General features: G+C 71.4%; 102 protein-coding genes and 1 pseudogene (2 of these 103 only partly in view). 56 read left to right on the top strand and 47 right to left on the bottom strand.

Annotated elements, in window-relative coordinates:
- From MPPM_RS07975 to MPPM_RS07945, 7 genes are all read right to left on the bottom strand, one after another.
- Positions 1–905 carry the 5' portion of a GMC family oxidoreductase gene (locus MPPM_RS07975; RefSeq protein ID WP_096484592.1) on the bottom strand. 652 nt of this gene lie to the left of the window's left edge, so 905 of the gene's 1557 nt are visible here — the first part of the coding sequence; the start codon lies at positions 903–905; its stop codon lies beyond the left edge, outside the window.
- A 1-nt stretch (position 906) separates the two neighbouring features.
- Complete coding sequence (locus MPPM_RS07970; protein WP_096484591.1) at positions 907–1548, bottom strand: thiamine pyrophosphate-dependent enzyme; 642 nt, start codon at positions 1546–1548, stop codon at positions 907–909.
- Positions 1545–2045, bottom strand: a complete 501-nt coding sequence (locus MPPM_RS07965) for a thiamine pyrophosphate-binding protein (RefSeq protein ID WP_017484969.1) — start codon at positions 2043–2045, stop codon at positions 1545–1547. Before MPPM_RS07965 ends, MPPM_RS07970 begins: the two co-directional genes overlap by 4 nt.
- 136 nt (positions 2046–2181) lie before the next feature.
- Positions 2182–3105 (bottom strand): LysR family transcriptional regulator, encoded by a 924-nt coding sequence (locus MPPM_RS07960; RefSeq protein ID WP_096484590.1) that lies wholly within the window; start codon positions 3103–3105, stop codon positions 2182–2184.
- Positions 3106–3123: 18 nt separating this feature from the next.
- Complete coding sequence (locus MPPM_RS07955; protein ID WP_096484589.1) at positions 3124–3753, bottom strand: glutathione S-transferase family protein; 630 nt, start codon at positions 3751–3753, stop codon at positions 3124–3126.
- Positions 3750–4400: a Rieske 2Fe-2S domain-containing protein gene (locus MPPM_RS07950; RefSeq protein ID WP_017484966.1), complete on the bottom strand. Its 651-nt coding sequence runs from the start codon at positions 4398–4400 to the stop codon at positions 3750–3752. Before MPPM_RS07950 ends, MPPM_RS07955 begins: the two co-directional genes overlap by 4 nt.
- Complete coding sequence (locus MPPM_RS07945; RefSeq protein ID WP_096484588.1) at positions 4393–4674, bottom strand: hypothetical protein; 282 nt, start codon at positions 4672–4674, stop codon at positions 4393–4395. The genes MPPM_RS07950 and MPPM_RS07945 overlap by 8 nt, the downstream gene beginning before the upstream one ends.
- A 374-nt stretch (positions 4675–5048) precedes the next feature.
- Here MPPM_RS07945 and MPPM_RS07940 point away from each other — a divergent pair, with 374 nt between their 5' ends.
- From MPPM_RS07940 to MPPM_RS07915, 6 genes are all read left to right on the top strand, one after another.
- Positions 5049–6176 (top strand): BMP family ABC transporter substrate-binding protein, encoded by a 1128-nt coding sequence (locus MPPM_RS07940; RefSeq protein ID WP_096484587.1) that lies wholly within the window; start codon positions 5049–5051, stop codon positions 6174–6176.
- Positions 6176–7765 carry an ABC transporter ATP-binding protein gene (locus tag MPPM_RS07935; RefSeq protein WP_096484586.1) on the top strand — a complete coding sequence of 530 codons (1590 nt, stop codon included), beginning with the start codon at positions 6176–6178 and terminating at the stop codon, positions 7763–7765. The genes MPPM_RS07940 and MPPM_RS07935 overlap by 1 nt, the downstream gene beginning before the upstream one ends.
- Positions 7762–8814 carry an ABC transporter permease gene (locus MPPM_RS07930; protein WP_017484962.1) on the top strand — a complete coding sequence of 351 codons (1053 nt, stop codon included), beginning with the start codon at positions 7762–7764 and terminating at the stop codon, positions 8812–8814. The genes MPPM_RS07935 and MPPM_RS07930 overlap by 4 nt, the downstream gene beginning before the upstream one ends.
- Positions 8815–8838: 24 nt before the next feature.
- Positions 8839–9774: an ABC transporter permease gene (locus MPPM_RS07925; RefSeq protein ID WP_096484585.1), complete on the top strand. Its 936-nt coding sequence runs from the start codon at positions 8839–8841 to the stop codon at positions 9772–9774.
- A 14-nt stretch (positions 9775–9788) separates the two neighbouring features.
- Positions 9789–11183, top strand: a complete 1395-nt coding sequence (locus MPPM_RS07920) for an 8-oxoguanine deaminase (RefSeq protein WP_096484584.1) — start codon at positions 9789–9791, stop codon at positions 11181–11183.
- 69 nt (positions 11184–11252) lie between these two features.
- Positions 11253–12089, top strand: coding sequence for an aromatic ring-hydroxylating oxygenase subunit alpha (locus MPPM_RS07915; protein WP_096484583.1), 837 nt, complete (start codon positions 11253–11255; stop codon positions 12087–12089).
- Positions 12090–12348: 259 nt separating this feature from the next.
- On the opposite strand, the gene MPPM_RS07910 is transcribed toward MPPM_RS07915, so the two are convergent.
- The 4 genes from MPPM_RS07910 to MPPM_RS07895 form a co-directional block, all read right to left on the bottom strand.
- On the bottom strand, positions 12349–12681 hold the full coding sequence (locus tag MPPM_RS07910) for a hypothetical protein (RefSeq protein WP_096484582.1): 333 nt from the start codon (positions 12679–12681) through the stop codon (positions 12349–12351).
- Positions 12682–13130: 449 nt separating this feature from the next.
- Positions 13131–13409 carry a hypothetical protein gene (locus tag MPPM_RS07905; RefSeq protein ID WP_096484581.1) on the bottom strand — a complete coding sequence of 93 codons (279 nt, stop codon included), beginning with the start codon at positions 13407–13409 and terminating at the stop codon, positions 13131–13133.
- 418 nt (positions 13410–13827) lie between these two features.
- Complete coding sequence (locus MPPM_RS07900; protein WP_157914144.1) at positions 13828–14535, bottom strand: FecR family protein; 708 nt, start codon at positions 14533–14535, stop codon at positions 13828–13830.
- 152 nt (positions 14536–14687) lie between these two features.
- Positions 14688–16640: a tetratricopeptide repeat-containing glycosyltransferase gene (locus MPPM_RS07895; RefSeq protein WP_162296260.1), complete on the bottom strand. Its 1953-nt coding sequence runs from the start codon at positions 16638–16640 to the stop codon at positions 14688–14690.
- Positions 16641–17216: 576 nt separating this feature from the next.
- On the opposite strand from MPPM_RS07895, the gene MPPM_RS07890 reads away from it, so the two are divergent.
- From MPPM_RS07890 to MPPM_RS07845, 10 genes are all read left to right on the top strand, one after another.
- Positions 17217–24275 (top strand): beta strand repeat-containing protein, encoded by a 7059-nt coding sequence (locus MPPM_RS07890; protein WP_096484578.1) that lies wholly within the window; start codon positions 17217–17219, stop codon positions 24273–24275.
- Positions 24276–24340: 65 nt separating this feature from the next.
- Positions 24341–26599: a CHASE2 domain-containing protein gene (locus MPPM_RS07885; RefSeq protein ID WP_096487775.1), complete on the top strand. Its 2259-nt coding sequence runs from the start codon at positions 24341–24343 to the stop codon at positions 26597–26599.
- Between the two features lie 476 nt (positions 26600–27075).
- Complete coding sequence (locus MPPM_RS07880) at positions 27076–27282, top strand: hypothetical protein (protein WP_096484577.1); 207 nt, start codon at positions 27076–27078, stop codon at positions 27280–27282.
- A 20-nt stretch (positions 27283–27302) separates the two neighbouring features.
- Positions 27303–28208, top strand: a complete 906-nt coding sequence (gene cysE / locus MPPM_RS07875; protein WP_244573512.1) for a serine O-acetyltransferase — start codon at positions 27303–27305, stop codon at positions 28206–28208.
- Between the two features lie 484 nt (positions 28209–28692).
- On the top strand, positions 28693–30084 hold the full coding sequence (locus tag MPPM_RS29180; RefSeq protein WP_096484576.1) for a family 2B encapsulin nanocompartment shell protein: 1392 nt from the start codon (positions 28693–28695) through the stop codon (positions 30082–30084).
- On the top strand, positions 30071–32092 hold the full coding sequence (locus tag MPPM_RS07865; protein ID WP_096484575.1) for a family 2A encapsulin nanocompartment cargo protein cysteine desulfurase: 2022 nt from the start codon (positions 30071–30073) through the stop codon (positions 32090–32092). The genes MPPM_RS29180 and MPPM_RS07865 overlap by 14 nt, the downstream gene beginning before the upstream one ends.
- A 141-nt stretch (positions 32093–32233) precedes the next feature.
- A complete protein-coding gene (locus MPPM_RS07860; protein WP_096487773.1) occupies positions 32234–33220 on the top strand; it encodes a DUF808 domain-containing protein in 987 nt (328 codons plus the stop codon).
- A 487-nt stretch (positions 33221–33707) separates the two neighbouring features.
- Complete coding sequence (locus tag MPPM_RS07855; protein WP_244573511.1) at positions 33708–34526, top strand: putative bifunctional diguanylate cyclase/phosphodiesterase; 819 nt, start codon at positions 33708–33710, stop codon at positions 34524–34526.
- 143 nt (positions 34527–34669) lie between these two features.
- Positions 34670–35935 (top strand): GGDEF domain-containing protein, encoded by a 1266-nt coding sequence (locus MPPM_RS07850; RefSeq protein ID WP_244573510.1) that lies wholly within the window; start codon positions 34670–34672, stop codon positions 35933–35935.
- A 36-nt stretch (positions 35936–35971) separates the two neighbouring features.
- Positions 35972–36772, top strand: coding sequence for an OmpW/AlkL family protein (locus tag MPPM_RS07845; protein WP_096484573.1), 801 nt, complete (start codon positions 35972–35974; stop codon positions 36770–36772).
- Between the two features lie 14 nt (positions 36773–36786).
- Here MPPM_RS07845 and MPPM_RS07840 read toward each other — a convergent pair whose 3' ends face one another.
- Positions 36787–37218 (bottom strand): hypothetical protein, encoded by a 432-nt coding sequence (locus tag MPPM_RS07840; RefSeq protein ID WP_096484572.1) that lies wholly within the window; start codon positions 37216–37218, stop codon positions 36787–36789.
- A gap of 169 nt (positions 37219–37387) precedes the next feature.
- Between MPPM_RS07840 and MPPM_RS07835 the strand changes: the two genes are divergently transcribed.
- The 4 genes from MPPM_RS07835 (at position 37388) to ggt (ending at position 40786) form a co-directional block, all read left to right on the top strand.
- Positions 37388–37579: a hypothetical protein gene (locus MPPM_RS07835; protein ID WP_012453457.1), complete on the top strand. Its 192-nt coding sequence runs from the start codon at positions 37388–37390 to the stop codon at positions 37577–37579.
- Positions 37580–37987: 408 nt separating this feature from the next.
- A complete protein-coding gene (locus tag MPPM_RS07830; RefSeq protein ID WP_096484571.1) occupies positions 37988–38269 on the top strand; it encodes a hypothetical protein in 282 nt (93 codons plus the stop codon).
- 321 nt (positions 38270–38590) lie between these two features.
- A complete protein-coding gene (locus MPPM_RS07825) occupies positions 38591–38872 on the top strand; it encodes a hypothetical protein (protein WP_096484570.1) in 282 nt (93 codons plus the stop codon).
- Between the two features lie 63 nt (positions 38873–38935).
- Positions 38936–40786, top strand: coding sequence for a gamma-glutamyltransferase (gene ggt, locus MPPM_RS07820; RefSeq protein ID WP_096484569.1), 1851 nt, complete (start codon positions 38936–38938; stop codon positions 40784–40786).
- Here ggt and MPPM_RS07815 read toward each other — a convergent pair.
- The gene (locus tag MPPM_RS07815) at positions 40756–41652 is read right to left on the bottom strand and encodes a phosphotransferase (RefSeq protein WP_244573509.1); all 897 of its coding nucleotides are present in this window, start codon (positions 41650–41652) and stop codon (positions 40756–40758) included. The two genes, ggt and MPPM_RS07815, sit on opposite strands and share 31 nt — an antisense overlap.
- 492 nt (positions 41653–42144) lie before the next feature.
- Here MPPM_RS07815 and MPPM_RS07810 point away from each other — a divergent pair, with 492 nt between their 5' ends.
- Positions 42145–42936 (top strand): lysophospholipid acyltransferase family protein, encoded by a 792-nt coding sequence (locus tag MPPM_RS07810; RefSeq protein WP_096484567.1) that lies wholly within the window; start codon positions 42145–42147, stop codon positions 42934–42936.
- A gap of 3 nt (positions 42937–42939) precedes the next feature.
- Here the strand turns inward: MPPM_RS07810 and MPPM_RS07805 are convergent, their stop codons facing one another.
- Genes MPPM_RS07805 through metX form a run of 3 tightly spaced genes read right to left on the bottom strand, consistent with a single transcriptional unit; the run spans position 42940 to position 45365 of the window.
- Entirely contained in the window at positions 42940–43455 is a 516-nt protein-coding gene (locus tag MPPM_RS07805; protein ID WP_244573508.1) for a P-loop NTPase family protein, read from the bottom strand.
- The gene (gene metW / locus MPPM_RS07800) at positions 43452–44141 is read right to left on the bottom strand and encodes a methionine biosynthesis protein MetW (protein WP_017484943.1); all 690 of its coding nucleotides are present in this window, start codon (positions 44139–44141) and stop codon (positions 43452–43454) included. Before metW ends, MPPM_RS07805 begins: the two co-directional genes overlap by 4 nt.
- A gap of 6 nt (positions 44142–44147) precedes the next feature.
- A complete protein-coding gene (gene metX / locus MPPM_RS07795) occupies positions 44148–45365 on the bottom strand; it encodes a homoserine O-acetyltransferase MetX (RefSeq protein ID WP_096484566.1) in 1218 nt (405 codons plus the stop codon).
- Positions 45366–45988: 623 nt separating this feature from the next.
- On the opposite strand from metX, the gene msrB reads away from it, so the two are divergent.
- Together msrB and msrA are read left to right on the top strand one after the other, a co-directional pair.
- Entirely contained in the window at positions 45989–46492 is a 504-nt protein-coding gene (msrB, locus tag MPPM_RS07790; RefSeq protein ID WP_096484565.1) for a peptide-methionine (R)-S-oxide reductase MsrB, read from the top strand.
- A gap of 42 nt (positions 46493–46534) precedes the next feature.
- A complete protein-coding gene (gene msrA / locus MPPM_RS07785; protein WP_096484564.1) occupies positions 46535–47272 on the top strand; it encodes a peptide-methionine (S)-S-oxide reductase MsrA in 738 nt (245 codons plus the stop codon).
- A gap of 236 nt (positions 47273–47508) precedes the next feature.
- Here the strand turns inward: msrA and bfr are convergent, their stop codons facing one another.
- The 4 genes from bfr to MPPM_RS07765 form a co-directional block, all read right to left on the bottom strand.
- Positions 47509–48006 (bottom strand): bacterioferritin, encoded by a 498-nt coding sequence (gene bfr, locus MPPM_RS07780; protein ID WP_017484938.1) that lies wholly within the window; start codon positions 48004–48006, stop codon positions 47509–47511.
- Positions 48007–48050: 44 nt separating this feature from the next.
- Entirely contained in the window at positions 48051–48320 is a 270-nt protein-coding gene (locus MPPM_RS28835) for a (2Fe-2S)-binding protein (RefSeq protein WP_096484563.1), read from the bottom strand.
- 355 nt (positions 48321–48675) lie between these two features.
- Positions 48676–49539, bottom strand: a complete 864-nt coding sequence (locus MPPM_RS07770; protein WP_096484562.1) for a universal stress protein — start codon at positions 49537–49539, stop codon at positions 48676–48678.
- 139 nt (positions 49540–49678) lie between these two features.
- Complete coding sequence (locus MPPM_RS07765; RefSeq protein WP_096487770.1) at positions 49679–50770, bottom strand: acyltransferase family protein; 1092 nt, start codon at positions 50768–50770, stop codon at positions 49679–49681.
- Between the two features lie 170 nt (positions 50771–50940).
- Between MPPM_RS07765 and MPPM_RS07760 the strand changes: the two genes are divergently transcribed.
- Positions 50941–51651 (top strand): DUF4142 domain-containing protein, encoded by a 711-nt coding sequence (locus MPPM_RS07760; protein WP_096484561.1) that lies wholly within the window; start codon positions 50941–50943, stop codon positions 51649–51651.
- Positions 51652–51863: 212 nt separating this feature from the next.
- On the opposite strand, the gene MPPM_RS07755 is transcribed toward MPPM_RS07760, so the two are convergent.
- The 3 genes from MPPM_RS07755 to MPPM_RS07745 form a co-directional block, all read right to left on the bottom strand.
- Complete coding sequence (locus tag MPPM_RS07755) at positions 51864–52550, bottom strand: carbonic anhydrase (protein ID WP_096484560.1); 687 nt, start codon at positions 52548–52550, stop codon at positions 51864–51866.
- A gap of 227 nt (positions 52551–52777) precedes the next feature.
- Complete coding sequence (locus tag MPPM_RS07750; protein WP_096484559.1) at positions 52778–53317, bottom strand: NUDIX hydrolase; 540 nt, start codon at positions 53315–53317, stop codon at positions 52778–52780.
- A 41-nt stretch (positions 53318–53358) separates the two neighbouring features.
- Entirely contained in the window at positions 53359–54111 is a 753-nt protein-coding gene (locus tag MPPM_RS07745) for a DUF429 domain-containing protein (protein ID WP_096484558.1), read from the bottom strand.
- Between the two features lie 139 nt (positions 54112–54250).
- Here MPPM_RS07745 and dut point away from each other — a divergent pair, with 139 nt between their 5' ends.
- Positions 54251–54745 carry a dUTP diphosphatase gene (gene dut, locus MPPM_RS28510; protein WP_096484557.1) on the top strand — a complete coding sequence of 165 codons (495 nt, stop codon included), beginning with the start codon at positions 54251–54253 and terminating at the stop codon, positions 54743–54745.
- 174 nt (positions 54746–54919) lie between these two features.
- Positions 54920–55120 (top strand): hypothetical protein, encoded by a 201-nt coding sequence (locus tag MPPM_RS07735; RefSeq protein WP_096484556.1) that lies wholly within the window; start codon positions 54920–54922, stop codon positions 55118–55120.
- A gap of 8 nt (positions 55121–55128) precedes the next feature.
- Here the strand turns inward: MPPM_RS07735 and MPPM_RS07730 are convergent, their stop codons facing one another.
- Both MPPM_RS07730 and MPPM_RS07725 read right to left on the bottom strand, forming a co-directional pair.
- Positions 55129–56748, bottom strand: a complete 1620-nt coding sequence (locus MPPM_RS07730) for a methyl-accepting chemotaxis protein (RefSeq protein WP_157914142.1) — start codon at positions 56746–56748, stop codon at positions 55129–55131.
- A 259-nt stretch (positions 56749–57007) separates the two neighbouring features.
- Positions 57008–57790: an SDR family NAD(P)-dependent oxidoreductase gene (locus tag MPPM_RS07725; RefSeq protein WP_096484554.1), complete on the bottom strand. Its 783-nt coding sequence runs from the start codon at positions 57788–57790 to the stop codon at positions 57008–57010.
- Between the two features lie 238 nt (positions 57791–58028).
- Between MPPM_RS07725 and MPPM_RS07720 the strand changes: the two genes are divergently transcribed.
- Positions 58029–58655: a TetR/AcrR family transcriptional regulator gene (locus MPPM_RS07720; protein WP_096484553.1), complete on the top strand. Its 627-nt coding sequence runs from the start codon at positions 58029–58031 to the stop codon at positions 58653–58655.
- A 25-nt stretch (positions 58656–58680) separates the two neighbouring features.
- On the opposite strand, the gene MPPM_RS07715 is transcribed toward MPPM_RS07720, so the two are convergent.
- From MPPM_RS07715 to MPPM_RS07695, 5 genes are all read right to left on the bottom strand, one after another.
- Positions 58681–59025 carry a DUF1330 domain-containing protein gene (locus tag MPPM_RS07715; protein WP_096484552.1) on the bottom strand — a complete coding sequence of 115 codons (345 nt, stop codon included), beginning with the start codon at positions 59023–59025 and terminating at the stop codon, positions 58681–58683.
- Between the two features lies 1 nt (position 59026).
- Complete coding sequence (gene pyrF, locus MPPM_RS07710) at positions 59027–59725, bottom strand: orotidine-5'-phosphate decarboxylase (protein WP_096484551.1); 699 nt, start codon at positions 59723–59725, stop codon at positions 59027–59029.
- 259 nt (positions 59726–59984) lie between these two features.
- Positions 59985–60623, bottom strand: coding sequence for a uracil-DNA glycosylase family protein (locus tag MPPM_RS07705; RefSeq protein ID WP_096484550.1), 639 nt, complete (start codon positions 60621–60623; stop codon positions 59985–59987).
- Positions 60624–60715: 92 nt separating this feature from the next.
- Positions 60716–61006 carry a type II toxin-antitoxin system RelE/ParE family toxin gene (locus MPPM_RS07700; protein WP_096484549.1) on the bottom strand — a complete coding sequence of 97 codons (291 nt, stop codon included), beginning with the start codon at positions 61004–61006 and terminating at the stop codon, positions 60716–60718.
- The gene (locus tag MPPM_RS07695) at positions 61003–61251 is read right to left on the bottom strand and encodes a type II toxin-antitoxin system ParD family antitoxin (protein WP_162296259.1); all 249 of its coding nucleotides are present in this window, start codon (positions 61249–61251) and stop codon (positions 61003–61005) included. Before MPPM_RS07695 ends, MPPM_RS07700 begins: the two co-directional genes overlap by 4 nt.
- A 132-nt stretch (positions 61252–61383) precedes the next feature.
- Here MPPM_RS07695 and zwf point away from each other — a divergent pair, with 132 nt between their 5' ends.
- From zwf to mqo, 9 genes and pseudogenes are all read left to right on the top strand, one after another.
- The gene (zwf, locus tag MPPM_RS07690) at positions 61384–62871 is read left to right on the top strand and encodes a glucose-6-phosphate dehydrogenase (protein ID WP_096484547.1); all 1488 of its coding nucleotides are present in this window, start codon (positions 61384–61386) and stop codon (positions 62869–62871) included.
- Positions 62872–63066: 195 nt separating this feature from the next.
- A complete protein-coding gene (locus tag MPPM_RS07685; protein ID WP_096484546.1) occupies positions 63067–64455 on the top strand; it encodes an SWIM zinc finger family protein in 1389 nt (462 codons plus the stop codon).
- Positions 64416–66038: pseudogene (locus MPPM_RS07680) on the top strand (DUF5691 domain-containing protein); the annotation flags it as partial. The gene MPPM_RS07685 and the pseudogene MPPM_RS07680, both read left to right, overlap by 40 nt.
- Complete coding sequence (locus MPPM_RS07675) at positions 66035–67135, top strand: ATP-binding protein (protein ID WP_096484544.1); 1101 nt, start codon at positions 66035–66037, stop codon at positions 67133–67135. The pseudogene MPPM_RS07680 and the gene MPPM_RS07675, both read left to right, overlap by 4 nt.
- Before the next feature lie 8 nt (positions 67136–67143).
- Entirely contained in the window at positions 67144–69471 is a 2328-nt protein-coding gene (locus tag MPPM_RS07670; RefSeq protein ID WP_173807892.1) for a DUF5682 family protein, read from the top strand.
- The gene (locus MPPM_RS07665) at positions 69468–70640 is read left to right on the top strand and encodes a VWA domain-containing protein (RefSeq protein ID WP_096484542.1); all 1173 of its coding nucleotides are present in this window, start codon (positions 69468–69470) and stop codon (positions 70638–70640) included. The genes MPPM_RS07670 and MPPM_RS07665 overlap by 4 nt, the downstream gene beginning before the upstream one ends.
- Positions 70641–70843: 203 nt before the next feature.
- Positions 70844–71932, top strand: coding sequence for a YcxB family protein (locus MPPM_RS28385; protein WP_096484541.1), 1089 nt, complete (start codon positions 70844–70846; stop codon positions 71930–71932).
- Positions 71929–72588 carry a hypothetical protein gene (locus MPPM_RS07655; protein ID WP_096484540.1) on the top strand — a complete coding sequence of 220 codons (660 nt, stop codon included), beginning with the start codon at positions 71929–71931 and terminating at the stop codon, positions 72586–72588. The genes MPPM_RS28385 and MPPM_RS07655 overlap by 4 nt, the downstream gene beginning before the upstream one ends.
- 257 nt (positions 72589–72845) lie before the next feature.
- A complete protein-coding gene (gene mqo, locus MPPM_RS07650; RefSeq protein ID WP_096487769.1) occupies positions 72846–74498 on the top strand; it encodes a malate dehydrogenase (quinone) in 1653 nt (550 codons plus the stop codon).
- A 96-nt stretch (positions 74499–74594) separates the two neighbouring features.
- Here the strand turns inward: mqo and MPPM_RS07645 are convergent, their stop codons facing one another.
- Positions 74595–75746 (bottom strand): AI-2E family transporter, encoded by a 1152-nt coding sequence (locus MPPM_RS07645; RefSeq protein ID WP_096484539.1) that lies wholly within the window; start codon positions 75744–75746, stop codon positions 74595–74597.
- 55 nt (positions 75747–75801) lie between these two features.
- The gene (locus tag MPPM_RS07640) at positions 75802–76254 is read right to left on the bottom strand and encodes a molybdenum cofactor biosynthesis protein MoaE (RefSeq protein WP_096484538.1); all 453 of its coding nucleotides are present in this window, start codon (positions 76252–76254) and stop codon (positions 75802–75804) included.
- Between the two features lie 149 nt (positions 76255–76403).
- Here MPPM_RS07640 and MPPM_RS07635 point away from each other — a divergent pair, with 149 nt between their 5' ends.
- Together MPPM_RS07635 and mbfA are read left to right on the top strand one after the other, a co-directional pair.
- Entirely contained in the window at positions 76404–77426 is a 1023-nt protein-coding gene (locus MPPM_RS07635) for a gamma carbonic anhydrase family protein (RefSeq protein WP_096484537.1), read from the top strand.
- A gap of 64 nt (positions 77427–77490) precedes the next feature.
- Positions 77491–78483, top strand: coding sequence for an iron exporter MbfA (mbfA, locus tag MPPM_RS07630; RefSeq protein ID WP_096484536.1), 993 nt, complete (start codon positions 77491–77493; stop codon positions 78481–78483).
- Positions 78484–78596: 113 nt separating this feature from the next.
- On the opposite strand, the gene MPPM_RS07625 is transcribed toward mbfA, so the two are convergent.
- From MPPM_RS07625 to MPPM_RS07610, 4 genes are all read right to left on the bottom strand, one after another.
- On the bottom strand, positions 78597–79163 hold the full coding sequence (locus MPPM_RS07625; protein WP_096484535.1) for a hypothetical protein: 567 nt from the start codon (positions 79161–79163) through the stop codon (positions 78597–78599).
- Positions 79164–79380: 217 nt separating this feature from the next.
- Complete coding sequence (locus tag MPPM_RS07620; RefSeq protein ID WP_096484534.1) at positions 79381–80067, bottom strand: DsbA family protein; 687 nt, start codon at positions 80065–80067, stop codon at positions 79381–79383.
- Positions 80068–80306: 239 nt separating this feature from the next.
- Positions 80307–81455, bottom strand: a complete 1149-nt coding sequence (locus MPPM_RS07615; RefSeq protein ID WP_096484533.1) for an FRG domain-containing protein — start codon at positions 81453–81455, stop codon at positions 80307–80309.
- Between the two features lie 124 nt (positions 81456–81579).
- On the bottom strand, positions 81580–84996 hold the full coding sequence (locus MPPM_RS07610) for an acyl-[ACP]--phospholipid O-acyltransferase (RefSeq protein ID WP_096484532.1): 3417 nt from the start codon (positions 84994–84996) through the stop codon (positions 81580–81582).
- Positions 84997–85306: 310 nt separating this feature from the next.
- Between MPPM_RS07610 and MPPM_RS07605 the strand changes: the two genes are divergently transcribed.
- The 4 genes from MPPM_RS07605 to hisG all read left to right on the top strand — a co-directional run bounded on the left by MPPM_RS07605 (position 85307) and on the right by hisG (position 89239).
- Complete coding sequence (locus MPPM_RS07605) at positions 85307–85819, top strand: TetR/AcrR family transcriptional regulator (RefSeq protein ID WP_096487768.1); 513 nt, start codon at positions 85307–85309, stop codon at positions 85817–85819.
- Between the two features lie 281 nt (positions 85820–86100).
- Positions 86101–86988, top strand: a complete 888-nt coding sequence (locus tag MPPM_RS07600; RefSeq protein WP_096484531.1) for a TIGR01459 family HAD-type hydrolase — start codon at positions 86101–86103, stop codon at positions 86986–86988.
- A gap of 110 nt (positions 86989–87098) precedes the next feature.
- Positions 87099–88265, top strand: a complete 1167-nt coding sequence (locus MPPM_RS07595) for an ATP phosphoribosyltransferase regulatory subunit (RefSeq protein WP_096484530.1) — start codon at positions 87099–87101, stop codon at positions 88263–88265.
- Positions 88262–89239, top strand: coding sequence for an ATP phosphoribosyltransferase (hisG, locus tag MPPM_RS07590; RefSeq protein WP_096484529.1), 978 nt, complete (start codon positions 88262–88264; stop codon positions 89237–89239). Before MPPM_RS07595 ends, hisG begins: the two co-directional genes overlap by 4 nt.
- Positions 89240–89552: 313 nt before the next feature.
- On the opposite strand, the gene MPPM_RS07585 is transcribed toward hisG, so the two are convergent.
- From MPPM_RS07585 to hemE, 4 genes are all read right to left on the bottom strand, one after another.
- The gene (locus MPPM_RS07585; RefSeq protein WP_096484528.1) at positions 89553–89900 is read right to left on the bottom strand and encodes a lysozyme inhibitor LprI family protein; all 348 of its coding nucleotides are present in this window, start codon (positions 89898–89900) and stop codon (positions 89553–89555) included.
- An 85-nt stretch (positions 89901–89985) separates the two neighbouring features.
- Positions 89986–90426: a protoporphyrinogen oxidase HemJ gene (gene hemJ / locus MPPM_RS07580; RefSeq protein ID WP_096484527.1), complete on the bottom strand. Its 441-nt coding sequence runs from the start codon at positions 90424–90426 to the stop codon at positions 89986–89988.
- Entirely contained in the window at positions 90419–90868 is a 450-nt protein-coding gene (locus tag MPPM_RS07575) for an NUDIX hydrolase (protein WP_096484526.1), read from the bottom strand. Before MPPM_RS07575 ends, hemJ begins: the two co-directional genes overlap by 8 nt.
- Positions 90865–91935 carry a uroporphyrinogen decarboxylase gene (gene hemE / locus MPPM_RS07570; protein ID WP_096484525.1) on the bottom strand — a complete coding sequence of 357 codons (1071 nt, stop codon included), beginning with the start codon at positions 91933–91935 and terminating at the stop codon, positions 90865–90867. The genes MPPM_RS07575 and hemE overlap by 4 nt, the downstream gene beginning before the upstream one ends.
- Positions 91936–92698: 763 nt before the next feature.
- Here hemE and MPPM_RS07565 point away from each other — a divergent pair.
- The 9 genes from MPPM_RS07565 to MPPM_RS07525 all read left to right on the top strand — a co-directional run bounded on the left by MPPM_RS07565 (position 92699) and on the right by MPPM_RS07525 (position 100637).
- Positions 92699–93529 (top strand): pyruvate, water dikinase regulatory protein, encoded by an 831-nt coding sequence (locus tag MPPM_RS07565; protein ID WP_096484524.1) that lies wholly within the window; start codon positions 92699–92701, stop codon positions 93527–93529.
- A gap of 22 nt (positions 93530–93551) precedes the next feature.
- Positions 93552–94700, top strand: a complete 1149-nt coding sequence (locus tag MPPM_RS07560) for a glycosyltransferase family 61 protein (RefSeq protein ID WP_096484523.1) — start codon at positions 93552–93554, stop codon at positions 94698–94700.
- 17 nt (positions 94701–94717) lie between these two features.
- Entirely contained in the window at positions 94718–95347 is a 630-nt protein-coding gene (locus tag MPPM_RS07555; RefSeq protein ID WP_096484522.1) for a Maf family protein, read from the top strand.
- A gap of 14 nt (positions 95348–95361) precedes the next feature.
- Complete coding sequence (locus tag MPPM_RS07550; RefSeq protein ID WP_096484521.1) at positions 95362–96363, top strand: cation diffusion facilitator family transporter; 1002 nt, start codon at positions 95362–95364, stop codon at positions 96361–96363.
- A 40-nt stretch (positions 96364–96403) separates the two neighbouring features.
- Positions 96404–97252 carry a shikimate dehydrogenase gene (locus MPPM_RS07545; RefSeq protein WP_096487767.1) on the top strand — a complete coding sequence of 283 codons (849 nt, stop codon included), beginning with the start codon at positions 96404–96406 and terminating at the stop codon, positions 97250–97252.
- Positions 97249–97869: a dephospho-CoA kinase gene (gene coaE / locus MPPM_RS07540; protein WP_096484520.1), complete on the top strand. Its 621-nt coding sequence runs from the start codon at positions 97249–97251 to the stop codon at positions 97867–97869. The genes MPPM_RS07545 and coaE overlap by 4 nt, the downstream gene beginning before the upstream one ends.
- Before the next feature lie 70 nt (positions 97870–97939).
- Entirely contained in the window at positions 97940–98650 is a 711-nt protein-coding gene (dnaQ, locus tag MPPM_RS07535) for a DNA polymerase III subunit epsilon (protein WP_096484519.1), read from the top strand.
- Positions 98651–98853: 203 nt separating this feature from the next.
- Complete coding sequence (locus MPPM_RS07530; RefSeq protein WP_096484518.1) at positions 98854–99303, top strand: ribbon-helix-helix domain-containing protein; 450 nt, start codon at positions 98854–98856, stop codon at positions 99301–99303.
- A gap of 89 nt (positions 99304–99392) precedes the next feature.
- The gene (locus tag MPPM_RS07525; protein WP_096487766.1) at positions 99393–100637 is read left to right on the top strand and encodes an extracellular catalytic domain type 1 short-chain-length polyhydroxyalkanoate depolymerase; all 1245 of its coding nucleotides are present in this window, start codon (positions 99393–99395) and stop codon (positions 100635–100637) included.
- Between the two features lie 50 nt (positions 100638–100687).
- On the opposite strand, the gene MPPM_RS07520 is transcribed toward MPPM_RS07525, so the two are convergent.
- Together MPPM_RS07520 and MPPM_RS07515 are read right to left on the bottom strand one after the other, a co-directional pair.
- Complete coding sequence (locus tag MPPM_RS07520; protein ID WP_096484517.1) at positions 100688–101188, bottom strand: NUDIX hydrolase; 501 nt, start codon at positions 101186–101188, stop codon at positions 100688–100690.
- Between the two features lie 106 nt (positions 101189–101294).
- On the bottom strand, positions 101295–102122 hold the full coding sequence (locus MPPM_RS07515) for a 4'-phosphopantetheinyl transferase family protein (RefSeq protein WP_096484516.1): 828 nt from the start codon (positions 102120–102122) through the stop codon (positions 101295–101297).
- Between the two features lie 51 nt (positions 102123–102173).
- On the opposite strand from MPPM_RS07515, the gene ampC reads away from it, so the two are divergent.
- The gene (gene ampC, locus MPPM_RS07510) at positions 102174–103340 is read left to right on the top strand and encodes a class C beta-lactamase (RefSeq protein ID WP_096484515.1); all 1167 of its coding nucleotides are present in this window, start codon (positions 102174–102176) and stop codon (positions 103338–103340) included.
- A 4-nt stretch (positions 103341–103344) separates the two neighbouring features.
- Here the strand turns inward: ampC and MPPM_RS07505 are convergent, their stop codons facing one another.
- Positions 103345–103755 (bottom strand): GNAT family N-acetyltransferase, encoded by a 411-nt coding sequence (locus tag MPPM_RS07505; protein WP_096484514.1) that lies wholly within the window; start codon positions 103753–103755, stop codon positions 103345–103347.
- 7 nt (positions 103756–103762) lie between these two features.
- Complete coding sequence (gene secA, locus MPPM_RS07500; RefSeq protein ID WP_096484513.1) at positions 103763–106669, bottom strand: preprotein translocase subunit SecA; 2907 nt, start codon at positions 106667–106669, stop codon at positions 103763–103765.
- 286 nt (positions 106670–106955) lie between these two features.
- Here secA and MPPM_RS07495 point away from each other — a divergent pair, with 286 nt between their 5' ends.
- From MPPM_RS07495 to MPPM_RS07480, 4 genes are all read left to right on the top strand, one after another.
- A complete protein-coding gene (locus MPPM_RS07495; RefSeq protein WP_096484512.1) occupies positions 106956–107858 on the top strand; it encodes a peptidylprolyl isomerase in 903 nt (300 codons plus the stop codon).
- A gap of 123 nt (positions 107859–107981) precedes the next feature.
- The gene (locus MPPM_RS07490) at positions 107982–108191 is read left to right on the top strand and encodes a hypothetical protein (protein ID WP_096484511.1); all 210 of its coding nucleotides are present in this window, start codon (positions 107982–107984) and stop codon (positions 108189–108191) included.
- A gap of 277 nt (positions 108192–108468) precedes the next feature.
- Positions 108469–109026 carry a sigma-70 family RNA polymerase sigma factor gene (locus MPPM_RS07485; RefSeq protein ID WP_096484510.1) on the top strand — a complete coding sequence of 186 codons (558 nt, stop codon included), beginning with the start codon at positions 108469–108471 and terminating at the stop codon, positions 109024–109026.
- On the top strand, positions 109023–109748 hold the full coding sequence (locus MPPM_RS07480; protein ID WP_096484509.1) for an anti-sigma factor: 726 nt from the start codon (positions 109023–109025) through the stop codon (positions 109746–109748). The genes MPPM_RS07485 and MPPM_RS07480 overlap by 4 nt, the downstream gene beginning before the upstream one ends.
- Positions 109749–109934: 186 nt before the next feature.
- Here MPPM_RS07480 and MPPM_RS07475 read toward each other — a convergent pair whose 3' ends face one another.
- The 3 genes from MPPM_RS07475 to MPPM_RS07465 all read right to left on the bottom strand — a co-directional run.
- Positions 109935–110483: a fasciclin domain-containing protein gene (locus MPPM_RS07475; RefSeq protein ID WP_096484508.1), complete on the bottom strand. Its 549-nt coding sequence runs from the start codon at positions 110481–110483 to the stop codon at positions 109935–109937.
- A gap of 195 nt (positions 110484–110678) precedes the next feature.
- Complete coding sequence (locus tag MPPM_RS07470; protein ID WP_096484507.1) at positions 110679–111383, bottom strand: uracil-DNA glycosylase; 705 nt, start codon at positions 111381–111383, stop codon at positions 110679–110681.
- A 25-nt stretch (positions 111384–111408) separates the two neighbouring features.
- A protein-coding gene (locus MPPM_RS07465) for a bifunctional metallophosphatase/5'-nucleotidase (protein ID WP_096484506.1) crosses the window boundary here: on the bottom strand, positions 111409–112503 show its 3' portion. It continues 408 nt past the right edge of the window; 1095 of the gene's 1503 nt are visible here — the last part of the coding sequence; its start codon lies beyond the right edge, outside the window — the gene reads right to left on this strand; it ends in the stop codon at positions 111409–111411.

Genomic DNA, 112503 nt, shown 5'->3' with positions numbered 1-112503 from the left:
GGATGGTCCTGGAGGTTCTGCCCGACGCCCGGCAGCGCGTGGCGCGGGGCGATGCCGAGGCGGGCGAGGTCGGCCGGAGCGCCGATGCCGGAGCGCATCAGCAGCGCAGGCGTGCCGATCGCGCCCAATGTCAGCACCACCTCGCGGCGGGCCCGCACCTCGGCGATCCCGCGCTCGAGGCCGAGCCGCAGGCCGGAGCAGACGGAGCCGGAGACCAGGAGGCCGAGGACCGTCGCGCCGGTGAGAATCGTCAGCTTCGGGTCGCCCGCGAGCGGCCGGATATAGCCGTCGACCACGCTCCAGCGCCGGGCCCCGCGCTTGTTCAGGTTGGCGAGCGCCGCCCCGGCATCGTTCGGCCCGTTGGCATCGGCCAGCACCGGCATGCCGCGTTCGGCCGCGGCCGCGAGCAGGGCGCGCGCGACGGGGTGGGGATCGTGCGAGGTCTCGATGCGCAGCGGACCGCCCGCCCCGCGCAGGGGCGTCTCGCCGCCTTCCCAATCCTCCGCCCGGCGGAAGTACGGGAGCACGGACGCGAAATCCCAGCCCGTCGCTCCGGCGGCCGCCCAGCCGTCGTAGTCGGAGGGGTGGCCCCGGTTCCACAGCATGGCGTTGATGCTGCTCGACCCGCCGAGCACCCGCCCGCGCGGGATCGCGATGGCGCGGCCGGCCACCTCGGGGGCGGGCGCGTAGGCGTAGCCCCAGTCGCAGGGACCACCGAGGAGCCCGACCCAGGCCCCGGCATCGGCGATGGCGGGGTCGGCGGTGTCCGGCGGCCCGGCTTCCACCAGCAGCACGGACAGCCCCGCCGCCGCGAGCCGGCCCGCGACGACGCATCCGCCGGTGCCCGCCCCGGCCACGATCACGTCGTAGGCGGCCTCCAGGGCGTCGGCGGCGTCGCGCAGCATCTCAGTTGTGCTCGCTCGGGCCCATGATGGTGACGCCCTCGCTCGCCTCCACGTGGCGCACGAAGATGTACTTGTCCTCGCGCCCGTCGCTGTGTTTGCGCCGGATGCCGGGCTGGACGGTGCCCGCGACCTTGGCAACGACGAGATAGGGAGCCTCGGCCGCAAGCCCTTCGGCGCAGTGCCGCTCGAAGCTGTCGAGGTCGTGCACCGTGTAGGCGTGTTCGAGGCCGGCGCCGCGGGCGATCGCCGCGAGGTCGACACGGCCCTTGGCGGTGTGCGTGGGCGGGCCGCCGATCGACTGGTAGCACTGGTTGTCCCAGACGACGACGAAGAGGTTTCTCGGCCGCTCGTTGCCCAGGGTGGCGAGGATGCCGAGGTTGAACAGCAGCCCCCCGTCGGTGTCGAGGGAGACGATGCGCCGGTGCGGCAGCCCGGCGGCGAGGCCGAAGGCCTGGGGCGTGACGCAGCCGAGCTGCTGCTGGAACAGGCTGGCGGCGCGCATGTGCGGCGCCGCGTTGTACCACTCGTCCACGCTGCCCCCGAGGGACAGGATCACGAGCTCGTCCCGCAGGCGGGCCGCGAGGCGCTGCATGCAGGCGTAGCGGGTCATCGGCCGGGCCGTCGCATCGCCATCCGCGCTCATCGTACGATGCTCCCGCCCAGCGCCACCGCCGCGTGGTAGTAGGAGGCGTAGGCCGAGGCGTAGGCGTCCGCGATGGCCGTCTCGATGGCAGCCTCCTCGCGCACCACCCGGTAGGGGATGCGCAGGGCCTGCAGCACCGGCTCCATGGTGATGCCGTGCGGGATCGCCCACCAGTTGTTCTCGCCGAGATCGCCCCGGTAGCTCATCAGCATCACCACCGGGATGCCGGCGCCGAGGCCCATGCGGGCGAGCGGCTCGACCGAGGCGCGCAGGCCGGAATTCTCCATCACCAGCACGGCGCGCTTGCCCGACAGGAAGACGCCGCCGCAGATCGCCGCGCCCTCGCCCTCATTGGTGACCGGGATGGTGCGCAGGTCCGGATCCGCGTCCAGGGCCGGGTAGAGCTCCTTGAACAGGGAATCCGGCAGGTAGCAGACGATCGAGACGCCCGCCCGCTTCAGGCCGCGGATCACGGCGTCGACGGCTCCAGGCGTCATGGGGTGTCGGGCTCCATCATGGATCGCAGGATCGACGCCCGACGATGTCCTGAATAGCCGCCGTTTTTCGCTCAGTCCGGTGCGCTCCACGCAACAGCTCGGCTCACGCCCGGATCGGGTCCGCATCAGGCCTCCATCAGGCCTGGCTCTGGGCCTCGACGGCACGGGCCAGCATCGCCGCGAGCGCCGCGCCCGCGTCCGAGAGCCGGTCGCGGTTGCGCGCCACGAGCACGAGCCGACGCGGGCGCAGCTTCGGATCGCGCAGGGGCACGAAGACGAGGCGGCCCTCGGCGATCTCGGCCTCGACGCCGAGCCGGGCCTGGAGCGAGATCCCGGCGCCCGCGCTCGCCAGCGCCACCATCGTCCCGACGGAGTTGGTGGTGACACGCCGCCCCACATGGGCGGAGGCGTCGGCCAGGGCTTCCTCGATCGTGGCGCCGAGGGTCAGGCTCGTATCCGAGAGGATGACCGCCTCTTGGGCCAGATCGAACATCCGCAGGGCCTGACGGCCCGCGAGCGGGTGCGCCGGATGCATCAGCGCGCCGATCGAGACCAGGGCCGCCGCGAGGCGCTGCGCCCCCCGCGGGGCGCGCAGGTCGAAGCCGAGGGCGATCTCGCACTCGCCGTCCGCGATCGCCGCGGCCGCCTCCGTCGATCGCATCACCTGGACATCGACCGCGATCCCCGGATGCCGCTCCCAGAACGCTCCCATCACCGCCGGGAACAGGCCGCGGGCGACGCTCTCGACCAGGGCGACGGTGACGGTGCCGCGGTGCAGGCCCTGCAACTCGCCGACCTCGGTGCAGGCCCGGCTGAGCTCGCCCAGGCTCAGCCGCGCCCGGTAGAGCAGGAGTTCGCCCGCGCTGGTGAGGCGCAGGCGCTGCCGGGCGCGCTCGAACAGTTTGGTGCCGAGATCCTCCTCGAGCTGGACGATCACACGGCTGATCGACGAGGGCGCGACGTTGAGCGCGCGGGCGACCTGCCGGATCGAGCCCGCGCGGGCGACGAGCTGGAAGTAGTGCAGCCGCGTCGAGACGAGGCCGAGGCGGTGCGGGTCCAAGGGCGTCCTGTCCGGCCGTCAGTGATAGTCGGGAATGCCGGGCATGGTGCGGAAGCCCGGCAGGCCGCGGACGCGGCGGCTCCAGCGGCGCAGGCCCGGATAGGCCTCGTGGTCGATCCCGAAGTCCCGGCTGAGGGCGAAGGCCGGGAACAGGGCGAGATCGGCGATGGTCAGGCCCGTGCCGGCGAACCAGCCCGCGCCCGAGAGCCCGCGCAGGACGATATGGTCCTCCATGGCTCGGAACGCCGCCCGCGACCGGCTCTCCAGCTCCGGCCCGTCGCCCGGATGGTCGAACAGGGCCGCGCGCCGCGCGAGGCTCGCCGCGTGCAATTCGCGCGTGGCGAAGGCGAGCCACATCAGGGTTTCGCCGAAGGCCGCCGGCTCCTGCGGCAGCCACGTCCCGGCGGGATCGTAGCGGCGCGCCAGATAGGCGAGGATCGCCTCGGCCTCCCGCAGCACCGTGCCGCCATCGACGAGGATCGGGAGCGTGCCGAGGGGGTTCAGATCGATCAGCGGGGAGCGGGTCTGCTCGGCGCCCGGGACCATGTCGACCGCCACGGTCTCGCAGTCGAGCCCGAGCGCCCCCAGCGCGAGCCGGACCTTGTAGCCGTTCTCGTCGAGTTCGTAGTCGTAGAGGCGAAGGCTCACGGCGCGGCTCCCTCGATGGTCCGGCGCAGGGCGATGCAGGCGGCGGCGAGGCGGGCGAGATCGGCTGTTGGCGCTTCGGGCGCGGCCGGAACCACGATGTGTGCCGCGCTCGCCTCCGCGGCGAGCGGCTGCACCGCGACGAGGACGGGCGATCCGGCGAGATCGAGGCGGGCGAGCCCATCGGACCCGGCGCCGCCGAGCGCCGCCGCGAGGCGCGCGGCCGGCGCGTCGAGGTAGAGGCTGCGCAGGGGCGAGACGGGGGCGGCCTCGTCGGGCGCGGCCTCCGGGGCGTCGTCGGCCGGGCTTCCCCAGCGGACCCAGATCAGCCCGGCCCGCTCCCGACACGGAAAGGTCCGCGTCCGGATCATCGGGCTCACCGCGAGATCCGGGTGGGCCGGGATGAAGCGGCACTGGCCGGCGGCGTCGTAGCGCCAGCCGTGATAGAGGCAGGCGATGTGATCGCCGCGCACGAAGCCGAAGCTCAGGCGCATGCCGCGATGCGGGCAGCGATCCTCCCAGACATGCACGGCGCCGGCGGCGTCGCGCCAGACCACGAGTTCGTGGCCGAACAGGCGCGTTCCCGCCGAGGTCGAGGGCTCGATATCGGCGCCCAGCGCGACCGCGTACCAACCGTCCGGCTCATCCATCGACATGTTCCCGCTCGAAGGTGGCGATCCCGGCCGAATCCGTTTCGCGCCGCTCGATCTCGTGGACGAGGCAATCCATGGGCCCGAGGCTGCAGGCCATCTCGAACGCATCGATGAAGTCGCGCTGGCCCGCGACGGCGACGACGATTCGGTCGGGCGCCGCCTCGCCCCAGGCCGCGTCCAAGGCGAGGAGGCGGGCGCGATCCTCCGCGAAGGCCCGGAAGCTCGCGGGCCGGAACCGTCCGGTGAAGGTCATGACGGCTGCACCGCCCATGGTCGTGCCCTCCCGGCTCGCGATGCCTCGTTTCGCGCCACCTCGAAGCCTTGCTTAAGGCTTCATCAGTTCTTCGCGCAAGTCCGCGCAAACCCGCGATCCTACGCCCTGGCGTTGTTGCGCTGGACGCACCGGGGTGGTCGGAAATTGGCGGCTATCCGGGACAGATCGGCGCGGTCACGCTTGGCCGATGCGGCGGTCGGAGCGGCCCCCGTCGAGGCATGGTTCTTGCCGCGCCGGATCTTGCCGCGTCGGATCTTGCCGCGTTCTTGCCGACGCCCTCCGCCGGACGTTCTGCCGGAGAGGCTGCGGTCACTCCCGCCACCCGGATTCGGGCGGCGATCCGAGAGGGAGCCAGTGCCGTGAGCGATGACATGCGCGATGCCGCCCTGCCGAGCCGCCGCCATCTGCTCGGCCTCGGAATCGGCCTTGGAGCCGGTCTCGGTGCCGGCCTGATCCTGCCGCCCGGACTGTGCCCGGCCCGGGCCCAGGCGCCGCTGCCGGCGGTTCCCGAGAAGGATGCGGTGATCGCCTTCGGACATGTCGGCCCGGTGACCGACGAGGGCTGGACCTGGAGTCACGACCAGGGAATGAAGGCGGTGCAGGCCGCTTTCCCGCAGGCCAAGACCCTGTTCGTCGAGTCGATCCCCTATTCCGCCGACGCCGCGCGCACCTTCCGGCAATTCGTCTCGAACGGCGCCAACCTCGTCTTCGCCACCTCGAATTACGGCGACTTCTTCTCCGACGTCGCCAAGCGCTCGCGGAAGGTCGGCTTCCTCGAATGCGACGGCCGCACCACGGCGGACAATCTCGGCTGGTACTACTTCGCGCACTGGTACCCGACCTACGTGCTCGGCGTCGCGGCCGGCCTGATGAGCAAGACGGGCAAGCTCGGCTACGTCGCCTCCTTCCCGGTGCCCTCGTGCTTCTCCTCGACCAACGCCTTCCTGATGGGCGCGCGCACGGTGAAGCCCGAGGCGACCGTGCAGGTCATCACGATCAATTCCTGGTTCGATCCGCAGGCCGCGACCCAGGCCGGCGTCGCGCTCGCCAACAACGGCTGCGACTTCCTCTTCGGCATCATGGACGAGGCCGGCTACCTTCAGGTGGCGCAGCAGCGCGGCCTCAAGGCGGCGATGTGGAACACCGACATGCGCCGCTTCGGGCCCGACGCCTATGTCAGCTCGATCGTGGTGGATTCGCGCAAGTACTACGTCGATCAGGTGGGCCGGCGCATCGCCGGCACATGGACGCCGGGCACCACGCTCCTGCCGATGGGCGGCGGCGTCGACCGCGACGCCTGGGGCCGGACCGTGCCCGAGGCCGTCGCAAAGCAGGCCGACGCCGTGCGCGAAAAGATCCTCGGCGGGTACACGCCGTTCGTCGGCGAGATCCGGGACAGCCAGAGCAAGGTCCGGGTCGCGGCGGGCAAGACCATGAGCGATCTCGACCTCTACAACTGGGACTGGTCGATCGAGGGCGTGACGGGCCTCGGCGCCTGATGGGGGTGCCGCTCGCGTTCCCACCCGGGACGGGCGCGGGCGCCGCACCCGCAATCCCGCCCGGCACCCCCGCCCTCGTCGAGTTGCAGGGGATCACCAAGGCGTTTCCGGGCGTGCTCGCCAACGACGCGGTCGATCTCACGGTGATGCCAGGGGAGATCCACGCCCTGCTCGGCGAGAACGGGGCCGGCAAGTCGACCCTGATGAACATCCTCACCGGCATCTACCAGCCCGATGCCGGCACGATCATCCTCGACGGCTACGCCCGCGCGCTGCCCTCGCCGCAGGCGGCGATCCGTGCCGGGACCGGCATGGTGCACCAGCACTTCAAGCTGGTGCCGGCCTTCACGGTGGCCGAGAACATCCATCTCGGCTGGTCGCGCACGCCCTGGCGCGCCTCGGCGGCGGCGCTCGAAGCGCGCACGCGGGCGCTCGCCGCGCGCTTCAACCTCGCGGTGCGGCCGGACGCGGTCGTCGGCGACCTCTCGGCCGGCGAGCAGCAGCGGGTCGAGATCCTCCGGGTTCTGGCCCGCGACGCCCGCCTCCTGATCCTCGACGAGCCGACCGCCGTGCTGACGCCGGCGGAGGCGCGAGATCTGTTTGCGGCCCTGCGGGCGTTCCGCGCCTCCGGAAACGCGGTGATCTTCATCAGCCACAAGCTCGACGAGGTCGTCGCCATCGCCGACCGGATCAGCGTGCTGCGCGGGGGCCGGAAGGTGGCGACGCGCCCCGCCGCGGGCGCGGACGAGCGCGGCCTCGCCGCCCTGATGGTCGGCCACGACATCACCCTGCGCAGGGCGCGTCCGCGGGCGGCCGGCACGCCGGTCTCGGCGGCTCCGGTGCTCGAACTCGATCGGGTCTGCGCGCGGGACGACCGCGGCCTCGTGGCGCTGCGCGACGTCACCCTCGCCCTGCATGGCGGCGAGATCCTGGGCATTGCGGGGGTCGCCGGCAACGGGCAGCGCGAGCTGAGCCAGGTCGTCACCGGCATGCGCCGGGTCGCGGGGGGGGCGGTCCGGATCGACGGCCGGCCTGTGGCCCGGACGGATGCGGCGGCCTTCGCGGCCGCCGGCATCGGCCATATCCCGGAGGATCGCCTGCGCAGCGGCCTCGCCCCCGACCTCAGCGTCGCCGACAACGCGGTGCTGCGGGAATATGCCGGCCCGCGCGTCGGCGGCGGCGGCCTGTTCCGGCCCTGGGCGGCGGCGCGCCTCGCCCGGACCATCGCCGCCGACGCCGCCGTCGCGGTGCCGGATTTCGGCATGCCCATCCGCAACCTGTCGGGCGGGAACCAGCAGCGCCTCGTCGCCCGCCGCGAGATCCGCGTCGCCGAGCGGGTCCTGGTCGCCGCCTATCCGAGCCGGGGGCTCGATGTCGGCGCCATCGACACCCTGCTCTCCTACCTCGCGGAGCTGCGCGACCGGGGCAGGGCGGTGCTGCTCTTCTCCGAGGAGCTGGAGGAGATCCTCGCGCTCGCCGACCGGGTGGCGGTGCTGTTCGAGGGACGGATCATGGGTGTGATGCCCGCCGCCGAGGCGGACGTCGAGACGCTGGGACTGATGATGGGTGGCCGGGGGGCGCGGGCATGAGCTGGCGGTTCCAGAGGGTTCCGACCGTCCCGGCCGGCGCCGCCCTGGCCGGACGGGTCGGGGCGATCCTGGCGGCGCTCGCCTGCGTCGCGGCGGTCCTGTCGCTCGCCGGCCTCGCGCCCGCGCGCCTCGGCGCCGAGGTGATCGGCTCCGCCTTCGGATCCGTCGCGGGGCTGGAGGATCTCGGCCTGCTCGTCACGCCGCTGATCCTCACCGGGATCGCGGTGGCGCTGACCCAGCGCATCGGCCTGTGGAACATCGGCGGCGAGGGCCAGTTCAACGCCGGCGCGCTGGCCGCGACCGCGGTCGGCCTCCATGCCGGCGGCGACGACGCCTGGGTCCTGCCGCTGATGGCGCTCGCCGGGGCGGCCGGGGGCGCCGCCTGGATCCTGGTGCCGACGCTTGCCCGGGCCTTCGCGGGCGTGAGCGAACTCATCACCACGCTGCTCTTGAACTTCGTCGCCGCCCTTCTGGTCGCGTGGCTCTGCACCGGCCCCTGGCGCGATCCCTCGGGCCGGGCGCTGGCGACCACGGCGCGCATCCCCGCCGAACTGCCGCCGCTGGGCGATACCCTGCACTGGGGCTTGCCCGCCGCGATCGCGGTGGCGATCCTCGCGGCCGGGCTGCTCGCTTTCACCCGCTTCGGCTACGAGGTGCGCGTCGCCGGCGCCAATCCCGGCGCGGCGCTCTATGCCGGCATCCCGGTCCGGGCGCGCATCGTCGCCGTGATGCTGCTCTCGGGGGCGGTCGCAGGGCTGGCCGGGACCATCGAACTCGCCGGCACCGTGCACCGGCTGCAGGGCGGCATTTCGAACAATTACGGCTATCTCGGCATCATGGTCGCGGTGCTCGCCCGCGGCTCCTGTCTCGGCGTGATCGCGGGCGCCGTGCTGATGGCGGCGCTCCTCAATGCCGGCATCGTGCTGCAGACGCAGGGCGTGAACACCAGCACCGTGCTCGCCATCACCGGCCTGATCCTGCTGTTCACGGCGGTCGGCGACGAGATCGTGCATTACCGGCCCGTGCGCCGGACCCGGATCCTGGGCTAAGGGCACCCGCGTGGAGGCGATCATTTGGATCTGATCACCGGCATCCTGTCCACGGCGCTCCTAGCGGGCGGGGTGCTCGCCCTCGCGGCGCTCGGCGAGGTGCTCGCCGAGCGCGTCGGCGTGGTCAATCTCGGCGTCGAGGGGCTGATGTCGCTGGGCGCGCTCACGGGTATCGCCACCGTGGCGGCGGTGCCGAGCCCGGCCCTCGGATTCGTCGCGGCGCTGGGCGTCGGGTTCGCCTTCGGCTGCGTCTTCGCCGCCGCCACCGTGCTGCTGCGGGCCAACCAGGTGCTGTGCGGTCTCGCCCTCACGCTCCTCGGCTCCGGGCTCGCGGCGACGCTCGGCCGCTCCTATGCCGGCGCCCCCGCCGCCGCCGTCTTCCCGCAGGTCGTGGTCCCGGGGCTCGCCGACATCCCGGTGCTCGGGCCGGCGCTGTTCTCGCAGAACGTGCTGCTCTACGCGATCTACATCGTCCTGCCGATCGGGCTGCATCTCCTGCTGTTCCGGACCCGGCACGGGCTGAACCTGCGCGCGGTGGGCGAGAGTCCCGCCGCGGCGGACGCCGCCGGCATCCCGGTTGCGGCGATCCGGTTCTGGTACGTCGCCCTCGGATCGAGCCTCGCGGGCGGTGCGGGAGCCTACCTGACGCTGGCCTTCGTGCCGTCCTGGTCGGAGGGCGTCGTCGCCGGCCGCGGCTGGATCGCCGTGGCCCTCGTCATCTTCGCCGGCTTCAGGCCGCTGACGGCGGTGGCCGCCGCACTGCTCTTCGGCGTCATCACGGCGCTCGGCTTCGTCGGTCAGGCCCGGGGCTGGCCGGTAGCGCCGGCGATCCTCTCGATGCTGCCCTATCTCGGCACCGTCGCGTTCATCATCCTGCCGGTGGTGGCGTGGCGGCGCCTGCGCGGCTGGTTCGCGGCCCCGGCCGCCCTCGGCCTGCCCTACCATCGCGACGTGCGCTGAGGGGCGCTGAGACCATGCCGACGCTGCTCCTGCGCCACATCGCCCACCTCGCCACCTTCGACGACGGGGGCCGCGAAATCACCGACGGCGCCCTCTACCTGCGCGACCACGTGATCGAGGCCGTCGGCACCGATGCCGAGCTCGGCGCAACTCCCGCCGACCGGGTGATCGACCTGTCCGGCCATCTCGTGATGCCCGGCATGGTGAACACGCATCACCACATGTACCAGAACCTGACCCGGGTGATGGTCCAGGACGAGCCGCTCTTCACGTGGCTGTCCACGCTCTACCCGATCTGGGCGCGCCTCGACGACGCGGCGATCAGCGTCTCCGCCCGGGTGGCGATGGCCGAGCTGATCGCCTCGGGCTGCACCACGAGTTCGGACCACCTCTACATCCGGCCCAACGACGTCACGCTCGATTCCACGATCGCGGCGGCGCGCGGGATCGGCCTGCGCTTCCACGCGGCGCGGGGAGCGATGTCGCGCGGGCAGAGCCAGGGCGGGCTGCCCCCCGATTCCTGCGTCGAGCGCGAGGCGGACATCCTCAAGGACGCCGAGCGGCTGATCCACGCCCACCACGACCCGGCCCGATACGCGATGACCCGCATCGTGCTGGCCCCCTGCTCGCCCTTCTCGGTGACGCCGGGCCTGATGCGGGAGGCGGCGGCGCTCGCCCGCGTCCACGGCGTCCACCTCCACACCCATCTCGCCGAGGATCTCGACGAGGAGGTCTGGTGCCGCGAGGCCTACGGAATGCGGCCGGCCGCCTTCGCCGAATCGGTGGGCTGGACCGGGCCGGACGTGTGGTTCGCCCACGCGATCTTCCTCGATTCCGGCGAGATCCGGCGCTTCGCCGAGACCGGGACCGGCATGACGCACTGCCCTTCCGCCAACATGCGCTGCGGCCAGGGCATCGCCAAGATCCGCGAGATGCTCGATGCCGGCATGACCTGCGGCCTCGGCGTCGACGGCTCCGCCTCGAACGACACCTCGAACCTCTTCCTCGAAGCGCGGCTGGCGCAGCTCCTCCAGCGCGTGGCGCCGGCGCGCTACGGCTCAGAACCCCCCGGCGGCCGCGGCGGCTTCGGCGGCACGCCGGGCGCCCTGTCGGCGCGGGAAGCCCTGGTCATGGCGACCCGCGGCGGCGCGAGGCTGCTGGGCCGGGACGACATCGGCCATCTCGCCCCCGGCATGAGCGCGGATCTCATCGCGGTGAAGCTCGACCAGCTCGGCCTGTCCGGCACGCAGCGCGATCCGCTCGCCGCGATGGTGATGTGCGGGCCGTTCCGGGTCTCGCACAGCTTCATCCACGGACGCCCGATCATCGCCGACGGCGCCTTCTGCGACCTCGACCTCGAGGCGCTGCTCGCCGAGCACGCCGCCACGATGGCGCGGATCTGGCAATGAACTGGCGGTGATCGGGCAATGAGCCGGGCGCGTCCGCCGGCGGCGCGCGGCCCTGAGGGGAGCCTTGCGATGGAACTCGAACCCGTGATCCGGGACGATTGGTACGTCGTCGGGTCGACCGAGGCCTGCCGCGAGGCCCCTTTGCGGACACGCCTCCTCGGCACCGAGATCGTCGTCTCCGGGAGCGATCCGGTCTCGGCGCGGACGGCGTCCGGGCGCGAACTGCCGGTGCGCACGCGTTACGGCTGCGTCTGGGTCAGCCTGGGGGCCCCGGAGACCGAGCCGCCCGCCATCCCCGAGGCCGACGAGGACGACCGGCGCCACGTGCTCTGCGGCGCCGTCGGCCTGCGCGCCTCCGGGCTGCGGATCATCGAGAACTTCCTCGACATGGCCCACTTCCCCTTCGTCCACACCGACATCCTCGGCGCCGAGCCGCACACCGAGGTGCTGCACTACACCACCGAGATCCGCCGCGACGTCGACGAGGTCTGGGCCACCAATTGCCGCTTCTTCCAGCCTCAGGCGGCCTTCTCGGCCAAGGGCGGGATCGAGACACAGTACCAGTACCGCGTCGCCACGCCCCACGTGACCATGCTGTACAAGACCTGCCCCAACGCGGCGAACCGGTGGGACGTCATCTGCCTGTTCGTGCAGCCCCTCGATCCCGATCGCTGCCGGGCCCATCCGGTGATGTTCCTGATCGACGACGCCTCCCGCCTCACCGATCTCGTCGCGTTTCAGCAGGTGATCTTCCTGCAGGACCGCATCATCCTGGAGAACCAGCGACCGGTTCTGCTGCCGCTGGAACCCCGCGCCGAGATCCCGACCCGCGCCGACTCGTCCTCTGTGGCCTACCGGCGCTGGCTCAAGGAGAAAGGCGTCCGCTACGGCACCACGATCGGGTGACGAGGCCCCCGAAGGCTCCGCAGGCCCCGAAGGCCCCGAAGGCCCCATGAAAACGGGCGCCCGGGGCGAAGACCATGTGAGACGCAAGCCTGTCCGGAACGTGATCGGCTCGATCCCGACCACCCGCCGAGGCGTCCGCCCCTTCGGCGCTCCAGCGCTGGCCTCACGGTCCGGAGGGCCCCTTCGGGCACCGTTCTCCACGCTCCGATGGCCGCTGCGAAGCCTCGCCACCGCCTGAAACAGTCAGGTCAGATAGGGCTTAGCGGCTGTCGAGGCGGCAGGAGAGGGGGGTTTCGACGGGGCAGGAGGCGGGTGGCTCTCGATAGATCCGTACCAGGGGCGGCGCATCGCCGTTTTCCAGCGCGTAGCGGCGCTCCTCCTCGGCGTAGTTCCAGCTCCACTCGTCGGAATGCTCCCCATCGAGAACGACGCCGGCCCGGCAGCCCCAGCCGTGCCTGCGCGCGATCTGGGCCTGCTCGTAGGTGACGGTGAAGTAGCCGAACTCGTGAAGCTCCCGGTCTCGGCAGAGAATCTGGCCGTCCGGCGTCACGATATCGCCCGGCTTCGCACCTTCCGGCAGACCTGATGTCATCGATGACTCCCACGCGTCGGAACCTGGTACGATCATACCGATCCTCAGCGTGTGGAACAGGCTATCGAGCGCTTCCCTGCAAAATAACGCCAGTCGGTGCCGGTGCCGAAGCGCTGGTGGCGGTGCGGTCCAGCCAGAAGCCGCCGGATTCGCGGCTGCGGACGGATCGGCGGATGCGGAGCCGCGCCGATGCCCGAGCCCGGCTCTCCCGCGCGCGATCACAGCGAATCCGGAGGCCAGTACGACGCCACGCCCGTTGTCCGTGCCGGTAGGGAGAGTGGCGGCGGCAGCGCGTCCTCCGCCGGAGAGAAGATTCCCGCGTCGGGCGCTCGCCGCCAAGCCTGCCGTCGGAGCTCGGGCGAGCCACCGTTCGCCCGCGATGCGCCGGGCCGCACGCACCGGATATCGAAAGCCCCGCGCCGTCGGTCCGGGCGGGGCCGAGGGGCGGCCTACTGACCCGGACCGTTGCCGCCGCCGCCGCCGCTTCCCTGAGGAACGGCGCGCTCGGGCTGATTGGCATTGCCGCCGGCGGCAGAGTTGCCGGTGATGGTGTCGGCTCCCGTGGCGCCGCGCGAGATCGTCACACCCCGGTCGCGACCGCCGGTGACGCTGCCGTCATCCGTCACGATCACCCCCGATCCGGGTCGAGGCTGAGCCGAGGCAGGAAGGCAGGCCAGGGCCGCGAGCGCCAACCCCAAAACACAGGTCATCGTCGATTGGTTCTTCATGGCGGTTCCTGTCGATGTCTGCACGGGCAACCCGGCGTGACGGCCGTTGTTCGTGCTCGGTCGGGAACCGCACCGACCCGCCGCAGCCCGGCTATCGTCACGCCCCACTCGGACGAGTCTCCGGCGCGCAACACTTCGCCTTTTCCTGCGAAATGGGGCGCTGCCCTCTCCAAAACTGTCAAGGTTTGGCTATCAGGCTGATCCGGTCACTCGTGATTGATCGCCGTCATGCTGTCCGTCTCCCGCGCCGTCGTTTTGAAGCATCGTGAGATTTCCGCGCTGCTCGCGACCTATGCCATGTTCCTCAGCGGCGTTCTGATCCTCGCCTGGGCGGCCTAGGCGCTCCGGTCGGGGCGCTCGCTGCCGAGGGGGCGGCGGGCTCGGCGAAGGGCATGAGTCGCGGCGCGATCCGATCGGTTCAGCGTCCGCACAGGGCGGCCAACGCGGTCGGTTGCGGCACCCCGCCGCCCTCCGAGAAGCGTGTCGGCGTGCACAGGCCGGGATTGGCACCGCAATAGCCGTTGAAGCCGAAACGCGTCGCGGAACCGCGAGGGCCGGAGGTCACGCCGCTGGCGGTCACGATGGCGACGGCGCCGGGCTGGTCGAGGGTGAGGCAGGCCTGCGGGCTCGCTTGCCGGGTGCAGACCCGGACCTCGCCATCGACGAGGGTGATGACCGAGCGCGCGCCGGTGGTCCAGACATCGAACACGGTGCCCCGGACGCCGATCGTCGCGACCGGCGTCTTGATCTCGTAGGCCTTCTTGTCGAGGTCGCCGGTCACGAAGCGGTAGGTGCCCTTCAACAGGTTGAGCGCGACCTTCCCCGCCGGCCGCTCCTCGGAATAGACGTACTGGTTGAGGGCGATGCGCGCGTTCGGCCCGATCGAGAGGTTGGTCTGGTCGAGGAAGACGATCTTGGCGAGGCTGTCCGCGCCAGTCTGCACCGCCTCGTCCCGGAACACCGTGTCGCCCTCGGCGAGGCTGTTCCTCTGCGCTCCCTTCAGGCGGGACACGTCGTTCCGCACCACCGTCGTGGCGCCGATCTGCTGGGCCGCGGCCGGACCCGGCAGGCCCAGCGCGAGGCCACCGGCCAAGCCGGCGAAACAGATCCGTCTGACGAGGCTCATCGCGGCGCGGTCCCTCGGGTCGTCGCGCCATCGTAGACGCGAAACGCGCCGAGGCGGCAACGGTACGGGCCGGTTTTCCCGGTGGTGTTGCAAATCGATGGCAAGCCCGCGAGCCATTCTCGAAGTATCCGCCCCCGACCGGGACGAGAGATCTACGGGATCTTGGCAGTCTCCGCAGCCGGGGCGCCGGTCCGGTAGAGGTCGCGCGGATCGGCCCCGATCTGACGGCGGAGGGTCGCGACCGCCTCCGGCGGCAGGGCCTCGATCCAGGCCCGGAATCCGGCGTGATCGGGCTTGTCGCGGACCCCCGGGGGCGGCGCCTCGCCCAGGGCCTGGTAGGCCGCGGCGTAGGTCGCGACGCGGTTGAGCGTCGCCGACCGGGTCCGGCCCCTGGCAAGGCCGCTCGCCCTGGCCCCGAGCAGGAACAGCCGGTCGTCGATCTCGGCGAGCGGCGGCGGCGTCAGCGCCCAATGGCCGAGCAGGGGGAAGGCCACGGGCAGGAAGAGATAGCCGCTGGCATCGACGAAGCTGTCCGCATCCTCCTCGGGAAGCGGCATGACGGTTAGGTCGGGGCGCCGGAGTCGGCGGGAGGCCGTGACCATGCCGCAGCGCTCGAACCCGACGCGCAAAGCCGCCGCAAGGCAATTCTCGATATGGTCCGGATCGTACCAGCACCCGGCATCGAGGAAGCCGATCGCCGTGTAGCCCCGCGCCGCCGCGAGCAGGCCACCGGCCGCCCAGGCCGCGCGCCCGCCGGCCGCGCCCGTCCCGCCGAGGCGGATGAGGTCGGCGACCCCGGCGCTCAGTTCCTCCTCCAGCCGCTCCCGCGGCGGCCCTTCCGCGATCAGGATGTGGTCCACCGCCACGGTCTGGCCCGCCACCGAGGCGAGGCAGCGCCGGAGCATCTCGGGACTTTCCGAGTGGTAGGCCGTCACCACCGCGATCCGCGGGGCGCGGTCCTTCAGCGTCCCGGTCCAGAGCGAGGCGCGGGCCCGCAGGCGCTCGTCGGCATAGTCGCGGTTGGCCCGCACCCGTTCGCGGGTCGCGGCGTCGAGATCCTCCCGCGACAGGAGGAGCGCGCAGGCCACGAGGCAATCCATGTCGCGGCCCGCCCAGTAGGCGTTGACCGCGAATTCATCGAGCAGGCCGATCGCGTAGATCCAGGGCTGAAGGAACAGGCCGGCCTCCGGCCGCGGGCGGCCGAGCCCGCGCTCCGCGGCCGCGAGGCCGAGGGCCCACTCGCCGCGCTGCCGACAGATCAGGGCCGCGGCGTGCAGGGCCTCGACGCGCTCCGGCACGGTCGCGCTCGCACGATCGAGCACGGCCAGGACCGCTTCCGTCGGCGCCCCCTCCCGCGCCATCAGCTTGCCGGCATTGAGCAGGCTCTCGAACACCTCCTGATCCCAGAAGCCGAGTTCGGCCCGCGCGAGATAGGCCTCGATCGCCCGCCCGAATTGGCCGGAATCGCGCAGGCTCTGGGCGAGATAGAAGGTGTAGCGGGCGCGCAGGAACGGGTCGGCCTCCCCCGCCAGCGCGGCCTCCAAGAGGGCGGCATCCCGGGCGAACTTGTGCGGATCGCGCGAGCGCGCGCCGTCGCCGCCGTAGACGATGTGCAGGCCCGCCGCCGCGACGTGCGACCGCGCGGTGGCCGGGATGTCGAGGAATTCGTGGAGGACCGAGCGGTAGCGGAAGGCGAGGCGGTTCGCGAAGAGCTGCGGCCGGCGGTACACCGCTCCGCCGTGATGGATGTCGAGGTCGTAGACGTCGGCGGACAAGCCGGCCTTGAAGGCGGCCGGGTCGAACCCGGCCTCGAAGACGAGCCGGTCGTCGGCATCGATCACCAGCGCGTAGTCGATCGTCGCGTCCTGCCGAAGAGCCGCCAGCGCCGCGCTGCGATTGTGGGCGAAGTCCCGCCACGGGTGCTCGACCACGATGCCGGGAATCCCGTGGCGGGCGAGATAGGCGCGAACGATCTCCGGCGTTCCGTCCCCGGACCCCGTATCGACGACGACGGCGCGGTCGATGAGGGGCCGGACGCTGTCGAGGCAGCGCTCCACGACATGCGCCTCGTCCCTGACCATCATGCACAGGCCGATCGTCGGCATCCCTCCGTCCCCCCGCATCCCACCGTCCGATCGGGTCACGGCACCCGTGCCGGAACCCGCCCGCATCGTCGATGCCGGGCGCGGCGAATCACGATCGGCGACCCGCAGCAAGCGGCCCGTGATCCCAAGGCGGCCCAAAGATCCGGCCTCCGGCCCTGTTGCGGCAAGCCCACACCTCGCGACCATCCCGCCAAATTCGCCTGCGGACGACGGAGTTCACCGACAATGTTCGGCTTCATCGGAACAGGGCGAGAGGGTATCGTTCGCAAGCAGCCCCTCCGGCAAACCAACAAACGCATGATCATGCCATCGGCAGGGCTGTCTCCGCGCGGGGACTTTTCGATCAGAAGGAGCTCTCCGCCGGTCTGCACAGGCTCGGCCCCGGCGATGCATCATCAACGGGATCGGCCAAGGGAATCGCCGTGTCGATGGAAGCATCGGCTATGCGTGAGACAAATTGAAAAATAAGGCTCGAACCCGGCCCACGATTGAAAAACGCGATGACGGGGCCGGGCAGTTCGGCGTGCGGCGGGACCGGCGGTCCCGGGGCACGGGCGCGGGACGGGGTTTGGGGGCATGGCTCAGCAGAAGCGCGACGCGCTGCTCACGACCGTCTTCGTCGGAAGCGCCGTCTTCGCCGTGTTGCTCCCCGGCGCACCGGCATGGCCGGCCAGCGGCGGGGCCGGCGGCCGGACGTCGGGCGGCACGCTCGACAACGGCAGGCCCGGCGCCGATGCGCCCGCCGGCAGCGCCGACCCCGACGGCAATCTCGGCAACTCCGGTGCCGGCGGCGGCGGCAACGGCGGCGGCCCGGGTCTCGCGGGCGGGGCCGGCGGCAGCGGCTACGCCTTTCCCGACGGCGACGGGCCGCTGGTCGCGAGTGCGGGCGGCACGGGCGGGGCCGGGGGCACGAATGGATCGCGCAACGGCGGCGACGGCGGGGACGCGCCGATCTTCTCCACGGGCGGCGCGGGCGGCGGCGGCGGCGGCGCGAGCGGCAACGGCGTCGCCGGACAGGCCCGGTTCGACAATGCGGGCGTGCTGACCGGCGGCGATGGCGGCCGGGGCGGCGGGGCGGTCAACTACGATTCGGCGCAGCCCTTCAGCTTCCAGGGCGGCGGCGGCGGAGGAGCCGGCGGCGAGGGGGCGATCGTCACGGGCGCAGCGGCGAGCACCAACGCCGCCGGCGGCATCCTGCAGGGCGGGGCCGGCGGTGCGGGCGGCGACGGGCAGGCCGGCGGCGGCGGCGGCGAGGGCGGTATCGGACTGCGCAATGCCGGGACGGGCGCTTTCACCAATGCCGGGGCGATCCGGGGCGGCGGCGGCGGCAATGGCGGCGGCACGGCGCGGGCCGATGGCGGCCCCGCGGGGGCCGGCGGCGCGGGCGGGCTCGGCGTCTTCCTGTCGGGGCCCAGCCCCTTCACCAACGGGGCGGGCGGCACGATCACCGGCGGGGCCGGCGGCGTCGGCGGAAGCCTCGGATTTCCCGGCCAAGCGCCGCGCACGATTCTCGGTGCGTCCGGCGAGGGCGGCGCCGGCCTCTCCGGACCGGCCGGCGCGAGCCTGTCCAATGCCGGCACCATCACCGGCGGGACCGGCGGCGCCGGCGCCGTCGGCGCGCCCGGCTTCGTCGAGATCGTCGGACCTTCGGGGGCGCCGGTCGCCATCGGCGGAACCGGCGGGACGGGCGGGACCGGCGGCCGCGGCGGGGCCGGCGTGCAGCTCACCGGCGCGGACGGCTTCGGCAATACCGGTATCCTGGCCGGCGGCATCGGCGGCATCGGCGGAACGGGCGGCGCGGCGGGCGGGGTCGGCGAGGGACCGGCCGGTCCGCCCGACGCCTCCGGCGGGACGGGCGGCACCGGCGGAACGGGCGGGACCGGATTGCGGATCGGCGGCGGCACCGCCCTCGGCAATACCGGGACCGTTCTCGGCGGCGACGGCGGACGGGGCGGTGACGGCGGCCTGCCGGGCTTCAGCCTGGAAAGCCTCGGCGGGGCCGGGGGCCGGGGCGGCGCGGGCGGGATCGGGGCCGAGATCGCCGGCACCGACTTCAGCAATTCCGGGCTCATCGCCGGCGGACGCGGCGGCGCGGGCGGAGACTTCGGCACGGTCGGCGCTTCGGGCGCGGCCGGCGCGACGGGTGTCGCCGGCCTCGGCGGAACCGGCGGCACCGGCCTCCTGCTCGACGGCGCCGGCCGCCTCACCAACGCCGCTTCGGGCCGCATCGCGGGCGGAACCGGCGGGACCGGCAACGGCGCCGGTGGGATCGGCGTGCTCGCTCCCGCCGGCGGCACCCTGGTCAATGCCGGGACGATCACCGGCGGTGCGGGGTCTCCCGGCGCCAGCGGCGCCACGGGCAGCGCGGGCCTGGGCGGAACGGCCGTCGTCGGCGCCGGTCTCGCCATCGTCAATTCCGGCCTCATCGCGGTCGGCTTCGGCGCCACCGGTCCCGCCGCGGCGGAGACGGGCCGGGCCATCAGCTTCACCGGCGGGCTCAACAGCCTGACCCTGCTCTCGACCTCGCAGATCGACGGGGCGGTCGTCGCCTTCAGCGCCGCCGACCGGCTCATCCTCGGCGGCGGTGCCGACGGGACCTTCTCCACGGCCGCGATCGGAGCGCAGTACCGGAATTTCGGCGTGTTCCAGAAGGTCGATACCGGCACGTGGACGCTCACCGGAACGACACCGGCCGCGACCCCCTGGCAGGTGCTGGGCGGGGCGCTCGCGGTCAGCGCGGATGCCAATCTCGGCGCGCCGTCGGGCGGGATCCTGCTGAACGGCGGAACGCTCCGGGCCACCGCCGCCCTCTCGACGTTCCGGACGGTCACCCTGGGCGAGGCCGGCGGGGCGATCCAGGCGGATGCGGGCGTGGCAATGGCCGCGGGCGGGCCGCTCGTCGGCGCGGGCGGGCTGACGAAGAGGGGGCTCGGCACCCTGACCCTGACCGGCACCAACACCTACACCGGCGCGACGACGGTCGCCGCCGGCACGCTGGCGCTCGCGGGCTCGGGCTCCATCAATGCCTCGAGCGGGGTCGCCCTGGCCAGCGGCGCCACCTTCGACATTGCCGGGCTGACCAGCGGCATCGCCGCCATCCGAAGCCTCGGCGACACCGCCGCGGGCCAGGCCGGCACGGTGGCACTCGGCACCAGCCGCCTCATCCTGACGGACGCCTCCGGTACGTTTTCCGGCCGCATCACCGGCCTCGGCGACGTGGTGCTCGCCGGCGGAAGCCAGACGTTGGCGGGCGCGAACAGCTTCAACGGGGTCACGACCGTGACCGGCGGCACCCTGACGCTCGCGCCCGGCGGCGCGCTGGCTGCCTCGGTGACGACGGGGGCCGGGGGCAGCTTCGCCAATGCCGGGACGGTGAGCGGCGGCCTCACCAATGCCGGCTCCGCGATCAACGACGGCACCATCGCCGGGCCGGTCGCCAATAGCGGCGGCTTCGTCAATCGCGGCACGGCCGGGGCGCTGTTCAGCACGGCGGGCGCGGTAACGAGTACCGGCACGCTGAACGGCGCGGTGATCATCACCGGCGGCAGCCTCGCTCTCGGCCCCGGCAGCCTCGTCACCGGCGCGCTGACGAACGGCGCCACGGTCACGGCCCAGGGCCGGATCGCGGGCTCGGTGACGAATGCGGCCGGGGCGCGCTTCACGCTCTCCGGCGCGCTCGCCGACCTCACCGCGCTGAGCAATGCCGGCACCGTGAGCCTCGCCGGCAACGCGCTCGGCATCGGCATCCTGACGGGCGAGGGCGGCGTGATCCAGAACGGTGCCGCGACGGCGGCGACCCTGACGCTGGGCGCCGGCAGCACCGCCGGGACCGTGCTGCAGGACGGTCCAGGCGGCGGCGCGCTGTCCCTGGCGAAGGTCGGGATCGGCTTTCTGACCCTGTCGGGCACCAATACCTATAGCGGCGGCACGGCGCTCAACGGCGGCTCGGTCCTCGTGTCGAGCGATGCCAGCCTCGGCGCGGCAACGGGCGGCCTGAGCTTCGGCGGCGGCACGCTCTCCACGGAAGGCAACTTCACCACCGGCCGCGCACTCACCCTCGGCGCCTCGGGCGGCACGCTGGCACCGGGTGCGGAGACGAGCCTCACACTAACCGGCGTGGTCGGCGGCCCCGGCGGACTCACCGTGGCCGGGGCCGGCCGCGTCGTCCTGACCGGAACCAACAGCTACGGCGGCGGCACGCTGGTGAATGCCGGCGCCACCCTGCAGGTCGGTGCCGGCGGTACGGCCGGCTCGATCCCCGGCAACGTCGTGACCAACGGGACGCTGACCCTCGACCGCTCGGACCGGCTGGATCTGGCCGGCGTCATCTCCGGGGCCGGCATCCTGAACCAGTCGGGCGCGGGCGTGACGACGCTCGCCGGCAGCAACGGGCCGGCGGCCCAGTTCACCGGCACCGCCATCGTCAATGCCGGCACGCTGGCGATCAACGGCACCTTCGGCGACACCGCGGGCAACCGCGCGCGCGTCACCGTCAACGCCGGCGGCACCCTGCACGGGTCCGGCACGATCGCCGGCTCGGTCGCCGTCAACGGCGGCACCGTCTCGGCCGGCAACTCGCCGGGCACGCTGACGGTCGCCGGCAACTACACCCTCAATCCCGGCTCGACCTCGCTGTTCGAGTTCGGAAACCCCGGCATCGTCGGCGGAAGCGGCAACGACCTCATCAATGTCGGCGGCAATCTCGGGCTCGGCGGCACGCTCAGCCTCGTCTCGGCGGCCGGCGCCACGGCCGCACCGGTCTCGGGCGCCTACCGGCTGTTCAATTACGGCGGCACGGTCTCAGGCGCCTTCGACGGGATCACCACGCCGGGCGCCGGCACCAGCGCGCTCGTCTACACCGACATCCCGCGTCAGGTGAACGTGCTGCTGGCCAACGGCAACCAGTCGGTGCAGCTCTGGGACGGCACCGATACCAACGGCGCCGCGGCCGGCGGCCAGGGCGGCACCGGCATCTGGAGCGCGGGCGGCACCAACTGGACGCGCCTGCCCGGCGGACAGATCAATGACCTCTGGCGCTCCGGCGTCGGCCTGTTCGGCGGAAGCGCCGGCACGGTGACGGTGGCCGGGACGCAGAACGTTCAGGGCCTGCAATTCACGGTCGACGGCTATCGGCTCGGCGGCCCCGGCGCGCTCAACCTGACCGGCGACCCCTTCTCCACGCCGGGCCAGAGCTTCGTCACCGTCGATCCGGGCGTCTCCGCCACCATCGCCACCGCTCTGACCGGGCAGACGGCGGCGATCGGCCTGCGCAAGCTCGGAGCCGGCACGCTGACCCTGTCGGGCGCGAACACCTATACCGGAGCGACGACGATCGAGGCAGGCACGCTGGCGCTCGCGGGCACCGGCGCGCTGGCCTCCTCGGTGACGACGGGGGCCGGGGGCAGCTTCGCCAATGCCGGGACGGTGGGCGGCGGCCTCACCAATGCCGGCTCCGCCAGCAACGACGGCACCATCACCGGGCCGGTGACGAACAGCGGCAGCTTCGTCAACCGCGGCACCGCCGGCGCGCTGACCAGCACGGCGGGCACGGTGACGAATACCGGCACGCTGAACGGCGCGGTGATCGTCACCGGCGGCAGCCTTGCTCTCGGCCCGGGCAGCCTCGTCGACGGCGCGCTGACGAACGGCGCCGCGGTGACGGCGCAAGGGCGGATCACGGGGCCGGTGACGAACGCGGCCGGGGCCGGCTTCACGCTCTCCGGGGCGCTGGCCAACCTCACCGCCATGACCAATGCCGGCACCGTGAGTCTGGCCGGGAACAGCCTCGGCATCGGCACCCTGACGGGCGAGGGCGGGGTGATCCAGAACGGGGCCGCCACGGCGGCGACGCTGACGCTGGGCGCCGGCAGCAGCGCCGGAACCGTGCTGCAGGACGGTCCAGGCGGCGGCGCGCTGTCCCTGGCGAAGGTCGGGACCGGCACGCTGACGCTCACGGGGGCCAGTCCCTATAGCGGCGGGACGCGGGTGGCCGGCGGCACCCTGGCGCTCGGTGGGGCGGGCACGGCGGGCAGCGGCGCTATCGCGCTCGATGCCGGCACCCGCCTCGCCTTCCTCGGAAGCGGCTACACGGTCGGGAACGCGATCCGCCTCGCCGGGCCCGGTCCCGCGACGATCGAGTCCGGCCCTGGCACGGTCGCCCTGTCGGGACCGATCACCGGCCCCGGCGCCCTGGAGAAGGCCGGCCTCGGCACGCTGGTGGTCTCCGGCACCGGCAACTATGCCGGTGGTACCGCGGTCACGGCCGGCATCCTCCAGGTCGACGGGGCGCTGACCGGCTCGTCGATCCTGACGGTCGGTCCCGGCGCGGGCCTGACCGGCACCGGCCGGGTCGGCGCGCTCACGGTCCAGCCGGGGGGATTCGTGGCGCCCGGCAACGCGATCGACCCCACCGGCACGCTGACGGCGGAGGGGCCGGTGGTGCTCGGCGCCGGCTCCACTCTGGCGACGACCCTGTCGCTGACGGCGGCGAGCCGGCTCGTCACACCCTCCACCGCGACGATCGCATCGGGCGGCACGCTCCAGATCACGCCGTCGACGCTGGCCTACACCACGCCGGTGCGGCTGCCGATCCTGGTGGCGAGCGCGGGGCTGACCGGTCAGTTCACGACCGTGACCTTCACCGCGCCGGTGCGGGGCCTGCAGCCGATCGTCGGCTACGACGCGGGCAGCGCCTACCTCCAGTTCGGCGAGGTCGAACCCGGCCGCCCGACCGAACCGGGGCGGGACCTGACGAGCGCGATCGCCTCGGCGCAGGGGCTGGCGCGCGACCGCTTCGGCGCCTTCGTGACGCAGCGGATCCTCGGCAGCGTGCTCACCGGGTTCAACCAGCAGATCAGCTGCGGCGACTGCGTCAGCGGCTTCGGCATGGCCGGCTCCTACAGCGTCGGCGCGCAGGGCCGTAAGACGCTCACCGAGGAGCTGATCGCCATCGGCGGCTTCGCCTATACCGGCTACGACAGCGGCCGGGTCCGGGTCTCCGGCGGGCCGCTCTTCGCCGGCCTGCTGCGCTACGATCCGGCCGGCCTCGGCTCGGTGCGGCCGTTCGTGGATGTCGGCGGCCTGTTCGCGCCGAGCCAGACCACGACCTACAGCCGCGGCTACACCTTCGGGACCATGGCCGGCCAGGGCACCGGGCGGGTGTCGAGTCTCGGCGGCTCGGTCTTCGGCCGGGTCGGTACCGTCGCCCGATTGTCGCCGCAGGACGAGGTCGCGGCGGCCGTCGAGTACAGCCGCGGCTGGCAATATGCCGGCGCCTACACCGAGGGCCTGCTCGCCCCGAACCCCTACGCCCTGGCGAGCCGCGGCGGCACCGACATCATCAACATCGCCAAGCTCGGCGGGCAGGTCACGCATCTGTTCGGCGCCGCGATCGAGGCGCAGCTCAACCTCGGCGTCGCCCACGGCTTCGGCCTGAAGAGCGGCCTCAACGGGACGGTGGCGGACGTGCCGTTCACGACCCCGATCAAGGATCTCACCTGGGCCGAGTACGGGGCGCGGATCAGCTACCGCGTACGGCAGGATCTGGCGCTCGACGGCTTCATCCTCGGCACGCTCGGGCCGCAGCCGGTCGGCGACACCATCCACGGCGGCGCCTCGGTGCGCTACGCGTTCTGACGCCTCTCGGGCACGAGGAGCGGCGGATGAGGCTGCGGACAGGGCCGCGGATGCGCAGGACGATCATGCCCGCCCTGTCCGCCGGCCGGGGCCTCCTCGGCTGGATCGGCCGCCTCGGCCGCCGCATCGGGCCCGGGCGGCTGCTGGCGAGCGGCCTGCTCGTGCTGCTGCTGCTGCTGCGGATCACCGATCCGCCGCCGGTGGAGGCCCTGCGCGTGCGCACCTTCGACGCGCTGCAGGTGCTCGCGCCGCGGGTGCCGCCGGCCGAGCGCCCGGTGGCCATCGTCGATATCGACGAGGCGAGCCTCCGGGAGTTCGGCCAGTGGCCGTGGACGCGCACGCGGCTGGCCGCGCTCTGCCGGAAGCTGCGGGAGGCCGGCGCGGCCATCGCCGCCTTCGACATCGTCTTCTCCGAGCCCGACCGCCTGTCGCCGCCGCTGCTCGCCGAGACCCTGCCGGAGCTGAGCGAGGCGGCCCGCGCCGACCTGCGGGCGCAGCCCGACAGCGACGCGGTCTTCGCCGAGGCGATCGGGCGCCTGCCCGTGGTGCTGGGCCAAACCGCCGCAAGCACCCCCGTCGACTGGACGGGGGAGGGTCCGCCGCCGCAGACCGGCACCGCCGTGGTGGGGACGGATCTCGACCCGGAGACGGCGCTGATCGGCTTTCCCGGCCTGATCCGCAACCTGCCCCTACTGGAGCACGCCGCCGCCGGGCGGGGCGTCTTCACCATCAGCCCCGAGCGGGACGGCGTGGTGCGGCGGGTGCCGCTGGTGCTGCGGGCGGGCGGCACCGTAGTGCCGACGCTGGCCCTCGACATCCTGCGGGTGGCGACCGGCGCCGACACCCTGCTGATCCGCACCGACGAGACCGGCGTCGTCTCGATCCGCCTGCCCGAACTCACGGTGCCGACCGATCCGCGCGGGCAGATCTGGGTGCGCTTCAGCCCGCACGATCCGGGGCTCTACGTCTCGGCCAAGGACCTCCTGAACGGCACGGTCCCGCCCGAACGGCTGCGCGAAAAGATCGTCCTCGTCGGCACCTCGTCCGTGGGCCTGCTCGACAACCGAACCACGCCGCTGGACCGCTCGATGCCGGGGGTCGAGATCCACGCGCAGCTTCTCGAAAATCTGCTGACCGGCACCACCCTCACCGTGCCGAACGAGGCGACCCTGATCGAGGTCGGGGCCACGGCGGCGGTGTCGCTCGCCATCATCCTGTTCGCCCCGATCCTCGGTGCGCTCGGCCTGCTCATGTTCGGCAGCCTCGTCGCGGCGCAGCTCGTCTTCGTCTCGTGGTACCGGTTCTCCGCCCACGGCATCCTGTTCGATGCCACCTACCCGCTGCTGACGACCTTCTCCGTCTACCTCACCCTGGTCTTCACCAATTACTTCCGCGAGCAGGCCGGGCGCCGCCGCATCCGCACCGCCTTCGGCCGCTACCTGTCGCCGGACCTCGTGGAGCAGCTCGCCCACTCGCCCGAGCCGCTGCGGCTCGGCGGCGAGGAGCGGCGCCTGACGATCATGTTCTCGGACGTGCGCGGCTTCACCGCGATCGCCGAGTTCTACAAGGACGATCCGGCCGGGCTCACGGCCCTGATGAACCGCTTCCTCACACCGCTCACCCGCGCCATCCTCGACCGGCAGGGGACGATCGACAAATACATGGGCGACGCGATCATGGCGTTCTGGAACGCGCCGCTGCCCGTCGACGACCACGAGGCCCACGCCGCGGCGGCCGCCCTCGACATGCTGGCGCGGATGGACGCCCTGAACGCCGCCCGCCGGAGCGAGGCGGAAGCGGGCGGGCACCCGGTCCTCCCGCTGGATGTCGGCATCGGCATCAACACCGGGCCCTGCGTCGTCGGCAACATGGGCTCCGACCTGCGCTTCGACTATTCGGTGCTCGGCGACCCCGTGAACGTCGCCTCCCGCCTGGAGGGACAATCGAAGCCCTACGGGGTGAAGATCGTGCTGGGCGCGGCGACGGCCGACGCCATCCGCGAACGCTTCCCGTTGCTCGAGGTCGATCGCGTGCGGGTGAAGGGCAAGAGCGAGCCCGAGACCGTCTTCACCCTCGTCGGCGACGAGGATTTTCGCAGGTCCGAGCGGTTCCGACGGCTCGCGGCCCGGCACGCCGAAATGATCGCGGCCTACCGGGCCCGGCAATGGGACGAGACCGCCGCCGCCGCGCAAGCCTGCCGCGCGCTGGCCCGGGATCGACGGATCGACGGCCTCTACGCGCTCTACGTCGAGCGCGCCGACACCTTCCGCCGGGAGCCGCCGCCGGCCGATTGGGACGGCGTTACCGTCGCCGCCACGAAGTAGCCGGTGGGACGCCGCAGGAGACCGCGGACGGTCTGCGAGGCTCCGAACCCGCGAGGCCTCGCGGATTTTTCACTTCGGGCAGCGCCGGCGGACTCGTCATGGGCCTTGCGAAGGTCCTGCCAGGAATCCGGCCGCTCCGGCACAAATCCTCTCCGCGGACGGGACGGGCGAGAAGGTTCGTCTCAACTCTTCGCCGGCCTTGCCAGACCTTGCCGCCGCGGCGGTGCCGACGCGCCGCCTCGGCCGGCCCCACCTCCCCGATCACGACTTGCCAAACCGCGCCAGATCTCCAATTATCAATATAAGACAATAGCTTAGCGAATAACATGCTTTCGTCTGTCTCTGCCGCGACTGAAATCTTCTCCGCCGGCCGGGGACGTTCGGAAAACCCTTTCCAACCCCGAAACCCAAACCACTCGCAACCGCAAAACCGGAATCAGGCCGATCTCAGCGGCCGCTTGAGGGAGTTCGATGCCATGGCTGCAGCGACGGTGATCCCGGGCGATCAGGTCGTGTTCGAGCGACTCGACCTCGCCGAAGCCCTCGGGATCTGGCGCCATGCGCGCGGCCGGGTCGTCGGCATTCACGGGCAGGGCCGGGGGCTGGCCACCATCGACGTGAAGTTCGAAGGCCACGAAACCCTGCAGCGCTACCTGCCCGACCTGTTCCGCCGCGTTCACTGATCGGCCGAGGAGGCCTGACCATGACCGCGCACATCACGGCGCAGCCGGCGACGCAAGTCACGACACCTGTGACGACGCACGCGGCGATCCCGCCGCCCTTCCCGCCGCCCCTGCGCACCACGAGCCGCAGCACCCGCGAGGCCGACGTCTGGTCGGAACTCCGGGCGGAGGCCGAGGCGGCGCTGATCGAGGAGCCGCTCTATGCGGGGATCGTCCAGGCGACGGTCCTCGACCAGCGCAACCTCGCCCAGGCGCTGGCCCATCGCCTCGCCCACCGCCTCGGCGACGGCGACCTCTCGCGGCTCGCCATGCGCGACCTCTGCCTCTCCGCCTTCGAGGCGGATCCCCATGCCGGCGCGCACGCGGTGCGCGACCTGATCGCCATCCGCGAGCGCGACCCGACCTGCCGGCGCTATCTCGATCCGTTCCTGTTCTACAAGGGGTTCGCCGCGCTCGAAGCCTACCGGGTCGCGCACTGGCTCTGGCACCAGGGCCGGGCGACGCTTGCCCTCCACGTCCAGAGCCGCATCTCGGAAGTGTTCGGCTGCGACATCCATCCCGCCGCCCGGATCGGCTCGGGCGTGTTCATCGATCACGCCACCGGCGTGGTGATCGGCGAGACCACGGTGATCGCCGACGACGTCTCGATCCTGCAATCGGTCACCCTCGGCGGAAACGGCAAGGAGAGCGGCGACCGCCATCCGAAGATCGCGCGGGGTGTGTTGCTCAGCGTCGGGGCGAAGGTGCTGGGCAATATCCGCGTGGGGGAGGGGGCGAAGGTCGCCGCCGCCGCGGTGGTGCTGCACGAGGTTCCCCCGCACACCACCGTGGCCGGCGTGCCGGCGCGGGTGGTCTCGCGCATCGCCCCGGACGAGGCGCCCGCCCTGAGCATGGACCAGTCCTTCGGTTTCGGCGACGGGATCTGAGCGCGGACGGGGCATGCGGACGGCGGACAGGCGGTCTGTCAGGCGGTCCGTGGGGCACTCTGAGCGGCCTTCGAGGGAAAATCCAATCCGGTCAGATCGCCCTCCCTCAGTCGGCAAAGTCCTGCCAGCGAGGGAATACGGCTCTATTTTATCACGAACTTAAATTATTCAATCCCTGTTTATACGATATACAAAACAATATGATCTCCATATCAACATAAATTTAGAACATTGTTCCGTTGACCCTGATTTGATACTTCGCCTATCCCTGAGCCGCGACGCACCAACACTGAACGCGCCGCACAATTGCGAACGACAATTGTCATTGGCGCGCAATCTTGCGCGCCGACACCAATCCGCTCGACCTGATTACCAGGTTTCGTGCGGGTCCCTTCATCGCGGCCGCACCCTCGTGTGCCGCGGCCCCAGGCGGGCCGGACGCCGCGCCTCAACAGCCGAACACGACGGACGGAGACATCAGACGATGAGCGGACCGGGTTTGAGCGTCAGCGCTTCAGCGGCACGCAACCTTGCGACAGCGACCGTCACCTCGGTTCAGAACGCGGCCAATACGCCGCGCTGGCTCCTGCGGCTCCTGCCCTTCGTCGACGTCCCGGGCGGCGTCTACCGCGTCAACCGCAGGGCCGTGGTGCTGGCCAAGCCCGGCCGCATCGATCTCGCCACCGAGGACAAGGGCCGCGTCGTGCGCCCGGGCTCGCTGCGCGCCGTGCCGCTGTTCAGCCGCCTGGGCGATGCCGAACTCGCCGCGCTGGCGGGCAAGTTCACGGAGAGCCGGCACAAGGCCGGTGAGGTGATCCACGAGGAGGGCTCGACCGGCCGCAGCCTCGTCGTGGTCGCCGACGGCACGGTCGAGCTGACGCTATCGGGTCCCTACAAGGGCCGGCTGCGCCAGGGGCTCGCGACCCGCGGCGACTATTTCGGTGACGGCGACCTCGTCGGCGAGGCCGCGCCGGCCCCGGCCGTGAAGGCGCTCTCGGCGGTGACCCTGCTGACCCTCGACCGCACCGCGATCGAGAGCGACGAGATCCGCGCCCGCATCACCCAGCACCAGGAGGAGCGCGACCGGCTGAAGGGTCACACCAACTCCTACGGCGAGCAGGGCATCGAGCTCCTGGCGGTCCATGCCGGCGAGCCGCGCCTGCCCACCACCTTCGTCGATTACGAGGTCGATCCGCGCGAGTACCACCTCTCGACGATCCAGACGATCCTCAACACCCATACCCGCGTCACCGACCTCTACTCGAACGAGATCGACCAGCTCCGCGAGCAGATCCGCCTCACCGTCGATGCGGTGAAGGAGCGCGAGGAGTGGGAGTTGCTCAACAACTCGCAGTTCGGCCTGCTCAACGAGGTCAGCGGCCGCCAGCGCATCCCGACCCGCGGCGGCCCGCCCACTCCGGACGATCTCGACGAGCTGCTGACGCTGGTGTGGAAGAAGCCGGCCTTCTTCGTGGCGCACCCCCGCGCCATCGCGGCCTTCGGCCGGGAGGCGACCCGCCGCGGCGTGCCGCCGGTGGTGGTGCACCTGTTCGGCGCGCCCTTCATCACCTGGCGCGGCGTGCCGCTGGTGCCGAGCGACAAGCTGCCGATCGACATCGATCCGGCGACCGGCGCCCAGACCACCTCGATCCTGCTGGTGCGCGTCGGCGAGGGCGAGCAGGGCGTGGTCGGCCTGCACAAGTCGGGCGTCACCGGCGAGATCGAGCCCGGCCTGTCGGTGCGATACATGGGCACCAACGACCACTCCATCGCCTCGCATCTCGTGACCCGCTACTTCTCGGCCGCCGTGCTGGTCGAGGACGCGATCGCCCGTCTCGATAACGTGCTGCTCGGCAACTACCATGACTATGCCTGAGGCGACGTCTTTGGGCTTTCCCGCCATCGGCATCCCCTCGGGCAATCCGGGCGAGCTCGCTCACGCCGATCTCGTCGGGCGCCTCGCCCGCGAGATCTACGGGCAGGGGCAGGCCGCGAGCCAGCCCTTCGCCCCGGCGATTCCCGCCGGCCCGCAGCTTCCGCAGGCGCTCGAGGGCCTGCCGCAGGGACCCGGTGGGGCACCGCTCCCGAGTGCCTCGCTCGGCCTCCCCTCGGCGCCGACCGGGGGGCAGCCCTCCGGCCTGCAGCCGGACGCCGCATCACTCGCGGCGCGCTCCTTCGGGGCGCCGCCGGTGGGCCTGCCCGGCCTCTCCGGCCCGAGCCTGCCGAACCTCGCCCCCGCGGGCCCGGCCTTCGCCGACACCGCCACGATCCCGCCGGTCCATCCGGCGAGCCCGCGCCCGTGCCTGCCGGATTTCTCGTTCCCGAGCGTGCCGGCCCTGGCGGCGGGTCTTCCCGGCGGCCCGGACCTGCACCGGCAGATCGCGGCGGACCATCCCCGCGCCAACGCCTTCGCTCATGCGCTCGCACCGCACCTCGTGCCGGCCGACCCGTCGCGGGCCGGCGTGGACGAGGCGCAGGAGAGCTTCCGCAGGACCGGGCGCCTGTCGCGGGCACCCGAGGCGGCCTCCGGAGCTCCGGCGTCCGACTACTACTTCCTGAATCTCGGCCCCGGCCCCGCCCGCCGGGCGCCGGCCGCCCCGCGGGTCGAACCGAGCCGTCATCCGGGCCCCGCCCCGCGGGCGCTTGCGCACGGGTCGAGCCCGGTCGCGGCGCCCTTCGACGTCGAGAGCGTGCGGCGCGACTTCCCGGCACTGCACCAGAGCGTCAACGGGCATCCGCTGGTCTGGCTCGACAACGCCGCGACCACGCACAAGCCGCAGGCCGTGATCGACGCGACCTCGGAGTTCTACGGCCGCCACAACTCGAACATCCACCGGGCCGCGCACACGCTGGCGGCGCGCTCCACCGACCTGTTCGAGGGCGGGCGCGAGGCGGTGCGCCGCTTCCTCAACGCGCCGAGCAAGGACGACATCGTCTTCCTGCGCGGCACCACGGAGGCGATCAACCTCGTCGCCAACTCCTACGGCCGGGCGAATATCGGGCCGGGCGACGAGATCATCCTCTCGACGATCGAGCACCACGCCAACATCGTGCCCTGGCAACTGCTCGCACAGCAGACGGGCGCGACGATCCGGGTGATCCCGGTCAACGACCGCGGCGAGATCATCTTCGAGCAATACGCGGCGCTGCTGTCGGGCCGCACGAAGATCGTCTCGGTGACGCATGTCGCCAACGCGCTCGGCACGGTGAACCCGATCCGGGAGATCATCGCGCTCGCCCACGCCTACGGCGTACCGGTGCTGGTCGATGCGGCGCAATCCTCGCCGCACATGCCCCTCGACGTGCAGGCGCTCGACGCCGACTTCCTCGTCTTCTCCGGGCACAAGGTGTTCGGGCCGACCGGGATCGGCGCCCTCTACGGCAAGACCGCCTTCCTCGAAGCGATGCCGCCCTGGCAGGGCGGCGGCCACATGATCGAGGACGTCACCTTCGCGCGCACCGTCTACAAGGGCGCGCCGGAGAAGTTCGAGGCCGGAACGCCCGACATCGCCGGGGCCGTCGGCCTGGGCGCGGCGCTCGACTACCTCGAGAGCATCGGGCTTCCCGCCATCGCGGCCTACGAGCACGACCTCCTGGACTACGCGCAAGCGGGACTGGCCGAGGTGAAGGGCCTGCGCCTGATCGGCACGGCGCGGGAGAAGGCGAGCGTGATGTCCTTCACCATCGAGGGGCAGGAGAACGAGGCGGTGGCCCACCATCTCGACGGGCACGGCATCGCCGTGCGCTCGGGCCATCACTGCGCCCTGCCGGCCCTGCGCCGCTTCGGCGTCGATCAGTCGGTGCGCGCCTCGCTCGCCTTCTACAACACGCGCGCCGAGGTCGATGTCTTCCTGAGGGCGCTGCACAGCCTGCCGCGCACCTGACGCGCGCCGACGAACCGCCTCGCCCCGGAGACCGGATCCGGGGCGAGGCGTGGGGCTTCGGCTCCCGCTCAGAAACCCGTCCTCGCCCAAAAGCTGCGCCGCGCCATATGCTGGCCGAGCGTGGAACGGGATGAGGCGATCGTGAGCGTCGGACTGCTAGCCCTCTTGGATGACGTGGTCGCCCTGACGAAGGTCGCGGCCGCCTCGCTGGACGACGTGGCGGCCCAGGCCGCCAAGGCCGGGACCAAGGCGGCCGGCGTCGTGATCGACGATGCCGCGGTGACGCCCCGCTACGTCGTCGGCTTCTCGCCCGACCGTGAACTGCCGATCGTCTGGCGCATCGCCCGCGGCTCGCTGATCAACAAGCTGGTGTTCCTGCTGCCGATCGCGCTGCTGCTCAGCGCCTTCGCGCCCTGGGCGATCACGCCGCTCCTGCTGCTCGGCGGCCTGTACCTCGCCTACGAGGGCGCCGAGAAGGTCTACGAGATGGTCGCCCCGCACGCGGCCCACGCGCACGAGGACGCGGCGAAGGCGGCCGCGCCGAGCGCGCAGGTGCTGGAGGACCAGCGGGTCTCCGGCGCGATCAAGACCGACTTCATCCTCTCGGCCGAGATCATGGCCATCACCCTGTCGGGCCTGGGCGACGGCACGGTCTGGTCGCGGGCCGTGGTGATGGCGGTCGTCGCCGTCGGCATCACGGTCGCGGTCTACGGTGCGGTCGCCCTGATCGTGAAGGCCGACGACATCGGTCTGGCCCTGGCCAAACGGGGCAGCGGCGTCCTGGCGGCCCTCGGCCGCGGGCTGGTGCGCGGCATGCCCGTCTTCCTCAAGGGACTCGCCGTTCTCGGCACGGCGGCCATGGTCTGGGTCGGCGGCGGCATCATCGTCCACAGCCTCGCCGGCTACGGCTTCGCCGGTCCGGAGCACGTGATCCACGAGGCCGCGGTGGCGGCGGGCCGAGCCGTGCCGGCGCTCGGCGGAGCGATCGAGTGGCTTGTCACCGCGGCCGGCGCGGGCGTGATCGGGCTGGTCGCGGGCTTCGCGCTGATTCCGCTCGCCGGCCAAGTGCTCGCACCGGCCTGGAAGGCGACGATGCGCCTTCTCCCGATGCGCCGAAAGGAAGCCTGATCGCTCTCACCCCCCCGGTCCGGGGCGGAGAGGCTCGTCGTCCGATCGGACGGCCCGGCCGCCCCGCGCAAGGGCCGGGCTGGGGCATCCGGCCCGAAAGCGTCCGCTCGGCATCGTTCGATCGCGAATCCGAGGCCCCCACCGCGCCGGCGCCCACCGCGTGCAGGTCGCGCGCTAAAGCACGGAGAACAAACAAACATACGATAACTTTTCCTTAGGTGGCGCCGCCTATCAATTGTTGGCTTGATCACCCAACGGGCGCGGCTTGGAACATGTGCGCGGCAGCGTGGAACACGACAGGTCCTCGATCCCGCGCAAAGCGCGTCCGATGAGGAGCGCACCCGCGGTCTCGTCACCTCGCCTGTCCCGTGCGGGGGCCAGCCGGCGTCCCGATCCGATCGGGCCCTTCGACGAGGTCGACTTGACTCGGCCGGCTCCCGGCTCGGAACCGTCCGCCGCAGCTATCGGCCCGGGCGCCCGGACCACCGTGTCCCGCGTCGAGGATCTGGGATCGGCCGATATCCGGGCGGCTCTGGCCGAGGGCGCGCTCTCGCTCGCCTACCAGCCCATCGTGTCGGCGGCGACGGGGGCGATCACGGGCTGCGAGGCGCTGCTGCGCTGGCATCACCCGATCCTCGGAGCGGTCCAACCCGCCCACTTCGTCCCGCTGGCCGAGAGAACGGGCGACATCGTCCCGCTCGGCGCGTGGGTTCTCGACACCGCCTGCCGGCAGGCGGCGACGTGGCCGGAGGATTACCGGGTCTGCGTGAACGTCTCGCCGGTCCAGTTGCAGGAGCCGGACTTCCCGGCCAGGGTCGCCGCCGCGTTGCGGGCCAGCGGGCTGACGGCCGCTCGCCTCGAACTGGAACTGACCGAAGGCGTCCTGATGGGGGGCGCCGTCGCGCTCAACGCCATCACGGGCCTGCGCGCGCTCGGGGTCAGCGTCGCCCTCGACGATTTCGGAACCGGCTTCTCGTCGCTCGGCTACCTGCAGCACCTCGCCTTCGACAGGATCAAGATCGACCGCTCGTTCATCAGGGCCCTCAGCGAGGGTCGGAAGAGCCGATTCCTGATCCGGACGATGCACGACATCGCGCACCACTTCGGGATGGCGGTGACCGCCGAAGGGATCGAGACCGAGGACGAGGCCCGGATGCTTCGCGAGATCGGTTCCGCGGAGCTGCAGGGCTTCCTGTTCGGCCGGCCGCTCCCGGGCGAGGCCGTAACGTCGCTTCTCCGGGAGCAGACGCGAGGGAAGCGGCGGACGGCACGATCGCCGCGATCCCCGAAACGCGCGGCCCCGTGATGGCCCTCGCCGCTCAGCCGCTCGCGACCGGGCCCTCGGCCGGCTCGGCTCCGAACCGTCCTCTCGATCCGCCCCTCGCCGAACCGGCCATCCGCTCCCGAACCGGAGCCCCCCGACATGCGGGCCTTCCGCACAGGACCTGAATGGCCATGCTCGACTTCAACACGCTTCAGGTCGCCAGCATCAGCAGTCGTCTCGCCTTCGTCCTAGTGTTCTTGGTCACCCTGCTGCGGCATCCGCGCGAGGTCTACTTCGGTGTCTGGGCCAGCGCGCTGTGCAGTTCGCTGACGGCCTCGCTCCTGATGCTGGGCGATCCGCCGAACATCCCGCTGACCCCTGTGAAGGGATGCGTCGTCTACGTCCTGTACGGCGCGAGCCTCGCCCTGTCCTGGGCGGGCCTGCGCCTCTTCTACGAGCGGCCGGCCTGCATCCCGCAGGTTGTCCTGCTCGCCCTCTTGTCCGGCCTGCCTTACGGCGCCCTGCTCGCGGCCGGGGCCTCGGTGGCGTGGAGCCTCAGCACGGTGTTCGGCGGCATCGCGCTGAGCACGGCCCTGTGCATCGTAGAGATCCTGAGAACGCCCGCCTCGATGCGCCTGTGGACGCAATACATCGTCCTCTCGGGCTTCGGCGGATACCTGTTCATCTTCCTCCTGACGATCGGCGTGGTCCAATTCGCGAGCGAGCACCTCGCCTCGCCCGAGGGCGGCGTCTACGCGCTGCTGTTCGACCTGTGGTGCGGCGTCTTCATCCAGGTCGGCTATCTCGCCATGGTGAGCGAGCGGGCGCACCTGAAGCTCAGCCGCTTGGCCGAGACCGATCCGCTCACCGGGCTGGCGAACCGGCGCGGGCTGTTCGCGGCGATACGCCGGCGGGCGGGCCGCACGTCTTCCCCGCCACGCTGCGCGATCCTGTTGGCCGATATCGACCACTTCAAGTCGATCAACGACACCCACGGTCACGAGGGCGGCGACGCGGTTCTGATCGGCTTCGCCGAGCGGCTTCGCAGCGTGATGCGCAAGGACGACATCATCGCCCGCTGGGGCGGCGAGGAGTTCCTGATCGTGCTCGATCAGGCCGAATCCTCCGCCGCCAGCATCGTCGCCGAGCGGTTGCGACGGACGGCGGAGGGGCAGCCGTTCTCCGTGAATGGGACGGCCGTGACCGTGACCGCCAGCATCGGGGTCTCGATCGTGGCCGCCGGCGAGGAGGGGATCGAGCCCGCCCTGTCCCGGGCGGACGCGGCCCTCTACGCCGCCAAGAGGGACGGTCGAAACCGCGTCTGCCTGGAATGGCCGGCCGCGCCGTCCCAGCCGGAGACCAGGGCCGTCCGAGCGGAGCCGCCTTCCGGGCTTCGCGGGGCCATGGATGACATCTCGATCGGCGAGCAGCCGCGATCCGAGATGGCCTGAACCGATCTCCCACGCGTCTTTGAAACGACACCAATCATGTTCGCACCCATCGCCCTGTCCCTTTCCGCGTGCGGGCGAGACCGCCGCCGCGAGCGCTCCGCGCCGGACCGGAAGCCGCTCCGGCGCCGGTGGCCGTCGCGCGGCGCGGGCGGGACGTCAGGGCCGGTGAAGGCGGCGCGACGGGGTCTCGCGCTCGCGATCGCGCTCGGCCTGTTCGGGGCCTCCGCACCCTGCCGGGCGGCCGATCCGGCCGCGGATACGGCATCCGCAGGGGGACTGGCCGCCGGGAGCCTCCTCGTTCGCGGCCGTGTCATCGGCAGCATCCCGGTCGGCCAGTCCTCGCAGGTCGAGCCGATCGGCGGACGCGTCATCACCCCGGCGCGTCCCCTGCCGGATCTCGACCTGACGTATTTCCTGTCCGATCATTTCGCGGTGGCGGGCCAGATCGGCGTCGTGTCGACCCGGACCTCGATCCGCGGCTCGGTCATCGGCGACCTGACGGTCGGCACGACCTGGAGCCTCTCCACGACCGGGGCGGTGCAGTTCCACTTCCGGCCCGGCGACGCCTTCAACCCGTATGTCGGCGCCGGCGCCGGCTACACGCATCCGATCGCCTACGATCCGGCAAAGCCGCTCGTCACCACGATGAAGGCCGACCCGCAACTGGGTCCGATGCTCCAGGCCGGCTTCGACTACCACCTCGTCGGCGACTGGTACGCCAACTTGGAGATCAAGAAGATCTTCCTGCCTCCGCAGGTCTCCCGGATCGGATCCGGCAGCGCAACCGTCAGGCTCGACATGCTGATCATCGGCGCCGGCATCGGCTACCGCTTCTGAGCGGTGGGGCGCCCTCAGCGGGCGGCACGCCATCCCTGCCACCACGAGGTCACGGGATCGACCATGTAGGCCGCGACCGAGGCCGCCCAGGCCCAGGTTCCGGCCCCGGCCCGCACGGCGAGGGGAAGGCCGGACCTTCGCGCGGCCTCGTCCTCGCGGGCCTGTTCGCGCATCGTGGCCGCCACCAGCCGGTCCTCGTGCGCCCGGCACTCGTCGAGGACGTTGCGTTGCGCGCCGGCCCGGCTCTGTCCCGGCCGCTGCCGGGCATAGGCCTCACGCAGGCAGCCGTGCCAAACCGCTTCGAGGGACCGCGTCTGTTCAGAAAGTTCGCGATCGCGCGTCCCGGCCGCCGCCGGGCCCAGGCTGCCGCCGATCACGGACAGTGCCAGGAGTTGAGCCAAGAGCAGAGCCACGAACTGAGCAATGGGAAGCCTCGGCGCGTTCATGGCGGCGGGATGCCGCCGAAGCCGTCAAGGCCGGCTTAACGGCCCGGCCCCCCGAGGGCGACCGACCGACAAGCCTGTCGACGGACCAACGGACGGATCAGGCGAAGGAACGACTCCGCCTCACGGCGCTTCCCACCTCCCGACGATCAACGCCGCTACGGGAGACCGCATGGCCAAGGACGTGACGACCTACACCCTCAAGCAGGCGCTCGCCGCACGGGTCGAGGACCATATCGAGATCGCGGTGGAAGCCGCGGACGGAACGAAGTTCAAGATCCGGGCGACACCGGATCAGCTCGATGCGCTCACGGGCGATCTGGAATCGATCCTCGACGGAGACGACGCGGAAGACGCCGCCTGACCGGCCTCCCAGGCGGGCAAGACGCCACGCGTCCGCCCGCCGTCACCTCCCCCGCACGACCATCGGTGCCGACGCCGGTCCCTGCCCATCCTGGGGACCGGTCGTCGGCATCGTGCTGTCCGCCGTCAAGGCGGCGGGACGCATCGGAGGGGAAAGGACGCCACCTCCCGCTTCCCGGACGGCTTCCGTTGCAGGTGCGGCGGGGCACGCAGTGCACGCGACCTGCCCCGGCACGCCGGATGAATCATTCGGCCCCGCGCGTGACGGCGCACGGTCGAACAAAATCCCAATCATTTCAGCAGGTTCTGAAACCGATTCGCGCAGCTTTCCAGGAAGAGGAGCCGGCATGTGAACGTTTTATGACAAATCAGGACACACGATCCCCGTGTGTGGAGGAGACACAAGACGATGCGACTCGTCCCCACAATCGGAGCCGGCCTCGTGCTCGGCACTCTCGGCGTCACCGCGGCCTCCGCCATGCCCGCGCTACTGCAGCAGGGCCTCGTCGCCGGCCACCCGGTCGAGGCCGTGGAGTGGCACGCCAGCAGGCGCCACTGGGATCACCACTTCCACGCCCATCAGGAATCGCTGCGCGATCATCAGCCGGCGGAGGCGGAGCGGCGGATCCGCCGCTCGCTGCGCGACGCGGATCCGCACCTGCGCGACCCGGCCTGGGCCCATCCCCGCTAGTGGCTCGGCCACCGCTCGAGCGCATCCCGACGAAGTGGCCACCGGCTCGTCGAAAACATGCGCGTCGAAACGAGGACCGAGCGCTGCCGGCCTGACGCAATCCGGTCGGATGCCGCTCCAGAACGTCATCCCGAGAGGGCGGCACCGGCTTTCGAAGAAAAGGTGCAAGAACAGATGCAAGAACAAGAGCCGCTGGCATCGTCCCGGATCCGGTATCCGGGACGATGCCCGGGGAGGGCGAGCGCGGTCCGGATCGGTCGGCACGAACTTTCCAGGGGAAGCCGGGTTGAGGGAGGCCCCTTCCCCCGGACAGGACACCCCATGCGGTTCACGACGATCGCCCTGGCTCTGGCACTGAGCCTTCCGACCGCGGCCGTGGCGCAGGCAGGCGAGGCCGCGCGGCCCTCACCGCCGAGCCCGAAGGCCTCGGCCACGGGGCCGCAGCCGGTGCCCGGCCCGAGCACGGCCGCTCCCCCGGCCGGCACTCCGAACGAGCCGGCCGTGATCGGCGGCACGCCGGGCGCCGTGATCGGCGGCACACCGACCAGCGGACCGCCCGGCACCGGCGGCACCGCGGGCGGCCCGGCGCTGAGCGGTCGGTAGCGCCGGACGGTGCGGCGTGCCGCGGAGCATGGCTGCGCCCCGCATTTGCGGTAAGTTCGCGACATGAGTCCGACCTCGCCCGTTCGCTGCGCCGCCCGCACGCTTCTCCTGGCCGCCGCCCTGGCGGCTTCCCTCGCGGGCCTTCCGGCCGGCCTCTCGGGGCCGGCCCGCGCGCAGGCGCTGCCGCCCGCGCCCGAGCCGCCGCCGATCCAGTCGGACGAGGCCCGCCTCCTACCGGTTCTGGCCAGCCGCGGCATGGTCTCGTCGCAGGACGCGCTCGCCACCCGCGTCGGCGTCGAGATCCTGCGGAAGGGCGGCAACGCCGTCGACGCGGCGGTGGCGGTCGGCTTCGCGCTGGCCGTCACGCTGCCGCGGGCGGGCAATCTCGGCGGCGGCGGCTTCATGATGGTGCATCGCGCCGGGGCCAGGGAGACGGGCGGGGAAACAGGCAAGGAGACTGGCAAGGAGACCGGCAAGGAGACCGGCAAGGAGACGATCGCGATCGATTACCGCGAGACCGCCCCGGCCGCTGCCACCGCCGACATGTTCCTGAACCCGCAGGGCGAGCCTGACCGCGCCGCCTCCACCCGGTCCGGGAAGGCGGTGGGCGTGCCCGGCACGGTGCGCGGCCTCGCCGAGGCTCACCGGCGCTACGGCTCGGGCAAGTTCACCCTGGCCGAACTGATCGCCCCGGCGGAGCGGCTCGCCCGCGACGGCATCCCGATCGAATCGGGCCTGGCGGATTCCCTGCCGCGGGCCGCGGGCCTGCTCGGGCATTGGCCGTCGAGCCGGGCGGTGTTCTTCCAGGGCGACCACGTGCTGCCGCGCGGCGCGATCCTGCGCCAGACCGACCTCGCCGACACCCTGAAGGCGATCGCCGAGCAGGGACCGGACGCCTTCTACGAGGGGCCGATCGCCCAGAAGATCGCGGCGGCGGTGCAGGGCGCGGGCGGGATCATGACGACGGCCGACCTCGCCGCCTACAGGCCGGAGATCCGCACGCCGGTGCGCGGCCGCTATCGCGGCTACGAGATCGTCTCGATGCCGCCGCCGAGTTCCGGCGGGGTGCATCTGATCGAGATCCTCAACATCCTAGAGGGCTACGACCTCGCCGGGATGGGCGCGGGCAGCGCAGGGGCGCTGCACATGCTGGCGGAAGCGATGAAGCCGGCCTACGCCGACCGGGCGACCTGGCTCGGCGATCCCGCGCGGACCGAGGTCCCCGTCGCGGGGCTCACCGCCAAGCCCTACGCCGCCGCCCTGCGTGAAAAAATCGATCCGGATCGGGCGAAGACCGCCGCGGAGGTGAGCGCCGGCAATCCGCTCCCCCACGAATCCGATCAGACCACGCATTTCTCGGTGGTGGACGATCAGGGCAACGCCGTCTCCAACACCTACACGCTGAACTTCTCCTACGGGATCGGGCTCGTCGCCGAGGGCACGGGCGTGCTGCTCAACAACGAGATGGACGACTTCTCCGCCAAGACCGGCGCGCGCAACGCCTACGGCCTCGTCGGCGGCGAGGCCAACGCCGTGGCGCCAGGGGCGCGCCCGCTCTCCTCGATGACGCCGACCTTCGTGTTTCGGGACGGCAAACTGTTCCTCGTCACCGGAAGCCCGGGGGGCAGCCGCATCATCACGACGGTGCTTCAGGTCATCGTGAACGTGCTCGATTTCCGCATGAACCTCGCCCAGGCGGTCGCGGCGCCGCGCCTTCACCACCAGTGGCAGCCCGACGTGCTGATGGCCGAGGAGGGGATCTCGCCCGACACGCTCGCCCTGCTGCGGGCCAAGGGCCACAATGTGAAGGTCGGCGCGACCTCGGGCTCGGCCAACTCGGTGATGGCCGAGGACGGCCTGCTCGCCGGGGCGTCCGATCCGCGTCAGCGGGGGACGCTGGCCGAAGGGCCTTGAGCGGCAGCGTCCCCGACCGGGTCCGAACCGGAGCTCTGCCCCGGACCCGCGAAACGGTTCGCCTTTTCGGGACTCGGACTTTCGCGCGCCAGCGCCTCGACCGCCGCCAGCAGTTCGGCGTCGGTGTCGGAGGGCTGGCCGAACAGGCGCGCGACCGTCACCGGCAGGTGCCACGCGGCGATGGCCTCCCGGGGCAGGCCGCTCGCCGCGCGGTAGCCCGCCACGTACCACGCCGCGATCAGCTGGCGCGCCAACCGCACGGGGGCGAGCCGGCTGAACCAGGCGGGGCCGAACCGGCCGTAGCGCAGCATCAGTTCGGAGCGGGCCGCATCCGCGGCGGGATCGCCGGCGGCGGCCTTCTGCCAATCGATCAGGTGCAGCCCGGCCCGGGTCGAGATCACGTTGCCGGGATGCAGGTCGCCGTGACAGAGCCGATCCCCCTCCGGCAACCGGGCGAGGGCGGCCAGCGCCGCCTCTCGCAGAGGCTCGGGCACCCGCGCGCCCTCGATCTCATGGCGCAGACGGGCATGAAGCGAGGGTAGCCCTGCGGCGGGGAAGGCGTGGACCGCGTGCTGGATCCGCGCCAAGCGGCGCAGCGCGAGCAGCAGCCCGAGCGGGTTGCAGGCGTAGCGCAGGATCATCGGCGGCCCGTCGAGACGCATGAACAGGATGCCGGTGCGCCCGGCCCGTCCGACGATGCCGAAGGCCTGCGGCACCGGCAGGCCGAAACCGTGGGCGAGGCGGCTCGCCGCCAGTTCGTTGGCCACCGCCTCCGGCTCGAAGGGCCGGCGGTAGAGCTTCACCACCCGGTCCGATCCCTCGGCGAACACCTCCGAAGAACGGCCGGCCCCGAGGCGATCCGACACCGCGCCGGGCGGGCAGGGAAGGCGAAGACACGGGGCACAGACCATGGATGCCGCTCCGCGCGCGCTCCAAGGAGGGGCCGCTCGCTCGCGAACGCCCTCTCCATCCCCTTACATCCAGGCTATCGACAAGATATGCGATCGTAAAAATCATCTGTCAGCGCGAACATTCCGCTATAGCTCACGTATCTATCGAGAATCCCCGGGATATAGATCTGGATTTTCAGAAATAATTCCTATGAAGTGCTATAGCGCACTTCTGCATTACGGCGATCGGCCCGACCAGAACCCTTCTGCAACTCGCATCACCTTCGCCGATCCCGTAGCCGGCCCCGGTGACCAGCCGGGCTCGGCCGCAAGCGAGCCGGATGAGCCGATGGCCGGGAGCGCCGCGAAGGGGCGACGAAGGGGCCGCTGACGCGGGTTTCCGCAAGGCGACGGTGGGCAAGCGCGGACACCCGCGATAAAGGAGCGGCAGCCTCACGCGGACCACCGATGCTCCTCCTCCGTTCGCTCGCCTTCAACCTCTCGTTCTACGTCGCGACGACCCTGATCGCGATCTTCGGCCTGCCGGCGCTCGCCTCGCGCAAGGCCGTCATCCGGGTGGCCCAGTTCTGGGGCCGCACGGTGATGGCCCTGCTGCGGGTCGTCGGCGGAGCGCGGGTGGAGTTCCGCGGCCTGGAGAACATCCCGCCGGGCCCGCTGCTGGTGGCCGCCAAGCACCAATCGGCCCTGGAGACCCTGGCGCTCACGGTGGCGTTCGAGGATTTCGCCTACGTGCTCAAGCGCGAGCTGATGTGGATTCCCGTGATCGGCTGGTATCTCGGCCGGGGCGGGATGGTGCCGATCGACCGCTCCAAGGGCGCCAAGACCATGGCGGCGCTGAACGCGGCGGCGGCCGGGGCGATCCGCGACGGGCGCCAGCTCATCATCTTCCCCGAGGGCACCCGCCGCCCGGCCGGGGCCCCGCCCGCCTACAAGCAGGGCGCCTCCCACCTCTACGCGGCGCTGAACGTGCCCTGCCTGCCGGTGGCCCTGAACACCGGCCTGTACTGGCGCCGCCGAGGCTTCCGCCGGATGCCGGGCACCACGGTGATCGAGTTCCTGCCGGTGATCCCGCCGGGCCTGTCCCGCGCCGCCTTCCTCGCCGAGGTGCAGAACCGGATCGAGACGGCCTCCGACGCGCTGCTCGCCGAGGGCCGCGCCGACCTTGCCCGCCACGGCCACCCCGTCGCCGTGGCGATGGGCGGCTCGGCCCCGGTGACGGACACGTCGGGAACGCTGTGACGATCAACCGGCCGCGAAACGGCGGACCGCGGACGCCCCGCGCAGGACGATCCACCGGCCGGCGAAGCTCTCGACCAGAGCGAGGCTGCGCGCCCGGCGGATGCGGTTCCACGTCGCCGTGTAATGCAGGAAGGCGAAGCTGAGCTGCTCCGGGCAGCCGTCGGGCCCGTCGCGGCGAACCCGCTTCAAGCTCGACAGCGTCCGCCGCAGCACCCGCGCTGTGCAGCGCCACGCCGGCATGTCGAGGTAGATCACCGTATCGGCCCGCGCGAACCGGGGCTCGATCGTGTCCGTGTAATTGCCGTCAACGACCCAGGCCGGGAGGGCGGCGATCCGCTCGACCTCGGCGCGGAAGGAAACGGGCTCGGCCTCCACCCAGCCGGGACGCCAATAGGCCCGGTCGAGATGGAACACCGGCAGGCCGTGCCGGGCGCCGAAACGGCGGGCGAGGGTCGATTTCCCACTGCCCGGCGGTCCGAGGATCACGATCCGCCGCGGCGATGGCGACGGAGGGCTCACCCCCTCTCCCCGCCGCGCCGCAGCAGGAACACCCCCTGCGCGCCGATCAGGTTCCAGAACCACCACGGCATCGAGAAGCGCATCGGGCGTCCCCGTGCGTCGAGGGCGGTGGCCTTCTCGATGCGGGCGCCGACGTCGCGGCACAGGCCGACGAAGTCGCGGATCGTGCAATGATGGATGTTGGGGGTCTCGTACCACGTCTCCGGCATGATCTCGGTGACGGGCATCCGGCCGCGGAAGGCGAGTTCGGCCCGCACCCGCCAATGGCCGAAATTCGGGAACGAGATGATGACCTGCCGGCCGATCCGCAGGAGGTGCTCCAGCACGATGCGCGGGTTGCGGGTGGCCTGGATGGTCTGGGACAGGACCACTACGTCGAAGGCGTCGTCGGGATAGTTGGCGAGATCGGTGTCGGCGTCGCCCTGGATCACCGGCAGGCCGCGGGCGAGGCAGGCGTTGACGCCCTCGCGCGACAATTCGATGCCGCGGCCGTCGACCCCGCGCCGATCCCGCAGCAGCGCCAGGAGCGAACCGTCGCCGCAGCCGATATCGAGGACGCGCGCGCCCGGCGGCACGAGGCCGAGCACGACGATATGGTCGATGCGGGCCGCGCCCTCGCCCCGCGGCAGGGATTCGGCGGCGTCCCACGGCACGCCCGAGGCGGCGTCGGTCAGGCTCTCGCTCATCGTGATCTACAGTCCTCGCGCCCGGGCCGCCGCGTCGATGAAGCCCCTGGCGGCGGAGAACATCGCCGGCTCGTCGAGCAGGAAGGCGTCGTGGCCCTTGTCGCTCTCGACCTCGACGAAGGCGACGGGCGCGGCCACCGCGTTCAGGGCGTGGACGATGGCGCGGGAATCGGCGGTCGGAAACAGCCAGTCCGAGGTGAAGGACATGACGCAGAAGCGGGTCTTCGAACCGCGGAAGGCGTTGGCCAGCACGCCGCCATGGTCCTCGGCGAGGTCGAAATAGTCCATCGCCCGCGTCAGGTAGAGATAGGCGTTGGCGTCGAAGCGCTCGACGAAGCTGAGGCCCTGGTGGCGCAGGTAGCTCTCGATCTGGAAGTCGGCGTTGAAGGAGAAGGTCGGCGCGGCCCGGTTCTGCAGGCGGCGGCCGAACTTGCGGTGCAGCGCGGGCTCCGACAGGTAGGTGATGTGCGCGCCCATCCGCGCGACGCCCAGGCCCTTGGCCGGCCGCGTGCCCTCTTCGAGATAGCGTCCGTCGGCCCAGGCGGGGTCGGCCATGATCGCCTGCCGGCCGACCTCGTGGAAGGCGATGTTCTGCGCCGAGTGGCGCGCGCCGGTGGCGATCGGCATCGCGGCAAACACCCGCTCGGGGAAGAGCGAGGCCCATTGCAGCACCTGCATGCCGCCCATCGAGCCGCCGATACAGAGGAACAGATCGGAAATGCCGAGCCGGTCGAGCAGCATCGCCTGGGCGCGGACCATGTCGCGGATCGTCACGAGCGGGAAGTCGAGCCCGTAGGGACGCCCGGTCTCCGGATTGAGCGAGGCGGGCCCGGTCGAGCCCATGCAGGAGCCGATGACGTTCGAGCAGACGACGAAGTAGCGGTCGGTGTCGACCGGCTTGCCCGGCCCCACCAGGGTCTCCCACCAGCCGGGCTTGCCCGTGACGGGGTGGCGGTGGGCGAAGTGCTGGTCGCCGGTGAGCGCGTGGCAGATCAGCACCGCGTTCGAGCGCTCGGCGTTGAGGGTGCCGGCGGTCTGGTAGGCGATCTGGAACGGGCCGAGGCGCGCGCCGGAATCCATGGCGAGCGGCTCGTCGGCGGAAAACGGCATGACGGGACTGCGCGGGTCCGAGGCCGGCGAGGCCTCGTAGACCGTCCGCCGCGCGTCCTGCCGCAGGACGGTCTCGGCGTCGCGCCCGGCGTTCTGGGTGAGGGTGGAATCCATGGCGTGTCCCGGGTGCCGGCCCTGGAACCGGTCCCGAGCGGCCCGGCACCGACGGTCCCGCTGTCGTGTGGCGGGCGGAACGATGCGCCCGCGAGCGTGTCTCGAGAGCCTGTCTTGGCCGGCTGACAACAGGAGGTAATGTGCGCGTTCCCAAGCGTCAACGCGGCGCGGAGCGCCGAGGGGGCGGAGCGGATGGCAGCGTTCGCTGGCGCACATGCCCCAGCCGATCCTCGGCTTACGCGGCCAGCGAACACGCGCTTGTCACCGGACCGGGCCGTGCAACCCTAACGGATGTCAATGCGGCCGCGTCAGCTCAGGCTTAACGCTGTCCCTGCCTCGGATGTCCCTCCGAGGATGTCATCACCAACCCTCCTCGCCCCGCGCCCCGTCGGCAGCGGGGTTTTCTTTGTGCCGATCAGGGCACAGGCCGAGGCGCCGGCCGAGCCGAGGACCGCGCGGCGGCAGCCGGAACGCCTGCGGCGGTTCGTCTTCGCGGCGAACCGAGCCGATCCATGCTATCGATTGCGCGCGATTGAGTGTCCTTCACACGCCGCCCGAGCTTCGAGAGGAAGCCGTCCTCCTCTCACGCGCGCAAGCGGCCTGGTCCGTTGGAGTCCCCGCGCATGAACCGCCGCCAGACCTTGCGAGCCGGAGCCTCGCTGCTGGGCCTGCTCGCCGCCTCCCGTCTCACGGCCGTCATGGCCGGTCCCGCTGCGGGCGGGCATTTCGAGATCGAGAAATCCGAGGCCGAGTGGCGCGCCCAGCTCTCGCCCGCCGCCTACCGGGTGCTGCGCGAGCACGGCACCGAGCGGGCCTATACGAGTCCGCTCAACGGCGAGAAGCGCCCGGGCCGCTTCTCCTGCGCCGGCTGCGACTTGCCGCTGTTCTCCTCGAAGACCAAGTTCGAGAGCGGCACCGGCTGGCCGAGCTTCTTCGAACCGCTGCCCGGCGCGGTCGGCACGCAGATCGACACCGCCTACGGCATGCGGCGCACGGAGGTGCATTGCCGCCGCTGCGGCGGCCATCTCGGCCACGTCTTCGAGGATGGCCCGAAGCCGACCGGCCTGCGCTACTGCATGAACGGCGTGTCGCTGCGCTTCGAGCCCTCCGCCGACGGTCCGGCCTGAGGCGCGCGTCCGAGACGAGCACGAACAGCGAGGATCGAGACCATGATGCCCGAACGCCTTCGCCCGCGCCTGCCGCTTCTGCTCGGCGGCCTCACCGGTCTCCTCCTGCTCGCGGGCGCCGCCCTTCCCCTGGCGCCGGCCTCCGCGGAAGAGGGTGGGCAGCGCCTGCCCGCGGCGGCGATGACCGCCAAGGAGAGTGCGGGCAGGGAAAGCTCAGGTCTGCGCACGGCCACCTTCGCAGGCGGCTGCTTCTGGGGCGTGCAGGGCGTGTTCCAGCACGTGAAGGGCGTGAAGAACGCGGTCTCGGGCTATGCCGGCGGCACCCGGGCGAGCGCCCGCTACGAGGAGGTCGGCACCGGCCGCACCGGCCATGCGGAGGCGGTGCAGGTCACCTACGACCCGGCGGTGGTGCGTTACGACGAGCTGTTGCAGATCTTCTTCTCGGTGGCGCTCGACCCGACCGAGGTGGACCGGCAGGGCCCCGATACCGGCCCGCAATACCGCTCGGCACTCTTCCCCACGGATGCGGAGCAGGCCGCGGTGGCCAAGGCCTACATCGCCCAGCTAGACGGGGCGAAGATCTTCTCGAAGCCCATCGCCACTCGGATCGAGGCCGGCGCCTTCTACCCGGCGGAGGGCTACCACCAGGACTACATGACGCTCCACCCGACCAACAGCTACATCGCCGTCAACGACGCGCCGAAGCTGCGCAATCTCAAGGCGCTGTTCCCGGAACGGGCGAACGCGCAGCCGGTGCTGGTGGGCCGCCCGCCGGCGTAAAGACCAGTATCGAAACGGGACGCGCGATCCCCTCTCCCCGTACGCGGGGAGAGGCCGGCCTGCACCCTGTCGTGCAGGCCGGTAGCGGAGGCGAAGCCGGAGCGAAGGTGAGGGGGCGGCTCCGGATGAGGCTCTTCCGGAAGCGCCCCCTCACCCTCGGCTACCGCCTCGCTTCGTGCCCCGACAAGGGGGCATGAAGCCCTCTCCCCGCCCGCGGGGAGAGGGTACGCTCGCGGTCACTCCGTCTCGGGCGCGATCTGCTCCAGGCCGCCGACATGGCGCTGGGCGTAGAGCGGCAGGCCGATCTGGCCGATCAGGTCGAGCTGCGTCTCGAGGAAGTCGATATGGCCTTCCTCGTCCTCGGCCAGATCCTCGAACAGCCGCTTGGAGACGCGGTCGTTGATCGAATCGCAGTACTTGGCGGCCTCGAGATAGAGCGCGCGCGCCTCGTTCTCGGCGGCGAGATCACACTCGATGATCTCCTGCACGTTCTGGCCGATCCGCAGCGGATCGAGCTCCTGCAGGTTCGGGAAGCCGTCGAGGAACAGGATCCGGTCGATGAACCGGTCGGCGTGGTTCATCTCCTCGATCGATTCCTTGCGCCAGAACTTGGCGAGATCGACGTAGCCCCAGTCGTTCAGCAGACGGAAGTGCAGCCAGTACTGGTTGACGGCCGTCAGCTCGCTGCGCAGGCCCCGGTTGAGATACTCGATGACCTTGGCATCGCCCTTCATCCGTCACTCTCCTCGCGAGGCGTCGGGACGAACGAGCGCTCGTCTCAGGCTGCGACGCCCTCCGGCTCCCTTGTAGTTTGGAATGATCCCAAACTGCAAGACGCTTCGCAGGCGCTCGAGCAGGCGTGAGCGGGAGCGGCCTCGTCCATGGCCTTGCGCAGGATCGAGCGGATGGTGCGCGCGCAGCGCCCGCATTTCGGGCTGCAGCCGAGGCATCCATAGACCTGGGCGGGGGTACGGGGGCAGCCCGGACCCGGTTGCAGGCACGCGCGTACCTGTCCGTCGGAGAGGACGTTGCAAGAGCAGACAATCATGCGGGCGATCGCAACCTGTCGTGCCTGTCGGAAATGCTGGCCCGTGAGAACCGGCGGAGCCCGAAGCCTTCCGATCATTCGCGCCGCTCAAAGCCACCGGAAACCGGCCGATTTGAGGCGATCGCAGATTAGAATGATTGAAAACTTCAACCTTTTCAGGAATTTAGCCATCGAACTCCGTCATGGCAACTCCCGAAGGGCACGATTGAATACGGCGCGAGGCATCGTCGCCATCGCCCCCGGATCCGCAGCGGCCCCGTGAGCCGGCGCAGGCTTGGCGGCACGTTCGGCCGAACGTCCTCGCGGACAACGAAAAATCCTCAGGTCGGCGGATCGCGGGCGCAGGCGCCGCCGCTCAGTGCGCCATCAGCACCGGCACGGTCGCGTGCGACAGGATGTGGCTGGTCGGGCCGCCGAAAATCATCTGGCGAAGGCGGCTCTGGGTATAGGCGCCCTTGATCAGGAGATCGCAGCCGAACGATTCGGCATGGTCGAGGTAGAGTTCGCCGGGGGTGCGGCGGCCGGCGGGGAGCGCCTTGTGCGCGGCCTCGATCCCCTCGCAGGCGAGCGAGCGCGCCACGTCCTCCGCGCTCGGGCCCGGCACCATGCCGCCTTCGGCGCTGAGCACGAGCACGCGCCGGGCCCGGCGCAGGAACGGCATGGCGAATGCGATAGCCCGTGCCGTCTCGGTCGAACCGTTCCAGGCGATCAGGATCGCCTCGCCGAGGCAGGATGGGGCCTCGGGTGGCGCCAGCAGGATCGGGCGCCCGCTCTCGAACAGGGCGGTCTCGAAGGTGGTCATGCGCGGCGCACCGTCATCGGCCCCGGGCCGGCCGACGACGGTCGCCGAGAATAGCCGCGCGTACTGGCCGAGGAAGGCGTCGCCGGGCGGCACGTCGGGCTGCCAGCGGTAGCGCGGCCCGGCATTGGCCGCGGCGTCCGGGGCGCAGGAGGCGCCGGGTTCGCGGCGCGGCAGGCCGGCCGCCTCCATCGCCGCGACGAAGCGCTGCCCGGCATCCTGCGCCTCGGCCTGGTCGGCCTCCTCGTCCCGCAGCCACGTCATGCCGCCGACCATGTCCACGGGCACGTATTCGGCGAGCGCCGGGCGCAACGAGACACCCTCAATCAGGCTGCCGAAGCGGCGCGCCACCAGCACGGCCGTGGCAAAGACCGAGGGCAGGGCGTCGTGGAGGGTGACCGGAACGAGCAGGGTCTTCATGGCCGGCCTCCGAAGGATGCGAGGGGCGTGCGAGGAGCGAGAGCGACGTGTCCGGCAAAAGGCTAGTTCGAAACGGGGTCGGGGAAAACCGCGGGGCGAGCGGTCATCCCCGCCCTCGTCGCCGCTCCCGGCTCCGCCCTCATCGCTCGGGCGTCGCGGCGCTTTCCGATGCCCCGGCGGGGCGCGCGGGTTCGAGGGCGCGGCGGACGAGGCGCGTCAGCGGCCGTTCCAGCAACTGGTGGGCGAGGAGCGCGGCGGGCAGGGTCAGCACGACCATCAGCACCAGGCCCGGCCAGGGGCCGAGCGTGACCGCGAAGCCGCTGCGCAGCAGCCCTTCGCGGACGGCCCGCAGCACGAAGGGATGCAGCAGGTAGAGGGCGTAGGAGGCATCCCCCAGCCGCTCGGCCGCGCCGAGGAGGCGGGCGGCCCAGCCGCCGCGCGCGGCTTCGGGCCGGTCCCGGCCGAGGACCGCCGCCGCCACGAGGAGCGCGGCGGGCAGGCCCCAGGCGAGGAGGCGCAGCGCCGGCGCGTCCGGCGCGGCGGCGAGCCCGAACAGACCCGCCGCGGCGAGCGCGGCCCGGGCCGGTGCGTGCAGGCGCCAGCCCTCGTTGCGCAGCAGCGCGAGCCCGGCGCCGAGGGCGAATTCGAGCACGATCGGATCGGACCAGAAGGCGAGGGGGACCGGCGGCGCGGGGATCAGCCGCCCGGCGAGGACGACGAGCGCCAGGGCGGCGACCAGCCACGCCACGGCGCCGCGCCGCGAGAAACCGAGGCCGAGGGCGAACAGGGCGTAGAAGGCCATCTCGTAGTTCAGGGTCCAGCCCAGCCCGTAGAGCGGCAGCACCGCCCCGTCGGGCCGCGCCATCGGCCAGAACAGGAACGAGGCGAGGGTGCGCGCCGCGTCCGGCGGTCCGCCCTCGCCGCTGAGCAGGGCGGGCACGGCCAGACCGAGGGCGAGATAGAGCCCGGTGACGAGCCAGTAGAGCGGCACGAGGCGGGCGATGCGGTGGGCGATGAAGCGCCCCCGCGCGCCCGGCCGGCCGTAGAGCGGGGCCGCCGCGTGGACGATGATGAAGCCGGAGATGACGAAGAAGATGTCGACACCCGCCGGCCAGGGCAGCCCGTCGCGCGGGACGAAGTCAGTTCCCGTGCGCCCGGCCAGGATCATCGCCTCGTTCTGCGCGTGGTGAACGACCACCATCAGCGCGGCCAGGGCGCGAAGCCCCTGCACGAGGACCAGTTTTCCCCGCATGGGATCGGGTTGAAAAAGCTTATTCAAATTTCGGGAACCAGCGTGGAAGGTCGTCGTTGACGCGTCGAAGTGATCTTCACGGCCTCGACCGGTGCATTCGGTCGTCGAGGCCAGTCCGCATGTCGGCAATCCGATATTTGAGGTTTGGTATGCTGAAGAAATACGCTGCTGCGTCCGCTCTCGTCGTCGCCATGGCGACCCCCGCTTTCGCCCAGGTCGGGGGCGACTTCCGCCTGGACGCCATGCAGGCAAATGCCTTCGAGATCCAGTCCGCCCAGATCGCGCTGCAGAAGAGCCGCAACCCGGCGGTGCGGGCCTATGCCCGCGAGGCCCTGCGTGACCATCAGGCCGCCAACGTCGCTCTGGCCGGCGGCGAGCGCAACTACATGGCCGCCCGTCAGGCCGGCCCCGGCGGCCTCGTCGGCGGCCTGGTCGAGGCTCCGCTCGCCATTGCCGGCGGCGCGGTCGGCGCGGCCACGGGCGTGGCGACCGGCGTGGTCGGCGGCACCCTGCAGGGTGGCCCGGTCGGCGCGATCGAGGGGGCCGGCACCGGCCTGAGCCGCGGCGCCGCCGCCGGCGCCCGTGCCTTCGACCCGGACACCACCGCGGGCACCACCGTGGTGCAGCCGAACCCGCAGCAGCAGCAGATGCTGGCCGAGCTGAACGCCACCCCGCCCGGCGCCCGCTTCGACCGGCTCTACGGCCAGCAGCAGGTGATGGCGCACCAGATGTCGATCAGCATGACGCAGTCCTACGCCCAGGCGGGCCCGAACCCGGCCCTGCGCAACTACGCCCAGCAGGCCCTGCCGGTGCTGCAGCAGCACTACAGCATGGCCCAGCGTCTCCCGGGCGCCCGCTAAGACGCATCGCTCCGACGGAATTGAAGGCGGCGGGCCGAAAGGTCCGCCGTCTTTTTTCGTGTCCGGATCCTGTCGGCGGGCTCGCCGATACGGGTCCCGCTTCGATCGAGCGGTGATGGCCTCGTCGCTGCCGTGCGCGCCTCGGCGGCGGATACGAAAACGGCGCCTCCGGGCGGAGGCGCCGCAGACCCGTCGCCGGGCGGCCGAAGCGGTTAGGCGCCGGCGCAGCTGATCAGGGCGGAGGCGGCGAGCGTCTGCCCGTCGCGCTCGACCACGGAATGGAATTCACCGGTCTTCGGATCACGGATGCGCAGTTCGCCGGTGACGATGCCGAAATGCGCGCCGTGCAGGTGCAGGCGGCCCGCCTCGACGGCCTCGCGGATGAAGTCGAAGGTCATCAGGTTCTCGAGGCTCTGGCCGATCATCGCGTATTCGAGGCGGGTGAGGAAACCCTCCTTGTCCGGGGTGTCGCCGGCCTCGGCGAGCTTCTTCTTGGCCGGCTCGACCAGCGAGACCCAGCGGCCGATGAAGTTGCCCGAGGAGAGCGGGTCGGCACCGAGCCCGGCGGCCTTGATGCCGCCGCAGGTGGCGTGGCCGAGCACGACGATGTGCTTCACCTTCAGGGCCTGGACCGCGAACTCGATCGCCGAGGAGGTGCCGTGATAGGCGGTGTCGCGCTCGGCGGGCGGGACGATGTTGGCCACGTTGCGGATCGTGAAGATCTGGCCCGGCCCCGTATCGAAAATCACCTCCGGGGCGACGCGGCTGTCACAGCAGCCGATCAGCAGCACTTCCGGCTCCTGGCCTTCCTTGCCGAGCGTCTCGTACTTGCGCCGCTCGCTCGGCAGCCGCTCGCCGAGGAAGCTGCGATAGCCATCGGTCAGAACCTGCGGAAACATGGAGGGTTGTCCTTTCATCCTTGCCATCTGAGGGACGCGCTTACCAAACGATCCGAGCCTCGAAATCCATCCCCTCCGGCGAATGCGCTTGCGCACATCCTGAGCGGGCGCGTTCCCATGGTGGAGTCCCATGGCACGCCCGAAAGGGCCGGATCGGACACGATCCCGCCATCGACCGGTCAGGCGCGCCGCGCCACGGTTCGCGGGGAGCGTCTCGCGCGAACGGCTCAAGCGTTCTGCCAGTCGAGGCGGACGGGCTGGTCCGGAACGTCGCCGGCGGCGATTCGTTGCGCCAGCTCGGCCAGTCCGGCGGGCTCGATGCGCTCCGCCGAGGCGGCCAGTTCGGCGAGCGGCCACCAGCGGGTTCCGCGCACGGGGTTGTCCTCCGTCTCGGCCAGCCGGCTCGTATCGACGGCGTCGCTCGCGAGCCGGACCACGAAGTAGCGCTCGCGGGCCCAGCGCGGCTTGCGGAACAGGCGGAACGGCCCGTCGCAGACGGCGACGCAGGGACCGAGTTCGACGTCGGCAACGCCGATCTCCTCCGAGAGTTCGCGCCGGCACGCCTCTTCGTGGCTCTCGCCCGGCTCCAGCCCGCCGCCGGGCATGAACCAGAAGCCGAGGGCCTCCGGATGGGCCGGATCGATCGGGCGCACGGCCTCGTACTCGATCAGGAGCAGCCGGTTCGAGGGGTCGAACACCAGGGCGCGGGCAATGTCGCGGGTCGGCAGGTCTGCCTCGGGAAGATCCGCGTCGGGAAGGTCGGTCACGGGCTCGGCTCCTCACGCACAAGTGACGGGGCGGGACAGGCTCACGGCGGCGCGACCGCCGGGGCCGCGGGCGCCCAGATCACGATCGGCAGGCCATAGCTGTCGCGCTCGACCGCGTTGGGAAGCGGCTCGGCGCGTCCCGCTGCGATGTCGCGGGCCACAACGAGGGCGGCCATGGCATCGAGATGGTCGTCGGCCCCGACCCCCGGCGGCGGCCGCGAGCCGACCAGCGCCGCGGGCAGCCCGGCGGCGATCAGGAGCGCCCGGCGCTCGGCGAGGCCCTCGGCGCGGGCCGGGCCCTTCTTGCCCGCGCCCAGGCACCTGTCGCCGTTGAGGCGGAAGAACGCGACCTCCGGATGCACCTCGTGCAGCCGCGCGACGAGGTCGGGCCGCCCGCGCAGCAATTCGTCGACCTCGCGGACGTAGCGCAGGATGTTCCAGCACTGGATCGAGGGTGCGAAGGGCGGCTCGGATCCCGCCCGCGACAGCGCCTTGGCCGCGTCGTAGCTCGCGGCATAGACCGCCGGGCGCGGCGGCACCGGGAAGACGCTGGACCGCCCCGCCCCGAGCAATGCCCGCGCCGCCCGGTCGGCGGAGCGTCCCCCGCCGCTCACCCGGTCGGGCAGGCCGATCGGCACGTCGATGCCGATGCAGGCCGGTGCCTCCGGCCCGTCGAGGAGATCGATCACCCGCGGGACGCGGGTACAGCGCCAGCGCGCCGGGTCGTCGAGATCGATCAGGGCGCCCGCCCAGGCACCTCGGCACCCGTCCAGCCCCGCCACCCAGCGCGCCATCCGCTCACTCTCACTTTCACCCAAGACAGCATCCAAGCAAGACAACATCCGAGGCAGCACAAGACCGCTCCCGATTGCTCCGGGCGGCCGCTTCGCGGAAAGCTCTTCCCGCACCGCAACCCGGACGTCGAGAAGCGCCTTGTCAGACTCTCCCCCGAAGGTCGGCCTCCACCTGCTCGATCCGCGTCTCACCGGGTGGGGCTTTCCCCGCTGGGGCAGCGCGGCGGCCGCGGGGCTCGACCTGCATGCCTGCCTCGACGCGCCGCTGCTCCTGGAACCGCAGGCGCCGCCCGCGCTGATCCCGGCCGGCGTCTCGGTGCGGATCGGCGATCCCGGCTGGTGCGGGCTGGTTTTCGCCCGCTCCGGCCTCGGGCACCGGGACGGACTTGTGCTCGGCAACGGCACCGGAGTGATCGACGCCGATTACGAGGGGCCGCTGATGATCTCCGCCTGGAACCGCAACCCGTCCGGTCGCGGGGCGGCGATCCGCATCGAGCCGGGCGAGCGCATCGCGCAGCTCGTCTTCACCCGCGTCCTCCGTCCGGACTTCGAGATTCGCGAGGCTGCCTCGGAGCCGGAGGCGCCGTCCTCCGGACGCGGGCAGGGCGGCTTCGGCTCGACCGGCCGGCTCTGATCGCGGCCTGTTCAGGTCCAGGCTGTCCTTATCCGGCAATCCGAAGACCAAGCTTGACCATATCAAGTCTCTCCGGCACTCCGGACAAGTCCTGCACGGAGAAAGGGCGGCGGGAGGATTGAACTCTTCTCATCGTCCCCCGTTGGTTCCTCGCATCCCCCCGCGAGACGAACCATGGCCGCCCCTCACGATATCCTCGGCTTCTTCGAGCACCGCACCGACGGCGCCTGGGTCTGTGTCCGACCCTTCACGCTCAACACCCGCTCGACCCAGGTCGATATCCGTCGCGGCATGCGCTTCGAGTACGGCCGGCGCGTCGGCGGTCTCGACCTCGCCGAATATCTCGAGCAGCTCGGCTCGCAGTTCGGCTCCTGACGGGTACGTCAGAACCGGTAAGCGGTGCGGCAGGCGCCCCAGTGCCGCCCGAGCACCCGGATCGGCGCGTCGATCTCACGCACGAGGACCCACGCGCTTCCGACCTCGCGCCGGTAGGATTGCACGGTGAACGGCCGGGTCGAGCGTGAAGCGGTGATACCGGTTCGGTCGTCGAAGATGCGCCGGTTGCGGCAATGGGCGTTGTTCCAGACCGGATCATCCGGCCGCTGTGGCTGCGACACCCGCGCATTGTGAACCGGCAGGAAGCCGTTGCGGTCGGTCGGGATGCAGAACAGCATGCGCGGATCGGCCTGCAGCGGCGGCTCGATCAGCGGCGACAGCAGGCGCTCCAGCACTGGGACGGCCTGGGTGAGGAATTGCTGCGGGTCGGTGCCGGGGATCGGCCGATAGGCCGTGTCGAACAGGATCTCCGGCGTCAGGCGTCCGGCCGCGATCTCCGCCTCCATCACCGCCGCCATGCGACGGGCCATGCCCTGGGCGGTGGCGATCATCGGCGCGTAATCCGCCTCGACCTCGGCGAGCGTCGCGGCGAGGGCGGCCTCGGCCGCTGGAGCCAGCCCCTCGAAGGCGCAGTGCAGGCCCATGGTGCTGATGCCGACGACCCGGACCGTGAGCGCCCCGATCCGCTCGATCTCGAGCACGAGCCGTGCGCCGGGCTCGGCGCGCAGGCCGGGGATCGCCTCGATCAGGACGCCGCCCCGGCTCAGATCGATCGTCCGCCCGGAGGTGCCGGCCAGCGTCACGACGCGCTCGATCGGGTAGCGGTCGAAGCGGCGGCGATCCCCCATCTCGGTCTGGCGGATCACCGCGACGAAGCGGCGTCCGAGCGCCTCGGTCTGAACCGAGGCGGCGGCACTGGCGCTCTCGGCCCGTTGGGCGAGGCCGTCCACGTCGGTGGCGGCGGCCGTCGCCGCGCTCGTGTCGCGGCTCACGCCCGAGACGAAAGCGGCCGCCTGCTGCGCCTCGTCGGCGAGCGCGCCGACCGTCGCGGCCTGATCCCCGGTGACGCCGCGGACGGTGGCGAAGGCCGGACGCATCGCATCAACCGCCTCGGTCATGGCGGCGATCGCCGCGCCCGAGGCTTGAGCCCCCTCGCGCAGCCGGGCGATGCGGTTGCGCACGTCCGCGGCGGCGCGGCCCGTCTCGACGGCCAGCGCCTTGACCTCCCCCGCGACCACGGCGAAGCCCCGCCCCGCCTCGCCCGCGCGCGCCGCCTCGATCGTCGCATTCAGGGCGAGCAGGTTGGTCTGCCGCGAGACCGCGGCGATGGTCTCGACGACGCTGGCGATCTCGTCGCCCGCCCGCTCCAGCTCGGCCAGCAGCGCGCGCGCCTCCACGGAACGGTCGGCCGCGGTCGCGAGGTGGTGGCCGGCCTGATCCATGGCTCCGGCGATGCGCTCCGAGGTGGAGGAGAGGAGCCGGCTGGTGTCGAGCATGCCCCCCGTCATCCCCGCCGCGCCCTCCGCGGCAGCGGCGAGCCGCTCCATCTGCGTCCGGATTCGGCCCACGCCCTCCCGCATCCGGCCGACTTCGTCGCGGGTGGCGATGATCGATCCCCCGACACCGTCGATCGCCGTCATCACGTCGGCCTCGACGACGTCGATCATGGCGCGATCAGAAGAGCGGTCGGCCTGTTCCGGCGCCGTCGCCGGCGACGGGCTCGCGGGCGATGCCGCCGGCCCGGCCGCGGACGGCTCGGCCGATGCGGTTCGTGCAGCCTTGCCGGAGGAGCGCGCGAAGAAGCTCATGCGAGCACGCTGCCGCAAGGGCGTTAAGGTTGTGTTTCGACCACCCCGCTCAATCCCACGCATGCCGGTCGCATGCCCATCGCAGGCGCGCGGGGCCGTTCCCGGGGGTCGGGCGCCCTCACGCACCGCCCCATTGCATGGTCAGCCCGCCATCGACCACGAGCGTGTGCCCCGTCACGTAATCCGAGTCCGCGCTGGCCAGGTAGAGCGCGGCCCGGGCGATCTCGTCCGGCTGACCGGCCCGGTGCCACGGGATGCGCGCGAGCGATTGCTCGAGCGTCTCGGTGTGCTCGAAGCGGTCGGCGGTCATCGGCGTCTCGATCAGGCCGGGGGCGATGTTGTTGACGTTGATCCGGTCCTCGGCGAGTTCCCGGGACAGGCTGCGGCAGAGCGAGCCGACCCCCGCCTTCGACATGCCGTAGGGCGCGCTGCCGGGGGTCGGCAGGTGCTGGGCGACCGAGGAGACGATCACGATCTTGCCGCCGGCCGGCCGGCTGGCGGCGGCCGCACGCCGCATGCGGATGAAGGCGCGGGCGCAGAACAGCGGCGCCATCAGGTTGACGCGCAAGATGCGCTCCAGCACCGCGTCGTCCATCTCGGCGACCTCCATGCCGCCCATCGCCTGCCCGGCATTGTTGATCAGGATGTCGAGCGTGCCGAGATCGCGCCCGGCGGTCTCGAAGGTCCGGGTGACCGAGGCCGGATCGCCGACATCGTCCTGGATGACGAGCGCCCGGCGGCCGGCCGCCTCGACGGCGGCCGCGGTCTCGGCGATGCCGGCCGCGTCGGTGTTGTAGGTGATCGCGACGTCCGCGCCTTCCCGCGCGAACAGGATCGCAGTCGCCCGGCCGATTCCGGAATCGGCGCCGGTAATCAGGGCCCGCTTGCCGTCGAGCTTCATGAGCACGTCCCATCCGCGGAAGGATCCGCCGTCCGATGGTTGCGCCGGCGGATCGCGACAGGGCCGGGCGCGGCGTTTCGGAGGCGTCGATCCCGGGGCAATCACGGGAGGAACGGCGCGGTTCCGGGACCCGAGCGGAGGCGTTGGAACAGCCTGCCCCTCTGGTGCTTTGTGAAGCCAACCCTTCGCGTCGATCCGTTTTGACGCGACCGGTGTCAAAGCTTAGGTACTGACGACGATGCCCGCCGCCACGGCCCACATTCTTCCACCCTCGGACGAGACCGCGCCGACGACGCGCGATCGGATCGTCGAGGCGGCGGCCCGCTCGTTCCAAGAGATCGGCTACCAGAAGACGACGGTCGCCGACATCGCCCGCACGCTCAAGATGAGCCCGGCCAACGTCTACCGCTTCTTCGAGTCGAAGAAGGCGATCAACGAGGCCGTGGTCGAGCAACTGACCGGCGAGATCGAGGCAATGATCGCCGCCATCGCCGCCGCGCCGAAGCTCGACGCGCCCGAGCGGCTGGCCCGGATCATCACCGCGCTCCACGACGATTGCCGCCGCCGCTTCGAGGCGCATCCGCGCGTCCACGAGATGGTCGAGGCGGCGATGAGCGAGAGTTGGGGCGTCTGCCAGGCGCATGTCGACCGCATCGGCGCCGTTCTCGCGCGGGTGGTGGCCGACGGGATGCGCGAGGGCGCCTTCGCTGCCGGCGACCCGACGAGCGCGGCGGCCTGCCTCCAGGCCGGGATCACGCGCTACTGCCATCCGATGCTGGTCGGCCGCCAGCCCAACACGATCGAGCCGCCGCTGCCGGTGATGATCGCCTTCCTGCTCGGCGCCCTGCGGACGGCGGGCCGCTGAGGCGGCCTGCCGGGAGGGAGCCCCGCTATTCCGACGCGGCGCCCGGCGTCGGCGCCGGCTCGGAGACGACCGGCTGCGGCCCGTCATAGCCCTCGATCACCAGGATGTCGGCCTCGGCGCCGCCCTTCTGCAGGGCGCGGGCCGATTGGTAGAGGTCGGAGTTCCAGCAGGCGAGCGCGTCCTCGTAGCTCGGGAACTCGACGATCACGTTGCGGGCCCGCGCCTGCCCCGCCACCGCCTCAAAGGCGCCGCCGCGCACGAGAAAGCGGCCGCCGAAGCGGGCGAAGGCGGCGCCGTTGGCCGCCGCGTAGGCCTTGTAGGCCTCGGCGTCGCTCACATCGACCCGCACGATCCAGTAGCCCTTGGCCATTTCAGGCATCCTCCATCTCGGCAACGATTCTCTGCGCGATCGCGCGGGGGTCCTCGGCCCCGGTGATCGGGCGCCCGACCACCACGTGGTCGATGCCCGCCGCCCGCGCCTGCGCCGGTGTCATCACCCGCTTCTGGTCACCGGCCTCCGCGCCCGCCGGCCGGATGCCGGGCGTCACGATCAGACCCGAGGGACCGATCCGTCCGCGCACCGCTTGCGCCTCGGCCGCCGAGCAGACGATGCCGTCGATGCCGATGACCGCGGCCTGTTCCGCGCGGCGCGCGACGAGGTCGGCGACCGGCAGGGCGTAGCCGGCTTCCGCCGCGTCCGCGTCGTCGTAGGAGGTCAGCACGGTGACGGCGAGGATCTTCAGGCCCGACGACCGCCCGCGCACGGCCGCGCGCATGGTCTGCGGATAGGCATGCACCGTCAGGAAGGTCGCGCCGAGCGCGGAGGCCGAGCGCACCCCCTCCTCGACGGTGTTGCCGATATCGTGGAGCTTGAGATCGAGGAAGGTTTTCTTGCCTTCCGCCGCGAGGCGGGCGGCGAAGTCGAGCCCGCCCGCATAGGCGAGCCGGTAACCGATCTTGTAGAAGGTCGCCGCATCGCCGATGCGCGCGACGAGCCGCTCGGCCGCCGCCACGTCGGGCAGGTCGAGGGCGACGATCAGGCGGTCGCGGGGGTCGGCACTCTCCGGCATCGGACTCTCGTCGGTGGCTTGCGCGGCAGCGATCCCCTCAAGGGGGCTGCCTGTCAACATCGCGCTCCTTCACGCCTGTGTGCCGGATTCGGGCTCGACGGTGGCCGACTCCGATCTCGAACCTCGCAGGATCGGATGTCGCCCAAACATCCCGGCGTCCGGGCGTGGGGATACGAGGCCGCGCTTCGGTAGGCCGGATGGGCCGCTCGGCTGATCGAACGGATCGCCGGGGGCCACCCTGAGCGACAGCCCCGGCCCGTCAGTCCGAACCCTTTGCCATCACCCGCGCCACCTCGGCCCGCAGCACCGGCAGAAGCTCCGCCTCGAACCACGGATTCGTCCTGAGCCAGCCGTTGTTGCGCCAGGAGGGATGCGGTAGCGGCAGCACCCGCGGCCGCCCGGACGCCGCGAGGATGGCGCGCCAGCCCGCGACCGTCTCGGTGAGGCCGCCCGGCCGCGGCCCGAGATGCCAGGCTTGCGCGTACTGGCCGATCACCAGGATCAGGTCGAGGCGCGGCAGTCCGGCCAGCAGGTCGGCCCGCCACGCGGGCGCACATTCCCGCCGCGGCGGCCGGTCGCCGCCCTTGGCGTCGAGGCCGGGAAAGCAGGCGCCCATCGGCAGGATCGCCACCCGCCCGGGATCGTAGAAGCTCGCCTCGTCGAGCCCGAGCCACGCCCGCAGGCGCCGGCCGGACGGGTCGCTGAACGGGATGCCGCTGCGATGCGCCCGATTGCCCGGCGCCTGACTCGCGATCAGCAGCCGCGCGGTGGCCGAGCCCTGCACCACCGGCCGCGGCTCGTGCGGCAGGGGTGCGCCGTAGAGCGGCGCGTCGCGGCAGAGCCGGCAGGCGCGCAGGCGGGCGGCGGTCGCTTCGAAACGGTCGGGGAGGGCGGGCATCGCTCCGAGATGGAGCGGATGGCGCGCCCGCGCGATGCGTCACCGCGCCCGAGGCGCACCGATCCCCTAACCGTTCCCTTCGCAGGGACGCCTCAAAGATGGCGTTTGAAATCCATCCGCCCGTGAAGGATGCGGATGATCTCGATGCCGCCGTCGGTGCTCAGGCGGTAGAACAGGACGTGCGAGCCCACGGAGAAGCGGAAATACCCGCTGCGGATCTCGTCCGCCCTCCGACCCCGAGCCGGATCCTCGGCCAGTCGATCGAAACCCTCGGCCAGAAGGCGGGTATAGCGGTCGGCCTGATCCGCCCCCCAGCGCTCGGCCGAATCGTCCCATATCCGGCTGAGATCCGCCCGCGCCCTCGGCGAGAGGCGGACGCTCATCCGCGGTGCGCGCCCTCACGCTTCTCCCGGAGGAAGGCCTCCGTGTCGAACGGCTCGGGCGAGCCGCTCTCCTCCCCCTCGATCAGTGCGGCCCGGAGCGTGTCGAGGGCGGCCTCCTGCTCCTCCAGGAGACGAAGCCCGGCCCGGACCACTTCGCTGGCGGAGCCGTAACGTCCCCTCTCGACCTGACGGTCGATGAACTGTGCAAAGTGCTCGCCGAGTGAGACGGACGTGTTGCGCGACATCAATCCCTCCGGCCGGCAAGGTGTACCCGATCTTGGTATTGCGCAATCCCGACTGACGCGCCGCAACCGCGCAAGCTTGGCACGAATCGCCCTGGCCCTACCTCATCCTGTGCGCGCAAGTCCGGCGCGCCGATGGAGGCCCGCTTGGCAGGATCGCGCGCGTCACGGCTGGGGGCGGGCGTCGGCCCGAAAATGCCGCAGGTCGTCGTCCTCGTCGGCGCCACCGGCGACCTCGCCCAGCGAAAGCTGCTGCCCGGCCTGTTCCACCTGTTCAGTGCCGGCTTCATCCCCGATCTGCGCATCGTCGGCGTGTCGCTGGACGATCTCGGCATCGAGGCGTTCCGCGAACGCGCGCGCAAGGCGATCGACCAGTTCTTCACCCGCCAGGCCGGGGACGGGGAATGGGCGGCCTTCGCCGAACGGCTCGACTACGTGCCGCTCTCCGCCGGCGCCGAGGCGCTCGCCGCGGCGGTGGGCCGGGCCGAGGCGAGCTTCGGGCAGCCGTGTCAGCGCCTGCACTATCTCAGCGTGCCGCCCGCCGCCGCTCTGACCGTGGTGCGGCTGCTCGCCGAGGCGGATCTCGCCGCGGGCTCGCGCATCGTCATGGAGAAGCCGTTCGGCACCGATCTGGAGAGCGCGGTGGCGCTCAACGACCGGCTGCACGAGGTGTTTTCCGAGGACCAGATTTTCCGCATCGACCACTTCCTCGGCAAGGAGCCGGCGCAGAACATCCTGGCCTTCCGCTTCGCCAACGGCCTGTTCGAGCCGATCTGGAACCGCACCTTCATCGACCACGTGCAGATCGACGTGCCGGAGACCCTGGGCCTCAGCACCCGCGCCGCCTTCTACGAGGCGACGGGTGCCTATCGCGACATGGTGGTGACCCACCTGTTCCAGATCCTCGGCTTCATGGCGATGGAGCCGCCGACCTCGCTCGAACCGGGCCCGATCTCGGAAGAGAAGAACAAGGTGTTCCGCTCGATGCTCCCGCTCGACCCGCGGGAGGTGGTGCGCGGTCAGTATGCCGGCTACCGATCCGAGCCCGGCGTCGATCCGCAATCGGACACCGAGACCTTCATCGCCCTCAAGTGCCGCATCGACAACTGGCGCTGGGCCGGGGTGCCGTTCTTCCTGCGCACCGGCAAGCGGATGGCGGAGGGGCAGCGCATCATCTCGATCGCCTTCCGCGAACCGCCGAAAAGCATGTTCCCGGTCAATTCGGGGGTCGGCGCGCAGGGGCCCGACCACCTCACCTTCGATCTCGCCGACGCCTCCAAGATGTCGCTGTCGTTCTACGGCAAGCGGCCGGGGCCGGGGATGCGGCTCGACAAGCTCTCGCTCCAGTTCAACATGAAGGATACCGGCCTGATGGGCGAGGTGCTGGAGGCCTACGAGCGGCTGATCCTCGACGCCATGCGCGGCGATCACACCCTGTTCACCACCGCCGAGGGCATCGAGCGGCTGTGGGAGGTCTCGACCCCGCTCCTGGAAGCGCCGCCGCCGGTGCGGCTCTACGCGCCGGGCTCCTGGGGCCCGAAATCGATCCACCAGCTCGTGGCGCCGCAAGCCTGGCGCCTGCCCTTCGAGCGGGAATGGCGCAACACCGACGAGCAGGGCTGAGCACCCCCCAGGCTATGATTCGCGCCAAAGGCGTTAAACTGGAACTATTCTCAGATTAGCCTCAGAACAAAGGCCGTCAAGACGGTTGCCGGCTCAGCGAAAATCGGGATTTCAAGGAAAACTTGCTCATCAAGCCGATCTGTTTAAGCTGACGCATCAACGATTCGACTGACGGACATCCAACCCGCCGACCGCATGAGCCTGACGACTGCCCAGATCCTCGATCTCGCCCCCGATGCGTCGAGCCGCAAGGCCGGGCAGGATCAGGCGAAACCGCAGAAATGGGCCGGCCTCGGCCGGGCGGGGACGGTGATCTGGGGCGAGATCAAGGGCAGCGGGGCGAGCCCCTACCGCACGGTGGCGGATCTCGCCGGCCCGGCCTCGAAATGCACCTGCCCGAGCCGCAAGTTCCCCTGCAAGCACGGTCTCGGCCTGATGCTGGTCGATGCGGCCTCGCCGATCGCCGAGGGCGCGCCGCCGGACTGGGCCGCCGCCTGGATGAAGGGGCGCGAGAGCCGCGCCGCGGCGGCCGAGACGCGGGCGAAGGAGCCGGCCAAGCCCGTCGACGAGCGGGCGCAGGCCAAGCGCCGGCAGGCCCGCGAGGACCGGGTCGCGGCGGCACTCGACGAACTCGATCTCTGGCTCCGCGACCTGATGCGGCGCGGGCTGGCCGCCGCGCGCTCCGAACCCTACGCCTTCTGGGACCGCATGGCCGGCCGCCTCGTGGACGGGCAGGCTCCCGGCCTCGCCCGGCGCGTGCGCGCCCTGCCGGGACTGATCGCCGCCGCACCTCAAGCAGGCGCGCCCCGGCCGGAGGCGGCGCTCGCCCTCGGCCTCGGCCGGCTCGCCCTGCTGCTCCGGGCCGCCCGCCGCCTCGACGCGCTCGCGCCCGAGCAGGCGGCCGGCGTGCGCGCGGCGCTCGGCTACCCCGTCACCGCCGAGGAGATGGCCGCCCGCCCGGACCATGCCGACACCTGGGCGGTGCTGGCCCACGCGGTCGAGGAGGAGGATCGGCTCACCGCCCGCTCGGTCTGGCTCGTCGGCCGCGCCAGCGGCGCCCTGGCCCAGGTGATCGATTACGGGACCGCAGGCTCGCCCCTGCCGCCGGCCCCCGCCGCCGGCCAGGACTTTTCCGGCGCGCTCGCCTTCCAGCCCGGCGACCCGCCGCTGCGGGCCGTCTTTCGTGATGGTGCCGCCGGCCCGGCGGCCGAGGCGGCTCTGCCCGGCGCGGCTAGCGTCGCGGCGGCGCGGGACACCTTCGCCGAGGTGCTGGCCCGCGCGCCCTGGTGTGAGCGCTGGCCGGTGCGCCTCCTGAATGTGCGGCTCGGGCGCCTCGCCGCCGCGGCAGCCAGCGGCAAGACAGGTTCGTTGCCCGCCTTGGCGGCGGGGGACGAGACCGGTTGCCTCGCGCTCCGGGCCGATCCGCGCCTGCCGAGCCTGCTCGCCGTGGCGGCGGGCCGCCCGGTCGATCTGTTCGGCCTCTACGACGGCTACGGCCTGCAGCCGCTCGCCCTGGTGACGGAGGGGCGCCTCTACGCGATGCCGGCGCAGGGCGCGCAGCCGGTCCTGTTGCAGGTGGCATGATGGAGACTGTCGATCGCGCACCGGATGGCTGGGAGCCGGTGCTCGCCGCCGCGCTCCTCGGGGCCGAACGCGCCCCGCCCGCCGCCCCCGGTCCGCTCGCCGGTCTGGTCGCGGAAAGCGATCCCGGCGGCGCCCTGCTGGTCCGGCTCGCCGCGGAAGGCGTCCACCACCTCGCCGGCACGGGGCTCGGGCCGGAGGCGCTGGCGCCACCTGAGCCGCGCGACACCTTCGGGCCCGAATGCCCACCGGCGGCCGCGACCCGGCTCTACGGCCTCCTCACCGAGGGCACCGGCGCGCGTAAACGCGTCGAGGAGTGGTTCGACCTCGCCGCCGCCTCAGGCCTGCGCCCGCCCGCCTGGCTGCTCCAGGCGCTGATGCAGCAGCGCGACAGCCTGCCGGCGACCGCCCCTGCCGTCATCGGCGCCGAACTCGACTGGCTCGCCCGCGCCTGCGGCGAGATCCCGGCCGAGACGGGGGAGGCGGCGGAGACGGCGGATTGGACCGAAGGCACGGTGGCCGAGCGCCGCGCCGCCTTCACCGCCTTGCGCGCCCGCGATCCCGAGGGCGCCCGCGCCGCCCTGGAACCGGTCTTCCGCAAGGAGAAGGCGGATATCCGCGAGGCCCTGGTCCACGCGCTGGCGACCGGCCTGTCGGCGGCCGACGAACCCTTTCTCGAAGCCTGCCTCGACGACCGCGCCAGCGGCGTGCGGCTCGCCGCGCAGCGCCTGCTGCCGGGCCTTCCCGGCTCACGCTACGCCGAGCGCATGGCGGCCCGCGCCCGCGCCGCGCTGAGCGTCGAGAGCAAGCGCAAGCTGCTGGGCGGCACCGCGCACAGCCTCGTCGTCACCCTGCCGGAGGAGAGTCCGGAGTTGGCCCGCGACGGCGTCGAGGCGAACTCGTGGGAGCGGCGCGGCGGCGGTGCCCGGGCCGGCCTGCTGCGGGCGATCCTGGCGCGCGCGCCGCTCCACGCCTTCGCCGAGCATCCGCCCCGGCTCTGGATCGAGCTCGCCCTGCGCAGCGAGTGGGCCGATCCGGTCTTCCACGGGCTGTTCTCGGCGGCCAAGCGCAGCCTCGATTCAGCCTGGACGGCGGCAATGGCCGACATCACGGCGGAAGCCTACGAGGGCAAGGTCACCGGCGTCCGCCGCACCAACGAGGTTCTGGGCATGTGGGCGGAGGCGCTCGACCTCCTGCCCGATGCCGAGTGGGAGGCGCGAGTCGGCGCGCTGATCCGCGCCCGCAAGATCGAGGTGGTGCTGGCGGTGCTGGGCCAAGGCCCTGAGCATTTTTCGGAAGCCTTCAGCGCCGCGCTCCTCGACTGGCTCGCCTTCGTCACCCGCGGCTCGGACGCCCTGCGGCGCGATCTGGCCAAGCCCTGGGTGATCGCCCGCCTCGGCGACCGGCTCTGGCCGAGCGACGACAACGCCGCCGCGGCCGCCGCCCTCCTGGCGCGCCTGCCGGAGGGGGAGGGCGACCGCCTGCGCACGCAGCTCGCGGGATTGACGGGTGTGCTGGACCTGCGCGCCGCGATCCGGCGCGACTTCCGACCGGAGACCACCACAGGGAGAACGGCCCAAGGATGACATCGACCCACGCCGTCAAGGCCGCGCAGCTTCGCCAGGCCGCCGAGGATGCCTTCGCCGAGGAGATCGCGGCGCTCCGCGAATCCGACGACCGGCCGCGCCCGCCGAACTGGCAGATGTCGCCGCAGGCCGTGGTCACCTATCTGCTCGGCGGCAGACTCCTGTCGGGCTTCGAGGTCACCCCGAAATATATCGGCGACCGGCGCCTGATGGAGGTCGCGGTGGCCACGCTCGCCACCGATCGGGCGCTGCTGCTGCTCGGCGTGCCGGGCACCGCCAAGAGCTGGGTCAGCGAGCATCTCGCGGCGGCGATCTGCGGCACCTCGCGCCTGATCGTGCAGGGCACCGCCGGCACCAGCGAGGAGGCGATCCGCTACGGCTGGAACTACGCGCTGCTTCTCGCCAAGGGGCCGAGCCGCGAGGCGGTGGTGGGCTCGCCGGTGATGCGGGCGATGTCGGAGGGGCGCATCGCCCGCGTCGAGGAGCTGACCCGCATCCCTTCTGAGACGCAGGACAGCTTCATCACCATCCTCTCGGAGAAGACGCTGCCGATCCCCGAGCTGAACGAGGAGGTGCCGGCGCAAAAGGGCTTCAACCTCATCGCCACCGCCAACAACCGGGATCGCGGCGTCAACGAATTGTCGAGCGCGCTCAAGCGCCGCTTCAACACCGTGGTGCTGCCCCCGCCCGCCACGATCGAGGCCGAGATCGCCATCGTCGAGAGCCGCGTCGCCGCGCTCGGCCGCGCCTTCGAGATCCCGGCCGAGCCGCCGGGCGCCGACCAGATCCGCCGCGTCGTCACGATCTTCCGCGAATTGCGCGAGGGGGTGACGGCGGACGGCAAGAGCAAGGTGAAGCAGCCCTCCGGCACGCTCTCGACGGCGGAGGCCATCAGCGTCGTCGGCAGCGGACTGGCGCTCGCCGCGCATTTCGGCGACGGCCGCCTCTCGGCCCACGACCTCGTCTCCGGCATCACGGGCGCCGTGGTGAAGGACCCGGTGCAGGACGCCATCGTCTGGCGCGAGTACCTCGAGACCGTGGTCAAGGAGCGCGACGGCTGGAAGGACTTTTATAAGGCCGCCCGCGCGAGCGCGTGACCCGAGCGATGCCCGATATCCGTCTCTTCGGCATCCGCCACCACGGCCCCGGCTCGGCCCGCTCGCTCAAGGCGGCACTCGAGGCGCTCGAGCCCGACTGCCTGCTGATCGAGGGGCCGCCGGATGCCGACGCGCTGATCCCGTTGGCCGCCCACGAGGCGATGGCGCCGCCCGTGGCGCTCCTCGTCTACCGGCCCGACCGGCCGCGAACTTGCGCCTTCTTCCCCTTCGCGGCCTTCTCGCCGGAATGGGTGGCGATGCGCTTTGGCGTCGCGGCGGGCGCGACCCTGCGCTTCATCGATCTGCCGCACGCCAACCAGCTCGCCGACGGCTTCGGCGAGGCAGAATCCCCCACCGAGGCCGCGCCGATCGATGCGGAGCCGGTCTCTGAGGCGGCGGAAGCACCGTCCGAGCCTGAGCCCGCCCCGGCTGCCGCCGCGATCCGGCGCGACCCGCTCGGCGAACTCGCGGCGCTGGCCGGCTACCCGGACGGCGAGCGCTGGTGGGACGCCCTGGTCGAGAGCCGCGCGGGCGCCGACGGCGACGTGTTCGCCGCGATCGGTGAGGCGATGGCGGCTTTGCGCGAGGGCGCCGAACCCGACCCCGAAGATGCCTTTCGTGAGGAGGCCCGCGAGGCGCATATGCGCGCGGCGATCCGGCGGGCGGCCAAGGAGGGGTTCGAGCGCATCGCCGTGGTCTGCGGCGCGTGGCACGTGCCGGCGCTCGCCCGCCACGACGCCAAGGGCCAGGCGACCGCCGACGCCGCAACACTCAAAAACCTGCCCAAGACCAAGGTCGCCGCCGCCTGGGCGCCCTGGTCCTACGAGCGGCTGGCCTTCGCCTCCGGCTACCGCGCCGGGGTGCTCTCGCCGGAATGGTACGACAACCTGTGGCACCACGAGGGAAGGGTCGCCGCCCGCTGGCTCGCCCGCGCCGCCGCCCTGCTGCGCGAGAACGATCTCGACGCCTCCCCGGCCTCGGTGATCGAGGCGGCCCGGCTCGCCGAGGCGCTGGCGGGTTTCCGCGGCCGGTCCCGGCCCTCCCTCGACGATCTCGACGAGGCGGCGCAGGCCACGCTCTGCTTCGCCGATCCGGCGCCGATGGGGCTGATCCGGCGCAAGCTCGTCATCGGCGAGCGCCTCGGCGCCACCCCGCCGGACAGCCCCGGCACCCCGGTCGAGGCGGATTTCGAGGCGCAGTGCCGGCGCCTGCGCCTCAAACCCGGCGCGGCCGCCGGCGAGATCACCCTCGACCTGCGCAAGGAGACGGATCTCGCCCGCAGCCACTTCCTCAACCGCTTGAGCCTGATCGGCATCCCCTGGGGCGAGCGGCGGGAGGCGCGCGGGCGCGGCACCTTCAAGGAGGGCTGGTTCCTCGCTTGGCAGCCGGAATGGGTGGTCGAGTTGGTGGCAGCCTCGGCGGAAGGCGGCACCATCGCCGAGGCCGCCGCCGGCCGGGTGCGGACCAGAGCCCGCGAGGCGACCCGCGTCGCCGAACTCTCCGGCCTGATCGGCACCCTGCTCGACGCCGACCTCGCCGAGGCGACGGCGGAGGTGATCCGCGCGCTCAACGACCGCGCCGCGGTCTCGGCCGACGTGTTCGACCTGATGGACGCGCTGCCGCCGCTCGCCGAACTCGCCCGCTACGGCTCCGTGCGCTCCTCCGACACCGCGCCGGTGCTCGCCGTCGTGCGGGGCCTCGTGCCGCGGGCCGCCGCCGGGCTGGTCGCCGCCTGCCAGAGCCTCGACGACGATGCGGCGGCAGCGGCCAAGGCGCGCATCGTCGCCGTCTCGGGCACGGTGGCGCTGATCGAGGAGCCGGAACTGAAGGCGGTGTGGGGCGAGGCCCTGCGGGCGCTCGCCGATCAGGAACACGTCCACGGCCGCGTCGTCGGCCGCGCCGTCCGGCTCTTGTTCGATGATCGCGCCATCGACGCGGAGGAGGCCGGCGAGCGCCTGCGGCTTGCCCTGTCGCGAGCTTCCGGCGCCGCCCCCGCCGCCGCCTGGATCGAGGGTTTTCTCGAAGACAGCGGCACGGTGCTGATTCACGGGCGCGAGTTGCTCGCCGTCGTCGATGAATGGCTCTGCGGCCTCGACGAGGCGCTGTTCATCGAGCTGCTGCCGCTGGTGCGCCGCACCTTCGCGACCCTGGCACCCGCCGAGCGCCGGGCGATCGGCGAGGCTCTGGCCCGGCCGGGCGGCGTGGCCCCAGGCGCGGCAGAAGGTGCGCAGGGCTTCGATGCGGCGCGGGCGGCCAAGGTGCTGCCGATCCTGCGCCTGCTGCTCGGCCCCGAGCCGGTCCGAAGCGCGGACGCAACCACGGGAGACGCCGCATGAGCGAGGCCGTGAACGAGACGGAACGCCTCCGCCGCTGGCGCCTCGTGCTGGGCGGCGGCGCGGCCGAGGGCACGGGCTGCACCCTGTCCGAACGCGACGGGCGCCTCGACCGGGCGATGGGCGCCCTCTACGATTCCGACCGCAAGGGGGGCTTGGGCGCCTCCGCGCCCTCCGTGCCGCGCTGGCTCGGCGACATCCGCGACTACTTTCCGGCCTCCGTGGTGCAGGTGATGCAGCGCGACGCCTTCGAGCGGCTCGACCTCAAGCGGATGCTGACCGAGCCGGAGATGCTGGAGGCGGTCCAGCCCGACGTCTCCCTCGTCTCGACCCTGATCTCGATGCGCGGCCTGCTCGGCGGGCGCACGAGGGAGACGGCGCGCCTCGTGGTGCGCAAGGTGGTGGACGCGCTGATGAAGCGGCTGGAGGAGCCCCTGCGCCAGGCCGTGACCGGGGCGATCGACCGCGCCAGCATCAACCGCCGCCCGCGCCACGCCGAGATCGACTGGAACCGCACCATCCGGGCGAACCTGCGCCACTATCAGGCGGAGTACCGCACCATCATCCCCGAGACCCGCCTCGGCCACGGGCGAAAAAGCCGCGGATCGCTCAAGGACGTGATCCTGTGCATCGACCAATCCGGCTCGATGGCCAACTCGGTGGTCTATTCGAGCATCTTCGGGGCGGTGATGGCCTCGCTGCCGGCCGTTTCGACCCGGCTCGTGGTGTTCGACACCGAGGTGGTCGATCTCTCCGACGAGATGGACGATCCGGTCGAGGTGCTGTTCTCGGTCCAGCTCGGCGGCGGCACCGACATCAACCGGGCGGTCGGCTACTGCGCCTCGCGCATCACCCGGCCCGAGGACACGGTGCTGGTGCTGATCTCCGATCTCTACGAGGGCGGGGTCGAGGCCGGCCTGCTCGCCCAGGCGCAGCGCCTCGTCGGGGCGGGCGTGCAGGTGGTGGCCCTGCTCGCCCTCTCCGACGAGGGCGCACCGGCCTACGACCGGGGGCTCGCCGCGCGGCTCGCCGCGCTCGGCGTGCCCGCCTTCGCCTGCACGCCGGACCTCTTCCCCGACATGATGGCGGCGGCGATCCGCAAGCAGGATCTCAACGCCTGGGCCGCGGGCGCCGGCATCGCCGCGGTCCCGGCCGCCGCCCGCGACGGCTGATCGGCGCCGACATCCTCGAACGCAAGTCCCGGAGTCTCGTCCTGCCCGTCGTCCCCGCCCTCTCCGGCCGCCCGCCCGTTCCGGAGGCGCCGCTCACTTTTGACGCCCCGCTCACCTTCGCGCACCGGATCATCGGCAATCTCCACGCGCAGAGGGGGCCGCTGGCGGCGCAAAGGCGGCGCATCCTCACGCTGGGCCTGCCGGTGCTGTGGTTCCTGGCGCTGCTCGGCACGGTCTCGGCCTGGGCGACTTCGGGCGGCCGGCGCAGCCTGTCGGCGTTCTGGCGCGACCTGTCCGACTTCGATCCACTGCCGCTCGCCGCCGGCCTCGGGCTGATCACGCTCGCCCTGCTCACGCATTACGCGCTTCACCCCTGGTTCGCCCGGCGCCGGGTGCGGGCCCTGATGGGACCGCCGGGCGGCGGCGGCGATGATCCGAGCCCGGTCCCGGTGCACTACCGGCTCGACGGGGCCGGGCTGACCCAGACCGCGCCGGATCTCGTGAGCTTCGTGCCCTGGCCGCGCATCGGCGGGCTCGCGGAGGACCGGCACCACCTCTTCCTGACGACGGAGATCGGCGAGGTGCCGGTCGTCCTGCCCAAGGCGTCCCTGAGCGCGGAGACGATCGCGGGCATCCGGCGCTGGGTCGAGGCCTGCGCCGGCCGGCCCGCCCCCGCCCCGCCGCCGGCCGAACCGGCGACGGGGCCCGATTCCGTGTGCGCCGCCCTGCGCCTGACCGCGGAGGAGCGGGTGCCGCTCATCCTGCGCAGCCTGGAAAATCCCTGGGCCCGCCGCGCCCGGCTCGCCGGGGCCGCCGCGTGGCTCGTGGGCCTGTCCCTGCTCTATCCCGCCCTGCTCCTGATACTCTGGGCGGTCGATCCCTACCGGGTGCCGCTGGCCGACGCGCTGCCGCTCTTCGCCGAGATGATCGCCAGCGATTTCTGGAAGCCGGCTGCCATCACCGCCGTGGTGATCGCAGGGTTCTTCGCGGTCCACGCTTACGCGCGCCGCTGGTTCGCGGTGGATCTCGCCCGGCGGCTCGAAGCCGAGGCGCCGCCCGGCGAGGCCGAGATCGCGATCGGCGAGACCGGCATCGTCACCGCGAAGGACGGGGCGCACGCGCATCTCGGCTGGCCGCTGTTCCGCGGGCGGGTGCAGGCCGGCGACCTGATGATCCTGCCGATGCGCTGGGACGAGGTGCTGCCCGTGCCGCTGCGGATCTTCGAGCCGGAGGCGCGCGCCCGCGCCGAGGCCCTGATCGACCGCCACCTCCCGGAGGCTCGTGCCCGATGACCGATCCCCTCCGCCGCGGCCGTGCGGCTCTTCTCCTGTCGTGCCTGCTCGCCATCGCGCCGGCCCGGGCCGAGGAGAGGCCGAATTCCACCGAGGAACCCGCACCGGAGGCGAGCACCGACGCGGCCGAGGCCCTTCCGGGACCGACGACCCTGCGCCTCGACCAGGGCTTCGTGCTCGATCTGCCCGCGGGCTGGGTGCTGGAGGATGCCGACGAAGACCCCGGCGACGCCTCCGGCCGGCGCGTCGTGCGGATCGTGTGCGAGACCCCGGCCTGCGCCCGCACCAAGGAGGCCTGCACCCTGCGCCTGCGGACCGCCCCGGTCGAGGGCGAGGACGACGCGGCCCGCCTCGCCGGGCTCCACGCCTCGCCGCTGTCCCGCTACTTCCGCCTGCGTGCGGTCCTGAAGAGTACGAGCCCCGGCGCCTCCATCCGCCGCCCGCTCGGACCCAAGCGATTCGGGCCGCGCGACTGGATCGCCGTCGAGACCGAGGCGGCGCCGCGGTTCAAGTCGGGTCTGTTCGCCGAGACGGTGGTCGACGGCCGCTATCTCGGGGCGATCTGCAAGACCTGCGAGACCGGCGCGATGCGCCACGAGGCCGCCCGGGCGATCCTCGGAAGCATCCGCCGGATCGAGCGCTCGGCCGCACGCTGAGGTTCGTTCGGCCCCGCGACTGGCGACCTATGGTCAACCCCGTTCCGGCGATGCCGAACGCGCCCGACGCGGTCTGACAATCGGCTGCGCATGTTCAAGGTTTCAGGGCATGGCAGCCATGTAATCGCCGGGTTGTCGCTCGCGCGTGCTCGTTGTAGCGGACGCGCAGGACCAATAAATTTTTGAGCGGCACGAAAAATAAAATGAAAACTGACGATAAACTGCACATGCACTCCGCGAATGTGCAACATAGCCCGATGCCGATGAACCGGCGGCAGGTTATCGGCGGCGCATTGGCAGGTCTGGCGGCGACGACGCTGCCCGGTTCGCCCCTGCTCGCCGCGGGCGAGCCCCGCAAGGTCGATGTCCTGCTGATCGGCGGCGGCATCATGAGCGCGACGCTCGGTGTCTGGCTGCGCGAACTCGAGCCCGACTGGTCGCTGGAGATGGTCGAGCGGCTCGACGGCGTGGCGCTGGAAAGCTCCAACGGCTGGAACAATGCCGGCACCGGCCACTCCGCCCTGGCCGAGCTGAACTACACGCCGGAGGATTCCAAGGGGAACATCCAGATCGGCAAGGCCGTCGAGATCAACGAGGCCTTCCAGGTCACGCGCCAGTTCCTGGCGTGGCAGGTGCAAAGGGGCGTGCTGAAGAACCCCCGCTCCTTCATCAATTCCACGCCCCACATGAGCTTCGTCTGGGGCGACGACAACATCACCTATCTGCGCAAGCGCTACGAGGCGCTCAAGGCCAGCCCGCTCTTTGCCGGGATGGAGTTCTCGACCGACCCCGAGCAGGTGAAGAAGTGGGTCCCCCTGATGATGGAGGGGCGCGACCCGAAGCAGAAGGTCGCCGCCACGTGGTCGCCGCTCGGCACCGATTGCGAGTGGGGTGAGGTCACCCGCCAGTACATCGCCTCGCTGAAGAGCGGGCCGAAGTTCGACCTTCGCCTCTCGACCGAGGTCGAGAGCTTCGCGCGCAACAAGGACGGCACCTGGCGCGTCACCTCGAAGAACCTGAAGGACGGCAGCCGGTCCACGGTCGATGCCCGGTTCGTGTTCATCGGCGCGGGCGGCGGCGCCCTGCACCTGCTGCAGGCCTCCGGCATCCCCGAGGCCGACGATTATGCCGGCTTCCCCGTCGGCGGCTCGTTCCTCGTCACCGAGAACCAGGACGTGGCCCTGCGCCATCTCGCCAAGGCCTACGGCAAGGCCTCCGTCGGCTCGCCGCCGATGTCGGTGCCGCATCTCGACACCCGGGTGCTCGACGGCAAGCGCGTGATCCTGTTCGGGCCGTTCGCGACCTTCTCGACCAAGTTCCTGAAGGAGGGCTCCTACTTCGACCTGCTGACCTCGACCACCACCAGCAATGTCTGGCCGATGGTCCGCGTCGGCGTCGAGCAGTACCCGCTGATCGAGTATCTCGCCGGCCAAGTGATGCTGTCCGACGAGGACCGCTACCAGGCCCTGCGCGAGTATTTCCCCGACGCCAAGAAGGACGAGTGGCGCCTGGTCCAGGCCGGGCAGCGCGTGCAGATCATCAAGCGCGATGCGGAGAAGGGCGGCGTGCTCAAGCTCGGCACCGAGGTGGTCGCGGCCAAGGACGGCAGCATCGCCGCCCTGCTCGGCGCCTCGCCGGGCGCCTCCACCGCCGCGCCGATCATGCTGAACGTGCTGGAGAAGGTCTTCGCCCAGAAGGTCGCCAGCCCGGAATGGCAGGCGAAGATCCGCCAGATCGTGCCGAGCTACGGCACCAAGCTGAACGGCGATCCGCAGCGGGTCTACCAGGAGCTCGCCTATACCAGCGAGCACCTGCAGCTCACCCCGCCGCCGCAGATCGGGGCTCCGGCCCCGGCGCCCGCCCCGGCCGAGACGGGCACCGTCAAGCCGGTCCCCGACATGGCGCCGTAAGGCGATTACCGGTCCGCAGGTCCAACAAGGATCTGCGGACCGTTCTGTTGACGGATCATTGCGGGGCGAAGCCGAAGCGATCGGCCGGAGAACGCCTCAGGCCTCCGCTTCGGCCCCGTCCTCGATGTAGAGTTCTTCCAGCAGCACCTTGATCACCGCCACCAGCGGCAGGGCGAGCGCCACTCCCCACAGGCCGAACAGCACGCCGAGCAGGAGCTGGCCGGAAAAGATCGTCGCCGCCGGCAGGTCGAGGGCGCGGCGCTGGATGAACGGAGTGAGGCCATAGCTCTCCGCCGTCTGCACCGCGAGGTAGACGCCGAGCGCCCCGAGCAATCCGTTCAGCCCCGAGGCGAGGCTGCTCAGCACGATCACCACGCCCGCGATCAGCGGCCCGATGGTCGGCACGAAGGCGAGCAGGCCGGCCTGGAGCCCGAGGATCAGCGCGCCGCCGATGCCGAGGAAGCTCAGCCCCGCCCAGGTCAGCACGAAGATCGCCGCCATGGTCACGAGCTGTCCGAACAGCCAGTGCCGCAGGGTCTCGCCCGACCCGTCGAGGACGCGCGCGCCCTTCTCGCGGTGGCGCGGCGGCACGAGCCGCAGGGCGCCGTCGCGGTAGCTTTTCGGATCGGCGGCGATGGCCACGCCGAGGAAGACGATCACGAGGACGTTGCCGAGCGCGTTGAACAGCGCAATCACGACGGTCGTGGCCGGGCCGAGCACGCTGCCGGCATCCGACAGGAGCGAGCCGGGGCTCTTCAGGGCGCCCGAGGCGAGACCTGCGAGGCCGCCCTGCTTCTGGCCCTTCCCCTCCTTGCCCTCGTCCCTCTCGCCCTGACCGGTATCACCACCGCCGCCCTGGCCCGCCGGCGCCCCCTGCGATAGGTCGATCTCGATGCCGCGCTCCTTCAGCCAGTCGCGCACCGTCTCCGATTGCTGGCGCACCGTGGTGCCGAGGTCGCGCGCCTGGCTCGCCACGGTGGCGCCGCCGAAGGCGGAGAGCCCGATGGCGAGGGCGGCCAGCACGAGGCAGGCGAGGGCGAGGCGCCATCCGCGCCCGATCGGCAGGACGTAACCGAGGCCGCGGGTCAGACCGTCGAGGAAGACGGCGAACAGGATGCCGGAAAAGATCAGCAGCAGCGTCGCCGAGGCGGTCCAGGCGAGCCAGAGCGCGGCGGCGAAGGCCACGACCGCGATGCCGGCGACCGCGAGGCGGCGCGCGCCCGGCGGGCTGGAAGGGGATGCCGTCATGAGGGGTTTTCCGTTCGCGGTGTCCGGGCGGGCCGGGGCTGGGCAGGCCGAGGGGTCAGGTCCAGGCTTCGGCGGCGGCGGCGTCGGCCTCCGTCGCCTCGACCCAGCCGCCGGTGGTGCCGTCGGCAAGGTGCTCGCGCTTCCAGAACGGGGCGCGGGTCTTGAGGTAGTCCATCAGGAAGTCGGCCGCCGCGAAGGCGGCCTTGCGGTGGGGCGAGGCGGTGACGACGAGGACGATGCCCTCGCCCGGCCGCACCAGCCCGTGGCGGTGGATCACCCGCAGCGCCTGGACCGGCCAGCGGGCGCGCGCCTCCTCCACCACCCGACCGATCTCGGCCTCGGCCATGCCGGGATAGTGCTCCAGCTCCAGCGCGGCGAGCCGGCCCGCCTCGTCGCGGCAGAGGCCGGAAAAGGTCACGACCGCTCCCGCCCGCCCGGCCAGTTCCGCCTCGATCCGGGCAATCTCGGCGGCGGTGTCGAAGGGCTCGGACTGGATGCTGACCGTCATGACCGCCTCTTCGGGAACGCGTACGCGGCGTGGACGGACCTGCCCGAGCGTTTACACGCAAGCCCGTTACTCCATTTGCCCGCGAGCCTATATGGCTCAAGGATAGGACCGCGCCACCGGCGCCGTTTCGAAGAACAGCGAGCCGCGACGTGACGCCCGATCTGATCCTGCCCCATGACGGCATCCTGCCCGTCTTCGCCAGCCGCCCCGTCTGGTGCGGGCGCGCCAGCACCGTGATCGGCACCGCCACCCTCGGGCCCCAGGCCTGGCTCGGGGACGACAGCGTGATCCGCAGCGACGGCCAGCCGATCACCGCGGGCGAGCGCTTCTGGCTCGGCGCCCGCTCCACCGTCCACATCGCCACCGAATCGCTGCCGACCCATATCGGCGACCGGGTCACGGTCGGCCGCAACGCGGTGGTGCATGCCTGCACCGTCGGCTCGGACGTGGTGATCGAGGACGAAGCGATCATCCTCGACGGGGCGGTCGTCGGCGACAACGTGCTGATCGAGGCCGGCGCGACGATCTTTCCCCGCTCGAACCTCGAGAGCGGCTTCGCCTATGGCGGCAACCCGGCCAAGCGCCTGCGCCCGGTGACGCCGGAGGAACTGGCCGAGCGGGCCGAGCGCCTGCGCGAGGCTGCCGGCGAGGCGGCGAGCCCGCCCGCGCCGACCGAGCCGCCGGAGACCGATGCCAGCGTGTTCGTGGCCCGCACCGCCCGGCTCTCCGGCCGCATCGCGCTGGGCGCCGGGGTGACGGTGCTGTTCTCCTGCGAACTCTCGGCGGAAGTCGGGCCGATCGTGGTCGGCGCCGACACCAACATCCAGGACAACACCGTGATCCGCAGCCGCGGCGAGGGCGTGGTGATCGGGCGCGACACCACGATCGGCCACAACGTGCGCATGGCCGATTGCCGGATCGGCGCCCGCTCCCTCATCGGGATCGGCTCGGTGCTGGCACCCGGCACGGTGGTGGCCGACGACGTGATGCTGGCCGGCGGCTCGACCACCGATCCGGGCCAGTTGCTCGAGGGCGGGCACCTCTGGGGCGGCCGGCCCGCGCGCATCCTCGGCACCCTCGACCCGAAGAAGCGGGCGATGATGAGCCACATCGTCGAGGGCTATTGCCGGCACGGGCGCGAGTACCGGCTGCTGCAGGAGCAGGAGGGGTGAGGCCGGCGACGCCCGCCCCGGCGCGCTGTCTCCGGAAACCGACGCCCCGGAGACCGACGCAGCGATGATGAGCCGTCTCTTGACGCTGGCCCTCGGGGGCCGAAAGCGGTTCGACGATCTCAGCGAGCAGGAGATCCTGGCGCTGGCGATCGGGTCGGAGGAGGAGGACGGCCAGATCTATCGCGCCTATGCCGGGCGGCTGCGCGCCGACTCTCCCCATTCGGCCGCCCTATTCGACGCGATGGCGGAGGCCGAGGACGAGCACCGCCGCCGCCTGATCGCGTGCTACAAGAGGCGCTTCGGCGACTTCATCATCCCCATCCGCCGCGAGCACATCGCCGGCTATTACAGCCGCAAGCCGGTCTGGCTGATGCGCCATCTCGGGCTCGAACGCGTCCGCGAGGAGGCCGCCGCGATGGAGCGGCAGGCGCGCGACTTCTACCTCGCCGCCGCCCGGCGCTCGACCGATGCCGACACGCGGGCCCTGCTCGGCGACCTCGCCGCGGCGGAGAGCGCGCACGAGCGCACGGCCGAGGCGCTGACGGAGGCGCATCTCGGCGGACCCGTCCGCGACGAGGAGGACGCCGTCGCCCACCGCCAGTTCGTCCTGACCTGGGTCCAGCCGGGGCTCGCCGGACTCATGGACGGCTCGGTCTCGACGCTCGCCCCGATCTTCGCCACCGCCTTTGCCACGCAGAACCCGTGGACGACCTTCCTCGTCGGTCTCTCCGCCTCGCTCGGCGCCGGCATCTCGATGGGCTTCACCGAGGCCGCCCACGACGACGGAAAGATCTCCGGGCGCGGCTCGCCGCTCAAGCGCGGCCTCGCCTCCGGCGTGATGACCGCCCTCGGCGGCCTCGGCCACGCGCTGCCCTACCTGATCCCGAATTTCTGGCTGGCGACGAGCATCGCCTTCGCCGTGGTCTTCGTCGAGCTCTGGGCCATCGTCTGGATCCAGAACCGCTACATGGAAACGCCGTTCCTGCGGGCCGCCTTCCAGATCGTGCTCGGCGGCTCCCTCGTGCTGGCCACGGGCATCCTCATCGGCGGCGCCTGAGGCGCGCTCGCACTCGGGTCGAAACCCGGGTCAGCCGGGCCATGTCACGCGTCGTTTCCAGCGCCCCCGAGACGCCCAATAGGCCTTCGACGGTGCTGGAAAGGGGATGGAAGCTACGCCGCCGGCGCGGCCCCGCCCTCGCAGGTTCGGCGGATGATGCCCAAAGTCCGCCGGCGGATCAGACCGCTCACCGGACGGATCAGAAACCAGTAGGGCGCAAATCTCCTGCCTGCGGCACGATCCACGCAAATGACGCGCGTCTCCGTCGACAGGATCGTCACGCCTGCGCCTTCGGTGCGGACGGCAAAGTTGAGCGCGAGTTTCGCGATTCCCGGCTCGCTCAGATCCAGAAAGTCCTGCCCGCCAGACAGAGGGGCAAGATCGAAGTCAGGCCGCCAGAAGCGGCCCGCCAGCCCAAACACGACCTCGTTCTCGGAGCGCTGCAGCAGAGTGAAGTCATCGATTCCGAACGGCGGCTGCGGCTCGATCGGCCGGCGCTCGAGAAGCCGCCGGGCCCGCATCGGCAGTTCCCGCAGGGCGATCATCCTTTGGAAAAACGCATCGCTCTCGGTTCGGTAGGCTGCGGCGGCCGCGATCACGGTGTCGGCCGACGCCCTCACGCTTGCGCTGTGATACTCCCTGTATTGCGGGATCGGGATGTATCGATCGATCAGAGCCATCGTCGCACTCGTCCAACCAGCCGCTACCGATGGGAAGGCGGGTCCGCGCCCCGGCCGCATCCCGACGGCGAGAGCCGCAATCCCCGACGGGGATCTTTCGTCGGCATCGGTCAGGTGAGCCAGGATCGACGTATCAGCGCAACCTTGTGCCGTGCAAAGCGCCTCCATGCGGGCGCATCGTCCCGGAAGCCGGCATCCCTTGGTTCGGAACGATCCGCTACCCGCAGGCGATCTGATCGCAGCGCCGCATCGCCGCGATCATCCGCGCCAGCGACTTCACGCCGGGATGGCCGAGCACGCCGGTATTGCCGAGCACGTAGGAGGGCGTCGCGGTGAGCCCAAGATTGGCCGCGACGTTCATGTGGGCGCGCATCGCCTCGCGCACCGCGTCGCTGTCGGCGATCTGTTCGAGTTCGGCCCGCGGCACGCCGGTCTTCGCGCCGATGTCGAGTGCCTTGAGCCCGTCGATCTGGCCCTTGGTGGACAGCAGTTGGCCGTAGAAGGCGAAGGCCGCCGCCGAGCCGAGCTTGCGCTGCACCGCCAGCGACACCTTGGCCGCCTGGGCCGACATCGGCGAAAGGATCGGGTTGTGGACGAGGCCGATCCGGAGGCCCGGATCGCTGCCGGCGAGCGCGGTCACGTCGGCGGCGGCCTTGCGGCACCAGGGGCAGTTGTAGTCGAAGAACTCGTAGAGCGTGACCTCGGCCTCGCGCGGCCCGACATAGGTGACGCCGCGCAATTCCTGGATCTGCCCGGTGATCTCCCCGGGCAGCCGCATATTGGCCACCGGCCGGCCCTCGTCGTTCTCGACCTTGAAGGTCTGGCCGTAGCTCTGAGCGGCGGCGGGACCGGCGATCGCGAGGCCGAGCGAGGAGGCGAGGAAGCGGCGGCGAGAGAGGGGCATCGGCGAATCCCTGGTCGAGCGCGTCCTGACGGGTCCGCGCGCTTGGCGCCATATCCGCCGAGCATGGTTGAAATTCGGCTTAGGTGTCTCTCACGAAGCTCCCGCTGTCCTCTCCTCGCCAGAGCGAGAACGGTCGGCAATCGGGAATTTTGTGAGCAGGGCGCGCCTTCCGAGCGGTGCCGCTGGAACGGAGCGGACCGGCCTTCTGTGGGCGCGAGCCCCGCTCGCCGCGTCGATCGCTATCGGGATCGGAAGAGCTTGGGGGCATCCTCGATCTTGCTGAGATCGAGCTCCAGTTCGGTGCCGTCCGGCAGGCGGGCGCCGACCGTAAAGGCGCCGTAGGAATAGAGTTCGAGCTTGACCTTTCCCGTCGATTGCGGCCGCACGGTCCGCTTCGCTTTCGCGAAGCTGTCGTGCAGGAAGAACTCGACCGGCTCGGTCAGCATCTTCGATCCATCCGGGGACGCGACTTCGAGCACCGTCTTGAACCAACCGGTCTCGACGGCCTCGACCCGGGCGCTCAAGCGCCAACCGTTCCTCTCGGGTTTCCCACCCCACTGTCCCTTCTGCGGATCGTCGGGACGAATGCGCGGTTTGGCGACCGTGACCGGAGGCGCGACCGCCTGGGCCGCCGCCGGCTGCTGTGGCGCGACCGGTGCCGCGACCGTCGGCATCAGGCGCCATGCAAGAAGCTTGGCCAGCCCATCGATATCCGGGAACATGGTGGCGTGATTGAAGCCGAGACTGTCGAGCTTGATCCGGAAATCACCCTTCAGGCGGCCGGGGATCACGATCTGGCGCTTGTCCGGAGCATCGTAGGCCCGGAGGGGATTGGGGTGGACGGTGAACAGCCCTCTCTGCGCCGTGATCCGGCGGGAGACGTGGGCGGGATAGAAGAACTGGACATCCTTCGCGTCGAATGGGCTGGTGGCGCGCGCCGTCTCGTCGGCGCCCGTCGGCTTCGGCACGATGTACAGGCCGCCGTCGAAGCTCATGCTCCGGCGCGGATCCGAGCCCCAGACCGCGAAATAGGTCGATACCATCGGGCTCTCCGACCAGTCGATGAGCCGGGTCGGCGCCATGTGATGCTGCGCGATCGCGAGCCACTCCCACTCATCGGCCGGCAGGTAGGTGAGGTAGGGCCGGGCTTCGCGCTTGAAGCACCGGAGGAGCCGCGCCTCCTCATCCATCAGTCGGGTGCTATCGTCCCATCCACGCCCAATCGATGGAAGTAACTCGTACGTGACGTTGGTGACACCGCGAAAGATCCACTTGCCGTCCAAAAATTGTTCAATGTTATTCAGGAAATCATTCCAAGAATTGATGATGATGCGGGGAAATAAATCAGACACCGATGATGAAACGGAAATCGGTTTTCCCTGAGACATCACCCTACACCCGAATCGGCAGGATCTTATACTCCAGGTTCGTATATTGGTGAGAAATTACAAGCTCAGATTTAAAGACGATGTCGGCCGGACGCGTGAGCCGCCGGCCGACATCGGTCTCGCCTCACGCGGCTTCCGCCGTCGCCGCCCGTTCCCGGGCGAGCTTCGTCACGCCCACCTGATCGATCTTGCCGGTGCCGAGCATCGGCAACGCCTCCAGCACGACCACCTCGGCGGGAATCGCGACATCGGCCGCGCCCCGGCTCTTGGCGTGGGTCTGGTAGGCGGCCCGCGTCGCGCCCTTGGCCTCCGTGAACAGGATCAGGCGCTCGCCCTTGCGGGCATCGGGCACGGCAGCCACCGCACTCGGGGCGTCGGGCCAGAGTTCGGCGGCGAGCGACTCGACGCTGGCCAGCGAGACCATCTCGCCCGCGATCTTGGCGAAGCGCTTGGCCCGGCCCTTGATCGTCACGAAGCCGTCGGCGTCGAAGGCGACGATGTCGCCGGTGTCGTACCAGCCGTCCGCGGGCGGCTCCAGCACGCCGGGATTCTCCGCGCGCAGGTAGCCGAGCATGATGTTGGGACCGCGCACCACGAGGCGTCCGCCCTCCTCGATGCCGGGCACGGATTCGAGCCGCGACTCGATCCCCGGCAGGAGGCGACCGACCGTGCCGAAGCGGTTGAACATCGGCGTGTTGAGGGCGAGGACCGGCCCGCACTCGGTGACGCCGTAGCCCTCCAGGATGCGCAGGCCGAACTTTTCCGCCCAGGTCCTGCGGGTCGCCTGCTTCACCGGCTCGGCGCCGGCCACGACGTAGCGGAGGCTCCGCAGGTCGTAGGAATGCGCCATCTTCGCGTAGCCGGTGAGGAAGGTGTCGGTGCCGAACAGGACCGTGGCGTTGGTGCCGTAGATGAGTTCGGGCACGATCCGGTAGTGCAGCGGCGAGGGGTAGAGGTAGACCGGCACGCCCGAGATCAGCGGCAGCACCAGCCCGGCCGTCAGCCCGAAGGCGTGGAACACCGGCAGCACGTTGAACACCTTGTCGCGGGGCCCGAAATCGATGCGCGCGGCGACCTGCGCGGTGTTGGCGAGCATCGCCCGGTTGGCGAGCACCACGCCCTTCGGCGTGCCCTCGCTGCCTGAGGTGAACAGGATCGCCGCCGGGTCGGTCCCTTTCCGCGCGACGAGCGGCCGCCGGGGGCTCAAGAAGCCGCGGATCTTGTCGCCCGTGGTGACGCCCGCCCGCACGTCCTCGAGATAGATCAGGCGGATCGTCCCCTGGATGCCCTCGATCAGGGCGCCGAGGCGTCCCTTCTCGATGAAGGCGCGGGAGGTGAGGATGGTGTCGACCTGCGCCGCGCGGCAGGCCGAGAGCACCGCGGCGGGGCCGGCGGAGAAGTTGATCATCGCCGGCACCCGGCCGGCGCTGGCGAGCGCGAAGAACGTCACCGCCGCGCCGTTGGCGTTGGGCAGCATCAGCCCGACCGGCTTCTTGGCGTCCGGCAGCAGCGCCTGGAGCTTCCGGCCGAGGATGTTGGCGCCCATCACGAGGCGCGAATAGCTCATCGTGCCCGTCACCGGGTCTTCCAGCGCCGTGCGGCGCCAGCCGTGAAGCTGGCCCGCCTCGATCAGCGCGGAGAAGACGCCGCGCTCGATGTCGGCGGTCTCGAAGACGAGGTCCGACATGATGTCGTAGAGCGCCGCGCCGGCCGCCCGGCGGCGGTTCTTGCCCTTCAGCTCGGGATCGACGTGGAGGCGGACCGGCGGCATGATCGTCACCGTCACCTTCGGCCACCACGCGCGGCGGACCTGATCGCGCTTCAGGCGCGAAAAAATCGTGCGCTCCGGCCCGTCGATCTTCACCGGCACGACCATGGCGCCGGACTTGTCGGCAATCAGGCCCGCCCCGTCATAGACCTTCATCAGGCTGCCGGTGACGGTGAGCCGGCCCTCGGGGAAGATGATCAGCGTCTCGCCGCCCTTGACCGCATTGATGAGCGTGCGGGTGGCAAGCGGCCGGGTCGGGTCGAGCGGCATCGCCTTCGTCACCTTGAGGAACGGCTTCACCCACCAGCGCTGGGCGATGCCGTGGTCGATGGCGAAGACCGGCTCCTTGTCCAGCAGCGACAGCGCCAGCGGCGCGTCGAGGAAGGAGACGTGGTTGAGGGCGACGATGGCGTTCGGGCCGGCCCGCTCGACATTCTCCAGGCCCTTCACCTCCAGGCGGTAGACCGCGCGGAACAGGATCGAAAGCGCGTCGCGCAGGGGGTTCGTCGGCAGGGTCTTGAGGATCACCGCGCCGACGATCAGGTTCAGCACCGCCACGAGGCCGAGGAGCTGGGCCATGGTGAGCCCCGCCCCCTGGAGCACGGCCAGCGCCAGGGTGCCGCCGACCATGAAGGCGGCGGTGAGCACGTTGACCGCGCCGATGACGCGGGCACGCTTGGCCTTCTCGGTCCAGGCCTGCACCGCGGCAAACGAGGGCACGACGTAGAGGCCGCCGGCCACGGCGATGCCGAAGAAGTCGATGGCGATGCGCAGGCCGTGGCCGCTGGTGATGAAGTCCCAGGCCCCGACCGGCTCGCCCGCGGGCGGAGGCAGGTGCGAGACGGTCCAGGCGAGGTCGAGACCGAACAGGCCCATCAGCACCGCGCCGACCGGCGTCGGCAGCAGCACGATGCGCCCGCTGGCCAGCCACGAGGCGAGGCCGGATCCCACCGCGATGCCGACCGAGAAGATCGCGAGCAGCGTCGTGGCGACGATCTCGGTGCCGTTCAGCGTCTGGCGCACCAGCACGGGGAGCAGCGAGAGGATCACGACGCCGACGAGCCAGAACCAGCTCACGATCACCGAGCCGCGCCACAGCCGCGTGTCGGCCCAGAGGTCGCGCAGGAGCTCAGTAGTGGAGCGGGCGACGTTGCGGTCGACATGCAGGTCCGGCGCGCCCTCGCCGGTGGCCGGGATCATCCGGGCGGCGAGCCAGCACAGGACCGCCATGCCCATCAGCCCGGCGCTCAAGCCCAGCGCGTGGCCGCCCATGGCCATGGCGAGGCCGGCGGTGATGGTGCCCAGCAGGATGGCGAGGAAGGTCGCGGCCTCGACCAGGGCGTTGCCGGCGGTCAGTTCCTCGCGCTTCAGATGGTCGGGCAGGATGCCGTACTTGATTGGCCCGAACAGGGCCGCGATGATTCCGAACAGGCCGAGCGCGCCGAACAGCAGCGGCACCGAGTGCAGCCAGAAGCCGAGCACCGAGAGCAGGGCCGCGAAGATCTCGGCGAATTTCAGCCGCTTGGCCAGCACCGCCTTGTCGTAGCGGTCGGCCAGTTGCCCGCCGAGGCCCGAGAGGATGAAGAACGGACCGATGAACACGGCGCTCGCCAGCGTCACCAGCACGCCGCCCGAACTCTCCCCCCGGGCGCTCACCTGGAACAGGATCAGCAGGGCGAGCGCGTTCTTGAGGAAATTGTCGTTGAAGGCGGAGAAGAATTGGCACCAGAACAGCGGCGCGAAGCGTCGCGTCGTCATCAGTGTGCGGAACATCGTGGTCTCTCCCGGCTCCGGGCATGACTGCCTGCCGACGGCGAAGGCGTCAAATCCGTGTTTTGCACGGTGTTCAAATTAGATCGGACCGAACGCCGCGCAAGCTTGATTTTGAACGTCGTGCAATCTAACCCGGTGCCGGGTGCGGGCACGCACGCCAACGGGAGATGTCGGCACGCGAGGAGCGGATTTGGCGGGCAAGGAATCGGCGAGCAAGGATACGACCGGGAAGACGCGCGGCAGCGGTCCGCGGGGCGAGCATGACCGCGAGGGCTTCATCGCCCTCGTCGCGGGCGCGGCGGAGAGCCTCGTGCGCAACGAGGGGTTTCGCGCGCTCGGCATGCGGCGGCTGGCGGCGGCGATCGGCTACGCGCCGAACTCGATCTACAACGCGGTGGGCGACCTCGATCAGGTGGTGCTGCGGGTCAATGCCCGTACGCTCGCCCGGCTGCACGCGGCGCTGACGGCGGAGATCGACCCGAACCGGGCGGCACGGGACAACGCCCTGGCGCTGGCCGACGCCTACCTCGTCTTCGTCGCCGCCGACCCGCGGGTCTGGAGCCTGCTGTTCGAGCATCTCGCCGCGCCGGACCAGCCGTTTCCGGACTGGTACGCCGCAGCCCTGGCCGAGCCGGTCGGGCTCGTCGACACCGTGCTGGCGCCGCTGATCGCCGAACCGGGCGAGCGCCGCCGGGCGGTCGCCGCCCTCTGGGCCGCCCTGCACGGGCTCGCCTCGCTCTCGACCTCGCGCAAGCTCGCCGTGCTCACCCCCGACCCGCCGCGGGATCTCGCCCGGCTGCTGGTGGGGCGATTTCTGGGGTAGGCCCCCACCCCCCCTCTGCGGGGGAGGGTGCCTGCGAAGCAGGCGGGAGAGGGGAGCAACGCTTCCGGACGATGCGGAGCCAGCCCCTCACCCGACCGCCTTCGGGGGCCACCCTCTCCCCATCCGTGTCGGGCTTACCCGACTCGGACAAGGGAGCCGGATATCGGGCAAGCCCGACATCCGGAGGGGAGAGGGAGATCCGCACGAAGGATCGTGCGCTGGCCTTCAGTGATCCGCAAACCTCGCTATAGAGCCCGCATCACCGCCGACCGGACCCTTCGATGACTCAATCCCTCGTCCCGACGCTGCGCCACTTCGCGGAGGTGGCCGAGCGCTACGACCTGATCCTGTGCGACGTCTGGGGCGTGCTGCATGACGGGACCCGCGGCCACGCCGCCGCCGGCGAGGCGCTGATCCGCTTCCGCGGGCTCCCCGGCCCGCGTCCGCGCCGGGTGATCCTGGTCTCGAACGCGCCCCGCCCGTGGCAAGGCGTCCAAAAGATCCTCGACGGCTACGGCGTGAAGCGGGAGGCCTACGACGCGATCCTCACCTCCGGCGACCTGACCCGGCGGCTGATCGCCGAGCATCCGGGCGAGCGGGTCTACCACTTGGGCCCCGAGCGCGACGCGCCGGTCTTCGACGGGCTCGATCTCACCCTGGTGCCGGGGACGGAAGCCCAGCGCATCGTCTGCACCGGCCTGTTCGACGACGACACTGAGACGGCGGAGGATTACCGCGAGGCCCTGGTCGCGTTCCGCGCCCGCGACGTGCCGATGATCTGCGCCAATCCCGACCTCGTGGTCGAGCGCGACAAGCGGCTGATCCCCTGCGCCGGCCTGATCGCCCAGGCCTACGAGGCCATCGGCGGATCGGTCGTCTATGCGGGCAAACCGTACCGGCCGGTCTACGAGACGGCGCTCGCCATGGCCGGCGAACTCGACGGCTTGCCTTCGCCGGACGTGGCCCGCACCGTCGCGGTGGGCGACGCGATCCGCACCGACATCGCCGGGGCCGCCGGGTACGGCATCCCATCGGTGCTGGTGGCCCGCGGCATCCATGCGGAGGAACTCGGCGTCACGGCCGAGCACCACAGCCTCGGCGACATCGCGGACTGGCTCGGCCGCCAGCCGGTGCGGCCCGACGCGGTGATCGAGCGGCTGGTCTGGTAAGGCGCCGCGCGGTCCCTTCCGCACGGGCTGCGCACTCAAAATCAGATCCTGCGGTCGCCAACCAGTGATGCGGTTGCTATGGGGGCCGAAATCAAGCTGGATCCGACACGATGACGAGACCGGAGGCAGGCGGCCCGAGCGGGGCGGAGGCGTTGCGCCATGTGCGGCTGTCGGCGCATTTTTCCGCCTGCGGATACGTGCCCGCCTCGCCCCCGGTGCTGCAGCCCGTCGAGCCCTTCCTCGAATTGTCGGGCGAGGATATCCGGCGGCGCATCTTCGTGACGCAGGACGCGACCGGGGCCGAGCTGTGCCTGCGGCCGGAATTCACCATCCCCGTCTGCCGCCTGCACCAGGCGATGCGGCCGGGCGAGAGCGCCGATTACAGCTATCTCGGCCCGGTCTTCCGCGTCGCGGCGGGTGAGCCCGACGAGTTCGTCCAGGGCGGCATCGAATCGATCGGGCGCACCGACACCCCGGCGGCGGATGCCGAGGTGCTCGGCCTCGCCTTCGAGGGACTCGACCTGCTCGGCCGCACCGACGTCGCGGTGCGGCTCGGCGATATGGGCCTGACCCACGCCTTCCTCGACGCGCTGGCGGTGCCGCCAGTGGCCAAGCGCCGGACCCTGCGGGCGATCGCCGCCGGGCGCTCCCTCGACGAGGTCGCGAACACGGCCCAGACCGAGGATCGCCATGCCGGCCTGCTCGCGGCGATCCAGGGCCAGGATGCCGGCGCCGTGCGCGCCTTCGTCGAGGACGTGCTGTCGATCGCCGGCATCTCGCAGGTCGGCGGGCGCAGCGCCGGCGCCATCGCCGAGCGCTTCCTCGCCAAGGCCTCGGCCCAGGCACAGGGCGGCGCCGGCCTCAATGCGGGCAACCGCGAGCTGATCGAGCGCTACTGCGCCATCTCCGGCGATCCCGACGCCGCCGCCGCGGCGGTGCGGGCGCTGGCGCGCGAGGCCGGCCTGACCCATGCCGGTCTGGAGGCGGCGCTCGCCCTGTTCGAGGAGCGCACCGGCTTCATGGCGGCCCGCGGCCTGCCCGTGGAGCGCTTCCGCTTCAGCGGCGGGTTCGCGCGCAACCTCGACTACTACACCGGCTTCATCTTCGAGGTGACGGGCGCCCGCGGCGGACCGACGCTCGTCGGCGGCGGGCGCTACGACGGCCTCCTGCAGCAGCTCGGCAGCCCGGTGCCGCTGCCGGCGGTGGGCTGCGCATTCTGGCTGTCGCGCTGCGCCGAGGGCGCGGTGGGCGGAAGCGCTGGAGGAGATGTCGCGTGACCGATCAGCCCCTGGTTCTCGCCGTCCCCTCGAAGGGCCGGCTTCAGGAGAATGCGAGCGCCTTCTTCTCCCGCGCCGGGCTGAAGCTGGTGCAGAAGGCCGGCGCGCGCGAGTATCGCGGCACGCTCGCCGGCCTGCCCGGCGTCGAGGTGCGCTACCTCTCGGCCTCTGAGATCGCCAGCCAGCTCGCCAGCGGGGCCGCCCATCTCGGGGTGACCGGCGAGGACCTGATCCGCGAGATGCTGCCCGATCCGGGCGCGAGCGTGGAGCTGCTGACGCCGCTCGGCTTCGGCCATGCCAGCGTGGTGGTGGCGGTGCCCCAGGCCTGGATCGACGTGCGCGCCATGAGCGACCTCGACGAGGTGGCGAGCGAGATGCGCCTGCGCCAGGGCCGGCGGATGCGCATCGCCACCAAATACGTGAACCTGACCCGCCGCTTCTTCGCCGAGGCCGGCATCGCCGATTACCGCATCGTCGAGAGCCTGGGCGCCACCGAGGGCGCGCCGGCGGCGGGCTCGGCGGAGATCATCGTCGACATCACGACCACCGGCACCACGCTCGCGGCCAACGCCCTCAAGATCCTCGATGACGGGGTGATGCTGCGCTCGGAGGCCAACCTCGTCGCCTCGCTCAAGGCGTCCTGGGGCGAGACGGCGCGGGCCGCCCTTCGCGCCGTGCTCGGCCGGATCGCGGCGGAAGAGCGCGCCCGCACCACCCGCGAGGTGCGCGCGGCGCTGCCGGAATCCGGCCAAATCGATCTGGCGACGATTGCCGGCCTGCACGAGGCCGAGCTGCCCTACGGCGCGCCCCGCGGCGCCGACGGCGAGATCGTGATGCGCTGCCCGGTGGATGCGGTGTTCGACCTCTCCGACGCCCTGGTCCAGGCCGGGGCGCGGGCGGTCAGCGTGCGGCGGATCGACTACGCCTTCGCGGCGGAGAACCCGCTGGCGGAGCGGCTGCTGGCGCGATTGTGAGCGGCGGTTTTCTGATGACTCAGGGCGCCGAGGGTTCCCCTCTCCCCGTGTGCGGGGAGAGGGCTTCGTGCCCCCTTGTCGGGGCATGAAGCGAGGCGGCAACCGAGGGTGAGGGGGCGCTTCAGGGTGAGCCTCTTCCGGCGGCGCCCCCTCACCGCCGCTCCGGCTTCGCCTCCGCTTCCTGTCTGCACGACGAGGTGCAGACAGGCCTCTCCCCGCGTGCGGGGAGAGGGGAATCCTCGCATCCCGAAGTGATCAACCGGATACCGAGCAAAGCGGCCCCTCAGGATGACGGGATGGGTGGGAAAGAACCCTACTGCCCGCCCTGCTTGGCAAACTCCGACAGAACGGCGCGAAGAATCTTGAGCCGGCCCTCGTAGGCCGCCGTGAGGCAGGCGACGTCGGTGCCGCAGGCGCGGCGGTCCTTGAGCCAGGCCTCCTGATCCTCCTGCATCTTGGTGCGGTTGCCCATCGGCAGCAGGTCTTTGAGGATGTCGAAGCGCACCGCCATCTCGACGTCGAGATCGTTGAGGCTGCGGGTGTCGCAGATCGTCTTCTCGTCCGGCGTCTCGGCCTTGGCGCAGGGAAAGCTCGCCGCCGCCGCGGGCGAGGCCGCGGCAAGACTCAGAGCAAGGCTCAGGGCGAGGAACGGGACACGCATCGGCAAGGCTCCATCGTGGGCAACGGCCACGCTTTGCCCTTCCAACGGTTCGTTCCCGCCCCGGTGCCCGCCTTTGAAAAAAGAATCAGCTAAAGGGCTTCACGATCGCGAGGATGACGATGCCGATCATCAGCAGCGTCGGTACCTCGTTGATCACCCGGTAGAAGTTGGGGCCCCGCGTGTTGCGGTCGGCGGCGAAGTCCTTGACCGTGCGGGCGAGGAAGCCGTGCACGCCGCTCATCGCCAGCACCAGGGCGAATTTCGCGTGCAGCCAGGGCGCGGCGTAGTAGCCGCTCTGCCACGCGAGCCACAGGCCGAGGATCCAGGTGACGATCATGGCCGGGGTCATGATCGCCTTGAGCAGGCGCCGCTCCATGCCTTTGAAGGTCTCGGACTGCACCCGCGAGCCGGCGGGCAGGGCCGCGTGGTTCACGAACAGGCGCGGCAGGTAGAGCATCGCCGCCATCCACGAGATAACCGCAATGACGTGGAAGGCCTTGATCCAGGGGTACGAAGCGTCAAGCACCGGGTGAGGGACTCCGTGACGGGGATGCCGCGCGCAGGCGCGGCAGAAGCTCTCGGGTGAGGAGCGGCGCGAGCGGCATCGCCGAATCGTCCGCCGAAGGGTTCAGGGCGAGCCAGGCGGTTTCCTCGATCTCCGCGCCGCAGACCGGGTTCAGGCCGGGCACGGCCTCCTGCCGGTAGACGCTCGCCTCGACGACGTAGCCGGGCTCGTTGGCCGCCTCCGCCTCGAACCGGCCGAGGCCGATCGCCGTCCCCGGATCGAAGGTGAGGCCCAATTCCTCCCGCAACTCGCGGGCGAGGCAGGCTGCGTCGGTCTCACCGCCCTCGAACTTGCCGCCGGGCAGCATGAAGCGCGTGCTGCCGCGCTTGCGCACCACCAGCAAAGCCTCGCCCCCGGCCGCCCGCCGCACCAGTGCCAGGGCGGCGACGCGGATGCGGCTCACCGCCCGCCCCGGAGCCGGGCCAGCATCTGCTCGACATGGGCGATCGGCGTCTGCGGGGTGATGCCGTGGCCGAGGTTGAAGATGTGCGGCAGCCCCTCGGTCGCCGCCAGGATGGCGTCCACGGCCGCGTCCAGGGCCCGCCCGCCCTCGATCAGCGTCTCGGGGTGGAGGTTGCCCTGAGTCACCGTCGTGGCCGGCACACGGGCGCGCAGGGCCGCGAGATCGACCCCCCAATCGACGCCGACGGCATCCGCGCCGGTCTCGGGGATGACGCGGGCATGGCCCTCGAGACCCGAGCCGCGGGCGAAGACGATGATCTTCGCATCCGGCACCTGCGCGCGGATGCCCTCGACCATCCGCGCGATCGGACCGAGGGAGAAGCGCTTGAGCGCGTCGCCGTCGCTCGAAGCCGGCAGCACGCCGGCATGGGACTCGAAGATCTGCACCGCGTCGGCGCCGGCGCGGAACTGGCGCACGAGGTACTCGGTCTGGACGGTGACCAGCCGGTCGAGCAGCGCATCGAGAAGCGCCGGATCGGAGGCCGCCAGCGCCCGGGCCGGGGCGAGATCCGGCGTGCCGCGCCCGCCGATCATGTAGCTCGCGACCGTCCACGGCGCGCCGCAGAAGCCGAGCAGCGTGGTCTCGTGGGGGAGCGCCCCGCGGATCCGCTCCACCGCCTCGAAGACCGGCGCCAGATGCGAAAAAATCGCCGGGTCGCCCGCCTCGCGCAGGCGCTCGAACTGCGCCCTGCCTTCGAGCGCGTCGAGGCGCGGACCCTCGCCCTCGACGAAGCGCACGTCCTGGCCCAGGGCGTGGGGCACCACGAGGATGTCGGAGAACAGGATCGAGGCCTCGAAGCCGAAGCGGCGGATCGGCTGGAGCGTCACCTCGGTGGCGAAGGCCGGATTGTAGCAGAGATCGAGGAAGGAGCCGGCTTCCGCCCGGGTCGCCCGGTATTCCGGCAGGTACCGGCCGGCTTGGCGCATCATCCAGGCCGGGGGCGGGGAGATCGCCTCGCCCGACAGCACCCGCAGCACCGGCCTGTCCGCCGTCCTTGCCTCGGCCATTCCCAACTCGCTTCCTGCCCGCTTGCCCTTTGCGAGGGAGGCCGGAGAGGTCGCGACCGCGCCATCCCCACCCAGGCCCTCTTCAAAGAAAGAGAGATTCTAGAATCTCTGTTTTTTCTCTTGGACGTTGGATCGTGATGCCGCAAGCGCGTCCACAGGCCCTCCCCACAGCCGCGGCGTTAATCGCCTCTTAACGGATTGGATCTAATGTCCACGATAGGCCAAGCTCACCAGCGGCTTGCGTGGGCCCCTGTGCCCTGAGGGCCCCTTCGGTCCCGGATTCTCCCACGGGGGCGACTCCGCCGTGCGCGCAAGATCACGGTGTTGAGGGAGGAGTCGATGGTTTTCGGGGCAACCCGCCATCGCGCGCCCGCCGGCCCGGCTTTTCCCCACTTGTCGACTCCTCGCCGGCCGGTTGGGGACATCCTGCCGACGAAACCGCTCTTGAACGCCTCAAGCCCTTGAAAGAGCTGGCTTTGCGATGAGGCGCCGACGCCTCTTCCAGCCGCGGCGCGGCGCCTTGACGGAGGGCCGAACCTGTCGGCGTGAGGCGGAGCCGAAGCGATCCAGGTTGCGCGGCGGCCTCCGCAACGGCCTGCCGGGTTCCGTTTCCGCGCCATCGGCCCGCCATCAGACTGAGGGCCGTCCGCGGAAGAACGGCAATTCGGCATCGCCTTCGCGCAAAAAAATGCTCTAAGCATCGCGGGCGGGGCGGCCACGCTGTCTCCCAGGATCGATGCGTCACGGCAGAGACGGGCCGACGATGAGCCGCAGCTACTTCCATCTCCACCTCGTTTCGGACTCCACCGGCGAGACCCTGATCAATGTCGGGCGCGCCGCGGCGGTGCAGTACGAGGGGATCTCGGCGATCGAGCACGTCTACCCGCTGGTGCGCTCGGGCGCGCAGCTCGAACGGGTGATCTCGGAGATCAAGGCGGCGCCGGGCCTCGTGCTCTACACGCTGGTCGGCCACGAACTGATCGAGCGCCTGGAGGAGGCCTGCCGCGAGACCGGCTCGCCGACGCTCAACGTGCTTCAGCCGGTGCACGCGCTCTTGCGCTCCTATCTCGGCGCGACCTCGACCGAGCGGCCGGGCGCCCAGCACATGCTCAACGCCGAGTACTTCAAGCGCATCGACGCGATGAACTTCACCCTGGCCCACGACGACGGCAACCTGCCGGCGGATCTCGACGAGGCCGATGTGGTGCTGGTCGGCGTCAGCCGCACCTCGAAGACGCCGACCTCGATCTATCTCGCCAATCGCGGGCTCAAGACCGCGAACCTGCCGCTCGTGCCCTCGATGCCGCTGCCGCCGAGCTTCGACCGGGTGAAGAAGGCGCTGATCGTCGGGCTGATCGCCAGCCCCGAGCGGATCGTGCAGATCCGCCAGAACCGCCTGCTCAGCCTCAAGGCCGACGACAATTCCTCCTACGTCGATCGGGAATCGGTGGCCGACGAGATCGCCGCCTCGCGCCGGCTCTGCGCCAAGTACCGCTGGCCGACCATCGACGTGACCCGCCGCTCGATCGAGGAGACGGCGGCCGCGATCCTCGATCTCTACCGCGAGCACCGCCTCAAGTTCATCGCGACCTGAGGCAGGGGGGAGGGCGGCGATCATGGACAACGCGGCGCTCGCCGCGGCCGATCTGCGCGAGACCGTCCAGGCCGGGCGCGGGCGCTGCACCGATCTAAGCCTGTCCTATCGGGACTGGGCGCCCCCGCCCGAGCTGCTGATCGGCGCGGTGACGCCGACGCTGCTGCGCGTCTATCACGAGCAGACCACCGTGCTCGGCACGAGCCTCTACGAGCTGCCGGGGGCGGAGGTGACGGAGGAGGGCGTGATCCTCCTCGACGGCGTGTTCCAGTACGCCAGCCAGCTCAACATCTTCCCCGTCAATTTCGAGGATCATTTCCGCGCCGTCGCCGCGCGGCTCCCCGATCTGCGCCGGGTCGACGTCGAGGCGCCGGTCGTGCTGCTGACCGGGATGGGCCACCAGATGTACGGCCACTGGCTGGTCGATTTCCTGCCCAAGCTCTTCCTGCTCCACCGGGCCGGCCACGACATCACGCGGCTCAGCTACCTCCTGCCCGCCGACACGCCGGATTTCGCCCGGGTCTGGCTCGGTCTGCTCGGCATCGGAGAGGACCGCCTCGTCGTCTACGACCGCACCCGGGACCGCGTCGCCTGCCGCCGGCTCCTCGTGCCGACGGCGCTGCGCTTCGTCAGCCGCGCCTCGCCGCTGATGCGGCAGGCTCGCCGCTTCCTGCTCGAACGCGCGGCGCCCGGTCCTCGCCGGCAGCGTCGTTGGCAGGCTCCTTGGACGCTCGGCCGCCGACGCGAGAAGCCGGGGACGGAAAAGATCCTGATCTCCCGCTCGGACAATGCCGATACGCACAACCGCCGCACCCTGGCGGAGCGGGCCCTGTTCGAGGAGACGGCGCTCGCCCGCGGCTTCACCCGCGTCAGGCCCGAGCGGTTGAGCGTGCCCGAGCAGATCGCCCTGTTCCGCTCGGCCGGTACGATCATCGGCGAATACGGTTCGGGGCTGCACGGATCGCTGTTCGCGCCCCCCGGCACCACCGTGGTGGCCCTGCGCGACAACGGGCTCGAACTCGGCTTCCTGCAGAGCTCCATCGACCACGCGCTCGGCCATGCCGGCGGCTACGTGATCGGGTCGGAACGCACGGGGGAGGGGTTCTTCTCCGTGGCGCCGCAGGATATCGACTTCCTGTTTGACTGGCTCGACTGGCGCGGCCTGCGCTGACGGAAACCCTTGTCCCTGTGAACGCCTCTGCTCTCTGGCGCCCCCCCGCGCCCCTCCTCCTCGCCTCGGCGAGCGCCACCCGGCGCGACCTCCTGACGGGGGCCGGCCTTCCGGTGGAGACGGCGCCCGCGCGGATCGACGAGCGCGCCCTCGAAGCCGAGGGCGGCGACATCAGCCCGGTTGAGCTGGCCCGGCGGCTCGCCCGCGCCAAGGCGCAGGAGGTGGCGGCCCGCCACCCCGGCCGCGTCGTGATCGGCGCCGACCAAGTGCTCGAATGCGAGGGCCGCGTCTTCCACAAGCCCGCCGACCTCGCGGCCGCGCACGACCACCTGACCCGGCTCCAGGGCCGTTCCCACGCGCTGCATTCGGCGGTGGCGATCCTGCGGGACGGCCGGGCGGAGGCGTTCGTCGAGCAGGACTTCGTGGAGACGGCGCGGCTGACCATGCGCCCCCTCGATGCGGCGGCCATCGACACCTATCTGCGGCTCGCGGGCGCGGCGGTGACCACGTCGGTCGGTGCCTACCAGCTCGAAGGGCTCGGCATCCACCTGTTCGAGCGGGTCGAGGGCGACCATTCGACGATCCTCGGCCTGCCGCTGACGCCGCTTCTGGGGCGGCTGCGGGGCCTGGGCCTGCTGGCGTTCTGACACGGCGAGGGACGATGGACGATCATCGGCAGGATCACCGGGACGACCACGCCCATCCGGATCACGGCCACGATCATGCCGGGCAGGGGCACCGCCATGCCCACGATCACGGCCATGGGGGCCACGGGCACGTTCACGCGCCGAAAAATTTCGGACCGGCCTTCGCCATCGGCATCGCGCTGAATCTCGGCTTCGTCGGCGTCGAGGCGCTCTACGGCTGGCTGTCGAACTCGATGGCGCTCGTGGCCGATGCCGGCCACAACCTCTCCGACGTGCTCGGGCTCGTCGCCGCCTGGATCGCCGCGGTGCTGGTGAAGCGCGCACCGTCGGCCCGCTTCACCTACGGCCTGCGCGGCTCCTCGATCCTCGCCGCCCTGTTCAACGCGGTGGTGCTACTGGTGGCCACCGGCGGCATCATCGTCGAGGCGGTGCAGCGCTTCCTCGAGCCGGCGCCGGTCGCCGGCGCGACGGTGATGGTGGTGGCCGGGATCGGCATCCTCATCAACGGCTTCACCGCGTGGCTGTTCGCCTCGGGCGCGGGGGGCGACATCAACATCCGCGGCGCCTACCTGCACATGGTCGCCGACGCGGCGGTCTCGGCCGGCGTGGTGCTGGCGGGCCTCGTCATCCTCGCCACCGGCTTCGACTGGCTCGACCCGCTGGTGAGCCTCGTCATCGCCGCGCTCATCATCGTCGCGACCTGGGGCTTGCTGCGCGACAGCGTGGCGATGTCGCTCGCCGCGGTGCCGCCCGGCATCGACCCGGAGGCAGTGCGCGCCTGTCTGGCCGCCCGCCCCGGCGTGCGCGGCCTGCACGACCTGCACATCTGGCCGATGAGCACCACCGAGCCGGCGCTCACCGCCCATCTCGTCGTGGCGGGCGAGGCGAACCACGGCCTCTTCCTCAAGGAGACGGCGGACGAGCTGCGGGAGCGCTTCGGGATCGGCCACGCCACCCTCCAGCTCGAGATCGAGGGGGAGACCGCCTGCACGCTGCCGAAGGGCTGCGTCGCGTGATGTCCATCGGCTTCTCAGGCGCATGCGCCGGCAGGATTCCATGACAGTCAGGGCCTTCGTCGTCGGCCACCCGATCCGGCATTCCCGCTCGCCGCTGATCCACGGCCACTGGCTCGCCGAGCACGGGCTTGCCGGCACCTACGAGCGCATCGACGTGGCGCCGGACGCCTTCGAAGCGTTCGTCCGCGGGCTGCCCGGTTCGGGCTTTGCCGGCGGCAACGTCACGATTCCGCACAAGGAGGCGGCCTATCGCCTCGCCGACTCCCTGACGGAGCGCGCGAAGAAAATCGGCGCGGTGAACACGCTGATCGTCGAGGGCGACCGGGTTCGCGGCGACAACACTGACGCTCCGGGCTTCATCGCCCATCTCGACCAGAGCCTTGGCCGAAGCCCGGACCAGGACTGGCCCGAACGGAGCGGCGGGACCGCCCTGGTGCTCGGCGCGGGCGGGGCGGCGCGGGCCATCGTCGTCGGGCTTGTGGAGCGGGGAATGCGGGTCCGGGTCGCCAACCGCAGCCCCGAGCGGGCGCGGGCGCTCGCCGAACTCGACCCCGACCACGTCGAGGCACTGGCCTGGGAGGCGGTGCCGGAGGCGCTCCCCGACACCGGACTTCTCGTCAACACCACCTCGCTCGGCATGGCCGGGCACCCGCCGCTCGCTCTCGACCTCGCCCCGCTCCCGAGCCGCGCGGCGGTGGCCGACATCGTCTACGTGCCGCTGGAAACGCCGCTCCTCGCCGCGGCGCGGGCGCGGGGGCTCGCCGCGGTCGACGGGCTCGGCATGCTGCTGCACCAGGCGGTGCCGGGCTTCGAGGCGTGGTTCGGCCTGCGTCCCGCCGTCACGCCGGCCCTGCGCGAGAAAATCGTCGCGGATCTCGCCGCGCGATGAGCGCTCCCGGCCAATCCCGCCGCCCCGTGGTGCTCGGCCTCACCGGCTCGATCGGCATGGGCAAATCGGCCACCGCCGCGATGTTCGCCGCCCGCGGCGTGCCGGTCCACGATTCGGACGCGGCGGTCCACGCCCTCTACGGGCCGGGCGGCGCGGCGGCGCGGGCGATCGGCGCGGCCTTTCCGGGCACCCTGACGCCGGAGGGGGGCGTCGACCGCCCGGCGCTCCGCGCGGCAGTACTGGGTGACGCGGAAAAGCTCGGCCGGCTCGAGGCGATCGTGCATCCGCTGGTCCAGGCCGAGAGCCGCGCCTTCCTCGCCCGCAACGCGGGGGCGCCGCTGGTCGTCCTCGACATCCCGCTGCTGTTCGAGACCGGGGCCGACGCCCGCTGCGACGCGGTCCTCGTCGTCACGGCCCCGCCCGAGGTCCAGCGCGCCCGCGTGCTCGCCCGCCCCGGCATGACCGAGGCCGCGTTCGAGGCGATCCGCGCCAAGCAGATGCCGGATGCCGAGAAGCGGGCGCGGGCGGACTTTTTGATCGACACGAGCCGCGGGTTCGAACACGCGGAAGCCGAGGTGGGGCGGATCGTCGAGGAGTTGGCGAGTCGAACCCGCTGACGGAAGCTGCCGGTTAACCCATCCTTCGGCGACCGGCGCGCAGGCTGCCCGCCGGCCACGGAACCAAAAAATGCTGCGCGAGATCGTCCTCGATACCGAGACTACCGGCACGGATGCCAAGAACGGCGACCGACTCATCGAGATCGGCTGCGTCGAGCTGATCAACCACGTCCAGACCGGCAAATTCTATCATCAGCTCATCAACCCGCAGCGGGCGGTGTCCGAGGGGGCATTCGCGGTCCACGGCATCTCGGACGCGATGCTCGCCGACAAGCCGGTCTTCGCCGATGTGGTGGATGCCTTCGTCGCCTTCTGCGGCGATGCGCGGCTGGTGATCCACAACGCGCCCTTCGACGTCGGCTTTCTCAATATGGAGTTCGCCCGGCTCGGGCCCGCCGCCCCGAAGGCGATTCCGTTGGAGGACGTGGTCGACACCCTGCTGCTCGCCCGCCGCAAGCATCCGGGTGCGGCCAACAACCTCGATGCCCTGTGCAACCGCTACGGCGTCGACACCACCCGCCGGGTCAAGCACGGCGCGCTGCTCGACGCGCAGATCCTGGCCGAGGTCTATGTCGAACTGCTGGGCGGCAAGCAGACCAGCCTGGGACTGAGCATCGCCGAGCCGGCCGGAAGCGTGGCGGTCGAGGCGCTGGCCGATTCGGGTCCGGCCGGGCCGCGGCCGATGCGCAGCCGGCTCACCGAGACGGAGCGCCTGCGGCATGGCAGCTTTGTCGAGAGCCTCGGAACAAACGCCGTCTGGCGGGAATACCTGGAACCGTAGTCCGGCCCTTCCATCGATGTCCCTCGTTAAGGTCCTGTTCGGACGCACTCTTCCGCGGCCCACCGCCTGACCGTTCGCCCGCGCCGTCGGCGGGTGCTCCCCGAGACAAATCGCCTTTCTTGCTGCGATGCAAAAACTTTCATCTTGCGGCGCAGCATAAGCGTTCCCATACCATCCCGGTGGATGGCGCGGGGATGAGCGCAATGATGGACGTGATGCAGGAGAGCCGGCCCGATACCCCGATCGCGTTCCGCGGCGGGGCAAGATCCGGCGACCACGAGAAGATCACGGTCAATCTCGGCTTCGTCGATCTCGGGCATGTCGATCTGCTCGTCTCGGAGGGCGTCTACGCCAACCGCAGCGACTTCATCCGCACGGCGATCCGCAACCAGATCGAGCGGCACGCCGACATCACCCGCCAATCGGTGGCCCGCAAACCGATCGAGGTCGGCCTGCGCCGTTACGGCCGGGCCGAACTGGAGACGGCGCGGGCGTCGGGGACACGGCTCGACATCCGCGTCCTCGGCCTCGCCGTGATCGCCGACGACGTTCCCGCCGACCTCGCCAGGGCCGCGATCGCCTCGATCGAAGTGCTCGGCAGCCTCCAGGCAAGCCCCGCGGTGAAGCGGGCGCTGGCCGACCGCCTGCTCTGATCCCGGACGACTTTGGATCCGGATAACCCCCTGCCCTCGTGACCCGCTGCGCGCGCGCGCGCGTCGCCGACCCGGAAAGCGAGACCCGCATGACCGACCGTCACAACGCCTTCTTCACCGACATGGCCGAGGCCACCCGCCTGACCCGGGCCGGACGGCTCGGCGAGGCGACCGCCCTGATCCAGCGCAGCCTCGGGGCCGCGGGACCGGCTCCCGAGAGGCCGCAGCCGGCCGAGGCCACCCCGCACGCAGTCCCGCGGCTCGAAGGCCCGGCGGCCCGGCTCGACCCGGAGGCGCATGCGGCGGACGCGGCCCACGCGGCGCTGATCCCGGAGCGGCTGCGCGAGAACATCGACCAGATGATGCAGGGCCTGCGCACCCTCGCTCCCTCCCTGCGGGGGCTGGTGGGGGGCAACCTGCACGCTCCGAGACCGGAGGGCGTCGAGCCCGAAGACGGCCAGTTCGTCGAGCGCAGCTTCTCCAATGCGGCCGGCGCGCGGGACTACAAGCTGTTCATCCCGAGCCCGCGGAGCGGGCGGCGACCGCTCCTCGTGATGCTGCACGGCTGCACCCAGACGCCGGACGACTTCGCCGCGGGCACGCGCATGAACGGGCTCGCCGAGGAGGAGGGGATCTACGTCGTCTATCCCCGCCAATCGAGCCGGGCCAACGCGCAGCGGTGCTGGAACTGGTTCGAGCCCGGCGACCAGGGCCGGGAAATGGGCGAGGCCGGCATCATCGCCGGGCTCGTCCGTGCGGTCTGCGCCGAGCACCCGATCGACCGCTCCCGCATCTACATCGCCGGCCTCTCGGCGGGCGGGGCGGCGGCGGCCAACATCGCCCGGGCCTATCCCGACCTGTTCGCGGGGCTCGGCGTGCATTCGGGTCTCGCCGCGGGCTGTGCCCGCGACCTGCCCTCGGCGCTGGCGGCGATGCGCGTCGGCGCGCCCGGTGCGGCCGAGCCCGGCGGTGCCGCCGGCTTCGGCGCCGGAGCGGTGACGCAGGCCCTGCGGGTGCCGACCATCGTCTTCCACGGCGAGGGCGACGGCACGGTCCATCCCCGCAACGCCGAGGCGGTGCTGGCCCAGGCCGGGGTCGAGGCGCTGACGCCGCGGCGAGAGGGCGGGACCGGGAGCGGTCACAGCTACACCCGCACCCGCTACGCCGACGAGACCGGCCGGGTGCAGGCCGAGGCGTGGTCGGTGCAGGGCGCGGGCCATGCTTGGTCCGGCGGCAGCCCGGCGGGCAGCTACACCGACGCGAACGGGCCGGATGCCTCGCGGGCGATGCTCGACTTCTTCCTCAGCCACAGCCTGCCGGGCGCACGGGGATAGGGCATCATCCCGAAAGGCGGCCGCCGGCTTCCGGAAACGGTGACGTAGAATCAATCGGCCGGGGCATCACGCCGGATCTCGTATCCCGGGTGCTGCCCCGGCTCTCGGCGCGAGGCCAGCGCCGCCGCGAGCCCGTCGGGAAACAGGGCGACGCCGTCCGGCAGCGCGGCCGGAGCGAGCCAGCGCGCGGTGCAGGCCGTGCCGTCATCCTCGCTGAAACGGATCACGTCGCGGTCGTAGAGGGTCGCGTCGTGCAGGCGGATATCGGCGGCGAAGACGATCTCGTGACCCAGCGCGCCCTCGTGGCGGTAGATATTCTCGAACACCGTCCAGGGGCCGGCGATGGTCACGCCGCAGCCGAGCTCCTCCCGGAATTCCCGCGCCAGGGCCTGCTCGCGGGTCTCGCCGAAGGCGATGCTGCCGCCCGGCGGACGCACGCCCTTGATCCGGCCGCCGTCGTCGAGGACCTCGACGGCCAGCAGCGCGTCCCCGCGCCACGCCAGCCCGATCACCTTGACGCGGATCGCTTGAGGCGGACGCCAACTCGTCATGGAATTCGGTTCCTTCGATCATCGGCGCGGCCGATGCGGGAGGCTAGAGCATCATCCCGAAAGGTGGTTTCCGGATTTCGGAAAAAGATGATGCAAAAACAGAAGCCTAGCGCATCTCCCGCGCCGCGGCCTCGGCCAGGGCCTCTCGAAACGCCGCCCATTCCGCCGCGTCGATCGCAAGCGTCACCGCCGGCGGGCGCGGCAGCACGAGGGCGGCGGCGAGGTCGCCGGCGGCGAGGCTCAGGCCCCGGTACTGCGCGAAATGGGCGAAGGTGACACCGAGTCCCGTTGGTCCCGCCTCGACGCGGCCGACCGCCAGAAGATCGAGCGGCACGGTGAGGCCGCAGCGCAGGGCCTTGGACAGCGCTTCCTTCAGGCACCACAGCCGCGTCAGCCGCTCGGCCTCCGGCACGGCAAGGCAGGCGGCGAGGTTCCGGCGCTCGACTGCCGTGGTCTGGCGCGTCAGCAGGGCGATGTTGGCCGGCCGGATCCGCTCCAGATCGATCCCCATCGGGCAGGCTTCGGGAAAGACGACCGCCACGGCGACCGGGCCGGCATGGGACAGGCTGACGCCGAGATTCGCGGTGCCCTCGCCGGAGAGAACCGGCTGCTCCAGCACGCCGGGTCGGATCGCCAGGGTCCGCGGGTCGAGATCGGGCCGGAGCGCGGCGAGCGCGCATTTGGCGGCGTAGCGCCCGATCAGCAGGCCGTGGCGGCGGCGGGGGTGGAGGCGGTCGGTGAGGAGCGCCTCCTCGTCGCCGTGAAGGAAGCCGGCGCGATGAGCGTTGAGCCAACCGAGCGGCGCGCTCGCCAGCGCCAGGGCGGCCTGCAGCGGCCCGATCCGGGGCGCGTCGAGCCCGAGACGCAGGCTGCGCACCAGCGGCCGGTCGGTCCCCGCTCCTGCCGCGCTTTCGGCGCTTTCCTCACCCGTCATGCCCACCCGCCTCGCCCGCATCAACCAGGAAGGAAACGCGCCATTTTCGCAATGCGAAAGCCCGGACTTTTCGTCCTCGCCCTGAGCGGCCTGCTGTGCGGCTCCGCGCCCACGGCGGCGGATGACGGTGCGTCCGCATGGATCGCCGAGGCCGTGGAGCGGGCCTACCGCCCGCTCCTGAAGGCGTACGAGGTGCCCGGCCTCGCCGTCGCCGTGACGCGGGACGGGCGCTCCGCCGTCTTCACCTTCGGGCTTGCCGACCGGGACGGGCAGCGTCCGGTGACGCGGGACACGCTGTTCGAGATCGGCTCGGTCAGCAAGACCTTCACCGCGACGCTCGCCGCCTACGCGCAGGGGCTCGGCCGGCTCTCGCTCGAGGATGCACCGAGCCGGTTCCTGCCGGTGCTGCGGGACAGCGCCCTCGACCGGGTGAGCCTGCTCGAACTCGGCACCTACACCGCCGGCGGCCTGCCGCTGCAATTCCCCGACAGCGTCACCGACGAGGCGGCGATGACCGCCTATTTCCGGCATTGGCAGCCCTCCGCGCCGCCGGGCACTGAGCGACGCTACTCCAATCCGAGCCTCGGCCTGTTCGGAGCCGCTGCCGCGGCGGCCCTCGGCGGCGATTTTTCGGCGTCGATGCGGACCCGGCTGTTTCCGGAACTCGGACTGAAGAACTCGTTCATCCGCGTGCCCGAGGCCGCGATGGGCGGCTACGCCTGGGGATACGGCAAGGGCGAGCGGCCGATCCGCGTCAATCCGGGCGTTCTCGATGCCGAGGCCTACGGCGTCAAATCCAGCGCCGCCGACATGATCCGCTTCGTCGAGGCCAACATCGATCCCACCCGCCTCGATCCGCCGATGCGGCGGGCGGTCGAGGGCACCCATGTCGGGTATTTCCGAGTCGGCGCGATGGTGCAGGGCCTCGGCTGGGAGCAGTACCCCTATCCGGTCTCGCTGGAGCGTCTTCAGGCCGGCAATGCGCCGGCCATGACGCTGGAGGCGCAACCGGCCGCGCGGCTCGATCCGCCGCAGGCGCCGAGCGGGCCGACGCTGTTCAACAAGACCGGCTCCACCAACGGCTTCGGCGCCTATGTCGCCTTCGTGCCGGAGCGGCGCATCGGCCTCGTCATGCTGGCCAACCGCGCCGTCCCGATCGCGGCGCGCATCGCCGCGGCCCACGCGGTGCTGGAGGCGCTGGCGGCGGAAGGCCCCTGACGCCTCAGCGCTCCCGATCGGTGCGGAAGGCGTGCGGCACCCGCGCCATGCCGACGGCCTCGTAAGTGCCCTCGACGCCTGGTGCGGCGGTGAGCAGCAGCGAGGTCTCGGGGCCGGCCGCCGCCCGCGTCTCGGCGATGAGGCGGCGGCCGATGCCGAGACCCTGGCAGTCGCGGGCGACCGCGAGGTCGGAGAGATAGGCACAGAAGGCGAAGTCGGTGAGCGTGCGCGCCACGCCGACGAGGCGCCCGTCCCGCCGGGCGGTGACGATCAGGTCGGACGCCCGCAGCATCCGGTCGAGCCGCTCGAGGTCTTCGGCCGGCCGCCGCGGCGCGAGGCCGGACTCGACGAGGACACCCTGGAAGGTTTCCGCGTCGAGATCCGGCTCCAGCCCGTAGACGATCGCGTCGCCCACCGGAGGCTCACGCCTCGGCGGCGAAGCGGCCGTGGCAGTGCTTGTACTTCTTGCCCGAGCCGCAGGGGCAGGGCTCGTTGCGGCCGACCCGGCCCCAGGTCGAGGGGTCATCGGGCTTGCGCTCCAGCACCGCCGTGTCCGCCGAGAGGTCGCGCGCGGCAAAGCCGTAGGCGCCGCCCGCCCCGCCGTCGCTGCCGCCATAGGCGAACTCGTTCTCGCCGGTGGCCGGGTCGCGGTGCTCGGGGAACATCGGCGGCAGCTGCGGCTCGCCAAAACCCGCCTGTTCGAACCCCGCGCCGGGGAAGTCCTCGGGGCCCTGCTGCATGATCTCGACATGGGCGAGCTGAGCGGTGACCTGCTCGCGCAGGGCCGCCACGAGGCCGTTGAACAGCTCGAACGCCTCCGACTTGTACTCGTTGAGCGGGTCGCGCTGGGCGAAGCCGCGCCAGCCGACCACCTGCCGCAGGTGGTCGAGGGAGACGAGGTGCTCGCGCCAGAGGTGGTCGAACACCTGCAGCACCACCTGCTTCTCGACATAGGCCATCACCTCGGCGCCGTTGCGCTCGACGCGGGCGGCATAGGACTCGTCGGAGGCCTTGCGCAGGCGCTCGCGGATCTCCTCGTCGGCGATGCCCTCTTCCTTGACCCACTCCTCCACGGGTAGATCGAGGTTGAGCAGGTCGAGGGCGCGCTGCTTCAGCCCTTCCGCGTCCCACTGCTCGGCATAGGCGTTCTCGGGGATGTGCACGGCCACGAGATCGTCGATCACGCCGTGGCGCATCTCGTCGATGGTGTCGCGCACGCTGTCCTGGCCCATCAGGTCGCGGCGCTGCTCGAACACGACCTTGCGCTGGTCGTTCATGACGTTGTCGTATTTGAGCACGTTCTTGCGCATGTCGAAGTTGCGCGCCTCGACCTTCTGCTGCGCCTTCTCGATCGCTTTGTTGATCCAGGGGTGGATGATCGCCTCGCCCTGCTCCAGGCCGAGCCGCTGCAGCATCCCGTCCATGCGGTCGGACCCGAAGATGCGCATCAGGTCGTCCTTGAGGGACAGGTAGAACTTCGACCGGCCCGGATCGCCCTGGCGGCCGGAGCGGCCGCGCAGCTGGTTGTCGATGCGGCGCGACTCGTGGCGCTCGGTGCCGATGATGTAGAGCCCGCCCGGCAGATCCTTCTTGCGGCCCGCCTCCGGATCGGCCTTCTCGCCCGAGGCCAGCACCTTGGCGCGGTTCTCGGCGATCTCGGCCTTCAAGGCCTCGATCGCGGCGTCGCGCTCGGGCCCGTCGGCGAGGTGGCCGAGCTCCTTCTCGATGCGCATTTCGAGGTTGCCGCCGAGTTTGATGTCGGTGCCGCGGCCGGCCATGTTGGTGGCGATCGTGATGGCGCCGGGCACGCCGGCCTCCGCCACGATGTAGGCCTCCTGCTCGTGGAAGCGGGCGTTGAGCACGGCGAAGCGCTTGGTCACCCGGTTCTCGCGGGCGGCGGCGTAGACGTCGGTCAGGGCGTTCGGGTCGGAATAGTCGAGCAGCGTGTAGCCGGCTTTCTTCAGGAGCTCGCCGATCAGCTCCGACTTCTCGATCGAGCCGGTGCCGACGAGCACGGGCTGCAGGCGGCTATGCGCCCGGTCGATCTCCTTGATGATCGCCTCGTACTTCTCCTCGACGGTGCGGTAGACCTCGTCGTCCTCGTCGACGCGCTCGATCTCCTTGTTGGTCGGGATGTCGACCACGTCGAGCTTGTAGATCTCGGCGAACTCGTCGGCCTCGGTCGAGGCGGTGCCGGTCATGCCGGCGAGCTTCTTGTAGAGGCGGAAGTAGTTCTGGAAGGTGATCGAGGCCAGGGTCTGGTTCTCGGGCTGGATCGTCACCCGCTCCTTGGCCTCCAGCGCCTGGTGCAGGCCTTCCGAGTAGCGCCGGCCCTGCATCATGCGGCCGGTGAACTCGTCGATGATCACGACCTCGTCGTTCTTGACGATGTAGTCCTTGTCGAGCGTGAACAGGGTGTGGGCGCGAAGCGCCTGGTTCACGTGGTGGACGAGGGTGACGTTGTGCGCGTCGTAGAGGTCGCCCTCCTTGAGGATGCCGGCCTCGCGCAGGGCCTCCTCGATGAACTCGTTGCCGGCCTCCGTCAGCGAGACCTGACGCTGCTTCTCGTCGAGGTCGTAATGCTCCGGCTGAAGCTGCGGCATGATCCCGTCGACCGCGACGTAGAGTTCCGAGCGGTCATCGACCGGGCCGGAGATGATCAGCGGCGTGCGCGCCTCGTCGATGAGGATCGAGTCGACCTCGTCGACGATGGCGAAGTGGTGCCCCCGCTGCGTCATCTGCGAGAGCTCGTACTTCATGTTGTCGCGAAGATAGTCGAAGCCGAACTCGTTGTTGGTGCCGTAGGTGATGTCGCAGGCATAGGCCTCCTTGCGCTGCCCGTCGTCGAGCCCGTGCACGATGGTGCCGACGGTGAGGCCGAGGAAGCGGTAGACCCGGCCCATCCACTCCGCGTCGCGTGAGGCGAGATAGTCGTTGACCGTGACGACGTGGACGCCCTTGCCCTCCAGCGCGTTGAGGTAGACCGGAAGGGTCGCGACCAGGGTCTTGCCCTCGCCGGTCTTCATCTCCGAGATGCCGGATTCGTGCAGCACCATGCCGCCGATCATCTGCACGTCGAAATGGCGCTGCCCGAGCACGCGCTTGGCCGCCTCGCGCACGGTGGCGAAGGCGGGGACCAGCAGGTCGTCGAGGCGGGTGCCGGCGGCGAGCTGATCGCGGAACGCCTGCGTGCGGGCGCGCAGCTGCTCGTCGGACAGCGCGCTGATTTCCGGTTCAAGCGCGTTGATGGCCGCGACGCGGGGGCGAAAACCCTTGACGCGGCGGTCGTTGGACGAGCCGAAAATCTTCTTGGCGAGGGCACCGAGCATCGTGAACCTGCGGTCGTGAGGTCGTCGCGGGCGGCATGTCATGGCGCCGCCGGCCTGCATTGGGCGGGCTTATAGAGGTAAATATCCGCAGGCGCATCCGGTAGTGCCGAGGCGCGGTCACGAGCGCGCGCGGCCATCAAGGCCACGCTTGCCTTTGCCCCCCGGAGGTTCCACCTGTGTCGCGCTTCGCGGCACCTGCCGCATCCCGACGAGCCCCGCGCGGGACCAAGCCGGACGGCATGATGACCGGCCCGGCGGGGACGACGCCCAAGGAACGACGCTTCCGATGCCGATTCCGTTCTCTCTCCGGCGCGCGAGCGCCCTCGCGCTGATCCTCGCCCTGCCCGGTGCGGCCCTGGCCCAGGCACCCGCCGGCCAGAAGACGCCGAGCGCACCCGCTCCGGTCTCGGCGGCGGTTCCGCCGGAAACGGTGGTGGCGCGGGTCAACGGCCAGGCGATCACCGCCGCCGACCTTGCCCTCGCGGGCGAGGACCCGGCGCTGTCGCTGCCGGGCGTCGATGAGGGCGCCAAGCAGAACCTGCTGGTCGATTACATGATCGATCTCAAGGTCGGCGCGCAGGCGGCCGAGGCCGCCAAGATCGGCGACAGCTCCGAATTCAAGCGCAAGCTCGCCTATTTCCGCGACAAACTCCTGCTCGACGACTACCTCGAGCGCGAGGCCAAGAAGGCGGTGACGCCCGAGGCCGCCAAGGCGCTCTACGACCAGACCGTGAAGTCGATGAAGCCGGAGGAGGAGGTACGGGCCCGCCACATCCTCGTGGAGAGCGAGGACGAGGCGAAGAAGATCGCCGCGCGCATCAAGGGCGGCGAGGATTTCGCCAAGATCGCGGCTGAGGTCTCGAAGGATCCGGGTTCCAAGACCGAGGGCGGCGATCTCGGCTGGTTCACCCAGGAGCGGATGGTGAAGCCCTTCGCCGATGCCGCCTTCAAGATGACCCCGGGTCAGGTCTCCGATCCGGTCAAGACGCAGTTCGGCTGGCACGTGCTGCGCGTCGAGGAGAAGCGGACGAAGCCGGTGCCGACCTTCGACGAGATGAAGGAGCAGATCGACCAGTACCTCACCCGCAAGGCGCAGCAGGACACCATCGTCAAACTGCGCGAAGCGGCCAAGGTCGAACGGTCCGGCAGCAGCGGCAGTCCTGCTTCCAGCGACGCGAAGAAGCCGTGAGGCGGCTCTCAGGTGGTGAGACATGCTCCTGTAGCATGACTGAGCGGCGGTATCTGGTATACCAGATACCAAAGTGCGGTGCGATATAGGCTCCATCGCAACGCAGCAACGGACCTGCCCGCCATGATCGCCCTCATCGTTCTCGCCGCCGCCATTGCCAACGTGACCCTCGTCGTGATGCTGGCCGAGCGCTTCGGCACCGAGGGCGGCGTGCATGCCTCGGCCGGTGAACTGACCAGCCTCCAGGCCACGGGCCGCGCTTCCGTTTCGGCCAGCACGGTCAGGCTGGCCAACGAGAACGTCGCCGCCGCCGCGACCAGGATCGCCGCCTGACATCCATCCCCGTCGGGATGATCGGAACCGCCCCCGCGCCGCCTGGCCGGGGGCGGCTTCGTTTTGGGCGACCCCGCAACTTGGACGACTTCGCCGACTTTGATGCCTTGCCGCGTGTGCTGGGCCGTGTTCCCTCGCAGCGATATCCGGCGGCCTCAGCCGGTCGATCACGAGCGCGTGACCGTCGCGGCCAAGCTGTGCCATAGCTGCGAGCCGTGCCGGTTGAGGTGCCGGAACCCGCAGGATAAGCGGGAACGCTCAGGCCAAGGGGGGAGCCGTGTCGACCGTGGAGGCGTCTGTCGACGCAGATTTGGCGCGGCTGATCGGGGCTGTGGCCGAGGGCGACCGCGCGGCTCTGCGCGCGCTCTATGCCGCGACCGCTCCGAAACTTCTCGGGATCATCCTTCGTATCCTGCAGGACCGGAGCGCGGCCGAGGATGTGCTGCAGGAGGTGTTCGTGCGCATCTGGCAGCGGGCAGGCACTTACGATCCGCTGGCCGGCCCACCGCTTGTCTGGCTGGGCGCGATCGCCCGGCACAAGGCCATCGACCGGTTGCGTCAGGACAAGGCCGCCCGGCTGACCCAAGCGGACGACGACTGGCTGGCCCGTCTCGCCGATGCGCGCGACGGCGAGACGGAGCTCGCGCGCCGCGATGCCCTGGCGCATTGCCTCGACACCGTGGAAACCGCCCAGCGCGACTGCCTCGTCCTCGCCTATTGCGAGGGCTGGTCGCGCGAGGAACTGGCCGCCCGCTACGACCGGCCCGTCAACACGATCAAGACTTGGCTGCGCCGCGGCCTGCTCAGCCTGCGCGGCTGTCTGGAGGCCGCATGAGCGAGGGCGTCACTCCCCCGCCGTTCTGGGCCGAGGACCCCGATGGGGCGGCCGGCGAGTACGTCCTCGGCACCCTCACCGCGAGCGAGCGCACCGCCTTCGCGCGGGCCATGGAACAGGATCCGGCCCTGCGCGAGGCGGTGATGGCCTGGGAGAGGCGGCTGGCGCCGCTCGCCGCAACGGCCCCCGCCGTCGCGCCCGGCGCGCAGGTCTGGGAGGCCGTCGAGGCCCGGATCGCGCCGCGTCCGGCGGCCGACGCCACGGATCTGCGGGTCCGGCGGCTGGAGCGCGGGCTGCGGCGCTGGCGATTCGCGACCGGGGGAGCGGCGGCGCTCGCGGCGGGGCTCGCTCTCTGGATCGTGACGGCACCGCGGCCGGCGACCGTCGGCGCGCCGCAATATCTGGCTGTGGTCGATCGCGGCGGCAGCCTTCCGGCGCTGATCGTGCGCGTCGATCTCGCGAGCGGAGTCGTGCAGGTCCGCAGCCTCGCGGCGGAAACCCCGCCCGACCGCAGCCTGGAGCTCTGGTACATCAACGAGGGCGCCGCGCCCCGCTCACTCGGCCTGGTCAACGAGACGACCGGGACCATACCGGTGCCGGCCGATCTTCGCGACGGCGTCGCGGGGGCCACCCTCGCCGTCACGGTCGAGCCGAAGGGCGGCGCTCCCGCCGGCAAGGCCACGGGCCCGGTCGTCTATTCGGGCCGCCTCATCCGCGATTAGAGCGCTTTCCGACGAAGTGGATGCCGGTTCGGCGAAAGAACGCGCGTCAAACCAAGGACCGAGAGACGCCGACCTGATGCAATCAGGCCGGATACGGCTCAAGGCGCGCGGTGGAGCCCCTCCCGGCCGAGGCAGGAAGGGGCTCCGCGAGACGGCGGACGGTGTCTGGCCTTCCGCCGGCACCGCTCAGGGCAGCAGGACGCCGTTGATGACGTGGATCACGCCGTTCGACTGCATCACGTCGGCGGTGGTGACGCGGGCGGTGTTGCCCTTCGTGTCCGTCACCATCACGCCCTTGCCCTTGGCCGTCACCGTGAGCGGCTCACCCTGGGCCGTCTTCAGCGTGGCCTCACCGCCCCCCTGCCGGACCAGCTTCATCAACGCCTTGGACGTATAGGTCCCCGGAACCACGTGGTAGGTCAGGATGCCGGTGAGCTGAGCCTTGTTCTGCGGCTGCACCAGGGTCTCGACGGTACCCGGCGGCAGCTTGGCGAAGGCGGCGTCGGTCGGCGCGAACACCGTGAACGGGCCAGGACCCGAGAGCGTGTCGACGAGGCCCGCGGCCTTCACGGCGGCGACGAGCGTGGTGTGATCCTTCGAGTTGACGGCGTTCTCGACGATGGTTTTGCTCGCATACATCGGCGCACCGCCGACCATCGGGTTCTTGGCGAGCGCGGGTGCGGCCGCGGTGATGAGGGCGAGACCGAGGGTGAGGCTGAGAAGGCTCTTGGACATGGTGTCTCCCTGAGGATGCGCCCAATGGGGGGCGTCGCGGGCCTCTACGGGGACCAGGGGCCGGAAAGTTTCAGCTTTCCGCCGCGGGGGCCGGAAAAAATTTCGAGCCCGCCATCCGACGCGAGGATCGCTTCGAAGCGGAGGGGCGCACGGACCGGATGAGGCGGGCCCCCGCACCGGCGGGACGAGACGGGTTCAGCCCCGGTGCAGCCGCCAGTCGATCGGGGCGCGGCCATGCGCTTCGAGCCACGCATTCGCCCGGTCGAACGGCCGCGAGCCCGGAAAGTCCCGGGCGCGGTTGAGCGGGGAGGGGTGACCCGAGGCGACGATGCCGTGGCGGCGCGTGTCGATCAGCGCCTCGCGGGCGCGGGCCTGGGCGCCCCAGAGCAGGAACACCGCCGGCGCGTCGCGGGCGGAGACGGCGGCCACCGCCTCGTCGGTGAGTTGCGCCCAGCCGAGCCGCAGATGCGCCCCGGCCTTGCCGGCCTCCACGGTGAGCGCCGAATTCAGGAGCAGCACCCCGCGCTCCGCCCAGGGCGTGAGGTCGCCGGTGGAGAGATCGGGCTGGCCGCCCTCGGGAGCGAGTTCGGCCAGGATCACCTTGAGCGAGGCCGGCAGGCGGCGCGGGCCGACATAGGAGAAGGCGAGCCCGTTGGCGTCGCCCGGCGTCGGATAGGGGTCCTGGCCGAGGATTACCGCCTTCACCGCGGGCAGGGGCGTCAGCGTCAGCGCCCGGAAGATCGCGGAAGGCTCCGGCAGCACCGTCGCACCGGCCGCGACGCGCTCATCGACCTTTCTCGCGACCCGGTCCGCCGCGCCCTCCCGGAAGAAGGGCAGATCGAGCCAGGGGGAGCCGCTGGCGCGGAACGCCTTGAGGGCGGCCTCGACGGGTCCGGTCACGCGAAATCCCCTCTCATGACAGCCCTCATGAAAGCACCCGGATCCGCCCCCCGGTCTCGGCCGGGAGCGGTGCGTGGGCGCGGATATAGGCCATCACCGTGTTCGCCAGCAGCGTCCCGTCGGTGCCGCCGATCAGCACGCGGCCCTTGGCCAGCATCCCGTAATCGTTGCCGCCGCCCAGCATGAAGTCGTTGGCGGCCACGCGGTAGGTGCGGGCCTCGTCGAGGGCCGCGCCGCCGATCGTCGCCGCGACGACGCGCCGGCCGGGCGGTGCGTTCGGGTCGAGGATCACGTCGATGCCCGAGACCTGCAGGAACCGTCCGGACGAGCGGCCGAGATCGCGATAGCCGTTCTCCAGGGCCTCGCGCAGGGTCGCCCCGTCGATCGCCACGAGCACGGTGGTGTTGCCGAAGGGCAGTTCGCTCAGGATGTCGCGCCGCGTCAGGCTGGCCCCGGCCGGGTAGAGCCGGTCGCCGCGGATGCCGCCGCCGTTGATCAGGCCGATCTCGGCGCCGGTGCCCGCCCGCACCGCGTCGGCGACGAGATCGCCGAAGCTCGATTCCCGCGCCCGCACCGTGGCGACGCGGCTGTCGAGCGGCCCCTCCGTCGTGCCGAGCACGACGTCGAGTTCCCGCGAGAGCTCGCCCGCGAGCCGCTCCACCACGGCTTGCGTCTCCGGGTCGGGGGGCACCTCGGCGGTGTCGTGAATGCGGAAGGCGGCGCGCCAGCGCACCGATCCGTCGGTGCTCGGCGTGACGAAGACGTCGACGGCCGTGACGTAGTGGGCGTCGTGGCTCGATTCGACCAGCACCGCCTGCCCGTCGTCGCGCAGGCAGAGATCGTGGTCGTGGCCCGAGAGCAGGATGTCGACCACGCGCCCGCGCACGATCGCGTCGTCGGTGGGCCGCGCCGTGTGGGCGATGCCGACGATCATCTGCGCGCCGGCCTTGCGCAGGCGCTCCGCCTCGCGGGCGAGCGTCTCGATCTCGGGGCCGAAGCGCAGGTTTCCGGATTGCGACTTTTCCGGTGTCGCCTGCAGGGCGATGCCGACGAGGCCGACGCGGATGCCGCCGAGGTCGACCAGCCGCGCATCCTCGATGCCGGGAAGCCGTTCGCCCTC

This window comes from Methylorubrum populi (assembly GCF_002355515.1).
Classification (GTDB): Bacteria; Pseudomonadota; Alphaproteobacteria; order Rhizobiales; family Beijerinckiaceae; genus Methylobacterium; species Methylobacterium populi_A.
Note: the sequence above shows the minus strand (reverse complement) of the source record. Positions and strands in the feature narration are given on the sequence as shown.

Excerpts from the sequence above, each read along its gene's own strand:
- MPPM_RS07865 (WP_096484575.1), top strand. The coding sequence starts at position 30,071 with ATGACTATGCCTGAGGCGACGTCTTTGGGCTTTCCCGCCATCGGCATC.
- msrA (WP_096484564.1), top strand. The coding sequence starts at position 46,535 with ATGATGCCCGAACGCCTTCGCCCGCGCCTGCCGCTTCTGCTCGGCGGC.
- dnaQ (WP_096484519.1), top strand. The coding sequence starts at position 97,940 with ATGCTGCGCGAGATCGTCCTCGATACCGAGACTACCGGCACGGATGCC.
- coaE (WP_096484520.1), top strand. The coding sequence starts at position 97,249 with ATGAGCGCTCCCGGCCAATCCCGCCGCCCCGTGGTGCTCGGCCTCACC.
- msrB (WP_096484565.1), top strand. The coding sequence starts at position 45,989 with ATGAACCGCCGCCAGACCTTGCGAGCCGGAGCCTCGCTGCTGGGCCTG.
- MPPM_RS07550 (WP_096484521.1), top strand. The coding sequence starts at position 95,362 with ATGGACGATCATCGGCAGGATCACCGGGACGACCACGCCCATCCGGAT.
- MPPM_RS07595 (WP_096484530.1), top strand. The coding sequence starts at position 87,099 with ATGACGAGACCGGAGGCAGGCGGCCCGAGCGGGGCGGAGGCGTTGCGC.
- metW (WP_017484943.1), bottom strand. The coding sequence starts at position 44,141 with ATGAGCGAGAGCCTGACCGACGCCGCCTCGGGCGTGCCGTGGGACGCC.
- MPPM_RS07900 (WP_157914144.1), bottom strand. The coding sequence starts at position 14,535 with ATGAGCCTCGTCAGACGGATCTGTTTCGCCGGCTTGGCCGGTGGCCTC.
- MPPM_RS07655 (WP_096484540.1), top strand. The coding sequence starts at position 71,929 with ATGACCGATCCCCTCCGCCGCGGCCGTGCGGCTCTTCTCCTGTCGTGC.
- MPPM_RS07895 (WP_162296260.1), bottom strand. The coding sequence starts at position 16,640 with ATGCCGACGATCGGCCTGTGCATGATGGTCAGGGACGAGGCGCATGTC.
- MPPM_RS07945 (WP_096484588.1), bottom strand. The coding sequence starts at position 4,674 with ATGGGCGGTGCAGCCGTCATGACCTTCACCGGACGGTTCCGGCCCGCG.
- MPPM_RS07835 (WP_012453457.1), top strand. The coding sequence starts at position 37,388 with ATGGCCAAGGACGTGACGACCTACACCCTCAAGCAGGCGCTCGCCGCA.
- MPPM_RS07890 (WP_096484578.1), top strand. The coding sequence starts at position 17,217 with ATGGCTCAGCAGAAGCGCGACGCGCTGCTCACGACCGTCTTCGTCGGA.
- MPPM_RS07745 (WP_096484558.1), bottom strand. The coding sequence starts at position 54,111 with ATGGCGCGCTGGGTGGCGGGGCTGGACGGGTGCCGAGGTGCCTGGGCG.
- MPPM_RS07930 (WP_017484962.1), top strand. The coding sequence starts at position 7,762 with ATGAGCTGGCGGTTCCAGAGGGTTCCGACCGTCCCGGCCGGCGCCGCC.
- metX (WP_096484566.1), bottom strand. The coding sequence starts at position 45,365 with ATGGATTCCACCCTCACCCAGAACGCCGGGCGCGACGCCGAGACCGTC.
- MPPM_RS07770 (WP_096484562.1), bottom strand. The coding sequence starts at position 49,539 with ATGAAGACCCTGCTCGTTCCGGTCACCCTCCACGACGCCCTGCCCTCG.
- MPPM_RS07840 (WP_096484572.1), bottom strand. The coding sequence starts at position 37,218 with ATGAACGCGCCGAGGCTTCCCATTGCTCAGTTCGTGGCTCTGCTCTTG.
- MPPM_RS07760 (WP_096484561.1), top strand. The coding sequence starts at position 50,941 with ATGCTGAAGAAATACGCTGCTGCGTCCGCTCTCGTCGTCGCCATGGCG.
- MPPM_RS07725 (WP_096484554.1), bottom strand. The coding sequence starts at position 57,790 with ATGAAGCTCGACGGCAAGCGGGCCCTGATTACCGGCGCCGATTCCGGA.
- hemE (WP_096484525.1), bottom strand. The coding sequence starts at position 91,935 with ATGGCCGAGGCAAGGACGGCGGACAGGCCGGTGCTGCGGGTGCTGTCG.
- MPPM_RS07565 (WP_096484524.1), top strand. The coding sequence starts at position 92,699 with ATGAGCCGCAGCTACTTCCATCTCCACCTCGTTTCGGACTCCACCGGC.
- pyrF (WP_096484551.1), bottom strand. The coding sequence starts at position 59,725 with ATGCCGGAGAGTGCCGACCCCCGCGACCGCCTGATCGTCGCCCTCGAC.
- MPPM_RS07885 (WP_096487775.1), top strand. The coding sequence starts at position 24,341 with ATGCCCGCCCTGTCCGCCGGCCGGGGCCTCCTCGGCTGGATCGGCCGC.
- cysE (WP_244573512.1), top strand. The coding sequence starts at position 27,303 with ATGACCGCGCACATCACGGCGCAGCCGGCGACGCAAGTCACGACACCT.
- MPPM_RS07920 (WP_096484584.1), top strand. The coding sequence starts at position 9,789 with ATGCCGACGCTGCTCCTGCGCCACATCGCCCACCTCGCCACCTTCGAC.
- MPPM_RS07610 (WP_096484532.1), bottom strand. The coding sequence starts at position 84,996 with ATGTTCCGCACACTGATGACGACGCGACGCTTCGCGCCGCTGTTCTGG.
- zwf (WP_096484547.1), top strand. The coding sequence starts at position 61,384 with ATGGAGGCCCGCTTGGCAGGATCGCGCGCGTCACGGCTGGGGGCGGGC.
- MPPM_RS07935 (WP_096484586.1), top strand. The coding sequence starts at position 6,176 with ATGGGGGTGCCGCTCGCGTTCCCACCCGGGACGGGCGCGGGCGCCGCA.
- MPPM_RS07495 (WP_096484512.1), top strand. The coding sequence starts at position 106,956 with ATGCCGATTCCGTTCTCTCTCCGGCGCGCGAGCGCCCTCGCGCTGATC.
- MPPM_RS07520 (WP_096484517.1), bottom strand. The coding sequence starts at position 101,188 with ATGACGAGTTGGCGTCCGCCTCAAGCGATCCGCGTCAAGGTGATCGGG.
- MPPM_RS07940 (WP_096484587.1), top strand. The coding sequence starts at position 5,049 with ATGCGCGATGCCGCCCTGCCGAGCCGCCGCCATCTGCTCGGCCTCGGA.
- MPPM_RS07560 (WP_096484523.1), top strand. The coding sequence starts at position 93,552 with ATGGACAACGCGGCGCTCGCCGCGGCCGATCTGCGCGAGACCGTCCAG.
- MPPM_RS29180 (WP_096484576.1), top strand. The coding sequence starts at position 28,693 with ATGAGCGGACCGGGTTTGAGCGTCAGCGCTTCAGCGGCACGCAACCTT.
- MPPM_RS07910 (WP_096484582.1), bottom strand. The coding sequence starts at position 12,681 with ATGACATCAGGTCTGCCGGAAGGTGCGAAGCCGGGCGATATCGTGACG.
- MPPM_RS07640 (WP_096484538.1), bottom strand. The coding sequence starts at position 76,254 with ATGACGGTCAGCATCCAGTCCGAGCCCTTCGACACCGCCGCCGAGATT.
- MPPM_RS07490 (WP_096484511.1), top strand. The coding sequence starts at position 107,982 with ATGATCGCCCTCATCGTTCTCGCCGCCGCCATTGCCAACGTGACCCTC.
- MPPM_RS07830 (WP_096484571.1), top strand. The coding sequence starts at position 37,988 with ATGCGACTCGTCCCCACAATCGGAGCCGGCCTCGTGCTCGGCACTCTC.
- MPPM_RS07530 (WP_096484518.1), top strand. The coding sequence starts at position 98,854 with ATGATGGACGTGATGCAGGAGAGCCGGCCCGATACCCCGATCGCGTTC.
- MPPM_RS07645 (WP_096484539.1), bottom strand. The coding sequence starts at position 75,746 with ATGACGGCATCCCCTTCCAGCCCGCCGGGCGCGCGCCGCCTCGCGGTC.
- MPPM_RS07715 (WP_096484552.1), bottom strand. The coding sequence starts at position 59,025 with ATGGCCAAGGGCTACTGGATCGTGCGGGTCGATGTGAGCGACGCCGAG.
- mbfA (WP_096484536.1), top strand. The coding sequence starts at position 77,491 with ATGATGAGCCGTCTCTTGACGCTGGCCCTCGGGGGCCGAAAGCGGTTC.
- MPPM_RS07810 (WP_096484567.1), top strand. The coding sequence starts at position 42,145 with ATGCTCCTCCTCCGTTCGCTCGCCTTCAACCTCTCGTTCTACGTCGCG.
- MPPM_RS07600 (WP_096484531.1), top strand. The coding sequence starts at position 86,101 with ATGACTCAATCCCTCGTCCCGACGCTGCGCCACTTCGCGGAGGTGGCC.
- MPPM_RS07545 (WP_096487767.1), top strand. The coding sequence starts at position 96,404 with ATGACAGTCAGGGCCTTCGTCGTCGGCCACCCGATCCGGCATTCCCGC.
- MPPM_RS07480 (WP_096484509.1), top strand. The coding sequence starts at position 109,023 with ATGAGCGAGGGCGTCACTCCCCCGCCGTTCTGGGCCGAGGACCCCGAT.
- secA (WP_096484513.1), bottom strand. The coding sequence starts at position 106,669 with ATGCTCGGTGCCCTCGCCAAGAAGATTTTCGGCTCGTCCAACGACCGC.
- MPPM_RS07625 (WP_096484535.1), bottom strand. The coding sequence starts at position 79,163 with ATGGCTCTGATCGATCGATACATCCCGATCCCGCAATACAGGGAGTAT.
- MPPM_RS07905 (WP_096484581.1), bottom strand. The coding sequence starts at position 13,409 with ATGAAGAACCAATCGACGATGACCTGTGTTTTGGGGTTGGCGCTCGCG.
- MPPM_RS07700 (WP_096484549.1), bottom strand. The coding sequence starts at position 61,006 with ATGAGCGTCCGCCTCTCGCCGAGGGCGCGGGCGGATCTCAGCCGGATA.
- MPPM_RS07730 (WP_157914142.1), bottom strand. The coding sequence starts at position 56,748 with ATGATCGACGTCGTCGAGGCCGACGTGATGACGGCGATCGACGGTGTC.
- bfr (WP_017484938.1), bottom strand. The coding sequence starts at position 48,006 with ATGAAGGGCGATGCCAAGGTCATCGAGTATCTCAACCGGGGCCTGCGC.
- MPPM_RS07585 (WP_096484528.1), bottom strand. The coding sequence starts at position 89,900 with ATGCGTGTCCCGTTCCTCGCCCTGAGCCTTGCTCTGAGTCTTGCCGCG.
- MPPM_RS07845 (WP_096484573.1), top strand. The coding sequence starts at position 35,972 with ATGTTCGCACCCATCGCCCTGTCCCTTTCCGCGTGCGGGCGAGACCGC.
- MPPM_RS07950 (WP_017484966.1), bottom strand. The coding sequence starts at position 4,400 with ATGGATGAGCCGGACGGTTGGTACGCGGTCGCGCTGGGCGCCGATATC.
- MPPM_RS07825 (WP_096484570.1), top strand. The coding sequence starts at position 38,591 with ATGCGGTTCACGACGATCGCCCTGGCTCTGGCACTGAGCCTTCCGACC.
- MPPM_RS07755 (WP_096484560.1), bottom strand. The coding sequence starts at position 52,550 with ATGTTTCCGCAGGTTCTGACCGATGGCTATCGCAGCTTCCTCGGCGAG.
- MPPM_RS07850 (WP_244573510.1), top strand. The coding sequence starts at position 34,670 with ATGGCCATGCTCGACTTCAACACGCTTCAGGTCGCCAGCATCAGCAGT.
- MPPM_RS07615 (WP_096484533.1), bottom strand. The coding sequence starts at position 81,455 with ATGTCTCAGGGAAAACCGATTTCCGTTTCATCATCGGTGTCTGATTTA.
- MPPM_RS28835 (WP_096484563.1), bottom strand. The coding sequence starts at position 48,320 with ATGATTGTCTGCTCTTGCAACGTCCTCTCCGACGGACAGGTACGCGCG.
- MPPM_RS07735 (WP_096484556.1), top strand. The coding sequence starts at position 54,920 with ATGGCCGCCCCTCACGATATCCTCGGCTTCTTCGAGCACCGCACCGAC.
- MPPM_RS07665 (WP_096484542.1), top strand. The coding sequence starts at position 69,468 with ATGAGCGAGGCCGTGAACGAGACGGAACGCCTCCGCCGCTGGCGCCTC.
- MPPM_RS07970 (WP_096484591.1), bottom strand. The coding sequence starts at position 1,548 with ATGAGCGCGGATGGCGATGCGACGGCCCGGCCGATGACCCGCTACGCC.
- MPPM_RS07695 (WP_162296259.1), bottom strand. The coding sequence starts at position 61,251 with ATGTCGCGCAACACGTCCGTCTCACTCGGCGAGCACTTTGCACAGTTC.
- MPPM_RS07705 (WP_096484550.1), bottom strand. The coding sequence starts at position 60,623 with ATGCCCGCCCTCCCCGACCGTTTCGAAGCGACCGCCGCCCGCCTGCGC.
- MPPM_RS07525 (WP_096487766.1), top strand. The coding sequence starts at position 99,393 with ATGACCGACCGTCACAACGCCTTCTTCACCGACATGGCCGAGGCCACC.
- MPPM_RS07475 (WP_096484508.1), bottom strand. The coding sequence starts at position 110,483 with ATGTCCAAGAGCCTTCTCAGCCTCACCCTCGGTCTCGCCCTCATCACC.
- MPPM_RS07620 (WP_096484534.1), bottom strand. The coding sequence starts at position 80,067 with ATGCCCCTCTCTCGCCGCCGCTTCCTCGCCTCCTCGCTCGGCCTCGCG.
- MPPM_RS07685 (WP_096484546.1), top strand. The coding sequence starts at position 63,067 with ATGAGCCTGACGACTGCCCAGATCCTCGATCTCGCCCCCGATGCGTCG.
- MPPM_RS07515 (WP_096484516.1), bottom strand. The coding sequence starts at position 102,122 with ATGACGGGTGAGGAAAGCGCCGAAAGCGCGGCAGGAGCGGGGACCGAC.
- MPPM_RS07670 (WP_173807892.1), top strand. The coding sequence starts at position 67,144 with ATGCCCGATATCCGTCTCTTCGGCATCCGCCACCACGGCCCCGGCTCG.
- mqo (WP_096487769.1), top strand. The coding sequence starts at position 72,846 with ATGCCGATGAACCGGCGGCAGGTTATCGGCGGCGCATTGGCAGGTCTG.
- MPPM_RS07880 (WP_096484577.1), top strand. The coding sequence starts at position 27,076 with ATGGCTGCAGCGACGGTGATCCCGGGCGATCAGGTCGTGTTCGAGCGA.
- ggt (WP_096484569.1), top strand. The coding sequence starts at position 38,936 with ATGAGTCCGACCTCGCCCGTTCGCTGCGCCGCCCGCACGCTTCTCCTG.
- ampC (WP_096484515.1), top strand. The coding sequence starts at position 102,174 with ATGCGAAAGCCCGGACTTTTCGTCCTCGCCCTGAGCGGCCTGCTGTGC.
- MPPM_RS07915 (WP_096484583.1), top strand. The coding sequence starts at position 11,253 with ATGGAACTCGAACCCGTGATCCGGGACGATTGGTACGTCGTCGGGTCG.
- MPPM_RS07965 (WP_017484969.1), bottom strand. The coding sequence starts at position 2,045 with ATGACGCCTGGAGCCGTCGACGCCGTGATCCGCGGCCTGAAGCGGGCG.
- MPPM_RS07720 (WP_096484553.1), top strand. The coding sequence starts at position 58,029 with ATGCCCGCCGCCACGGCCCACATTCTTCCACCCTCGGACGAGACCGCG.
- MPPM_RS07675 (WP_096484544.1), top strand. The coding sequence starts at position 66,035 with ATGACATCGACCCACGCCGTCAAGGCCGCGCAGCTTCGCCAGGCCGCC.